The organism is Xanthomonas sp. (assembly GCF_017163755.1).
Lineage (GTDB): Bacteria > Pseudomonadota > Gammaproteobacteria > Xanthomonadales > Xanthomonadaceae > Xanthomonas_A.
In genome coordinates this window covers 56,405-139,000 of the sequence record NZ_JAFIWC010000013.1, presented here as the reverse complement: position 1 = coordinate 139,000, position 82,596 = coordinate 56,405, and the positions used below count along the sequence as shown (strand labels likewise).

The following is an 82,596-nucleotide window of genomic DNA, read 5'->3' as shown; positions in this document are numbered from 1 at the left end:
TCGTGCGGCCTAACGCTGCAAGGGCTTCGCCCCGACCCTCACCCCAACCCCTCTCCCGGGGGGAGAGGGGCTTGTTGCTTCGTCCTTTTGGGCAGATCGTGGCCCTGCGCACGCGGGGCCTCTACCGGCCGGAGCCCGCCTTTCCCATCGGAGCCGCCTCTCCTTCTCCCGCCGGGAGAAGGTGCCCCGCAGGGGCGGATGAGGGTGCGGGCGAAGCCTCGTGCAGCCGAACATCGCGTGAGCGGAAGAGGATTCGGACAAAGCGTCGTGCGGCCTAACGCTGCAAGGGCTTCGCCCCGACCCTCACCCCAACCCCTCTCCCGGGGGGAGAGGGGCTTGTTGCTTCGTCCGTTTGGGCAGATCGTGGCCCTGCGCACGCGGGGCCTCTACCGGCCGGAGCCCGCCTTTCCCATCGGAGCCGCCTCTCCTTCTCCCACCGGGAGAAGGTGCCCCGCAGGGGCGGATGAGGGTGCGGGCGAAGCCTCGTGCAGCCGAACATCGCGCCTGCGTGGTGCGCCGGGCCCGGCTTCGCGAGCAGGACGGGCTTCGCGCGGCGTGACTGCGCCACCGCGAAGATTTCAGCTGCCTGTTTCGGGTACCGCCGCCGCGCTGCGCAAAACAGAGACGTATGGCGGCACATGAGCACTGCCGCAGCGCCGCTTCGGAAGATCGCCCTACGGCAGCCGCGCCCAGCGCTGCACCTCGCCCGGCACGAACGGGCCCAGCTTCTGTCTGACGATGCGGCCGTCGGCGTCGATCAGCACGCTGTAGGGCAGCAGGCCCTGGGTGTCGCCCAGGCGCACGCTGGCGTCGGCGGGGCCGGGGGTGTCCAGGGCGATCGGATAGCCGATCGGCACGCGCTGCAGGAATGCGCGCACGTCCTCGGCACGGTCCAGGGCGATGCCGAGCACTTGCGTGCCCTGCGCCGGCTGCTGCCGCGCGTAGCGGTCCAGCTCGGGCATCTCGCGCACGCACGGTTCGCACCAGCTGGCCCAGAAGTTGACCAGCAGCGGGCGGCCGCGGAACTGCGCCAGGCTCACGGTGGCGCCGTCCAGCGCGGGCAGGCGCAGCGCCGGCGCGATGTCGCCCGGGCGCGCGGCGACTACGCCCGCCCGGGCCGCCGCCGCCACGTTCGCCGCCTCGCGCGCCGGCGCCGCGGCGTCCGGCGCTGGCCACCACAGCCGTGCGGCGACCACGCCCAGCAGCGCGGCCACCGCCGCCACCGCGACCATCCGCGGCGTCGTCGCCTTCATCGCGCCGCGCGCAGCAGCGCGTCCTCGGCCACCGCCTGGGTCAGCACGGTGGGCAGCACGGTCGGCGGCGAGCCCGGGCCGTACACCACGTACAGCGGCACGCCCACCGCCTTGTGCTGCTCGAGGAACTCGCTGATGCGCGGGTCCACGTTGGTCCAGTCGCCCTTCATGTAGACCGCGTCGACGCGCTTGAGCGTGTCGCGGAACGCGTCGCTGCCCAGCACGTTGCGTTCGTTGGCCTTGCAGGTGACGCACCAGTCGGCGGTGATGTTGACGAACACCACGCGGTTGTCGGTGCGCAGGCGGTCGAGCATCTCCGGCGAATAGGCCACGCTGTTGCGTTCGGTCGCCACGCCCGGCACCGGCAGCCGGGTCACGCCCCACGCCGGCAGCAGCGCCAGCGCCAGCAGCACCGCCGCCAGCGCCATGCCCGGGCGGTGGCTGCGCCAGCGCGCGCGTTCGAACCACCACAGCCCCAGCGCCAGCAAGGTGGCGCCGATCAGCAGCAGCGCCAGCGCGTCGACGCCGCGCTGCTTGCCGAGCACCCACAGCAGCCAGATCGCGGTCAGGTACATCGGGAACGCCAGCACCTGCTTGAGCGTCTCCATCCACGCGCCGGGCCGCGGCAGGCGCCGCGCCAGCGACGGCACGAAGCCGACCAGCAGGAACGGCAGCGCCAGGCCCAGCCCCAGGAACAGGAACACCAGCAGCGCCAGCAGCGTCGGCGCGGTGAACGCGTAGGCCAGCGCGGTGCCCATGAACGGCGCGATGCACGGGCTGGCGACCACGCAGGCGAGCACGCCGGTGGCGAAGTCGCCGAGCGGGCCGTGCCGCGACGCCAGCGCCTGGCCGATGCCGCCGACGCTGCCGCCCAGGGTGAACACCCCCGACAGGCTCAGCCCGACCGCGAACATCAGGTACACCAGCGCGGCGACGAAGCCCGGCTGCTGCAGCTGGAAGCCCCAGCCGGCGGCCTGTCCGGCCGCGCGCAGGGCGATCACCAGCCCGCCGATGCCGGCGAAGGCGACCAGCACGCCCAGCGTGTACCACAGCGCATGGCTGCGCGCGCGCTGGTGGCTCTCGCCGCTCTGCGCCAGGCCGAGCACCTTCAGCGACAGGATCGGCAGCACGCACGGCATCAGGTTCAGCACCAGCCCGCCGGCCAGCGCCGCCAGCAGCACCCACAGCAGGTTGTCGCGCGCCGGCGGCGGCGTGCTGCGCTGGGCGTTGTGCGCCGACGCGTCGGGCGCGCCGGCGGTGGCCGGCGGCGCGGCACGGTCGTCCGCCGCGGCGCTGGCCGCGGCCTGGCGGCTGTCCAGCGCGGTCACCATCAGCGGCGTCACCACCGCCTGGTCGTCCGGGCCGACCTTGCCCGGCGGCAGCGACAGCTTCACCCGCCGGGTCATCGGCGGATAGCAGATGCCGTCGGTCTGGCAGCCCTGGAACGTGGCCACCAGGGTGGCGTCGGCCGCGTCGGCGCGCTGGCGCTGCAGTGGCACGGTGACCTCGGCCTGGTCGAAGTACACCACCACGTCGCCGAAGTGCTCGTCGCGGTGCGAGCGGCCCTGCGGCCACTGCGGCAGCCCGGTGCGGATGCCGGCGGCGCCTTCCAGCGCCAGCGCGGTGCGGTCGCGATACAGGTAGTAGCCCGGCGCCGGGGTGAAGCGCAGCAGCAGCGTATTGCCGTCGCCGACGATGGCCTCGAAGCCGAAGGCCTGCTCCGACGGCAGCGGCAGTGCCTGCATCGCGCCGGCGCCGGCGCCCAGCAGCGGCTTGCCGGCGGACGTGGCGCCGCCCAGCGCCGCCAGGCCACCGGGCGCCGGCGCGGGCGGCAGGCCGGTGCCGGAGGCGGCGCGGTCGGGCGGCAGCGCCACCGTCAGCCGCCGCTTCTGCGGCGGATAGCACACGCCGGCATCGGCGCAGCCCTGGTAGCGAACCTCCACCTGCAGCGTGTCCACGCCGTCGGCGGCCGCGCCGGTCTGCACCGCGCTCAGCTGTCCGCGGTAGGTTTCCACTGCGCCGAAGAAGGGGTCGGTCTTCTTGTGCCCGGCGGGCAGTTGCAAGGTCGGATTGGCCTTGAAGCCGCTCTCGATCCGCACCGCGATCCGGTGCCGGTACAGGTAGTAGCCGTCGGCGATCTTCCAGCGCAGCTCGATGCGGCCGCGTTCGGGCGCCTGCGCGGTCAGCGCGAACGCCTGGTCGACCGGCAGCAGGTCCTTTTCGCTGATCGCCAGCGCAGGAAAGGCGGCGCAGGCCAGCAGGCACAGCGCGGCGATACGGTGCAGCGACATCATCGGCTCAGGATTCCTCGCGGGTTTCGGCGTATACCCAGTGCAGGTAGGCGGGCAGGCCGGCGGCGACGTCGACCGCGACCAGTTCCGGCACCGCGTAGGGATGCAGTTCGCACAGCCGCCGGGTCAGCGCCGGCAGGCGGTCGGCGGCGGTCTTGATCAGCAGCAGCACTTCCTCGGCCTGCTCCACCGCACCGCTCCAGCGGTAGGTGGAATGCATGCCGGGCAGCCGGCTCACGCACGCGGCCAGCCGTTCCTCGACCAGCGCGCGCGCGATCCGCTCGGCGCTGGCCGCATCGGGACAGGTGCTGAACAGCAGGCGGATGGCGGCGTCGGACATCGCGGCAGTGTAATGCCCCACCTGCGCAGCGGCGACCCGGCCGGCGCGGAACGAAGCGTTGGCCCGGCCGCGATCGGCGCTCTGCCGCAAGGAGGGGCGGCGCGCCGCTGGATTGCCGGACAAGCGGCACGACCGCCGATGCCGTCGCGGCGATCGTGCCCGGTGGCCGCCGTCGCACGCGGCGGGGCGGGGGCATAGCGATGCATGCGCCGGCAGTTGCTCTCCGCCCCGCGCGCTTGCCGGCCGTTCGCGCAGCGGCCGCATGCGGCGATGGCGCGGTCGCGCAAACCGGGTGCATGCGAGCGGATGCGACCGCGCGACCGCGCGCCTGCCGTCGCCGGCAGGCGCGGTCGTGGGGTCAGTTCAGCAGCTGGCAGCTCGCCGGCTTGGCCGAGGTGAACAGCGAGGACGTCGCCCACTCCGGATGGTCGATGAACGGGTTGCGGTTGCCCTGGAAGCTGTAGATCACTTCGTTGCGCGCGCGCTCGGCATCGTCCGGCGGATCCAACTGGCTCCACGCGACCAGCGTCGACAGCAGGCCCATGTACGCCGGCGAGGCCGAGGTCTGCACGATCTTGCTGCGGTCGTCGGTCAGCTCCAGGTCCGGCTCGGACTGCCCGGTGGCGGCGTCGCTGCCGCCTTCGTAGCGGATCGCCATGTACATCACCGCGCGCGCCATGTCGCCCTTGCGGTGGTTCCACACCTCGAAGCTGCCGCCGTTGCCGTCCGGGGTGCGCACCCAGTTGGAATTGCCCGGGTAGCTGCCGCTGCCGCCGCCGAAGCCGGCATTGGCCTCGGTGATGCGCTCGCCGCAGTTGCTGTCGCAGTTCGCGTAGGGCTTGTTGCCGCGGTCGGCGTTCCAGGTCGCGTCGGTGAGGTACAGCATGTGGGTGTCGGTGTACGGCGCGTAGGGCAGGCCCTTGTCGCCGCTGGCCGAACCGAAGCCCAGCGAGTTCGGCCAGCTGTGCTCGCGGTTGTAGCGCAGGCCGCTGCCGCTGCCGGCGCGATCGGTGACCTTGGCGTAGCTGCGGTTGCGGTAGGCGTCGAGGACGCGGCCGCTGTTGTTCGGGTCCTCGTCGGCGATCTCCAGGATGGTCCAGGTGCTGGTGCCGGCGCTGCTGCTGTACGGGTAGACGGTATGGCCCTTGATCGTCTCGTGCAGCGAGCAGCGCAGCTGGCTGGCGCTGGCGGCGTTGACCCGCGAGTAGTAGCCGGCGCTGCCGCCGCCGCCGCTGGCCACGCTGAAGGCGATCGTGCGGTCCTGTGCCGGATGCGCGCCGCCGGCGTCGCTGACCCGCGCGGCGAGGATGCTCAGGCTGCAGCTCTCGCCGGCGGCCAGGGCGGTGTTGGTGGAGATCGCGAAGCTGGTGCCGCTGGCCGGGTAGCTCAGCGCCACCGTGCCGGACTGGCTGCAGCTCAGCGCGAACGCGCCGCTGGTCAGGCTCACCGCCTCGCTGAAGCTCACCGCCAGGTCGCCGGCGGCGGGGAAGTCGCTGGCGCCCTGCGCCGGCGTGGTCGAGGTCACCGTCGGCGCGGTGTTGCTGCTGCCGCCGCTGAAGCTCTGGCCGCTGTTGCACGCGCCGAAGCTCTGCGCCGAGCTGCCGGCCCAGGCGAAGTCGGCATAGGCGCTGCCGCTGCCGCGCAGCTGCAGCGAGGTGCCCGCCGCGGTGCTGTTGCTTTCGCTCACCGGCAGGTTCTGGCTGGTCATGCCGGCGGCGGGGCCGCCGCTGGCGGTGATGGCGCCTTCGTAGCTGAGGAACTGCACCACCTGGCCGTTGCCGTCGACCAGCGCCAGGCCGTCGTTGGCGCCGTTCTGCACGCCGTTGCTGGGGTAGCCGACGCTGGCGATGCGCACCTGCCCGCCGCAGCCGACCAGGCTGCCGGCCGGCACCGCGCTGTTGGCGTAGCTGGTGGCCGCGCCCGGGCTGCTGCCGTTGTACAGGTAGATGCGGTAGCCGCTGAGGCTCTCGCCGGCGGTGGCGACCACTTCCACGGCCTCGCCGGTGTCGCCGGCGGCGGTGGCGTCGTCGTAGTGCAGCTCGTTGATGAATACGGCGGCCCGGGCGGGACCGGCGAGGGCCAGCAGGCAGGCCAGGGGCAGCGCGACCGCGACGGCGGGTGACTTCATCGACAACTCCTTTTGCATGGCTCCCCTGGTCCGCGCAGACTAGCCGGGGTGTGTGACAGCGGTGCGGAACCCGGTACCAGTTCCGCCGCCGCGCACCGGCCTCGTGCAAAAAATTTTCGGCCGCGGCCTTGAAAGCGTCCCAGCCAGCACCACATCAAGCGCATCCCGGACGCCGGGTTTTTTCGCGAGCGTTGCTGGCACTCGTCATGTGCGAGTGCTAACATCGCCAGCCTTTTCCAGACCAATCAATAACTTAAGAGGGTCTCTCTCAATGAGCATCAAGCCGCTTCACGACCGCGTCGTAGTCAAGCCGATCGAAGCCGACGAAATCTCCGCCGGCGGCATCGTGATCCCGGACTCGGCCAAGGAAAAGTCGACCAAGGGCGAGATCGTCGCCATCGGTGCCGGCAAGCCGCTGGACAACGGCAGCGTGCGCGCCCCGGCGGTCAAGGTGGGCGACAAGGTCATCTACGGCCAGTACGCCGGCAGCAGCTACAAGGCCGACGGCATCGAGTACAAGGTGCTGCGCGAAGACGACATCCTGGCGATCGTCGGCTAAACGCCTCCGATCGCGGGATTCGGGAGCGGGGATTCGGGATTCGCGCGGCGCTTTGCCGCCGCGGTCCCGGATCTCCCCCGAACCTCGCTCTCAGCCAATCCCTAATCCCCAATCACGAATCCCGGAGTTACACACATGGCTGCCAAAGATATCCGTTTCGGTGAAGACGCTCGTTCGCGCATGGTGCGCGGCGTCAACATTCTCGCCAATGCCGTCAAGGCCACCCTGGGCCCGAAGGGCCGCAACGTCGTGCTCGAGAAGAGCTTCGGCGCCCCGACCATCACCAAGGACGGCGTCTCCGTCGCCAAGGAAATCGAGCTTGCCGACAAGTTCGAGAACATGGGCGCGCAGATGGTGAAGGAAGTCGCGTCCAAGACCTCCGACAACGCCGGCGACGGCACCACCACCGCCACCGTGCTGGCGCAGGCGCTGATCCGCGAAGGTTCCAAGGCGGTCGCCGCCGGCATGAACCCGATGGACCTCAAGCGCGGCATCGACCAGGCCGTCAAGGCCGCCGTGGCCGAGCTGAAGAAGATCAGCAAGCCCACCGCCGACGACAAGGCGATCGCCCAGGTCGGCACCATCTCGGCCAACTCCGACGAGTCGATCGGCAACATCATCGCCGACGCGATGAAGAAGGTCGGCAAGGAAGGCGTCATCACCGTTGAAGAAGGCTCGGGCCTGGACAACGAGCTGGACGTGGTCGAGGGCATGCAGTTCGACCGCGGCTACCTGTCGCCGTACTTCATCAACAACCAGCAGAGCCAGTCGGCCGACCTGGACGACCCGTACATCCTGCTGCACGACAAGAAGATCTCCAACGTCCGTGACCTGCTGCCGGTGCTGGAAGGCGTGGCCAAGTCGGGCAAGCCGCTGCTGATCGTCGCCGAAGAAGTCGAAGGCGAAGCGCTGGCGACCCTGGTGGTCAACACCATCCGCGGCATCGTCAAGGTCGTGGCGGTCAAGGCGCCGGGCTTCGGCGATCGTCGCAAGGCGATGCTGGAAGACATGGCCACCCTGACCGGCGGCACCGTGATCTCCGAGGAAGTGGGCCTGGCGCTGGAGAAGGCGACCATCAAGGACCTGGGCCGCGCCAAGAAGGTGCAGGTCTCCAAGGAGAACACCACCATCATCGACGGCGCCGGCGACAGCTCGGCGATCGAGTCGCGCATCAAGCAGATCAAGGCGCAGATCGAAGAGACCTCTTCGGACTACGACCGCGAGAAGCTGCAGGAGCGCGTGGCCAAGCTGGCCGGCGGCGTGGCGGTGATCAAGGTCGGCGCTTCGACCGAGATCGAGATGAAGGAAAAGAAGGCGCGCGTCGAAGACGCCCTGCACGCGACCCGCGCGGCGGTGGAAGAAGGCGTGGTCCCGGGCGGCGGCGTGGCCCTGGTGCGCGCGCTGACCGCGATCGGCGATCTGAAGGGCGCCAACGAAGATCAGACCCACGGCATCCAGATCGCGCTGCGCGCGATGGAAGCGCCGCTGCGCGAGATCGTCACCAACGCCGGCGAAGAGCCGTCGGTGATCCTGAACCGCGTCAAGGAAGGCACCGGCAACTTCGGTTACAACGCCGCCAACGGCGAGTTCGGCGACATGGTCGAGTTCGGCATCCTGGATCCGACCAAGGTGACCCGTTCGGCGCTGCAGAACGCCGCGTCGATCGCCGGCCTGATGATCACCACCGAAGCGATGGTGGCCGATGCGCCGAAGAAGGAAGAGCCGGCCGCCGGTGGCGGCATGGGCGGCGGCATGGGCGGCATGGGCGGCATGGATTTCTGATCCACGCCGGCGCAAGCCGGCCTGCAGCACGCAGTCCAAAGGAGCCCCGCAGCGATGCGGGGCTCTTTTTTTGTGCACGGTGGTATGTGTTCGACGTTTGAGCCGGGACTCGGGACAGGGGACTCGGGACTCGGAAGAGCCGAGAACCGGCCTGCACGCGAGAACCTGCTTTGCGAGTCCCGAGTCCCGCTGCCACAGTTGCATCAGCAACTGTGGCACCCGCAAAAATCCTGTGCTATCAATGCATCCCATGAACGCCAACCGCAGCTTTTATTTTTGGTACTACGGTTTTCCGATGCCGCTGGCGGAGGAAGGAATGCGTTCACCCTGAAGGAAACTTCAGCCGCATCCCCGAAAGCCGCCAGCGAACCTGGCGGCTTTTTTCATGCCGCCGGACCTGGCTCCCCACCCAGACCCCCCGACGAGAGATTCCCATGGCTCCCCACACCGACGATCTGCGCATCCGCAAGATCGAGCCGCTGACCCCGCCCGCCCACCTGTTGTCGCTGCTGCCCTGCGACGAGGAGGCCTCGCAGACGGTGGCCGCCTCGCGCGCGGCGCTGCACGAGATCCTGCACGGCCACGACGACCGCCTGGCGGTGGTGATCGGCCCGTGCTCGATCCACGATCCGGTGGCGGCGATGGAGTACGCGCAGCGGCTGCGCCCGCTGCGCGAGACCTACGGCGATGCGCTGGAGATCGTGATGCGGGTGTACTTCGAGAAGCCGCGCACCACGGTCGGCTGGAAGGGACTGATCAACGATCCGGACCTGGACGGCAGCTTCCAGATCAACAAGGGCCTGCGCGTGGCGCGCGGCCTGCTGCGCGACATCAATCGCCTCGGCCTGCCGGCCGGCGTGGAGTTCCTGGACATCATCTCGCCGCAGTACATCGCCGACCTGGTGGCCTGGGGCGCGATCGGCGCGCGCACCACCGAGAGCCAGGTGCACCGGGAAATGGCGTCCGGGCTGTCGTGCCCGGTCGGGTTCAAGAACGGCACCGGCGGCGACGTCAAGATCGCCGTCGACGCGGTCGGCGCGGCGTCGCATCCGCACCATTTCCTGGCCGTGACCAAGGACGGGCAGACCGCGGTCGCCGCGACCACCGGCAACCCGGATTGCCATGTGATCCTGCGTGGCGGCAAGCAGCCCAACTACGACGCGGCCAGCGTCGAGGCGGCCGGCCTGGCGCTGGAGAAGGCCGGGCTGCCGGCGCGGCTGATGGTCGACGCCAGCCACGCCAACAGCGGCAAGAACCCGGACAACCAGCCGAAGGTGATCGAGGACATCGCCGCGCAGCTGGAAGCCGGGCAGAACCGCATCGTCGGGGTGATGGTGGAAAGCCACCTGCGCGGCGGCCGGCAGGAACTGGTCGACGGCCAGCCGCTGGTCTACGGGCAGAGCATCACCGACGGCTGCCTCGATTGGGACAGCTCGGTGCAGGTGCTGGAGCGGCTGGCGCAGGCGGTGCGCGCGCGGCGCCAGGCGCGGTTGTCGCAGGCGGCCTGAGGGCGCGCGCGCCAGCCGCCTGCGGTGGCGGGGGGCGAAAGACGGCGCAACGTCGATTCGGCGACGCGGTCTCCGCCAGCGAGAGCGGGTGCGGCAGGGGCGGTTTTCCGTCCTGCAATCGCGCATCGCCGGCGCGAAACCCGGTTATGCCCTTGGGGCATCGCGAAGTGCTGGCGGGCAACAGGTGTAGCCACGAGAATCCGCGGCGCAAAAAAACCGGGCCTTGCGGCCCGGTCGGGTGTTGCGATGCTGCATTGGGAAACCCGCCGCGCCATCAAGTCGAAGGGAGAGAGCTTCTTCATCGACGGCAGCCGGCGGGCGATGACGTTATGCGCCTGCGCGATTACCCGCGTATGCCGCCGTGTGGCAGCGCGCGACAAGGTGTTTGGGTTGCGTTAAAGCCGGTTTCGCGGCGATTCAGCCCCGCGGCGCGATTGGAACGACCGGAGCATCTGAACTAGGCAGCCGCCCGCCATCGGCACTTGCCGATCACGGCGCATGCGGCCGAGAGCATGGTCGCCCCTGGCGCAAGCCGCGCGCTCGCCGATAATGCGCCAATGCCCGCCCCCACACCCTGGTTCCTGTATCTGCTCGAATGCCGCAACGGCAGCTACTACGCGGGCATCACCGTCGACCTCGAGGCGCGCTACCAGGCGCATCTGCGCGGTACCGGCGCCAAGTACACCCGCGCCAACCCGCCGCTGCGGCTGCTGGCCAGCCGCGCCTACCCCGACCGCGCCGCCGCCTCGCGCGCCGAATACGCGCTCAAGCAACTGCCGCGCGCGCGCAAGCTGGCGTTTCTGAGCGACCCTACGCTGGCTCCCACGTCGATTGATGCATAGCGGGGCAGTGCAGGCCGGGCTCCGGCTGCATCCGTAGTCGGTCTGCCTCCCTGCTCCGTTCGTCGCGACTGAAGTCGCTCCCACAGGGGCGCTTGCGGCCAGCTGGCTGGGTGCACTGTGGGAGGGGCTTCAGCCCCGACTGTATCCGGAGCAGGCAGGCCCCACCGCTTCGCTCGTCGCGGCTGAAGCCGCTCCTACAAAAAGCGGGGACGCCGCAATTGCGAGAGTGCACAGCATCCGATCAACCCGCCGCGCGCATCGTGCCGGTATCCAGCCAACGCTGGTGCCAGGACAGCGCCTCGGGCAGCAGGTGCGGGGTGTGCTTGCCGTAGCTGTCGTGCAGCGCGCGGTCGAAGTAGTCCTCCAGTTGCGCGCGGTAGCCGGGGTCCACGCAATGGTCGATCAGCTGCCGCGCGCGGTGCCGCGGCGGCAGGCCGCGCAGGTCGGCCAGGCCGTGCTCAGTGACGACGATGGAGACGTCGTGTTCGGTGTGGTCGACGTGGCTGACCATCGGCACGATCGCCGAGATGCTGCCGTGCTTGGCGGTGCTGGGGCTGAGGAAGATGGACAGGAAGCTGTTGCGGGCGAAGTCGCCCGAACCGCCGATGCCGTTCATGATGCGGCTGCCCATCACGTGGGTGGAGTTGACGTTGCCGTACAGGTCGGCCTCGATCATGCCGTTCATCGCGATGCAGCCCAGGCGCCGCACCAGCTCCGGGTGGTTGGAGATCTCCTGCGTGCGCAGGACGATGCGCTCGCGGTAGAAATCGATGTTGCGCTTGAACTCCTCGTTGGCCTCCGGGCTCAGCGCGAAGCCGGTGCACGAGGCGACCTTGAGCACGCCGCTGCGCAGCAGGTCGAGCATGCCGTCCTGGATCACCTCGGTGAAGGCGCTCAGGTCGCGGAAGCCGCTGCTGGCCAGCCCGGCGAGCACCGCGTTGGGGATGTTGCCCACGCCCGACTGCAGCGGCAGCAGGTTGGCCGGCAGCCGGCCCTTGCCCACCTCGTGCTTGAGGAAGTCGATCAGGTGCGCGGCGATGCGCTCGCTGGTGGCATCGGCTGGAGTGAACGGGCTGTTGCGGTCCGGGCCGTGGGTGCGCACCACCGCCACGATCTTGTCCGGGTCGCAGCGCAGCGACGGCTCACCAATGCGGTCGTCGGCGTGCAGCAGCGGGATCGGCTTGCGCTGCGGCGGCAGCGCGGTGCCGTAGTACACGTCGTGCATGCCGTCGATGCCGGCCGGCTGCCAGTCGTTGACCTCGACGATCACCTTCTTGGCCAGGTCCAGCCAGGTCTTGTTGTTGCCGATCGAGGTGGAGGGGACCAGGCTGCCGTCCTCGCGGATGCCGGCCACTTCCACCACCGCGGTGTCGATCTCGCCGTAGAAGCCGAACCACACGTGCTGGGCGACGTGGCTGAGGTGGATGTCGATGTAGTCCAGGGTGCCGGCGTTGATGCGCTGGCGCGCGTCCGGATCGGTCTGGAACGGCATGCGCAGGGCGATGCCGTCGGCCTTGGCCAGCGCGCCGTCCAGTTCCGGCGCGGTGGAGGCGCCGGTCATCAGCTGGATCTTGAACGCCTGGCCCTGCAGGTGCGCCGCCTCGATCCGCTGCGCCAGCGCCATCGGCACCGCCTTCGGGTAGCCGGAGCCGGTGAAGCCGCTCATGGCCACGGTCTCGCCGGGCTGGATCAGCGCGGCGGCGGCTTCGGCGGTGACGATGCGCTCGCGCAGGCGCGGGTGGAGGATCCGTTCGGCGGGCATGGCGGCAATCGGGCAAGAGGGGAGGCGCATTATCGCCGAGCGCGCGCATGCGGCGCGTGCGCAGCGGCGGCGATCACGCCGCGCGCTGGCCGCTTTCACGCGCCTCACGCCGCGCCGCGGCGATAGTGCCGCGGTGCCGCCTTTCGCCCGCTCCCGCCTCGATGCCGTCCGCGACCGTTACCGGCGCTGGCCGCGACGTCGGCGGCGCGCGCTGCTCGGCGTGCTGCTGGCCTACGCCGCCTACCTGCTGCTGGGCAACCTGTACCTCAACACGCCGCTGTTCGAGCTGACCACCAACCGCAAGCCGGAGAAGTTCCGGATGCAGACCGGTCCGGCGGTGACCGTGTTGCCGGGCTTCATCACCGCCTGGGACGTGCGCATGCGCGGCCACGTGCAGCACACGGTATGGACGCTGCGCGCCGACCGCGCCAGCGGCCGCATCGCGTTGTGGCCACTGCTGCATCGCCAGGTGCGCATGCCGTGGCTGGAAGCGGTGAACGTGGTCGGCGAGATCGACCGGGTGGCCGGCGCCATCCCGCCGCCGCCGCAGAGCGACCAGGGCTGGACGCTGCGCTTCGACGCCATCCACAGCGGCACCATCCGCCGCGCGCGCTTCGGCGAGCTGGCGATCGAAGGCAAGGGCAGCGGCACGGTCGGATTCCTCAAACAGCTGCGCGGCGGGCCGTCGGAGCTGTTCCCCTCGCAGATCGCCTTCGACCAGGCCAGCGTGCGTTACGGCAAGCGGCAGGTCTTCGACCAGGCGCATATCGCCACGGCATTCTCGTTCCCGCGCCACTACCGCGCGCAGGCGCCGGGCATCCGCAAGCTCGGCATCGTCGACGCCACGCTGCAGATGAAGGGCCGCAGCGTGGCGCTGCGCATCGATACCGCCGGCGACAACACCCACCTGAGCACCGAGCCCGGCCTGGGCCATGTGCAGGCGGACCTGCGCCTGGCGCGCGGCGAGCTGCAGCCGGGCAGCCGGATCAACTGGCGGGTGCCGCTGCATGCCGGCGTCGGCGCCACCGACCGCGGCGTGCTGACCCTGTTGCTGGATGCCGACCGCGACATCCGCGTGCGCGCGCGCCTGCCCGGCCAGGTGGACCCGCGCAGCATGATCGATGCCGACCTGCGCATCGAAGGGCGCGCGATCCCGTTCGCCGCGCCGCAACAGCTGCTGCCGCGGCTGTCCGGCACGCTGCAGGCGCGCTGGCACTTCGAGTCGCTGAACTGGATCACCGACCTGTTCGTGCGCAAGCCGTGGCTGCGGCTGGAAGGCGGCGGCGATGCCAGCGTGGACCTGCGGCTGGCGCGCGGCGCGCTGCTGCCCGGCAGCCGCCTGGACGTGCCGCAGGTGCGCGCGGTGGCCGAGGTCATGCGCCTGCGCATCGCCGGCCAGGCGCAGGCGGTCGGGCGCATCGTCGGCAGCCGCGAACGGCCGCGCGCGCAGTTGAACGTGCGCATGAGCCAGTTCGCGCTGGCGCCGCTCGCCGAGCCCAAGGCGATCTTCGTGCAGGGCCGCGACCTGCGCCTGGACCTGGACGGCGATGCCGCGTTGTCCAGGCTGCGCGAGTCGCTGGCGGTGCGGCTGCGTTTCGAGCAGGCGCGGGTGCCGGACCTGCGCGCCTACCAGCGCTACCTGCCGCGCTCGCAGGTGCGCATCCTCGGCGGCAGCGGCTGGCTCGGCGGCGACCTGAGCCTGGATGCGGCCGGCGAGATCGGCCACGGCAACCTGCGCCTGCGCGGACAGCAGGCGCGCCTGCAGGCCGTCGGCCTGGACCTGCTCGGCGATCTGGACGTGGATGCGCGGCTCAAGCGCGGCGACCTGCAGGGCAAGCGTTTCGATCTGGGCGGCACCACGCTGGATCTGCGCGGCGTGCGCTACGGCGAGGCGGCCGCGCAGCGCGGCTGGTGGGCCACGCTGCGCGTGCCGCAGGGGCGCATCGCCGCCGCCTCGCCGGCGCAGACGCAGGCCGATGCCAACGCCAGCATCCGCATGCGCGATGCCGGTCCGCTGCTGGCGCTGTTCGCGCAGCGCAGCGACGCGCCGGCCTGGCTGCTGAAGCTGGCCGACGCCGGCCAGCTCGACGCCAGCGGCCAGCTGCGCTGGCGCAAGGACGGACTGTGGCTGGACCGCCTGCACGCGCGCAACGAGCGCGTGTCGCTGCAGGCGCGGCTGCACGTCGCCGACGCAGGCGCGCAGGGCAGCCTGTACGCGCGCTGGGGCGTGCTGGGCGCGGCAGTAGAGCTGAAGGGCGAACAGCGCCAGTGGCATCTGCTCGGCGCGCAGCAGTGGTATGCGCAGCAACCGGACCTGCTGTCGCCGTCGCGCTGAGCCATCGCCGGTGGCCTTTGTGGCAGGCTTTCTGCCGATACCCTCCAACCTGGCACGCCCGCCGCTTCGCTCGTCGCGATAGCCGCAGGCCAGCCCAGGCTCGATCTACGGAGATCGGGCCGCAGCTTCCGCGGAACATGCCGCTTGCGACGTCGGCCCCGCCCGCCATTGCGTTGCAGGAGAGGCTTCAGCCCCGACGCGATCCGCCGTCAAACTCCAGTGGGCTGTCGCGGCTGGAATCGGATGCAGTTGCACCGCGGGTGCGTGAGCGCGCGCGCGGCAGGGCGAGGGCGGGCGAACCACGCGTTGGCGAGTGCTGGCCGGGACGGCGATCGAATTCGGCAGCGCGTTCGGCAACCGTTGCCGACCGGCGTTTCGCCGCGAGATATTTCTCGGGGCCGCGCGCGTCTCGCGTGGCACCGTTTCATGGCGCTACTGAACCGTTGAGTACTATTTTGCAGTGCAGCGTGCAAGTTGCCGCAAGAGTCCGCACGATGGACCTGCATCCCGACGTGGGGGAGGGAGCAGGGCCCGCTGGCAGTTCGCTGCAAGCGGGCTTTTTTTTGCCCGCCGTTTTGAACGCGCAGCGTAACCGTTGAGCGGGGACGCTGCGCCGCGTATCCGCACATGCCGCCGTTGTTCGCCGGAACGCGCCTGTAGGCAGACGAGGGCGGGCGCGGGTACGGCTGCCGCCATCGACGCGTGCCCGCCGAACGGGCCGGTCGAGCCGACGAGCCGCGGCAGGTCATCCGGCGCGCCCGTCTTCTGCCTCCATGCGCCAGGGCCACGGACATGGGACGCCTGGAGCGCGCACTCCGCACGGAACCGCGATGTCGCGACCCGACGCGCGCGGCGCAGCCTGCGCCATGCGCGGCGAAAGCGCATCGCACGCTGCGCGCAGGCGGGGGGGGCGCAAGCGGCCGCGCAGATGCCAGAATCCGCGCATGCCCGATATCTCCGATGCTTCCCTTCCGGCGCCGCTGCAGGCGACGCTCGACCGCGCCCTGGCGCGCATCCGCCAGGCGCTGCCGGCCGCGCAGCGCCTGAGCCCGGCGTTCGAACGGCGCCTGCGCCAGGCGGCGCTGGCCAGCGATTTCTTCGTCGATACGGTGTGCCGGCAGCCCGCGCTGCTGGCGCGGTTCGACGACGAGGATCCGGCGCCGTTGCCGCCGCCGCAACTGGATCCGGCGCAGCCGGCGCAATGGCCGGTGCAGCTGCGCCGCTACCGCGCCGCCGAGTCGGCGCGGCTGGTGTGGCGCGACGTGCTCGGCCTGGACGACGTGGACGCCACGCTGCGCGGCAGCACCCAGCTGGCCGAGCGCTGCCTGCAGCTGGCGCTGGACGCGGTGGAGGCCGAGTTCGCCGTGCGCCATGGCGTGGTCCGCGGCGCCGACGGCAGCGCGCAGCGGCTGGTGGTGTTCGGCCTGGGCAAGCTCGGCGGCGGCGAACTGAATTTCTCCTCCGACATCGACCTGGTCTACGCCTATCCGCAAGGCGGCGAGTCCGATGGCGCGCGCGTACTGGCGGCGGAAGACTATTTCGCCCGGCTCGGCCAACGCCTGGCGCGGCTGCTCGACGACACCACCGCCGACGGCTTCTGCCACCGCGTCGACTTGCGCCTGCGCCCGTTCGGCACTGCCGGCCGGGTGGCGCTGTCGTTCGCGGCGATGGACCAGTACTTCCAGCGCGAGGGCCGCGACTGGGAACGCTACGCCTGGCTCAAGGCGCGCGCGGTGGCCGGCGACATCGAGGCCGGCGAGGCCTGGCTGCAGACGCTGCGCCCGTTCGTCTACCGGCGCTACCTGGACTACACCGCGCTGGACGGCCTGCGCGACATGAAGGCCGCGATCGCCGCCGAGGTGGCGCGCCGCGACATGGTCGACGACATCAAGCGCGGGCCGGGCGGCATCCGCGAGATCGAGTTCCTGGTGCAGTCGCTGCAGCTGATCCGCGGCGGCCGCGAAGCGACGTTGCGCGAGCGGCGCCTGCTGCCGGCGCTGCAGGCGCTGGTCCAGGCGCAGCAGGTGGCGCCGGCCGACGGCGCCGCGCTGGCGCAGGCGTACCGCTTCCTGCGCCGGGTGGAGAACCGGCTGCAGATGCTGGGCGACGCGCAGACCCACGTGTTGCCCGCTGGCGAGGAGGCGCGCGCGCGCATCGCGCTCGGCCTCGGTTATGAGGATTGGGAAGCGTTGCGCGTGGCGCTGGCGGCGCAGCGCGCGCGCGTGGCCGACGAGTTCGCCGCGCTGCTGGCGCCGCGCGTGCCCAGCGCCACGCCCGACGCGCTGTCGGCGTACTGGCGCGCGCTGCCGGACGGCGACGACGCACAGACGCTGGCCGCGGCCGGCTTCGCCGATGCCGATGGCGCGCATCGTTCGCTGCACGACTTCGCCCAGTCGCTGGGGGTCCGGTCGCTGTCGGACAACGCGCGCACGCGCCTGGACCGGGTGCTGCCGGCGCTGCTGCAGGCGGCCGCGCGCTCGCCGCAGCCGGATGCGGCGTTGAAGCGGCTGCTCGGCCTGCTGCAGGCGATCCTGCGCCGCACCAGCTACCTGGCGCTGCTCGACGAACAGCCCAGCGCGCTGGCGCGGCTGGTGGACGTGCTGGCGCGCAGCGCGCTGCTGGCCGAGCGGCTGGTGGCGTTTCCGCTGCTGCTGGACGAACTGCTCGACACCCGCGTCTCCGGGCCGATGCCCGACGCCGCGGCGATGCGCGCGGCCTGCGACGCGGCGATGGCAACGGCGCCGGACGATGCCGAAGCCGCCTTGCGCGCGCTCAACGAGACCCGGCTGGCGCTGAGCTTCCGCATCGCGCTGGCGACGCTGGACCGCCGCCAGCGCGCGGTCGACGGCACCCGCCAGCTGGCCTGGCTGGCCGAGGCGGTGGTGGTGGCGGTGCTGCGCCTGGCGCGCGCCGAGCTGGCCGCGGCGCACGGCGAGGTGCCCGGCGGCGCTTTCGCGATCGTCGGCTACGGCAGTCTCGGCGGGGTCGAGCTCGGGTTCGGTTCCGACCTGGACCTGGTGTTCCTGTACGACCACGCCGCCGGCGTGGAGGCCTCGACCGGACCGCGCCCGCTGGAGGTCACGCGCTGGTTCGCGCGGCTGGCGCAGAAGGTGATCGCGCTGCTCGGCGCGGTCACCGGCGGCGGCCGCCTGTACGACATCGACGTGCGCCTGCGCCCGGACGGCGGCAAGGGCGCGCTGGTGTCCTCGCTGGCCAGCTACACCGACTACCAGCGCGAGCGCGCCTGGACCTGGGAGCACCAGGCGCTGGTGCGCGCGCGCGGCGTGGCCGGCGACGCCGGGCTGCGCGCCGCGTTCGACGCAGTGCGCGACGGCACGCTGGCGCGGGTGCGCGATGCGGCCGCGCTGCGCGAGGACGTGCTGAAGATGCGCGCACGGATGCGCGCCGAACTGGACCGCAGCGATGCGGCGCGCTTCGATCTCAAGCAGGGTGCCGGCGGCCTGGTCGACCTGGAATTCCTGCTGCAGACCGGCGTGCTCGGCGGCGCGGCGCAGACGCCGGCCCTGCTGCTGCCGCGCGACACCCCGGGACTGATCGACGCGCTGGCGGCGGCCGCGTGGTTCGATGCGCCCACCGCCGCGGCGTTGCACCAGGCCCATGCGACGCTGGTCGATGCCGGCCTGGCGTGCATGCTGGACCGGCGCCCGCGCCTGACCGCCAGCACCGACGCGATCGAGCGCGCGCGCGCGGCGATCACCGCCGCGGCGCAGGCCAAGGGGCTGGCGTTCGAGCCGGGGCGCGGCGGACCGTAGCCAGGGCGCACGGCGGGCCGGGTGGGCGGCGATCGCGCACGCGCGCCGGAACGCTCAGGCCGGGTTCCTGTACGGAACGCGTCGTACGAGCCGAGTGGGCGTTCGCTATGGTGGAGGGGGCTTTCCAGCTCAAGATCATGCGATTCCATGCTTCCATGGACGCCGCCGCATCGCTCGCCCTAGCGCTGTCGCCGCGTGGCCGGCGCATCGGCCGCGACGGGCGGCGCCGAGCGCCACAGCAGCGCGCGGAACGGCGCCAGCAGGAACAGTCCCATGCCCAGCTTGACCGCCAGGTCGCCGATGGCCCAGCTGATCCACGGCAGCGCCGCGCCGGCGAAGGCCACGCTCCAGAAGATCGCCGTGTCCAGCGTGGCGCTGCACAGCGTCGCCAGCAGCGGCGCGCGCCACCAGGTGCCGCTGCGCAGCCGGTCGAACACGGTGATGTCCAGCAGTTGCGCGGCGATGAACGCGCTGCACGAGGCCGCGGCGATGCGCGGGGTGGCCAGCCACAGCGACAGCAGCACCGCCAGCGCGAAGCCGCACCACGCCACGCGCCGCGCCGCGCGCGGGCCGAAGCGGCGATTGATCAGGTTGCTGACCAGGAACGCCAGCGGATAGCTGAAGGCGCCCCAGGTCAGCCAGTCGTTGATCGGGAACTGCACCAGCACGTTGGACAGCAGCACCACCGCGCCCATCGCCAGCACCGCCAGCAGCAGGGCGCGCGCAGTCGGCGCGGCGAACACGGGCGGTGGCGGGGACGATGGAGGCACGGGCGGCTACGGCGAGGCGAAGCGGCGCATTATCGCGAAGCGGCCGCGCCGCGGCCAGCACCGATGCCCGCGGATTTCCGCGTCCTTGTAGGAGCGGCTTCAGCCGCGACAAGCGGAGCGGCGGACTCGACGGCTCGGACAGTATCTGGGCGGAAGCCTCCTGCAGCGCACCCAGCCAGCTCACCGCAAATCCCCCTGTGGGAGCGACTTCAGTCGCGACGAGCGAAGCGGTGGGCCGGACATCTTCGGACGATGGCGGCACTGAAGCTCCTCCCACAATGCAGCCGGCATCTCGCCGCAAGCGCCTGTAGGAGCGGCTTCAGCCGCGACAGGTAGCATCCGTAGTGCCTGTCGCGGCTGAAGCCGCTCCTACACGAAACAGTGTCTTCGCGCGGAGCGCCAACCCATCAGCGCGCGCGCGACACCGCCGCCCCGTCCACCGCGGCGCGTCCCACGGCCGGGTCGTCGGTGAAGAAGCCATCGATGCCCGCGGCCAGGTAGGCGCGGATCTCGGCGATGCTGCCGTCGCGGTTGGCCGCGCCCGCGCCGCGCCCGTCCTGCAGCGCCTCGGGCAGGAAGTGGTTCTCCGGGCGGAACGTGTACGGCATCACCTGCAGGCCGGCGGCATGCGCCTCGGCGACCAGCGCGGTCGGCGCGCCCAGCGCGCCGTCGGCGCCCAGCGGGATCACGCTGCGCAGGCTGGGACCGACCAGCTGCGCGTAGCCGGCGATCGCGCGCAGGCCCTGCCTGCCCGCCATCGCCGCGTAGGTCGGTGCGTCCGCCGGCTGGTCGGCCGGGCGCTGGTCGGGGTCGCCGAGCAGTTGCACCAGGCGGATGTTCGGATGCGCATCGCCGAGCTTGCCGTGCAGGTAGCGCAGGTTGCCCACCTCGAACGACTGGATCACCACCGGCGCCTGCCGCGTATAGGCGTGCGCGGCCAGCGTCGCCAGCAGCGTGTCCTCCATCGCCAGGTCCAGCGAGCGGAAGTAGCTGCCGTGCTTGATCTCCGGAATCAGCCCGATCGTGCGCCCGCGCGTGGCCGCCTCGGCGGCAACGAAGTCGATGATCTCCTCCAGCGTCAGCAGCTGGAACTGCCCGTCCAGCGCGGTGCTGCGCAGCTGCGGCAGGCGTTCGCGCGCGCGCAGCGTCTTCAGTTCGGCCAGGGTGAAGTCCTCGGTGAACCAGCCTTCCACGCGCTCGCCGTCGATGGTCTTGACCGTCTTGCGCGCAGCGAACCGCGGATGCGCGGCCACGTCGGTGGTGCCGCCGATCTCGTTCTCGTGGCGCGCCACCAGCGCGCCGTCGCGGGTGGCCACCAGGTCCGGCTCGATGTAGTCGGCGCCGTCGGCGATCGCCTGGGCGTAGGCCGCCAGCGTGTGCTCCGGGCGCAGCGCGCTGGCGCCGCGGTGCGCGATCACCAGCGGCTTGTCCGCATCCGGGGCAGCGGCCGGCGCCGCGGTAACCGACAACGCCATCGAACATCCCAGCAACCAGGTCATCGGCTTCATCATCGCATGCGGTTCCCAGCGGAGTGTGCGCAGGATGCGCAGGTTCAAAAGCGCGCGTCCAGGGTCAGGAACAGCTGCCGCGGCGCGCTGGCGTGGAACGCCAGCTGGCGCCCGTTCGGGTCGCTGTTGGCGAACGCGGTGAGGTTGGAGGCGTGGCGCTTGTCGGTAAGGTTGGTCGCGTTCACCGACAGCTTCAGCCCCTGCAGGAACGACACCGCGCCGAAATCGTAGCCGGCGCCGGCATCGAACGACGTGTAGCCGCCGAAGCCCTGGTCGTTGGTGTAGGTGTAGTAGCGCTGGCCGGTGTACTTGCCGCGCAGGTTCACGTTCCAGCCGGCGTAGTTCCAGCTGATCTCGCTGGCGAACATGCGCTTGGGCGTGTCCACCGTGTACTTGCCTTCGGTGGGGATGGTCACGCCGTTCTGCACGTAGTCGTCGTCGTAGGTGGAGCGGTTGAACGAGGCCGAGTTGTACCACTGCAAGTGCGCGTTGGGTTTCCAGATCAAGGTCAGCTCGCCGCCGCGGCTGCTCACCGAGCCGACGTTGAAGAAGCGCGTGGTGCAGGCCGGCGAGGTGCCCTGCTGGATGCTCGGGCACGGGTTGAGCGAGAGCAGGCGGTTGTCGAAGGTGACGTCGTAGCCGACCAGCGAGGCTTCGAAGCGGTCGCGCACCAGCCGGTAGCCGGCCTCGAAGGTGCGCGACTTCTCCGGCTCCAGCTGGCCGCGGCTGGCGTCGAAGGACGCCTGCGTCACCAGCAGCGGGCCGCCGGCGCCGCCGCCCTGGAACGCGGCGATGTTCTCGGCATAGGAAGCGAACAGCTCCTGCCCTTCGGCCAGGCGGTAGCCCACGCCGATCTGCGGCAGCGCCGATTCGCTGGCCTTGAGCGTGCCGGTGGCCACCGGCGCTTCCACCGCCACGCCCGGCGTCTCGCGCGCGGTCATCTCGGTGTGCGGGCTCTTGACCCCCAGGTCCAGGCTCAGGCGCCCGTCGAGGAACCGGAAGTTGCCCTGCAGGTACACCTGCCGCGTGGTGATGAGGTAGTTCTGCGAGAACAGGCGCCGGTCCGGTCCGCCGAGGAAGGTGTCGTCGTCGATCGGCCCGTCGATCCAGTAGAAGTTGCGCTCCACGTCGTGGTGGTTGCGCTCGTACCACAGCCCGGCCTCCAGGTGGTGCGGGCCCAGCTCCCAGCCCAGCGAGGCGATGCCGCCGGTGCGGTTGATCCAGTAGTTGGTGCTGCGGATGGAGATCGGCAGCGCCTGCGGCGTGCCCGGGTTGGACGCCTGGCCCGGCGACCACCAGTGGCCCTGGCCCTGGTTCTCGTGGTGGTACAGCTGCGTGTGCAGGGAGATCGCGTCGTTGGGCTGGATGTCCGCGGCCACGTAGTACAGGTCGTCGTCGCGCAGCGCGCGGCTCTGGTAGTACGCATCGTCGATGTTGTCCACGCCGCCGCTGAAGGCGCAGCGGCCGGGGTCGCGCGTGGCCGGCGCGCAGTAGGCCGCGGCCAGCGCGCGGTTCCAGTCCGGCGCGTACAGGTTCCAGTCCCAGCCCAGGCCGCGCGCCATGCCGCTCTTGGACAGGTAGGCGTAGTCGGCCTGCGAGGTGCGCGAGGTGTCGACGAACGCGGTCAGCTTGCCGCCGTCGAACTGGTACACGCCCTTGGCGTTGAACTGGCGCGTGGTGGTCGGCGACTCCGGGCGCGCCCACATGTCGGCCTCGGCGCTGATGCCGGACAGGTAGGCGGAAAAGCCGTTGTGCTCGCCGGTGTCCACGCGCAGGTAGGTGCGGCGGTTGGCGTCCGAACCTACGGTCTGCGCCACGCGCCCGCCGAACACCGCGGACGGGTCGTCGGTGTAGTACTGCAGCGTGCCGCCGAGGTTGCTGGTGGACGCGGTGCCCAGGCTGCCGATGCCCGAGGCCAGCTCCACGCCGCCGAAGTTCTCGGCGATCAGCGCGCGGCTGATGTTCAGGCCGTTGTAGTTGCCGTAGGCGTTGTCGCCCAGCGGCAGCCCGTCGAGGGTGTAGCCCAGGCGGGTGCCGTTGAAGCCGCGCAGGCTGATGGTCTGCGCCTCCTCGTTGGCGCCGAACGCGTCGTTGGACTGCACGTTGACCCCCGGAATACGGTTGAGCAGCTTCTGGATGCTGGTGCCCGGCGGCAGCACCGGCACGTCCTGCCGCGCGATGCGCTGCACCTGGCGGGTCTCGCCCTGGCCGATCACCGACACCGCATCGAGCTGGCGCACGTCGCGGTCGGCACTGGAACCGGCATCGGTGGCGTCGGCCGGCGCGGTGGCGGCGGAAGGATCGGCGGCCTGCGCGGCGGCGGGCAGCAGGGCGAGCGCCAGCGCGGCGGCGAGCGGATAGGGACGGAGCATCGGCGGTTCCATGGCAGCGGGGAGGTGGAACCGGCCGGCGCACGTGGTGCGGGGGCACGCGCATGGCCGTATGGAGCGATGCCGGTTTCCTGCGCCAGGGTGTTGCAGGACTGTTAACGGCACATGCAACGCCGCTGACGTCCGGATGACAGCGGCCGCCATTGCGACCGTGTTCCGTCGTCGCAGTGACCTGCGTAGGCGCGCGTTTGCGAGAGCGGCTCAGGTGTCACGCCAGGCGACGCGCATCGTTCGCGACGGAGGCAGCGAGCCCATCAGGCCGGGGAAGTCGCGGAAGGACTGGATCGACGCGTCCGGCGAGAGGTCGCGGAAATGGTCGATCGGCTGCCCTTCGTGCAGCGACCCCTCCGTGTGCTGGGCGAAGCAGCCGATACGCAGGTCCGGGTGCGCGCTGCGCTCGCCGCTTGGAGCCGCGCCCGATCGGCGGACCCGGCAGGGCTCGCTATGCGCCGTCCAGACCCAGCCGCGCACGCACCTGCGCGGCGATGCGCGCGGTTTCGCGCAGCGGCTCGATGGTGGCGGCGTCGAGGTGCGCATCGTCCAGCGCCGCGTCATGTACCCGGCCGCGCGCGCGCAAGGCGTCGTGGAAGGCGCGTATCCGGCCGCGCGCGGTGGCGGCCAGCGCGATGTGCACCGGCGCGCGCGTGGCACAGGCCTCGGACAGCAGGTTCACCGAATCGGGCGTGCAGACGATGCGTTCGGCCCAGCCGAGCAGGCCCGCGTAGGGATTGGGGCCATCGGCATCGCCGCACCACACCACGCCCGGCACCGATGCCAGCGCCGCGCGCAGCGCCGCGGCCACCGCGGGCGGGGTGCGCCGCGAGGTGGTGGCCAGCACGCTGCCGCCGCGGGCCGCGGCCTGCGCGGCCAGTTGCCGGAACAGCGCCGCGGCCGCATCGTCGGTCCACGGCGCCAGCGGCGCGGGGCCGCCGAGCAGCAGCGCGGTGCGCGGCGACGGCAGCGCGGCCAGCGCCGGATGCGCGATGCGCGCGGCGTCCAGCCAGGCGTCGTCCACTGGATGCAGGCTGCCGAGCAGGCGCAGCACGTTGTCGCCACGCAGCCGGTCGTGCTCGGGCACCACCAGCAGGTCCCAGTGGCGCGGCGACAGGCGCGGGTCGAGGATCTGCACCACGCGGCTGCCGCGCGCGCGCAGCAGCCGCGTGGCCAGCGCCGCCTGGCGGCCGCAGCCCACCGCCAGCGGCGGCGGCTGCCGCAGCAGCGCGGCGAACGCCTCGCCCAATCCGTGCCCGGCGCCCGGCAGCCGGCGCGGCGCCAGCCAGCGCCAGGGCATGTGCGGTTGCAGCACCAGCGACGCGGCGGACTCGCCGGCAGCCGCATCGGCGAGCGCCGCGGCCAGCGCCTCGGCCTGGCGGACATTGCCCGCGCGGCCGTCGGTAATCGCCCAGGGCGCGCTCGATCGTTTCACGTTTGGCATTAATCCGTTGCAGCGAGGCTGGGTGTTGCGGCTATCGCACCACTCTACACTGGCCGCCCAGCCGTCGAGACGGGCCGCCTCCTGCGGCCGACCCCTCCGCGGCCTCCTCCCTCTTCGACAGGAAACCTTATGTCCGACGCCTTGAACGACGCCGCCCTGGACCAGCTGTTCCGCACCGCGCGCACCCAGAACGCCTTCCTCGACAAGCCCGTAGACGAGGCCAGCCTGCGCGCGCTGTACGACCTGGCGAAGTGGGGCCCGACCGCGGCCAACGGCTCGCCGGCGCGCCTGGTCTTCGTGACCTCCGCCGCGGCCAAGGAAAAGCTCCGTCCGGCGCTGTCCGAAGGCAACCTGGCCAAGACCCTGGCCGCGCCGGTCACGGTGATCGTCGGCTACGACGAGGATTTCCATGAGAAGCTGCCGTACCTGTTCCCGCACGCCGACGCCAAGAGCTGGTTCGACGGTCCGCGCGAAGGCCGGCGCGAGTCGGCGTTCCGCAACAGCTCGCTGCAGGGCGCCTACCTGATGCTGGCGGCGCGCGCGCTGGGGCTGGACGTGGGACCGATGTCCGGTTTCGACAACGCCAAGGTCGACGAGGCCTTCTTCCCCGGCACCGCGATCAAGTCCAACTTCCTGTTCAACCTGGGCTATGGCGATCCCAAGGGCCTGTTCCCGCGCTCGCCGCGCCTGAGCTTCGACGAAGCGGCGCGTATCGACTAAGCGCGGTCGTATCGACTACAACTGCTTCACCGCCGTGCCTGCGCCTGGCGCCGTTCCATCCCTCGTTGATCCCTTTTGGAGAGTTGCCGATGAACCGTACCCGCAAACTGCTGCTTCCGCTCGCCCTGGCCCTGGCCGTCGTCGTCGCCCAGCCGGCCACCACCGCCTTCGCCGCCCCGGCCGCCGCCGCGGTCAAGGGCACCACCGGCACCTACAAGCTCGACCCGACCCACACCGATGTGCTGGTGCAGTGGAACCACCTGGGCTTCTCCAACCCCAGCGCGCATTTCGGCAACGTCGACGGCACCCTGGTGTACAACGCCGAGGACGTGAGCAAGTCCAGCGTGCAGGTGACCCTGCCGCTGTCGGGCCTCAACAGCTTCACCGCCAAGTTCGACGAGCACCTGATGAGCGGCGATTTCTTCGACGCGGCCAAGTTCCCGTCGGCCAGCTTCAAGAGCACCAAGGTGAGCGCGGCCGGCAGCAACAAGCTCACCGTGGTCGGCGACCTGACCGTCAAGGGCGTGACCAAGCCGGTGACGCTGGCGGTGACCATCAACGGCGCCGGCCAGCACCCGATGAAGAAGGTGCCGGCGATCGGCTTCGACGCCAGCACCACGATCAAGCGCAGCGACTTCGGCCTGGGCGCCTACGTGCCGAACGTCAGCGACGAAGTGAAGATCCACATCACCACCGAGGCGCTGCAGGCGGCGAAGTAAGCCCTACGCCAGGCGGGCGGCGGCCCAGTGCCGTCGTCCGCCGCGCAACGCAAAAGCCCGCCATTCGGCGGGCTTTTTTTATCGGTCGGGCAAGGCCTGGCCGGCACCGTGTTGTCCGCGCGCCTGGCGCCACTGCATGAGCTGCTTCAGCTGCGACCCGCCGATGACGCATCGCGGCCAACGACTCGATGCCGCCGCCCGGGTCGCTCGCGTGCCGCCCGAGCAGAGCAAGGCGCGCGGACTCGAAGACATCGCAGGCGAGTGGCAGACCCTCGCATCGCCGCCTGCTGCGCCCGGCCCCACGCGGCAGCGGATCAGTCGTGTTCGTGCGCTTCCTGGTGCGCGGACTTCCAGTACCCCGTCGCGCGGATCCAGTCCTTGGGCACGTTGAGCCGGCCCTCGACGAACTTGCGCATCATCCGCGCGCGGCCCGATTCGCAGGCGATCCAGTAGAACGCATCGCCTGGCGGCGCCTCGAAATCGCGCAGCGCATCCTCCAGCAGGTGGCTGCTGTGCACGTCCACGCCGTTGCGTTCCAGCCAGCGCACGCGCACCTGCGCCGGCGACGGCAGCGCCTGGCGGTCGGCCTGCCCGGATACCTCGATCAGCGCCTGCACCTGCGCGCGCGCCGGCATCTGCGCCAGCCAGCGGCCGATCGCCGGCAGCGCGGTCTCGTCGCCGATCAGCACGTAGTGGTCGAAATCGTCGGCGGCCACGAACGAGCCACGCGGGCCGCCCACCGCCAGCGGATCGCCCGGGTTGGCACGCGCCGCCCAGTGGCAGGCCGGGCCGTCGCCGTGCAGCACGAAATCCAGGGTCAGCTCCTGCGCCTGCGCGTCGTAGTGGCGCGGCGTGTAGTCGCGCGCCGGCGACGGCAGCGCGCCGGGCGGGTACACCGGGCCGTCGGCGGTCAGCGTCGGCACCACGATCGCGCCATCGGCGTTGGGGAAGAACAGCTTGACGTGATCGTCCGGGCTGGCGCTGACGAAGCCTTCCAGCTCCGGGCCGCCGACCACGATGCGGCGCATGTGCGGGGTCAGCGGCTGGGTGCGCAGCACCTTCAACTGCCGCAGCTTCAGTGGATGGCGCAGCATCCGGTGTTCGTGCGCGGTCATGCGGAATCCTCCAGGGAAAAGGGCGCGGCGTGCGACGCCGGCGAAAGCGGGACCAGGCCGTAGCCGTGGCGCGCGGCAAGCCGCGCCAGGCGCGCGAGCGCCGGATCGGGGCACGGCGGCGGCACGGCGACGGTTTCGCGCCAGCGCCACTGCATGCGCCCGTGCGGGGCGACCGACACGCCCAGCAACGCCTGCCGTTCCAGCTCGCGCAACACGCGGTAAACGGTGGCCAGGCTCAGCCGCGGATGCGTGCGCAGCAGCGCGCCGTGCAGGCGGATCGCATCGATCGGCGCGCGCTGCGCGCGCAAGGCCGCGATCACCGCGCAGCGCGGGGCGGTGACGCGCAGCCCTGCGCGGCGCAGCAGCGGCGCGACTGCCGTGGCGCGGGCCTCACGCATCCTCGTCGTGCTCCATGCGGTCGGCGGCGTGGTCCAGCAGCGCGGCCACGCGCGCGATCTCGGCCTCGGTCCAGCGCCCGTGGCGAGCCAGCAGCGCGTGCTTGATCCGGCGGATCGCCTCGCGCACCGGCGCCGGCACGTTGGCCCGGGCGATGGCGCGCGCGCTGTGGTGGGTGCGTTCGACCGCCGCGTCGAGCTCCTCGCGGTGCGCCTGCACGAAGGCCAGGCCGTCGGCGGTGATTGCGTAGCGCTTGCGCCCGGCGTCGGCGTCGGCCTGCACCAGCCCCTGCGCCTCCAGCTGCGCCAGGGTGGGGTAGATGGCGCCGGCGCTGGGCGTGTACAGGCCGTGGAACAGCTCGGCGATCGCGCGGATCAGCTCGTAGCCGTGGCGCGGCTGCGCCTGGATCATCGCCAGCAGCAGCAGGCGCAGGTCGCCATGGCCGAGCGGGCGCCCGCCGCGCCCGCCACGGCGCTCGCGTCCGCCGCGGATCTCGTCGAACAGGCGATGGTGGGGGCGGGGCGGGGAGTCGGGCGGACGGCGCATGGTTTCGATATGTCTAATTTGTGGAAAAGATATATCTAAGTCGGGGTGTGGGGCAAGCGCTGATCGGGCGCGGGACAGTGTCGGGAAGGGAATGCGTTCAGGTAGCGGGCGCCGCCTGGTCTGCGACCGCAAGCGGCTACCCGTGCGCTCCCGCACAGGAAGCCGCTGGAGCGAAGCGGCGCACTGGCTGCGCCGACGATGCCCTGTAGGAGGGGCTTCAGCCCCGACCGTTTCCGGAGCAGACGATTCGCCGGCTTCGGTTGTCGCGGCTGAAGCCGCTCCTACAAAAAGCAGCAGACAGGCGGCTGGTGCGCTATGGGATGCACTGTAGGAGGGGCTTCAGCCCCGACTGTTTCCGGAGGCAGAAGATTCGCCGGCCTCGGTTGTCGCGGCCGAAGCCGCTCCTACAGACGAGCGGGCAGGCGGCTGGTCCAGAGCCCGGATCAACCGCCAGCGCGGCTACGCGTTGCCGCCTTCCTCGATCACCCGCCGCTGCATCTCGTCCAGGTAGTCGTCCAGTTCCTGCAGCGAGGTGAATATCTCGTTCAACGGCACCGCCTTGACCAGGTCGAATACCTTGCGGATCTGCGGTTGCGGGTTCACCACCAGCACCCGGCCCTCGCGCGTGGCCAGCACCTTGCGCGCCTTGAAGATCGAGCGGATCCCGGCGCTGCTGATGTAGTCCAGCCCCGACAGGTCCAGCACCAGCGTGTCGATGGTGGTCGCCAGCAGCGGCGCCAGCGCCTCGTCCAGCGACGGGTAGGTATGCGTGTCCAGGCGTCCGCTCAGGGTCAGGCGTTGGCGCGTGCCTTGCGCCGGGTCGATCTGCAGGCTCAGCGTGGTCATGGGGAAGACTCCTGGGGGGCGAGGTCGAAGGGCTGCAGCAAGGTGATGCGCACGACATTGCGGCCGGCGTCGTGACGGTAGTCGATCTGGTCGGCCAGCTGCTGCACCAGGTGCAGGCCCAGCCCGCCGATCGGGCGGTCGCAGATGTCCGCGTCCAGGTCCGGCGGCGGCGCGCAGCGCGGGTCGAACGCCGGGCCGCTGTCGAAGAACTCCAGCACCAGCGCGCCGGTGTCCACCTGCAGCGTCACCTCCACCGGCGCCTGCTCGGCCGCCGCCAGGTGGCCGTGCTCGAGCGTGTTGCAGGCCAGCTCCTCCACGATCAGCCGCGCGCGGCCCACCCGCTCGCGCGCCACGCCGTGGCGCAGCAGCGCGTCCTCCAGCGCGTCGGTCATCTGCGCCAGCGTCGCCAGGGCGGGCGCCATCTGCAGCCGCAGCCTCATGCCGTGTCCTCCTCGGTCGCATCCTGGCGCATACGGATCGCCAGCAGCGTAATGTCGTCCGAACGCGGTGCCTCGCCGGTGAAGGCGTGCACGTCGTCCAGCACCCGCGCGCACTGCGCCTGCGCGTCCACGCCGCCGCGCACCGCGGCCAGCAGCCGCGCGCTGCCGTAGGGCCGGTTGTCCGCGTCCATCGCCTCGGTGATGCCGTCGGTGTAGCTGAGCAGGGTGGCGCCGGCGGCCAGGCGCCCGCGCACCACCGGGTAGCGGTCCTGCGGCTCGATGCCCAGCGGTGGGCCCGACTCCAGCCGCAGCAGCGCCGCGCGGCCGTCGGCGCCGAGCAGCAGCGGCGGCTCGTGGCCGGCGCTGGCCAGCCAGTAGTCGCCGCTGTGCACGTCGATCAGCCCGCACAGCACGGTGGCGAACATGCAGGTGTCGTTACCTTGCGCCATGCGGTGCGAGGCGGCGATCAGGATCGCATCGGGGCGCGTGTGCCGGCGCGCGGCCACTTCCAGCACGGTCATCGCCCGCGCCATGAACAGCGCCGCCGGCACGCCCTTGTCCGACACGTCGCCGACCACGAACCACAGCAGCCCCGGCTCGGTCTCGAAGAACTGGTAGAAGTCCCCGCCCACCATCGTCGCCGGCTCCAGCAGCGCGTAGGTTTCCAGGTGCTTGTGCGCGCTGTCGAAGGTGCGCCCGCTGGGCAGCATCGCCTGCTGGATGTCGCGCGCGATCGACAGTTCGCTCTGCATGCGCTGCCGCGCCTGCGCCAGCGTGGCGATCTCGTCCAGCTGCAGCTTGATCGAACCGCGCGCCGCGTCGAACGCGCGCGCCATCACCCCCACCTCGTCCTCGCGCTCCACGTGCCGCAGCGGGTAGTCGAACTCGCCGCGGCTGAAGTGCTCGGCCGAATTGGTCAGGTCCTCGATCGGCGCGGCCAGCCGCGCGGCGTAGCGGCGCAGCAGCCACAACCACAGCAGCAGCCCGGTGCCGCCGCCCAGCGCCACCCACAGCGCGATGCGGTTGAGCCCGGCCACGATGTAGCTCTCCGACACCGACAGCGCGAAGGTCCAGCCGGTGTCGCCCACCGCCGCGCTCTGGGTCAGGTAGCGCTCCCCGTCCGGCGCGGTGTGGTCGAAGCGTAGCGGCGTGTGCCTGCCCACCGCGGCGGCCAGCGGCGCCAGGTCCGGCCGCGAGCGCGCCACGTGCGCGTCCAGCGTGCGGCGGAAGCGCAGCGCCGGGTCAGGGTGCAGCACGAACAGCCCGTCCGGCGACAGCAGCATCGGCTGCAGCCCGGCGCTGGCCGGCAGCTCGCCGACGATGTCGCGCAGCCGCCGCACCGGCACGTCCACGCTGACCATGCCGATCGCGCGCATGCCGGGGCCGTCGCCGGGCAGGCGCAGCGGCAGGTTGTAGGTGGTCAGGAACTCGCCGTCGGTGGAGGCGTCGCTGTACGGCTCGGACCACCACGGCGCCGGCGCGTCCAATGTGCGGCGGTACCACGGCATGGTGCGGTAGTCGAAACCCAGCTCCTCGGGCGCCTGCTCCACGATGCCGCGGCGCGCGCGGCGCAGGTGCCAGGCGAAGCCGCGGTCGTCGCCCTTCAGCGCGCCCGGCTCGATCACCAGCAGCGCCCCGGCGATGTCCGGGTCCCCGTCCAGGGTGGCGTGCAGCAGGGTGCGCAGGTTGAACGGCTGCCGGCCCACGCCGGCGGCGCTGGCGGCCAGCGTGCGCCCGCTGACCTGCACCGAACCCAGCGTGGCGGCCAGGCTGCGCGCGGTCTGCTGCGCCAGGCCGGCGGCTTCCTCGCGCGCGTTGTCGATCACCACCTGGCGCGCGCCCAGGTAGAACAGCACCGCCAGCGTGGCCAGCAGCGCGGCCTGCAGCAGGCTGCCCGACAGCACCAACCGCGTGCGCAGGCTGCGCCGCCAGGGCACTGCGGGCACGTCGGACGGTGACGGCAATGCGGCGATGGCGGCGGCTCCGGGGGTCGGTTGCGATCATAAGCGCAGCCGGGCGCCGCCGCGCAAGGCGCGCGGCGGCCTGTCCCGCGGACAACGGCACGCTGCGTTCCATACGCCGCCGTACGAGGTCCGGCGGGGGTGTTGCGCTACACTTGGAGGCTTCAAAAAACAAATGCCAATCGCGCGCGTGCGTGCGATCTACGGGAGCGCTATGAACTGGTTGAACGAGGTGCTGCAGAACGATCCGAACCCCACTGAGACCCAGGAGTGGATCGAATCGCTCAAGGCCGTCATCGATGTCGCGGGCCCCGAGCGCGCGCATCAGCTGCTGGAGGACATGGTCGAGCTGACCCGCCGCTCCGGCGCCTACCTGCCGTTCTCGCCGACCACCGAGTACGTCAATACCATCGCGCCCGCCCACGAGGCCAAGAGCCCGGGCGATGCGGCCATCGAGTGGAAGATCCGCTCGATCATCCGCTGGAACGCCATGGCCACGGTGGTCCGCGCCAACCGCAAGCCGGGCGACCTGGGCGGCCACATCGCCTCCTTCGCCTCCAGCGCCACCCTGTACGACGTGGGCTTCAACCACTTCTGGCGCGCCCCGTCGGACAACCACCCCGGCGACCTGCTCTACGTCCAGGGCCACAGCTCCCCGGGCATCTACGCCCGCGCCTTCCTCGAAGGCCGCATCAGCGAAGACCAGCTCAACAACTTCCGCATGGAAGTGGGCGGGCAGGGCATCTCCTCCTACCCGCACCCGTGGCTGATGCCGGACTTCTGGCAGACCCCCACCGTGTCGATGGGCCTGGGCCCGCTCAGCGCCATCTACCAGGCGCAGTTCATGAAGTACCTGGAGCACCGCGGCCTGATCGAGAAGTCCGACCGCAAGGTGTGGTGCTTCATCGGCGACGGCGAGAGCGACGAGCCCGAGACCCTGGGCGCCATCGCCCTGGCCGGCCGCGAAGGCCTGGACAACCTCATCTTCGTGGTCAACTGCAACCTGCAGCGCCTGGACGGCCCGGTGCGCGGCAACGGCAAGATCATCCAGGAGCTGGAAGGCGTGTTCCGCGGCGGCGGCTGGAACGTCATCAAGCTGCTGTGGGGCGGCTACTGGGACGCCCTGCTGGCCAAGGACACCGACGGCATCCTCAAGAAGCTGATGATGGAAACCGTCGACGGCGAATACCAGAACTGCAAGGCCTTCGGCGGCGCCTACACCCGCGCCAACTTCTTCGGCAAGTACCCGGAGACCGCGGCCATGGTCGCCGGCCTGTCCGACGACGACATCTGGCGCCTGAACCGCGGCGGCCACGACCCGCACAAGGTCTACGCCGCCTACCACCAGGCCGTGAACACCAAGGGCATGCCCACCGTGATCCTGGCCAAGACGGTCAAGGGCTACGGCATGGGCTCGGCGGGCGAGGCGCTCAACCCCACCCACCAGACCAAGAAGCTGGACGACGACGCCGTGCGCGCGTTCCGCGACCGCTTCAACATCCCGATCAGCGACAAGCAGCTGGCCGACGCCGAGCAGGTGCCGTTCTTCCACCCCGGCCCGGACTCGCCGGAAGTGCAGTACCTGCAGGAACGCCGCGCCGCGCTGGGCGGCTACCTGCCGCAGCGCCGCCGCAAGTCCGACCAGTCGTTCGAGGTGCCCGGCCTGGACAAGTACGAGCGCCTGCTCAAGTCCAGCGGCGAGCGCAGCTACTCCACCACCATGGCCTTCGTGCAGAGCCTGAACATCGCCCTGCGCGACAAGGAACTGGGCCCGCGCATCGTGCCCATCGTGGCCGATGAGGCGCGCACCTTCGGCATGGAGGGCATGTTCCGCCAGATCGGCATCTACGCCCCGTTCGGCCAGAAGTACAAGCCGGTGGACGCCGACCAGCTGATGTTCTACCGCGAGGACCAGTCCGGCCAGGTGCTGCAGCAGGGCATCAGCGAGCCGGGCGCCATCTCCTCGTGGATGGCCGCCGGCACCAGCTACTCGGTCAGCAACGTGCCGATGCTGCCGTTCTACATCTATTACTCCATGTTCGGCTTCCAGCGCGTGGGCGACATCGCCTGGCAGGCGGCGGACATGCGCACCCGCGGCTTCCTGCTCGGCGGCACCGCCGGCCGCACCACGCTCAACGGCGAAGGCCTGCAGCACGAAGACGGCTTCAGCCAGGTCATCGCCGGGTCGATCCCCAACGTGCGCAGCTACGACCCCACCTTCGGCTACGAAGTCACCGTGGTCATGCAGTACGGCATGAAGCGGATGATGCAGGAGCAGGTGGACGAGTATTACTACATCACCCTGATGAACGAAAACTACACCCACCCGGAAATGCCGGCCGGTGCAGAGGAAGGCATCATCAAGGGCATGTACCTGCTGACCGACGCTGGCAAGCCCAAGAAGGGCGAACTGCGCGTGCAGCTGCTGGGCTCGGGCACCATCCTGCGCGAAGCCATCGCCGCCGCCGAACTGCTGGACAAGGACTTCGGCGTCACCGCCGACATCTGGTCCTGCCCCAGCTTCAACGAGCTGCGCCGCGACGGCTTCGACGCCGAGCGCTGGAACCGCCTGAACCCGGAAGCCAAGGCTCCGCGCAAGGCCTACGTGACCGAGCTGCTGGAAACCCGCCAGGGCCCGGTGATCGCGGCCACCGACTACGTGCGCGCCTTTGCCGACCAGATCCGTGCTTTCGTGCCGACGCACTACACGGTGCTGGGCACGGATGGGTTCGGTCGTTCGGACACGCGCGCGAACCTGCGTAGGTTCTTCGAGGTGGACCGGTACTACATCGCGCATGCGGCGATCGCGGCGCTGGCGAAGGAAGGCAAGATGACCGGGAAGGATGTGGCCAGGGCGATCAAGCAGTACAAGATCGATCCGGAGAAGTTGAATCCGGTTGGGGTTTGATAATTACCAAAGATCGGAAGGAAGAAGCGGCCTTATGGTCGCTTTTTTCTTGATGTGAATCGCAATGTCAGTGCTTCAGACGTCATTCGTCCGGCTGTCGTACAACGTGTGAAAGCGTATCTAGGAGATGAGATATGAGAAGTGTTGGCTTCTTCAATAACAAGGGGGGAGTTGGTAAAACGACTCTGATTTGCAATTTGGCAGCCTCGCTCGCGCGAACTAAGGGATCCAAGGTTCTCATCATTGATGCGGATCCTCAGTGCAACGCATCCGCGTATCTCCTTCCAGAGGATGCTCTTGAGCAGATCTTGCTGGATGAGTCGAACTTTAGCCTAGATAGTTTTTATGAGCCTGTTCGTAGAGGGCAGGGATACCCGACGCAGATCCCGACCATCCAACGAAGCTCACGCTTTGGCGTCGATTTGATCGTAGGTGATCCCAAACTATCTATTCGTGAAGATTTGCTTTCTACCGACTGGTCCGCCACGCGAAACGGTGAGCCTAGAGGATTTCAAACCACCTATGCAATTAGGGAGTTAATTGGTCGACTCGACGTCTATGATTATGTATTGGTGGATATGGGACCATCTCTCGGGGCACTCAATAGATCGGTTCTCTTGGCCGTGGATTTTTTTGTTATGCCCCTTTCTGTGGATATTTTTAGCTTAATGGCTGTCCAGAATATCATTAACTCGTTGCAGAACTGGAAGCAGTCTCTCGCTGATGCAAATGACAGGCATACACGAAATGAAGGTACGTCCTTCCAAATTCAAGGGGAACCGGTAGAGTGGAGTTTGCAATTCGCTGGGTACGTCATGCAGCAGTATCGTGCCAAAAGCGTTTCTGGCGTTAGGCAAGCAGTTGACGCTTTCGAAAGAATTATTACTAAGCAAAAGGAGGAAATGAACAAGCTTTGTGCTTTCTTTGCAGTGGAGCCTGAGGACGTCAACCTTGGGGAGATCCCTACTTTGAGTAGTGTCGTCCCTTTGTCTCAGCAGGCTCATGCCCCCATCTTTGAGCTCAACTCCAAAGATGGGATCGTAGGATCACAATACACCAGGGTGAGCGAGGCGGGAGAATTCTTTCACAAGATCGCCGAACGTTTCTTGGAGCAAGTCCAGTGATCGAGTGGCCGGCTCATCTAATTAACGCTATCGCAAGAAGAAGATCCGTAATAATGATCGGATCTGGAGTGTCTAGAAATTCAACCAATGATCGCGGAGATCGCCCCCCGACTTGGGAGGGATTTTTGAGGATGTGCGCAGGGCAGCTTCATGATCCCCCAGATCTGGTTAAATTGATAGATGAGAGAGACTATCCGACTGCATGTGAGCTCATTAAGCGCCGGCTCGGGTCCGGTAGCTTTGTTCAGAAAGTGCAGCGGGAGTTTCAGCAGGCAGCCTTTCGCGCTGCAGATATTCATCGGCATATCTATGATCTAGATTCATCGATTGTGGCAAGTCCCAACTTCGACAACATATATGAAACTCATGCGTCCTCCGTCTCGGCAGGCTCTGTTATAGTAAAGGATCATACAAGCAGCGACATCGCGAGCTATCTCCACGGCGGAGATGTACGGTTAATTCTTAAGACTCATGGTTCCGCGAATAATCCCGACGAAGTGATATTTACTCGATTCGATTATGCTGAAGCCAGAACAAAATACACACTATTTTACGCGATTTTAAAGGCATTGGCGCTCACGCATACGTTCCTTTTTATTGGATGTGGGATTGACGATCCGGATATACGCATGCTATTCGAGGACATTCGTTTCGCTCATGGGAGACTTCCTGACCACTATATGACGGTGGCGGAAGGGTCCGTGGCGGATGAGATACTAACTGTCACGTCAGAGATGATGCATGTGTCTTTCTTGAAATACAGTCAAGATAACAATCATGCTGCTTTGACATCGGGCCTTGCTGCCTTAGTAAAAAATGTCGAAGACGTTCGGGCGCAATTGCGGACAACAGAAAAATGGTAATCTGATAAATCATTAAGCCGTGTTAAAGAAATTCTAGACGGGTGTGGATATGCCTGCAGTTCTGCTCAGTTCATGGGTTGCTACTTAGGGTAGAACTATCAGCTGTGCTTCTGGACGAAGAATTTGTTAGGGCCGCCATTCCGTGTCCTCTGATTAGGACTGCATCAAGCCTATCAATCTGCACTCTTATTTCTTTAGTTGAAATATAACCTCTCTCCAAAAGAGAAAGCATGGTTAAAATCAACCACGCACACCACTCACTAAGATCGCTGACATCTTTCCAGCTTACGTGATCATGATGCCCCTGGTGGACTGCCTTACACCTCGCGATATATAGCTTCGAAATTCTTTTCTTTAAATTGAAATATGCATCGGGGGGATATATCTCGTAGCCGCCGGCAACCAGAGTTGTAGCGAGACCGCTGGACACTGAACGAACGACCTTGTCTGGACTCGTAAAGAAGGTTTCTACGCAACTCCAGTACTTCACGAACTGCATCACCACGCTTGGATCACGCTGAGCATCTGAAAACCAATGGATTGCCCTTATAACAGCCTTTTCGAGTTGACTGCTACCAGTACTTGCAGCCAAAGCAAATCCTCGGTCAAATAACTTCTCGGCGTAAATTCTATCTGCACTCTCCTTGTTGATCCGAAGCGTCTGGTGTTTTAGCAGCTGATAGTTGACGGTCACGTTGGGTTGATCTAACTGCCAATGCAAATAAGTCCCGCGGGCGCTGGTGGTCTCTGCACTCATTTGTGTGCAAAGCCTGAAATTTGTCGCTCCGTTTTCATATGAAACGGCGCCATATACAGCCAGTAAACCTAGTGAGAGATTAGCCAGCGACGAAAATCGGTCCGTCGCCACGTCCACCGTTCCCTCGATGTCTCCGACTAGCCAAGTCGCAGATCCCACTGCCCCTAACGCGCCACCGACGTACCTACGAACAGGAGACTCTCCTGCTTCGGCTAAAGTTGAGCGCAGGTCATTGACGAGCCAAACGGGACCAAGATCGAGTTTAGAGATATCCTCGAGGCGAACGCCAGAAAGTGGAACTGCAAATCTGCGCTTTCCGATTTTATTTTTGAGGTCTTGGCAAATAGACTCAATTAGATCAACTGAGGTAAAGGCTGGCCCGGTCTCCACCAACAGCCTTCCGTAGATGGACCGTAGAGAGGAGGCGACGTCACCGTACCCAACAAGACTGCCAAACAGGTGTGCGTCAAATAGCATTTGCGTGAGCTCTCTCAGCTCCGCCAAGCCCGTCCGGGTAAGAAGCGCCACACGACCATCTGGTGTGCGGATCTCTCGGGAGAGATAGTCTATTAAGCCGCCATCGCCAAATGGTGGTTTATGCACCTCTAGTCGTGACGGATTGCGTAGACAGTTTAGCAGATACGAAATCTTTCGAAGCTTCTTAGGATCCATCTCTCTCTTCCTATGTACCGTATGTGTGCTGCCTAACGGGAAAAAGAGGAGCGCTGCAACTTCCTCCAGCTGATTTTGACGTTCGGCTGCCACTGACCGAGCAGAACCATAAAATGTGACACAGAAGCGGCCATTGCCAAGCGCATGTTGGTGTTTCAGGCTAATGAGGATAGCGGTCGTCTTCTCCACGGATGGGTGGCATCCACGATGCCGACGAATGCCGATGAATGCCCGCGTGTCCTGCTGATTCCATTCTTAGGCTTGTGAACCCGCAACCGGCCAATCACCAAGCTATCAGGAGGGCAAGACCTGCGCCTAGCACACTAAATGTCAGCAGCAGCCGGTCTCGCTGGCGTCGTAGTTCTGACACTTGCTGCCGAAGGTCTTCCAGTTCCCGGCGCCCTTGTTTCAGGTCAGACAGATGCCGCTCCACAGCTTGCTGGCTCTCCTGCAGTTGGGAAGACAAGTGTGCAGCCTTTTCGGTTGATGCGAGTAACTGCTCTTGGGATGCCGCAAGCGAGTCGAGAAGCGTAGTGCTTTCCGCCTCCAGAGATTTGATCTTACTGAGATATTTGCTCGCCAGGCGTCGAAGGTATGTTTTGGAGCTCGGATCACTGAGAATGACGCACTTCAGGAAGCCGTTTTTACTCTCGAGGATCGCCTTGATCCGCTGCCGATGTGCTTCTTCCTGGTCGTCGCTGGTTTCGTCATCCGCGACCGCGTAGGTGAACAGATCGGGAATTTCCACCTCAACGACCGGTCGTTCCAGGTCCCGCAACTCCATCTGCTTCTCGGCCTGAACGGCGTGGGTGTGTCGAATCTCTAAATATAACTGGTTCTCCCACTTCAGTGCGAGGCCCATATCGTCCTCAAATTCAATGTAGAGGTCCGCACGGAATGGGGATCCATTCGTGCGTTCGATCGCCTTCTCTGGCTCCGCCTTTTTAATGCGAACGGGAACATTGCGCCAATGCGTCGGCTTTCCGGTGGTCAGCGTGTACAAGGAAAGAGTGGTGTGTTCTATCGACGCCAGTGCCTCCTTGAAAAGAAGGTGGTTCAGTGTCTCGCCGTCGGAAGCCGAGGTGTTTCCTCCGCCCTCGACGTAGGCGAAGAAGCATTTTTCCTTCATGACATGTTTGACGGCGCGACGCTGACCAACCGAATGCGTACTGAAGTATCGTTGGCCGGTAGGCCGCCCGTTGTAGTGGAGGTTCCGGATCTTGCCGATGGCCTCCGCAGTCACGGTCTCGCTGCCGAGCTCCGACGTGTAGGCGCGTGTCTTAGCCATTGGTGTCCTTGTCAAGCGAGATTCGTAGGAATATGCAGGCTAATAGTCTCAAGCAATGCGACGATCGGCAGCTCCGAGTAAAGTGCCAGGTTAAGGTAAATGCGAACAAAGAGGGTAGAGACAATTAAGTCGCCGATTCTTATGGTGTGCTGAGGCAGTGACTAACGTCTGGATCTTTGATGGGCGCAATCGAGCGAGATGCTGCATCGGCGCAGGGTACTAGGACTGGCTGATCCTCTGGCAGGAATCGAATCTGACCTTAGCTAGTGCTTGCTCGACCTGTGATGGCGACAATTGAGTGCTAAAGGCGCTATCCTGCCGATTCGCCTCCGCAAGCAACTGCTCATACGACTGCACGCGAATACGCAGCCGGATGAGATGCCAGGATAGCGAGTACGCAAACAGCAGTAGGAAAGCGAGGGCGCCTTGCATCATGGTGATCTTGCTCAGCACGGCCCAGTCGCCCCAGCGCCAGTCCTTGAGCTGGAGATAAAGCGCAAGTAGGACAGGCATGATGCCGAGCCTCTCCATGCCGCCAGTAAATAGGCCCAGCCGGTCATGCATGTTCGTGCGGCGGTCGCGCATGAAGGCTTCGCGGCGGCGCCGATCTTCCAGCGGGAATGTCCGCAGCGCCGCGACGATGGTGTGGTAGTAGTGGAATTCCTTTTCCATCTCGTCCGCGTGGCTGGCATAGGGTCGGCGAAAACTCGGCAGCTCACGCTTGATGCCTAGCGTGACAGAGATTAGGACACCTGCTAGCTCCACCGTAAGACCGCCCATCGCCCAGTAGAGCCCCGCCTTGCCATCCAGTAGGGTGCCCAACAGCATTCCTGCGCTCGCACCCAGCAGAGCGATCGCGAAACTCCAGCGCTCTACAGGACCGGCGCGGCTGTGGTCGGTCGCGTGCACATAGCGCTCCATCGCCGCAGCGAGCGAAGGAAAGCGCAAGTCCGCGAGTGTGGTGCCGGTTCGCTGCGCGTCGTCATCGTGTACCGCAACCGCCTCGTCCGGTGACGTCATGTCGCTTCCTTCTGCTGTCGAGCGTTCCCCGCCCCCCAAGAGGCTCAGTATTCCGTAGCCGCGCTGCGTGCGCCAGCAGCGCATTCAAGTGCAAAAAATCTCCACAACGCACTATTGACACGCCCACCCGGTAGTCGCACTCTAGCTACAAGGAGCGTCGAAACTCCTCTAAGAGCGGTACCCACCTCCGACAAACCGGTGGGTTTTTTGTGCCCGCTGCTCGGGCGCAAGCCGATGCGATGCCTGCGTCGGGAGGGCGGCTAATACAACACCCTTCGGGGAAATACGCCCGCCGGCTCTTAGCGGTTTCGAACCTCCCGACATCCCGTCGCCCTGGGCGACGGTTCTTTGCTTGTCCAAGGAGGGCGTTGCCATGCAAACCGCATCATCCCCATCGGCCCGCGAAGTGGGTTACCTGTTGCCGGCCGCCGCGCATGGCCTGTTGTGCGAGGTCAGCGTGGTGCTGCACCGGATGGCCGCATTGGCGGCCACCGAGCAGGCCAGCGACGATCACGCGCAGCACCTGCTGTGCCAGCGCGGCGTGCTGCCGCACAGCCTGCGCAGCCTGTCCGCCCGCATCGAGCTGGCGCTGAGCCAGTGCGTGCACCCGGCCTGGCCCGCCGCCGACCCGCAGGAGGCGCCATGAGCCGCCGCCGCGCCGTGGCCGACAAGTCCGCCGCCGCCGCGCCGGCCCGCCCCTCGCGCCGGCGTGCACCACGGGTGCAATGGGTCTACGTGGACCCTCCGCTCACGCCGCTGCCCACCCACGAGGAATTGCGCGCCGGGCTGATCGAGGACGCCAACGAGGCCACGCTGCGCCGATGCCGCCCGCGCGCGCCGCGCCAGCCCACCCACTGCACCGTCGGCTACGACGCCTATCCCGGCAAGCACGACCACACCGGCGACCGGTTCGTCCCCGTGCTGCGCCTGAGCGGCCTGTGGCTGGAGCAACTGGGCTTCGCCATCGGCAGCAAGCTGCAGATCACTGCGCGCGATGGGGAGCTGGTGCTGTCGATGATGCCGGCCGATGCCGCGCCGCCGGCAAGGCGGCGTGCGGCGAATGCTCAGCCGGCTTCCTGCGCGCGCAGGTGACTGGCCAGCAGCGCATGCAGCACCGGCGGCATCGGCATGTCGCGCCGGCCGGCGTCCCACTGCCGCAGGAACGGCACCAGATGGTCGCGGTGCCAGGGGCTCAGGCGCGTGCGCGCGGCCTGGCGTGCGTGCAGGCGTTCGACGATGGCCGCGGCGCCGGCCGCGTCGCCACGGTCCAGGTGGTGGAAGACGAAGGCCAGCAGCAGGCTGTCGGGGCTGTCGAACAGCACGTAGGGCGGTACCACGCCGTCGTCGTCGCCTTCTTCCAGCAGGTGCAGCAGGGTGTCGAGGTCGCGGGCGAACAGCGATTGCGGGAACTGCTGGGCGATGAAGCCGAAGTAGTTCGCATCCAGCGCGGGGAGGGCGGCGATCAAGCGGTCGATGGAGGTGCGCAGTTGCGTATCGCTCTTGGCCGGGTCCAGCACCCAGCCGCCGAACGCGCCGATGTCCTTGCCGTGCAGCACCTCCGGGGCAAGGAACCCGGCGGCGACACCCTCGAAATGCAGGTCGTGCAGCGCGGTGGAGGCGGCGCGCTGCTGCCAGGCCAGCAGCCGCGCATGCTGCAGGCCCACTTGGACCATCAGCACGCCCAGCGCGGGGTCGTGGGTGGCCCAGAGGAACTGGCGGCCGCCGTCGTGCTCGCGGGTCCAGCACCATTGGCGGTCCGTGTCGGCGGGCACCGGCGACCATCCGCTGGCCTGCAACGCGGCGCCCAGCTGCTGCTCGACCAGTGCGGACATCAGTTCGCGCAGTCGGGTCTGCCGCGCCAGCGCCTTGTCGCGCGCGGCGAGCAGGGCGGCCGGCGTGCGCTTGGGTTCCAGGAAGAAGCGCAGGCCGAAGTTGCGTTCCACCTCGCCGCTCTCGCTGCTGTCGGCCAGCCGCGGCAGCGCGAAGTCCTCCGGCACGCCGCGCCGGCGCTTGACCCCACGGCGCGCGGCCAGCGCGCGGATGGCCTGCAACTCGTCCGACGCAACCAGGCCGTCGAGCGTGGGCGCCATGCCGTCCTCGGCGGCGAAGGCCTCGTCCCACCAGCCGTTCACCAGCAGCCCGTACCAGTCGGAGAACAGCTCGGCGTCGTCGGCCTGGTCGGCGAGCGCGAGCACGCTGTGGAACAGCGTGGGCAGCGGCAGTGCGGGGCCGGCATCGGCCTGCCGGTAGAGCACGCGCGCCTGGCCCTCCCATTCCAGGTAGCCCGCATCGCCGTCCTCCCCGAGCCAGCACGGCCCATCGGCCGCCAACGCCTGCGCACGCAGCCCGGCATCGGCCAGCGCCTCCACCGGCGTACGTTCCAGCACGCCGTGGCGCAGCAGCACCGCGGGCAGCCGGAACCAGGTCAGGCTGGTGTCGTAGCGCGCCTGCAGCTGCAGCAGGCCGTGGATCAGCGCCGTCTGGCGCGCGCCATCCAATGCGCTGCGATCCACCAGATGGATCGTGTTCTCGACCAGGTCCTCGATGGCGTGCTGTGACATCGTGTGCGTCCTTTATGCGGTCCGGGCATCGGCCGAAGCTTAGCGGCTTAGTCAGTGCAGGGGCATGACTGCCGATATCATGGCTATCGTGCGAAGGAGGGGCTAAATGGACGCAGTCATCCAGAACTTGCTGGCCATGTTCAATGGGACTGATGTATGAGTGGATACTTCGGCGATCTCTTCGATGGCTTGTCTCAGGGCACGCAACGATGGCTGGTAGGTTTGCGCCATACCACGTTGGTGTGGCTGGACTGCGTTGATGAAGGGCCCGAGGGTGGCAATGTACGCAAGGCTGTGGAACTTGCACTCGATCACCTTTGTGCACAGGTAGCCGCAAACGAGCCGCAGCACTTTGTTTACTTCCTCGCATCACGGCCGCGTGTGCGTATATCTTCACGACGACCGCCGCGCTACAGCTTTTGGCGGAAGTGTTTGATCGTATGGGTCGAGCTCGGACCGCAGCGGCATCTGAAAAAAATCGTATTGCCGCTGCCCTTGCTTGGCCTGTTGCCGCCCAGTGCGCCGTTACGCTGCAAGTTCCGCTGGACGGACAAGTTCCTCACGTTTGAGTTGCCGTCTAACGCAGATGGGTCGGCAACCAAGATTTCGGTGTCAATTCACAACTTGCTGGAGAAATATTCGTGGAATTTGGGCCAACAATCGCAAGTGCACTATGTGGGGATGACGAAGAACCCCAAAACTCGTGTATTCAATAACACACGGAAGGGAGTCAAGGGTGGGCACGATGGCTATAGGCGCGTCCGTGACAGGGCTCGTGCAGAAGGTCGTGACTTATTCGCTTTTTTCCTAGTGATGGACGCGCATGTGGTTACGCATCTGCGCCCGTTCGGCATCATCATGGTCGGTGGAGGGGCGACATCGCGTAAGGTTGACTGCCGCGATGAGGCATACATATTGGAAAGGGCCTTGATTGCCTACTTCGAGCCGACAGACGCAGGATCGCTGGCAGCTGAGAAAGGCGCGCTACTCGGTTTGTGCCGGCGTCACAGCGTCGAAGGCATTACCTTGTCGCTGGAGATGGATAGTGGCAGCGATTACTTTCATTACCACAGCGAGGCTGTGCCGCCGCATGCGCGCATTGGTGGGCATGTACGGATCACTGATGGCAAGGTCAAGGTCGAATGGTGCCCCGACGTGTCAGAGGCAGAGTTGCGGGCGCAACTTCTAGCAGAATGATACTGCAACTGCGAGCCGGTTTGCTTCCGGCTACAGTCCGAGTTCGTCATCAACTTACCGTTTGCTACGTCATTTCTGCCTGCGCGTACAGCTCGCTGGCTATGGCTCCAAAAGCTGATGCAACAGCTTGCGATGCGCCTCCTTCATCCGCTCCAGCTCTTCGGTGGCGGCGTCGCCAAATACCAGTTTGGCCACGCCCGCGTACACGAACGGGGTCATGGCGAAATGGAAGTATTCGCTGAGCACGCTGCGCTTCATGCGGCCCGCCGCCACCTGTTCGTCGATGATGGCCTGGCGTTCCGCGCGGGCACTGACGTTGGCTTCGTTCCACTTGGTCAGGACGTCGGGGATGCGGTGCCCTTCGGCGATCATCAGCCGCAGGATGGCCAGGGCTTCGGGGGTTAGGGCGGCGTAGGTGGCGTCGATCAGGTTGTCGATGAAGCCGGGGACGTCGTGGGTGTCCTCGATCTGGCGCCAGTTGCCTTGCGTCCTTCCCAGCGCGGACAGCGACCTGAGCAAGGTCTCGAAGATCTCGTCCTTGCTGGAGAAGTGCACGTAGACGTTGGCCTTGGAGATGCCGACGCGCCGCGCGATCATGGCGATGCTGGTGGCGGCGAACCCCTGCGCGCTGAATTCCACGAGCGCGGCCTCCAGGATCTGCTTGCGGCGGACCTCCGGGGACAGCCGCGTTCGTTTCTTCGCACCCTCGGCCGTTCCGGGCGTCTTCTTCGCTTGCTTCGTGGTCATGACGTCGCCTCTGTCGTTCGGGCCGTTCCGGTCCCGCCCGGCCCAGGCCGGCGAGTCTGCAACGCGGCAAGCGACCCCCGTCGGCCAGTGTAGCCGGTGCCGCCCAGGCGGCGGCCGCGGCCGTCCGCTGGGCGGCCGTCGTGTCTGCGCATTGGACATCTGGTGCGCTGCAGGGCGCGGGCGCGAAAGCCTGAACGCCCAATTACCGTTTCCGATTTTTTAATGACCATTCGGTCAGTATAGCGCTAGGATCGCTACCGTCCGATCGGTCAGTAAGGCTGCGCTCCCTCGCGCGTTGCGATGGGCGCAGCGTTCGCCTTGCCGACCGGACAACCCATATCAGCCCGCTGGCCCGTCCGTGGCCGGCCCTACCGAGGATTCAAAGATGCGTCATGAGGGATCACGCCGTTCGTCGCCAGGCACATCGTCGCCGGGCACAGGTTTTGGGTGGGCCGGTGTCCTTTCCCTTGGGCTGGCCGCCGCGTTGCCGGCCGGGGCCCAGGAGGCCGAGGCGCCGGAGGCGAAGACGTCGCGCTGGGGCATCGGCCTGGGCGCGGCGGTGATCGACCGACCCTACCGCGACTACGACCAGGAAACGAAGGGGCTGCCGATCGTGTACTTCGAGAACCGCTGGGCGGAGATCAACGCCGGACGGTTCGACTTCAAGATCAACGGCAGCGAGGACCTGAGCTTCCGCGTGCGGGCGCGCTACACCATGGACGGCTACGACCCCGAGGATTCGGACTACCTGCAGGGCATGGAGGAACGCGACGACAGCGTGTGGGCCGGCGGCGCCGTGGTGTGGAACAGCCCGTTCGCCGAGGTGTCCGCCGAGTACCTGGTGGACGCGATGGACAAGAGTGGCGGCGCGCGCGGGCGCGTGCAGGCCGAGCACCGCTTCGGCATGGGCCGCTTCGGCCTGACGCCGCGCGTGGCGGCCGAGTGGGTGGACGAGAAGTACGTGGCCTACTACTACGGGGTGCGCCCGGAGGAAGCCACGCTGGCGCGCCCGGCCTACGACGGCAAGGCCACGGTGAATGCCGAGGTGGGCCTGCGGCTGGACTACAGCCCCGCCGAGCGGCACACGTTCTTCGTGGACGTCGCCGGCACCGGGTTCGGCGACGGGATCAAGGAGAGCCCGTTGGTCGAGAAGTCGCGGCAGACCCGCATCTCGGCCGGCTATCTGTTCCGCTTCTGACCCGCCGCGGTGACGCGCGTGCGGCCGCCGCACCAACGGGCGGCCCGCGCGCGATCGCCTTCGCCCTTCCAGATGGAGTTGCCCATGTCTCCCGGATCCTCGAAGCGAACCCAATCCTCCCCCTCGCATCGCGACAGCGGCTACTGGTTCGACCTGCCGGACCTCACGCGGCGCCGCACCGTTCGCCGCAGGTGGCTTCGCCTGTTCGCGGTGGGCGTGTCCGCGGCCGCGGCGCTGCTGATGTTCGTCCTGTTCGATGGGCCTGCCTAATTCCAGCGAGGTGGCACTTTCGATTCTCGCGGCGAAGCAGTGCCCGGAGTCTGGCCGGTGCGTGCGAAGAAATGCGCCGCGTGTCAGTAGGGGCCATTGCCGCGTCGTCTGCCTTTCTTGGCTTCTAGCGGCAGTGACCGTGGATTGACCGCGGTGGCAGCATCCATGGCCGCCTTGCCGTTGGATGCGAAGTCGGTTCGACCGTCCATGGAACATTGGCCCGGTTTGCCGGATGGCAACGGCGTGCCATAACAACGCGGCGAAAGGGAAACGTTGCACCAGGAAGAACCGCCTGAGCCAGAAACCGACCGCGTCTTGAATTGCTACGGAGCGTGGGTGCGAGACTGCATTGGCCAGGTCAATGCAATCCTTGGCCGAGCTTCGCCATACCGGCATTGACTGCCATTCGACCGATCCAGAGCGCGCGGCGACCGCTGCGGCTCGTACGTCCATCCTGCGCTGCGCTCGAAACATGCCGACACGCTTGGCCTTCTTCAGTGCCAGACGAGCAGTGCGAGGCACCGCGCGGACTGCTCGCAGACCTGCGGCTGCGTCGTGGCGTGCAAGCGGTATCGCCAAAGCGTGGACCACGCCGTCGAGAAGTTGGCGACGATCGCCAGTGACGGGAGCCCGCCACAAGCGCCTGATCGTGGTGGCGAATAGCGCGATGCCGAGCGTGCCGACAGATGATGTTCTCCGTTGGAACGGCCCGAACGGCCACCGCATCGCATGGGTTGACATTCGGCCTTTGTTGGAAGAAGCTCGGACCAAGCGAAGGAATGGAGTCCGTGAGCGATGGCGCAAAGCCTGTTTCGCAAGGAAGCTGTCGAGGCAAAACACAATCGCTGGTTAGGCCGCATCTGCCTCGCACAACCCGTTAGCCTATGGGTACTGTCGATATTCTCGCTGTGCGCGGCGGCCCTGGTGGTGCTGTTTCTCGTGTTCGGTCACTACACCAAGCGCTCCCGCGTGGTCGGGCAACTGATGCCGATGCGCGGCATGGCGACCGTGTTGGCGCCCGCAACGGGCGTGATTGCGCGCATCGATGTGACAGAAGGCGGCCGTGTCGAGGCGGGGCAGACCGTTGCGGTCCTGACAGTGCCACGGGCGACGCTCAGCGACGGGGACGCACTGGCCGCAGTCGAGGCGCGCCTGCGCCGGCGTGCCCAAGGCCTCAAGGATACGCGTCTCGCAGATCAGGACTTGCTGGACGCGCAACGCAACGGCCTGGTGGAGCAACTCACCAACGCTCGTCGCGAACTTGAAAAGATCCGCGAAGAAATCACCACTCGCAACCAGCAGGTAACGCTGGACGAGGAGGTGTTGGAACGCCTGCAGCGGCTACGCAGCGGCAACTACGTCAGTGAGTTGCAGATCAAGCAGCAACGGACCCAGGTGCTGGAACAGGTCAGCAATAGGCAGGCGCTGCAGCGCCAGGCCATCGGCGCCGAGCGCTCGATCGCGCAGCTTGAGCAATCCCTGCGCGCACTGCCGGTACAACGCCAAGTCGGCGAAGCCGGCTTGCGTACCGCCCTGGCGCAATTGGAACAGGAACAAGTTGAGACTCTCGCACGTGGCGAATTGGCGCTGACGGCGCAGGTCAGCGGCGTGGTCGCTACTCAGCTATTCAAGCCAGGCCAAGCGGTGGAAGCCGGGCAGCCGCTGATGAGCGTATTGCCACAGGACGGGCGTTTGGAAGCAGGGCTGCTGGTGCCCAGTCGGGCGATCGGCTTTATCGATCCGGGCGACAAGGTGCTGCTGCGCTACCAGGCGTATCCGTACCAGAAGTTCGGCCATCAGGAAGGCCGGGTGAAGCAGATTAGCCGCAGCGCGCTCAGTCCCGTGGAAGTCGCAGCACTGATGGATGGACTGGGCGCCGTGAGCGAACCCATGTATCGGGTCACCGTTTCTCTGTCGCGCCAGGACATCCTGGCTTACGGCAAGCCCGAGCAACTCAAGCCTGGAATGGCGCTGGAGGCTGACATCCTCGGTGAGCGAAGTCGGCTCATCGAGTGGATCTTTGAGCCTCTGTACTCCCATGGCGGCTTGTCCCTGTGACGCGTTGAACGTTACGTCAGCGTAAGTAGCGCCAACGTAGCTCCTTTCTGTCAAGAGGAGGTAATTCCGTGGCTACCAAGAAGCGATCGAAAGTGCCAGGTATTCCCGCACTAGGCGGGGTAAACGTGGTTGATGATCTTGTTCCCGACGCCCTGCAGACTGAGGTGTTGCGACTGGTGCGCCGACCGATCTGGGCGTATGGCTGGAAGTCGGTGAAGGAACATGACCGCTTTGGATTCTGGCACGCGCATTTCGCGGGCGGAGACAAGAGCAGCCGCGCCGGCTGCCTCGACGAACTTGCCAGCAATGCCCAGGCCCAGCCCATCTACGAACTGTGGAAATGCCTGGCGGACACGGTGCTGGCCGGGCAAGAGCCCATTCGGGTCTATGCCAACGCTCACACCTATGGGGTGGAGGGCTATGTGCACACCGACAGCTCAGACAAGGACGACTATCTCACGGTGGTCTACTACGCCCATGGCGTATGGCATCCGAATTGGTCCGGCGAGACCGTATTTGTGGTGCCTGAAACCGGCGACATTACCCACGCGGTATATCCCAGGCCCGGCCGTGTGGCCGTCTTCCGCGGAGCGACCCCGCACGTTGCGCGCTCGCCCAGTCGCGAATGTCCAGAGCTGAGAATCACCGTGGTGTTCAAGACCCAGGTGGCGCATTAGCAATGTCCAGGGCCGCCCCACATTCCATGGCCTCTGCCGTAGCCGAGCTTCCGCCGGAGTTGCTGGAGTACCTGCAGATACTGCGTTCGGACCAGGTGCCGCATTCCGGCCGGACGTTGCTGGAGCATCTCGCAGGAACATACAGCATCCTGCAGTCCTGGTCCTGCCCGCCCGCGGTCGGCGCCGCAGGGCTGTTCCACAGCGTCTACGGCACCAATGTGTTCGCATTGCGCCGGCTCGACGTGGCCGATCGCTCGTTGGTCGTGCGAATGATAGGTGCGCAGGCCGAGCGCCTCGTTTACCTCTTCTGCGTCAGCAACCGCCCCGATGCCTTCCTCGAAGCCTTCGACACCGGAGTGCTGAGGCATCGAGACACCGGTGAGCTCATTTCCGTAGAAGCCGAGGCGCTAGGCGGCCTCATCGAGATCGAGTGCGCCAACCTGATCGAACAAGGCAGTGGACAACGCTTCTTGCGCGATCTCTTCCACTGGGCGCAGGTGAGAGCAGGTGCGGGGCTGCGTCCGCAGATGCTCGCTGCGCTGGCAGCCGCCCATGAGAGCGCCGCTCCGGCCGCTCTCACTACTCATCCATAGATCAAGTGGGAGAACGCCTGATGAACGAAGACCGCAAGCACAGCTTCATGCAGCGTCGCTTCGTGCAGTTGGAGGGACTCGTCTTGCCAGAGATCATGTGGCTCTACTTCGAATACGCAAAGAGCTATGTGATGGCGGGGAACTACTTCAAGCTCGAGCAAAGCACCTGCTCCTTGGGTAGGTATTCCGACGCCTTTGGGGAAGCGTTGCTGGTGCGCCTGTTGCCGGAGGTGGAAAAACTGGTCGGAAAGCGGCTTTTCCCTACCTACTCGTTCCTGCGCTTCTACACGCCGGAATCGCGACTGGACAAGCATACGGATCGTGCTTCCTGCGAATACAGCCTCACCCTGACTGTCGGCCATGAAGGAGCACCTCCGGCGTGGCCCATCCTGCTGGAGAGCAAGGGACAGGTGGAACGGATCGAGCTTGCAGTGGGCGATGCCTTGCTGTTCCAGGGAGCCGATCTTCCGCATTGGCGCGAGCCCCTGGCTGAAGGCAACTGGCTGCAGCTGTTCCTGCACTACGTCGATGTCGACGGTCCGCAGGCCGGGCATCGCTTTGATGGCCGTCGCCATACCGGCCCCCGCACGGGGATTGCGCCGTGAAACTGCTGATCGTGGCCGGGAGCGAGGATTTTCATGCGCTGGCGGTGGAATATGCCATGCGTGTAAAGGGTCGCACGGTGCATCGCCTGAGCAGCGACAACCTGACACGCGCAGATACATTGAGCCTGCGCTTCGACGCACAGGGATCGCAGACGCGCCTGGATCTGGGCGGACGGCCCATATCGCTGGAGTCCATCGGCGTGGTCTGGAACCGCCGCCCATACGAGTCGATCCAGACCAGCCCGGTAGCCGATGAGGACGCGCCGTTCATGCGTCGCGAAGTCTCGGCCGCACGCGACGGACTGTATCAGCTGCTGGCGCGCGCTCAATGGGTGAACCCCGTCGAGTCGGTGGCCAGGGCGGAAAACAAGATCCACCAACTCACCTGCGCGGTCGAGATTGGCTTGCGCATCCCTGAGACCCTGATCGGAAACGATCCCGCTGAGATTCGCGCATTCCTCGGCCAGCACGCCGACTGCATCTACAAGCCGCTGCAAGGCTACGTCTGGTTGCAGGAGGGGCGCCGTAGGGCAACCTACACGGCTCGGGTAAGGGAGGCCGATCTGCCGAACGATCCAGTGCTGCGTGCCGTTCCCGGCATATACCAGCGTCGTGTCGAGCACGCATATGAGGTACGCGCGCAGTTCTTCGGACGCCAGTGCGCGGCCATCAAGATCGACGTGTCCTCGCATGATTGCTTGGATTGGCGCTTGGTACAAGGAGCGATCGAGTGCTGTGAGCGGGCGAACGTTCCCGAGGACGTGCAAATCCGCTGCCTCGCGCTGATGGAGCGTCTTGGGCTAGTCTCGGCGGGCTTCGACTTCCTGGTCGGAAGCGACGGCGAATGGACATTCCTCGAAGCCAACCAGGCCGGACAGTTTCTGTTCCTGGAAGACTGGTGTCCTGAATTGCCGGTACTGGACATGTTCTGCGAGTTTCTCGCTGATCCATCGCCGCAGTGGCGCTATCGACCCCATGCAGCGCCCATTCGATTTGCAGAGTTCATCAAGGACTATCGAAAAACGGACGCCGAGCTGGCCTGAGCCAGGCGCGCGTTTCATAGATTTGCGCCAGGTGCTGGCGCAGATATGTGGCGTCAATTCCGGCGCCATGAAACTAAGGAAGCAACGACATGAAGAATGACGATCTGAAGAAGGACCTGGAATCGCGCGTGCTCGGTCACATCCTGTCGAAGGAGGAGATGGAACTGGTCGCCGGCGGCGACGGTGACGGGATTCCGACTCTGCCCCCGGTATCCACCACCCCGAAGACCGATGGCGTAGGCCCCCAGCCGGGACCCGTCTAACCGGTCTCGCTACATTGCGATGCGAGCCCGCGAGGGCTCGCATCGCTTGATGCGCCAATGCAGGGAGCGGCGATCCATGCAACTCGAACACTCCATACTCAAGAAGCATTGCCCCCATCTGGCGGTGATCGATGTTGCCGCGCGGATGGCGGGTCAGCCCGTGTCGTCGGCCGAGGTCGCGCTGAAGGGAGCACCGCGCTGGTACCGGGACAAATTTACACTGCAGCATGCCGCCGATGCGTTGGCCGAACTGGGCGTGCAAACCTTGGGGTTCCGCGCCGATGCGACGCAGTTGCGGCTGGGACGCCTGCCCGTGCTGGCGCAGATACGGCTGAACGGAGCGCATGAGTTTGTTGTCGTGGCCCGGATCGACGGGCAATCGGTGCTTAGCTACAACGGCAGCGACGGCTGGTGGCTGGAAGCATGGAGCGATTTCGTGGCGCGTTGGACGGGGGTATGTCTCGCCCTTGGCGACGACCGGTCGAGCGGGACAGGTGCCACCTTGGATAGGGGTGCGTCGCATGACCTGGCACTGCGACTGGTCGAGGAATTCATATCGGAGCAAGAGTGTCGACAGCTCGTGGGTGAGGCCGATCCCTTGTTCCGTCGGAGTATGGTCAGTGCCGATGGCAGCCTGCACAGCGAAGTGCGTTCCAGCGGCCGCACTAGCCAGTCGGCTTCCTGTTCTGGGCCGCTGTGCGACAGCATCGTACGCCGCGCAGCGGCGCTGATAGGCGTGGAGGCTGAGCGTTTCGAACCGCTTCAATGTGTACGGTACGAGGCGGGCGAGAAGTTCTCGCCACACTACGACGTGCCCGTGGCCCGGGGTGATCGCGCTTCGCGCGGCTGGACGATGCTGGCCTATCTCAACGATGGATTCGAGGGCGGGGAAACCTTGTTCCCGCTGCTGGATCTGAGGGTAAGACCAAAACGGGGCGGCCTGCTGATGTTCCGCAACCGCCGATCGGCCGGGGGCGATGTCGAGGGGAGTGCGTTGCATGCCGGCATGGCGGTCGCCGGTGGCGTGAAGTATGCATGCAACATCTGGTGCGCGGACCCTGCATGAGCCGAGGTTGACTGAAATGAAACGTCGTATTTCGTGTGCCTTTCTTGTCCTCGCGGCGCTGTGCTCGGTCCTTGGCGCCACGCAGGCCCGGCAACCTGCGCAGAAGCAGGAGGAAGCCAGGCCGCTGCCGCAAGCGGTGAAACTGCCTGTAGGCGAGCAGGACGTCTGGGTTAGTCACCAGAGCGGCGGCGTCGACCGTCAGGCGACGGTGACACCGATGGCTGACGGTGGCTTCCTGCTGGTGTACGCCCAGTATCAACACGGCGACATCGATTCGTCGCGGCTGTGGCAGATATCGTCCCTCGACGGACGCAGCGTATCCTCGCCAGCGCGTCTATCGTTTGGTGGCGAGGTCGAGGATGGCCCGGTGTACATCAGGAGCAACGGCGGAACCTGGCTCTATTTCGCCAGCAGCGACGCCGGGCTGGGCACAGTGCGTCTGTGGCGCGCGCGCGCGGACGGTGCCCGCTTCGCCGCGCCACAGCGCTTGAGCGATGCGCAGGGGCTCAACCGGCTCAGCCAGCTTCCAAGATGGGTTGGTTCGGGAAAGGACGTGATGCTGACCTTCCGCGGTGACGAAGCTGGCCCGCAATGGCAACGCTGGCATGGTGGCGATAGGCCGGGCGAGTCGATCAAGCTGGTTTCGTCCCGGGTGGCCTATCCGCGCGTGGTGCCCATGGGGAAGGATGGATGCTTCTTCAGCTTTCAGCGGCCCCCCAGTGGGGGCTATATGGCGACGTATTACAGCGTCAGTCGCGATTGCGCAGTGTGGTCCGAGCCGGTGGAGTTGTCGCCACCAAAGGCGCCGAACAAGGCCGATGTGCATGATGCCTTTGCATTGCCGCGTCAGGATGGCGGAACGGACGTGTACTACGTGTATCCGTCATTCAAGGGCAAGGCGGCGCGCTTTCCGGTTGGCTTCGATCTGTACCGGCGGTCCGTGGGTATCGACGGCTCGCTCGGTCCTGAACAGCTTTTGACTGACCGGCTTCACTTCAATCCTTTTGCGCCCTCCGCGCACAGGCTGGCCGACGGCTCGGTGCTGGTGTCCTTTTCCGACATCCAGGAGAACGGTGCACAGGGCGTGGCGTGGGCGCGCCTGACCTTGTTCCGGATCCAGCGTGACGCGCCAACGCCCGTGCCTGATTGAGGGCAGCAGGGCATGGCCGACACGGCAGTGAGCAGCAGCGCAAGGTGCGAAGTGACGATGATGGATCGGAAGGCCCAACGATGAGAGTCATCCTTCAATCAGAGGCTGCCGAATGCGGTCTGGCCTCGCTTGCCATGGTGGCCGACCATCACGGCTTGCGCCTGGGATTGGCCGAGCTGCGCAGGCGCTTTGCGCTATCGCTGAAGGGCATCCGGTTGGATCGCCTTGTGCAGATAGCACAGCAGGTCGGCTTTTCCGCCCGTGCGCTGCGGGTTCAGTTGGAGGATCTTCCGCGCCTGGCCATGCCTTGCATCCTGCATTGGGACCTCAACCATTTCGTGGTGCTGGTGCGGGCAGGGCGCTCCAAGGTCGTGGTTTATGATCCGGCGCTCGGAGAGCGGCACCTGGGCTACCCGGAGGTTTCCGAACGCTTCACCGGGGTAGCGTTGGAGTTGACCCCCGCTGCTGAATTCAGGTCGCGCAACGTGGAGCCGTCGATCAGCCTGGCCAGGCTGACGGGATCGGTGCGGGGGTTGTGGCGGTCGTCTGCGCAGGTGCTGGCACTGTCGGTGGCGCTGCAGGTCTTTGTAGTGCTCGCCCCGTTCTTCATGCAATGGGTGGTCGACCAGGTGCTCGTGTCGGCGGATCGCGACATGCTGGCGGTGCTTGGAATTGGCTTCGGGTTGGCGCTGTTGCTACAGGTGGCTATCAACCTGCTGCGCGGTTGGTCCGTGGTATTCCTGTCTTCGCACTTCGGCCTGCAGTGGATGGGGAACATATTTGGACACTTGTTGTGTTTGCCCCTTGAGTTCTTCGAGAAACGCAACCTGGGAGACATCGTCTCACGCCTGAATTCGGTGCGGGAAATCAAGACCGTGCTGACCACCAGCTTCTTGGAGGCCATCATTGACGGGCTAATGGCCGTGATTACGTTGACGTTGATGCTGATGTATTCGTGGAAGCTCGCGCTCGTGACCCTTGCCGCAGTCGGATTGTATGCCGCCATCCGTGCTATTTCGTACAAGACGCTACGCGATAGAACCGAACAGCAGTTGACTGCAGGCGCACGCCAGCAGACTTATTTGCTGGAATCCCTGCGCGGAATCCAGAGCTTGAAGGTCGCAGGCCAGGAGTCTTCGCGGCGCGCAACCAACGACAACTTGATGGTCGATACGGTGAATGAGGAATTGCGCCTCGCCAAGATGGGGCTCGGATATGCCAGCGCGAGCCAATTGGTATTCGGGGCGGAGCGGATTGCAGTGATCTGGATTGGCGCCATGCTCGCCATGTCCAATGTGTTTTCAGTGGGCATGCTGGTAGCCTACCTGGCCTACAAGGATCTGTTCGCGCAGCGCGTGGGTGGTTTAGTCGACGCATGGATAGAGTTCCGGATGTTGCGACTGCACGCAGAGCGTCTCTCCGACATCGCGCTGGCGGAGCCGGAAGAAATGGATGATGAGGTCGAGCTTCCGCCACCCGTGGACACTCGGATCGAAGTCGAGAATCTCTCCTTTCGCTATGGAGATGGCGAGCCTTGGGTGCTGCGGGAGTGCAGCTTCGTCGTCGAAGCCGGCGAGTCCGTGGCTATCACTGGCGAATCGGGTTGCGGCAAGACCACCTTGGTCAAGTTGATGCTTGGCTTGCTCAAGCCAACCGAGGGACGGATTCTCATCGGTGGGCGTGACCTGCATGGCCCGGGCATGCGCAGTCTGCGGAACGTGGTTGGTGCAGTGATGCAAGACGATCAGCTGTTTGCCGGTAGCATCGCCGATAACATCGGGTTCTTCGGCCTGGGCCTGGATCAGGAGCGGATTGAGCGGGCAGCGCGACTTGCATCGATTCACGAGGAGGTGGTGGCGATGCCCATGGGCTATCACAGCCTGATAGGCGATATGGGGAGCTCGCTATCGGGCGGGCAAAAGCAGAGGATCATTCTTGCTCGCGCCCTGTACCGGGACCCGCGGCTGTTGTTCTTGGACGAGGCCACCAGCCACTTGGATGTCGGCAAAGAGCGCCGGGTCAACGAGGCGGTGAAGCAGATGCAGCTGACCAAGGTCATCGTAGCCCACCGCCCTGAGACAATCGATAGCGCGGACCGGGTACTGGTGGTGGAAAAAGGCCGCGTGGTAACCCGTGGCGTGGCGCCGGGCGGGGCGCACATCGCTGTGGTCGAGCTAGAACCTGCCGGGGTGGGAGCAAGTTAGACAGTATTGGGTGTCGGAGTGTAGCGGTTGAAGATTCGGCCGATGCGCGGAGGGCATTGCCCTGGCAGGCCGGAATTCCTGGCGTCTTCGGAAGCCAAGCTCCTTCAAGCCAGCACCGAACGGACAGGCATGCGATTGATTCCGCACTGCACATTGTCGGCGGCCTATAGCTACACAAGCAGGCAGTGGCTGCCGGGCTCACCTCCGCTCAATTGCGCTCCCTTTCTGCGCCGTGCACTGGTCTGGAGACGGCGGAGCGATATAGCGTTGCTCGACCATGCTCGACCATGCTCGACCATGCTCGAAGGCTCGGTGGCCGATGCGTTCTGTGGCCGCAGGTGGGCCAGCGGCACAGTGCGGCGGCTATGCGCCTCTTTACATCGCTATGGCGTCTCACGCCGCTCCTGCAGCACCGCAGGCGGCTCGACCTCTATCCGTACCGGCACCCCGAGCGCTTGCGTAAGCTCGGTCTCCTTCGCCTTGCCGCCTACGCTGCCGCGTGCGATCGCCACGACGATCGCGCCGGTGCGCTCGTCCACGTAGCGGCCGTGCGCCGTCGGCAATGCCGCATCGATCCTGGTGGCGCTGTCGGACATGATGCGGTTCAACTCGGCGAACGAATGCGCTGCGCCAGGCTCGAATACCACCTGCAGGTGGCCGCCGGCGACGGCGTGCGTCTGCGGCGCGACGGGCTTGGCGCCGGTGAGCCGGACCACGATCCGGCGCTGCTCGCGCTCGTAGTAGAGCCCGGCCAGCCGGTCCGCATACTGCTCGCGCAACCGCTGCACGATCGGGCCGGTGTCCGGCTCGGCCTCATCGGGCGGCGCCGTCGGCGGCGTTGCGGCCGGTGAAGCAGAAGCCGGAGCAGGGGGCGGAGTAGAAGCCGGAACCGGAGTTGAAGCAGAAGCCGGAGCGGAAGCCGAAGCCGCAGCCGCAGCCCCCGCGTTATCCGGCTTCGGCGCCGTGTCGTCCGTCCTGCTGCATCCCGTGGCGCCCAGGCACATCATCAGTGCAATTCCCGGTACTCGCATCGTGCTTTCCATGATCGAAGGGAGATCGGCCGTTTATACCGGCCGACCATGAACCCTGCCTGGGCGGCCACGGGGGTGCCAGGCGCTACGGATAGAGCAGGTTGAGCCCCAGGCTGTCGTAGGCCCAATCGGTGCTCGTGTAGTGGCACGGACTGCCGCCCGCCAACGGCCCGGAGAAGTGGATGCCCGCGGCGAGGGTCGATGCCGTGAACCACGGTCCGCCGCTGTCGCCGCCAGCGCAAAACAGCGACGCGCCGGCCACGCGCACGTACACCGCGTTGCAGGCGAGGTTGTTGTTGGGACCGCAGATGCTGCCGGGGCTGGATACCGTGGACTGGACGCTGCCGCAGTTGTAGCCGCCGCTCTGTCCATAGTGGCAGTGCACGGCACCGGTCGTCGTCGCGCCGCGTGTGCGCCGTCCCGTCGCTGCGCGCCAGGCGTCGGCATAGAAATAGCCGCCGAAGGCGACGGCGGTATTGCCGAGCCGGAGCAGGTCCGCATTCGCGTTGGCCAGCAGCGCCACCTCGTTCAGCGTGTGCACGGCGCCATCCAGGCCGGTGTAGGTCTGCGCCGCGCCGGTGTCGCAATGCCCGGCGGTGAGCACGCCATGCTGGTTGCTGGCCGCATGGTTGACCGCGAACCCGGTGGTGCACTGCGAGGACAGTACGCCGCTGCCATACACCGCCTGCGGCACCGAGCGCGGCGCCGCGTCGACGCGCACCGGCACCCCGGCGAGCCGTTCGAGCCGCGTGGTCAGCTGCGCCGGACTGCGGGTGTCGGGATCCACTTCGATGACGACGGCGCCGGCGCGTTCGTCCACGTAGCCGGCGTGGATCCCCGAGGCCTTGTCGCGCAGTCCGGACGACAGTACCCGCTCCAGGCCGGCGGCCAGTTGCGCCACGGTGTGCGCCGCGCCGGTCTCGAAGGCGACCTCGAGCGTGTCGGTGCCGAAGGTGTGGAACTGCGGACGCACCGCCTGCGCGCCGGTCAGGCGCACCACCAGCCGGTCCACCGGGGCGTGCTCGATGTACACGCCCGCGAGCCGGCCGGCATGGCGCGTGCGCAGTTGCTCGGCCAGCTCGGCGGCGTGCTCCTGCACGTTCATGATGCTGCGCGCACGCGCCGGGTCCACGTCCAGCGCCGCGGCGATGGCGGGCAGGTCGTGGTCCAGCGCCTGCGCCCGCGTCAGCGCATCGCCCGGCACCGCCGCCGGCGGCGCCGCCGCCTCGGCCGGGCCTGCGGACAGTCCTGCCAGCGCCGCCGCCAGGGCCAGGCCCAATCCCTGGGACTTGATCGTGTTCGTTCCTGCAGTCGCCAGTCGCGCGCACACCCGTTCGAGGTTCATCGTCGCTCTCCTGTGGATGGAAGGTCGTGGCGAAGCCGCGACCGGGCGGACTGTAGGAAGCGCGAAGCCGGTTTTTCTGTGATGGACAGGTGGGTCCGGCGCGGGCGCCGGGACTTGTCTACCCCAGGTGCCACGCCGCGGAATGCGCTTCACGGCGATGGCGATGGCGCGCGGAAAAAAAGCGCAGGTAATCGCCGCTCCGGTCCGCGTTGCTCGCCGTTTTGTGCGCCGCCGAAGAAATCGGACCGGTTGTCGATGCTGCTTGCACAGGCCTGTGGGCCGGTTCGGCTGCAAGCGGCGGCGGCCGCCAGGCGCCGCCGGCATGGTCGCGACGGCACGCAGCGCGGCCGTACTGCGCGCGATGCCGCCGGCGTTACAGACCCGGAGACATGCCGCCATCCACTCGCAGGTTGATGCCGGTGATGTAGCCGGCGACGGCGCTGGCCAGGAACGCGACCGCAGCCGAGACCTCATCCAGTCGACCAACCCGGCCGAGGGGCACCTGCGCGAACAGCGGGAGCATGGCCTGCTCGATCTGCGCCCACGGCGCATCCTCGTCGGCTACGCCACGTTCGGCAGCGGCTTGGCGGAAGCGCGCATCGAGCGTGGCGCTGTGGATGGTCCCGGGAGACACGGCGTTGACCGTGATCCCGTCGCCGGCCACCGCCTTCGCCATCGACGCGGTCATGGCGTTCATGGCCGCCTTGCATGCCGAATAGTCCGGTGCGAAGGCCGGAGGCATCGTGGCGGCGAGGCTGGATATGTTGATCACCCGGCCCCACCGCGCTCGCTGCATGCCGGGCAGCAGCCACGTGGTGATGCGAAGCGCGGCCAGTACGTTGCGGTCGTACGCGCCGGCCCACGCGTCCGCTCGCGTCGTGGCCCAGCTGTCCCTGGCGCCGCCCGAGCCCCCGGCGTTGTTGACCAGGATGTCGATCGGGCCGACCAGGCGCTGCGCGTCCGCGGCCAGGCGTTGCGCCTGGTCGGCATCGGTCAGGTCGCCGGACACGGCATGGGCGCGGCCGCCCTGCACGACGATATCGTTGGCGACCCGCTCGGCAAGCGCCTGGTCGCGGCCGTGCACGACGACCACGGCGTTCTCGGCGGCGAGCTTCCGGGCGATGGCTTCGCCGATGCCTTTGCTGCTGCCGGTGACGAGCGCGGTCTTGCCGTCGAGGTCCAGGTCCATGGCGGGGCCTTGTGCTGCGGGTGCCTTCGCAACGTAAGATCGGCCGATGGACGACACAAGTACGCACCTTTTGGTGCCCGACCGCGGGCAGCGCGAGGCCTGTCTTGGCCCCGACGGTTCGGTCGCGCACGTGACCGGGTTGATGAAGGCGATCCAGGGACGCTGGAAGCTGCCCATCCTGTTTCGGCTGTATGCGGATCCTTCGCTGCGGACCGCGCAGCTGCGGCGGTCCCTGGCGGGCATCTCGCAGAAGATGTTGACGCAGCACCTGCGCGAACTGGCGGCGGACGGCCTGGTCGAACGCGTCGATTTCGGCGAGAAACCCCTGCGGGTCGAATATCGCCTGTCCGAGCGGGGCCGGCGGCTGCGGCCGGTGCTCAAGGCGATGCGCGATTTTTCGGCGAACCGGTCGGCCTAGGGTTGCCGTGCCCGCAGCGGTGCGGTCCGCAACGCGGGTCTGCACGAGTTCATGCGATCGCGCGTGCCCGATAGCACAATGCGCCTGGCACGGCCGGCGCGCGTTCGGTGCACGCCGATGCACCCGGAGGGCAGGACTTGGAAACGATACGGCACGAAGGACAACGCGGCGTCGCGGCCACCCGGCTCTACGCGCTGCTCGCGCGCGAGGGCCGCACGGGCGTGGTCTTCCGCCGCGGGCCGAGCAGGCAGGTGCAGCTGATCCGCTGGGACCTGCGCACGGATACCTTCGAGCACGGGCAATGGTTCAAGGGCCGCATCTACGAACGGCGCTGCGATCTCTCGCCGTCGGGCCGGTTGCTGGTCTATTTCGCGTCCACGCAGCGCGGCGACTTCGGCACCTGGACCGCGGTCTCGCGCCCGCCGTTCTTCACCGCGCTGGCGCTGTGGCCGAAGGGAGACAGCTGGGGCGGCGGCGGCATGTTCGACGACGAGCACACGCTGCTGTTGAACCATCGGCCGCTGGAGGGCCGCGAGCCGTTCCCGATGCCCGCCGGCTTCCGGCTGAAGCCGGGCATGCGGGTGTTGCCATTCGGGCAAGGGTCCGGTGGCGGCGAAGACGATCCGATCGACAGCGTGCTGCGGCAGCGCGACGGCTGGCAGGTGATCGACGGCGGCGAGGGCGAAACCGGCCGGCTCAAGGACGATGTGCTGTATCGCTTCAGCCGGCCGCGGATCGCGCAGAAGGCGGGAGTCGGCGGCCGGCGATTGGAGGCGCGGCTGCATGCCGTCGGCCGCCGGAACCAGGCGTGGTACGACCTGGAGCATTGCGTGCTGGACCGCGATGGAAATACGCTGCTGCGTCTGCCGGGCAGCGATTGGGCGGACTGGGACGGCGGCGACCTGGTGTTCGCGCGGAACGGCTGCCTCCATCGCCTCGCCAAGAGCGACTTCAAGCGCTACGAGCACGAAGGCGAACAGGCCTTCCGCCTGCTGCACGATTTCAGCAACGCGCGGTTCACGCCGCTGGCGCCTACCGAGGATGCGCTCAAGTATTGAGGGCAGCCTGGCGGGCAAAGCGGGTACAACGTGCGATGGCTGCGTCGCGCTAGCCTTCGATCGCCGTGCCGAAGGCCAGCGCCTGCGCCTTGCGATCGCCGGTCAGCGCGCCACGCATGGCCTGTTCGCTCAGCGGGCGCACGATCCACTCGGCCGAGACCTTGCCATTGCCCGCCTGCACGATCGCGATCGCCAGGAAGTAGGTGCGGCCCGGGCCCACGCAATACCAGAAGGCGTCGTTGGGCACCGGATCGCGGACGAGGCGATAGACATCGTCCCCCGCGTAGCGCGAGGTCTGGCGGCTGATCTTGACCACCTGCAGCGCCGCGCCACTCACCTGGCCTTCGGCTGTCTGGAAGGTGCGGCGCGCGAAGCTCTCCCGCAGCGTCCGCTCGACCTTCTGCCGCCCGCGCCATGAGAGATAGACGCCGCACGCGGCGAACAGCACGATTGCTGGGATGGCTAGGACCGCGCCCATATCCGCCGCGTGGAGTGTGTGATGCGCCGATGATAGCCGGGCAGGGAGCGTTGGGCGCAGCGTCTGCCGCGCTGCTTGCGGAGCGCCGCTGCGGAGATGCCAGGCGCGGTGAGCGGGCCAGCAGAAGCGGGTGCGCCGGGCGCGCAGGCAAATGCGCGCTGCCGGCGCAGGTGTTCGATCCGACGGGATGCGCCGACGGAATCGGGATCTCTCCCTCTCCCGTCTTCGCATCGGCCTGCTTCGTCAGTCCTGACTCTTGCCTTTGCCCTTGCGCTTGAACTCCATGATCAGCCGCGCCAGTTCGTCTTCCTCGGCATAGAAGAAGGCCAGCGGCATCTCGAGCGCCGCCGCGAGGCGTTGCAGGGTCTGCAGGTCGGGCTGGTGGACGCCGGTCTCGTAGCGGTTGACGCGGGTGCTGGCGACGAAATCGTCCAGGCCGGCCTTGATGCCCAGGCTGCGCTGCGAAATGCCGTAGACCTCCCGCGCCTCGCGTAGCCGGCGGCTGTAGACGGGGAGCGGTTTTTTCTCAGCCACCTGCGTACGTGTCCCGGACTTCGATACGCGGAAGCTTCCGGAACGGGGCTTGACTTCGATACTACGCTAAACGTAGTCTCGCCATGTCAGCTACGTTAAACGTAGTCATGCGACGTCTTTCGCGCGAACCGGCAGCAGGTGCGATGCGGTGCGGAGGCGGCAGGGGGAAGGGAAAAGCGGGAGCAGACAACGCGGCGACGACGAATCGGCATTCCGGATGGAACGCCGGCACGCCTCACGCGGGCGACGGTTGTTCGTATCGCTAACGCCGTGCAGCGTGGCGATGTTCGCGGTCGGTGGGATGGGTCGCCGCTGCCGGCGCGGCCCGTGCGGACCGTCGCTGCTCGATCCAGCGCCGACATGGAGGCATGGCGGCAGGGCCAACCAGGGGAAAACCAAAGGACGCAGCATGAAGAACAGCACGTTACGCAACGCCATCTCCATCGCCCTGCTCGCCGCCGCCAGCGGGGCGGCGGGCGTGGCCGCAGCCCAGGAGGCGACACCGCATGCGGATGCGGCCGCCACCCAGCTCGAGGCGATCGAAGTCACCGGCACGCGCATCAAGGACGGCGCGGTGCCGTCGCCGGTGATCTCGGTCGATGCGGCGCGGATCCAGGAGGAGGATTTCAGCGACCTCGGCGAGGTGATCCGCAGCATTCCGCAGAACTTCTCCGGAGGCCAGAACCCGGGCGTGCTCAGCGGGAATCTGGCCGGCGCCGGCAACGCCAACCAGAACATGACCGGCGGGTCGAGCCTGAACCTGCGTGGGCTGGGGGCCGACGCCACCTTGACCCTGCTCAACGGGCGCCGCATGGCTTATGGCGGCTTCACCCAGTCGGTGGACATCAGCGCGATCCCGGTGGAGGCGGTGGAACGGGTGGAGATCGTCGCCGACGGCGCGTCGGCGATCTACGGCTCCGATGCGGTGGGCGGCGTCGGCAATGTGATCCTCAAGCGCGAGTACGAAGGCGTGACCGTCGGCACGCGCTACGGACGCGCGACGCAAGGCGGGATGACCAGCCGCGAGTACGACCTCACCGCCGGCGCCACCTGGCGCAGCGGCGGGATCATCGCGACCTACAAGGACGCTTCGGTCGATCCCATCCATAGCCAGCAGCGCCGCTACAGCGCGCAACTGCTCGATCCTTCGACCCTGTATCCCGGCAGCGACCTGCGCAGCGGCCTGCTCAGCGCGCACCAGTCCCTGGGCGACGTCGCCGAGCTGCGCCTGGATGCGCTGCGGTCCGAGCGCGACCAGCTGCACCTGTACAACGCCAGCGGCAGGAACAGCCGGGTCACGCCGGAAACCACCACGACGTTGCTCTCCCCCAGCCTGGATGTGTGGCTGCCGAACGACTGGAAGCTTTCGCTCGGCGCCACCTCCGGCCGCAGCGAACACGCGCAGTACCGGCGCGAGACCGTGCTCGCCACCGGCGCGGCGACCGTCACCGATGTGTGCTACTGCAACGACAGCCGCAGCTACGAGCTCGGCGCCGAGGGGCCCCTGTTCGCCGTGCCTGCCGGCGATGCGCGCCTGGCGCTCGGCATCGGCTATCGCAGGAACGAGTTCCGCAACGTCGACCACGTCGCGGGAGCCGACACGATCCGCGGACGCGAAAGCGCCAGGTTCGCGTACGCGGAAGCCAACCTGCCGCTGATCGGGCCGGGCCAGGACATCGCCGGCGTACAGCGCCTGACCTTGACCGCTGCGGTGCGAGGCGAGGACTACAGCACGTTCGGCGGGGTGACCACACCGAAGCTCGGCGTGGTCTACGGCCCCAACGCCGACTTCACGCTGAAGGCGTCCTGGGGCAAGTCGTTCAAGGCGCCGACGCTGTTCGAGCGCAACTATGCGCGCAATGCCTGGCTGTTCTTCCCGAGCAGCTTCGGCGGCACCGGGTATCCGGCCGATGCGACGGTGCTGGTGCTCGATGGCGGCAACCGTGATCTCGAACCGGAGCGTGCCATCACCCGCTCGCTGTCGCTGGCGTACCATCCTGCCGGACTGCGCGGCCTGGAGGCGGAGCTGAGCTGGTTCAGCGTGGACTACAGCAACCGGGTGATCCAGCCGATCGCCAATTCCAGCCAGGCGTTGAACAATGCGATCTATGCGCCTTTCGTCGACCGCACGCCGACGGCGCAGGAGCAGGCGGATGTCATCGCACGTGCCGGCACGTTCTACAACTTCGTCGGGGCGCCGTACGCGGCCGACAAGGTGGCCGCGATCATCTACACGCAGTACGCCAACGTGGCCCGGCAGGACATCCAGGGCGTCGACCTGTCGGGGTCGTATCGGCTGGAACTGGAGCCGGGGACATTGACGCTGCGCGGTTCGGCGAACTGGCTGGACAGCACGCAGCAGACCGTCCCGACCCAGGGCGCGCACGCGCTGGCGGGCACGCTGTTCAACCCGCCGAAGGTCAGCAGCCGCGCGGGCGCGGTCTGGAAGCAGGGCGGGTTCACGGCGTCGCTGTTCGCCAACTATCGCGGGGGGGTGAGCAATCGGATCGACGGGGTGAAGTCGGCCTCGTTCACCACCGTCGATGCGGCGCTTCGCTACGCCACCGGTCCGCGCGGCGATGCCTGGTCCGGGCTGGAGTTCGGCTTGTCCGTCGACAACGTATTCGATCGCGATCCGCCTCTGTACCGGGTCACCTCGCCGCTGTACGTGGCGCCGTACGACTCGACCAACTACTCGGCGATCGGGCGCTTCCTGAGCCTGTCCGTGTCCAAGCACTGGTGATGCCGCGGCGGTTGCGCGGCGCAAGCGCCGCTTGCCGACGGTTTGAGAGAAGGGACTGCATCCATGTCGAAATGCATCGTGTGGCGCCTGCTGCTGGCGGCCACCCTGTGGATGGGTATTGCGTACCTGTGCCACGCCGAAGCCGTGCCGCCGCGCCGGCTGCTGGAAGTGGCCGACATCGGCGGCCCGACGCTGTCGCCGGAGGGGCGCCGCGTGGCGTTCCGGGTGGAGCAGGCGGCGCTGGAACGCAACACCTACGACAGCGCGTGGTACGTGCAGGGCCTAGGCGATGCATCGCCCAGGCGGGTCGCGGAGGGCGGCGTGCCGTTGCGCGACTCGGCCGGAGGCGCGTTGCCGGCGCGCGCGGTGTGGTCGCCGGACGGCCGCTGGATCTACTACCGCGCGCGGGTCGACGGCAGGATCGACGTCTGGCGCGCGGCCGCGGACGGGACGGGGGCCGCGCCCGTGACGCGCGACGCTGCGGACGTGCGCGAGTTCGTGTTGGACCCGGACGGGCGCGTGCTCCGGTACAGCGTCGGCGCGACGCGCGAGGAGGTCCTGTCGGCCGAACAGGCCGAGTACGACCGGGGCATCCACATCGACGAAACCGTGCCGATTGGCCAGGGCCTGTTCCGGTCCGGCAACGTCGAGGGACGCCTGGCCACGCAGCGCTTCGGCAAGGTGTGGTTCGATCGCGCCTCGCTGCTGGCCGAGGTGCCGGACCGATGGATGGCGCTGGACCTGCAGACCGGGGCAACCCGCGCGCTGGCCGCCGCTCCGGAGGCAGCGGCCGAACCGGCGCCGGCCGCAGGCATGGCGGGCGTCGATGGCGATCCGTGGAAGTCCGTGCGCGATCCGCGTGGCGGCAGCATCGCCCTGCTGGCGCGCGTGGGCGACGGCCGCGGGCAGTTGCACCGGCCCGATGTGCTGCTGTCGGTGCTCCGCGGCGGGCATGCGCGGCGCGCGGTGCACTGTACGTCGGCGGCGTGCACGGGCAAGGCCATCACCGGCATCCAGTGGCGTCCGGGCCATGACGAAGTGCTGTTCACCATCACCGATCCCGGCCTGGGCCTGGCGCAGTCGATCCTCCGCTGGAACGTCGAGTCCGGCGCGGTGCGCCAGGTCGTACGCACGCGGGGACTGGTCAACGGCGGGCGCGATCCCGCGTCGAACTGCGGCCTATCGGCCGAGGCCTTGGTGTGCGTGACCGCGGAAGCCGACCGTCCGCCACGGCTCGAACGGATCGATCTGGAAAGCGGCGAGCGCCATGTGCTGTTCGATCCCAACGTGGCGCTCGCGCTGGACATGGCCCGCGTTGCGCCGGCGCGCCTGCTGCGTTGGGCGGATGCGCAGGGGCGATGGTTCAGCGGCCAGTACTATCCGGCACGACGACGCGGTATTGCGCCGGCGCCGTTGTTCGTCACCTACTACAGCTGCCCGGGTTTCGTGCGCGGCGGGGCAGGCGACGAATGGCCGCTGGCCTCGCTGGCGCAGGCCGGCATATCGGCACTGTGCATCAACCAGTTGCCCGGCTACACCCTGGACGCGGTCGAGCGGCATGGGCAGGGGCTGGCCGCGGTCGAGAGCGCGATCGATCTGCTGTCCTCGGCAGGGGAGGTCGACCGGACGCGCGTGGGGATGGGGGGATTGAGCTTCGGTGGAGCGGTGACGTTGTGGACCGCGACCGAATCGGACCTGCTCGCCGCCGCATCGGTCGCCAACCCGGTCGTCTCGCCCACCTACTACCTGTTCGGCAGCATGAAGGGCGAGGGCTTCCTCAAGGGCCTGCGCGACATGTGGGGCCTGGGCGCGCCCGGCGAAACGCCGGAACGCTGGAAGGCGCTCTCCCCGGCCTTCAAGCTCGACAGGATCCGGGCACCGATCCTGTTCCAGCACTCCGAGCAGGAGTACTTGTACGCGCTGGACTACGAGATTCCGCTGATCCGCGCGCAGCGTGCGGACCTGTACGTGTTCCCCAACGAGCCGCACCAGAAGTTCCAGCCCAGGCACAAGCTCGCGGCGTACGAACGGAACCTCGACTGGTTCCGGTTCTGGCTGCAGGGCTACGAGGACCCTTCGCCCGCGAAGGCGGCGCAGTATTCGCGCTGGCGGCTGATGCAGCGAACGGTGACGCGCGCTCGATGACGACGTGGACATCAACCCTGGTGACGGACCCAGTTCTCGACCGCGCAGAGGTCGAAGATGCGCATGAACGCGTCGTCCCGGGGCGCCAGCTCGCGGTCGAAGCACCGCTGCAGGGCACCGGTGTCGAGCAACCCCTGCGCCTGGAGCCGGCCGGTCAGCAGATACTCGCGGATACGGCGTTTGCTCTTGCGATAGAACGCGCCGGAGTAGTTCATGAAGGTGCCCTTGCTGCGGCGGTGCAGGATCTCGGCGGGCAAGCTGTCGGCGAACGCGTCGCGGGCGATCGCGCGGTTGCGGCCCTCGGCTATCCACATCCAGCTCGGGACCTTCAGGCAGGCTTCCACCACCGGCTGCGACAGCAACGGCATCCGCAACCGCCATTTCGCGCCACGGGCCAGCCCGTCCCTGAAGACCTGGGTGCCGGCGAGATCGAAGATGCGCTCCCTGTCTCCGGGCAGGGCGTCGTCGGGCGCCACGAACCAGGGATGGGGTTCCAGCAGATCGGGCGCCGGCGTCGCGGCGAGGAAGGATCCGTCGGCCCTGCGTGGCGGCCGCGGCGCCGAGAACAGCTTCCTGAGCGTCAACCTGCCGGCCTTCCAGACCGTGCACTGGTGGAGCTCGGCGAGGTCATGGATCGCCTTGATCGCGGCGGCCATTCCGCGTTCGCGAAACGCATCCGCTGCCGGCGCCGCGGTCCGGGTGTAGCAGAAGACCGTGTCTCCGCCGCCGCCGGAGAAGAAGCTGTTGACGCCGAGCTGCGCGCCGACTGCCTCCTTCAGCGCATTGGACGCATGCTGGAGGAACCACGTGCTCGGAGCGACCGCGTGCGGCGGCGGCGGGGAATCCAGGTGCGCGTCGTCGAATCCCAGCGTTCGCACATGCAGCTCGCTGTGCAGCAGAGCGGCCATCTGCAGCGCATACCGTCGCTCGTCGGCCCCCGGTACTGGCGTGACCAGGTTGCAGCACGCCACGCGGGCGTGCGCGTTCTGCAGGCACGCCGCCACGATCGACGAGTCCAGCCCGCCGGACAGCTCCAACAGGACGGACGCATCCGTGTCGGCCCATTGGCGCACCGTGGACGTCACCGCGGTTCTGACCTCGGCCTCTGCCTGGCGCCGATCGCGATGCCGGCAGTGCGGTGCGACGAAATCCCAGGGGGACCAGGCCTGCTCGATGGTGCTCTGCTCGCCACGCATGTTGAGTCGACAGCCAGGCAGCAGCTCGCGCAGCCCGCAAAGCCCGGTGCGGCCGGTCTTGAGGTGCGGATAGGCGAGGTTGCCGCGGATGAAGTCCCAATCGATCTGCCTGGCGTACAGGCCGATGCGCGTTGCGATCGAGATGTCGGAGGTGATGAAGCCGCCGCCTTGCGAATAGACGCAACCGACGCCGCCGGATGGATCGCGCAGGACGGTCGTGGCGTGGGTATCGCCCGGCGCATGAAGAAGCAGGTACTCGCCCCAGTACCTGTCGATGAGGTGTTCGGCCAGAGTGTGTGCCGAGAGGGGGCCGGATAGGTACGAACCATCCACCGGCACGCCGTTGCGCGAGAAGACGTGGCCGATGAGCGCGCCGCCGCATGCCAAGCGGAGGACGGGCGTGTCCGCCGAGGCATACAGGGCCATATCATCCAGCGCCAGCTTTGCATGGAGCCCAAGGCGATGAAGCGCTTCATCGATATCGCCGTCCGCGGCCCTGCTGCGATGCGCACCCAGCAAAGCGATGTAGCGGTACATCACACCACCCGTAGGGGCGTATGGGAACTGACATTGCCGACCGTGTCGTTCAGGACGAGATCGCCCGCCTGTACCCAGCAATGTGCAGAGAACGGATCGAGCGCGACGCCGAACACGACGTGCGCATCGAGCCGCCGCCTGCGCAGGAATTTCGCCATCGCGACGGAATCCAGCAGGCAACGCATCTGCAGCGGCACATAGGGACGCGCCCGCCGGAATGCGGCAGCGACCTCAGAGAGCCGGGGCTCGACCGATTCGGAAGGCAGCATGACCCGCGACGCGGAGCTGCGCCTGTCGGGCGCGAGGCCAGCAAGGACGGTCCTGAGCGTCGACGACTTCAGCTGAAACCGCGTGTACAGCACGATCGCGAAGACCTCGAGAAGCTCCGAAGGCCGAAGCCGCCGGGATGGAGTGGGGGCCTCCATGGCGCTGCGTGCGGCAGGCTCGATGCTTGGCCGCTCTTCGATTCCTGGGGTGTCATCGACGAGGACGTTGCTTGCGATCAATCCGCTTATGTCCAGGTCGGCAGGCCCATCCCCGTCCAGGTGAGCGAGCAGCGCCCGCTCCATCGCCTGCGGCAGGCGAAAGTAGCGGTCGTTGTCGATGTCGAGGAAGACCAGGTGCTCGCCTACCCGGCAGAACGACAGGCCGTTGCGCATTGCGTAGTGGGTCATGCTCATGCCCCCGTGAGAGAGAGGGCGCACCGGTCGGGTGCGCCCCCCGGTGGCTTCAGTCCTGGGCGATGCCCAGGGCAGTGAAGCCTCCCATTTCCTCGCCTGCCAGCGGACCGCCTTGGGTGTCGGTGCTGGCGACACCGAGCATGATGATCGCCCGGTCCGGTGCATCGAGGTGCAGCGCGTCTTCCTTCATGTCGTTCATGGTTGATCTCCCGGCGAAAGGGCGCGCCGTGGGCGCGCCCTGCCTTCACTCTTCGGAAATGCCCAGGACGTTGGGGCCGCCGATCTCCTCGCCCGCGAGCGGTCCACCCTTGGTTTCCACGCTGGCGACGCCGAGTACGACCACATCATCCGGCAGGTTGGCACGGGCGTTGTCGTTGGTGTCCATCTCTGTCTCCTTCGGTTGCGTCATGGACGTCCCATGACGAGCGCAGCGTAGGAGGCCGGAATTCGTATATTCAAATTATTATTTGCTTGTAGCGAGTAGATTATTCCGTTACGTGATAGCCATCTTGAGATGCCGCGTTCAAGGGCCGTGTTCCTCCCGCGCCGTTCGATACAGGCGCATTCGGCCGGCCTCACCCGGGCGTGGCCGTGCTGATCGCTTAGGCATGAGGGGTGCACGCCGCTTTCCACGGGCGCCAGCCGAGGTGGCAGGCGCGCGAGCCTCAGTGGTGGGGGTCGCTGCGGTCGCTCAGCAAGGCCACGATGCACGGGACGAGCTGCTTGCGGCGTTCGTGATATTCGAGCAGACCGGATCGCAGCGCCGGGATATCGCGTTTCTGCCAGTGCCGGTTGAGCTCGGCTAGCTCTTCGGCCGGCTGTTCGAGCAGGCCGTGCTTGGCGCGCCGTATCGGCGCCAACCGGTCGTTGGCCTGCGTTATGGCGTGGTGCAGGGACCGGTGGCCCGTGGCAGCGGCGATCGCGTCGAACAGCTGCCATGTCCGCTTCACCACGTCGTCGTCGGCGGAGATCTCGAGTTTTCCGACCTTCCGCACCAGCGGCGCGGCGCCGATGTCGCATGCCATCAGCAGCAGGCGCTGCATCCAGTCGTAGAGGTCGCGCAGTGCGACTTCGTTGGGCAAGGGCACCTGCAGCCCGCCGCGCGCATGATCGGCGATCAGGCCCTCGCCGACCAGCCGGTACAGGGCGAATCGAACGGGCGTGGGGCTGGTGTCGAATTGCGCGGCGAGCGTGGCCGGATCGATCCGCTGCCCTGGTAGGTAACGTCCCGATTGCAGGGCGCGCCTGACCTGTCCGTACAGGAACGCACTCTTGGAATGGATCGAACTCATAGCGGAACTCCATGTCTGCGTATGGCTGCCTCCCTGCGCTGGATAATACAAAAGCCTGGAGAGAACGCGATCCGGACATCGCGAAGAAACCATGCGGTGTCTACAGCGCGCGCGCGATGTGGCCGCCGCGCCCTGCGTCTATGGGGGCACGCGTGGGTCGCGTCTGCAGTCCAGGCATGCCTCCAGGCAGCGCCCGACTGCGTCCTTCTCCGAAGGGTTGCGTCCGGTTTATCCGCCTTCCCATCCCATGCATGCTGGACAGTCCGCGATGAAGGCGGACTGGCGCACTCGGATACGACCCGCCCGCTAGCCTGCGCCCTGCAGCTCGGCCAGGAGCGCACGCGGCGTGGCGCCGGCGATGGCGCGGAATTCGGCGATCAGGTGCGCCTGGTCGTAATAGCCCGATGCGACCGCGATGCCTGCCCAATCGGTGCCGCCTTCCTCGCGTGCGGCGCTCAGGGCGCGGCGGAAGCGCGTGAGCTTGGCGAATGCCTTCGGGCTGACGCCCACGGCTTGGCGAAACATGCGGCGCAGGTGTCGCTCGCTCATGCCCAGGTCGCGGGCGACGGCCGCCACGCTGGCGTTCGCCAGCCGTGTGGCGGCATCGAAGGCGAGCAGCGCGTGGGCGCCGGGCGCCTCCGCCATGGCGATGCGTTCGGCGAGCGCATGTTCCAGCACCGCAGCCGCGGTGGCGGTGTCGTGCGCGCCGGCGAGCCGATCGAGCAACCGCTGGGCGGCGGGCCTGCCCCACAGGTCCTCGAGCGCGACGATGCGTCCGGCGATGTCCGCGGCAGGGACGCCGAGCACCGCTGCGTAGGTGTGCAAGTGCAGGCGCGCGAACAGCGTACGTTGCCCGGCGGGAACGATCTTGCGATGCGCCTCCTGCCGCATGCCCAGCGCATGGACATCGAGGCCATTGCGAACCGAAGCGCCGATGCGGACGACGAGATGGATTTCGGGGCCGGGAATGGCGACGCGCGGCAGGTCGCGCTCGCATTCGTGTACGAACAGTTCCGCCACGCCGGCCGGTGCGGCGATGGCTGGCCCGACGCGATGGCGTTCAAAGCGCATATGCATGCGCCCGATTCTGATGACGGCCTGGCGGCCGCGCAAGCCTTGGCCGATTTTTCCAATGCGCACCCGATACCCGAGGCTACGCTGGTTCCATGAAGACAATCCTTGTGACCGGTGCCACCGGAAAAGTTGGAAGCCGCCTCGTCGAGCGCCTCGCCCGGCGTGGCCATCCCCTGCGTGCGCTCGTGCGCGATGCGGCGCGTGCCGCCCATCTGCTGGGCGACCAGGTGGAGCTGGTCGAAGGCGACCTGCTCGATGCCGCCTCGCTCGACGCCGCGGTGCGTGGCATCGATGCCATCGTCCATTGCGCCGCGTTCTTTCGCGGCGCCACGCCCGAACAGGCGCATGCCGTGAACGAGTTGGGCACGCGGCAGCTTGCCGATGCCGCCCGCGCCGCATCCGTCGGACGCTTCGTATTCGCCAGCACCGGCCTGGTCTACGGGCCCAAGGGCGGCGGCCAGGCCCGCGAGGACGACGCGTGCGCGCCGGTGGACGCCTATCCCCTGAGCAAGCTCGCCGCCGAGCGCATGCTGCTCGCGCTGGAGGATCTGGACGTGCGCGTGCTCCGCCTGCCGTTCGTCTATGGCGACGGCGATGCGCACATCGCCGAGGCGGTGCCGTTGATGCGCGGCTTCCCGCCGGGCCAGCGCATGTCGATCGCGCACCATGTGGATGTCGCGCAGGCCTTTGCCTGCGTGCTCGATGCGCCCGCGTTGGCGCATCGCATCTACAACGTCGCCGCCGACGAGGCGCCCGACCTGGCCACGTTGTTCGCAGCGGTAGGCCAGCCCCCGCCCGACGGCTCGCAGGCCGAGCGCGCGCGCGTCTTCGATGCGCTGCTGGACAGCCGCCGCATCCGCGACGAGCTTGGTTTCAAGCCAGTGTTCCCGCGCCTTGCGGATGCGGTCCAGGCCGAAGCGCGGGATGCGGATGCCGTGCCCGATCGGGACGATCGACAGGGCTGACGGGAACAATGGGTACGCGGGGGGCTTGGCGGGCATCTCCAGCGTCGTCCTGCGGTGCCGCTCCTTGCGCCGCCGCGCCGCTACGCGTTCGACCATGACGGCTCCCGCACCGCCCTGGCGTGGCTCTCGACGGCCCTGGTCGGCCTGCGGGCCATCCGCCGCGGCCGGGTGCCGTCGCACTGGCGATGGATGATCCGCAGCTACCTGGTCACGCTCGCCCTGATCACGTTCCGGCTGATGATGCGGATCCCGGGCGTGATGGAACTGGCGTCGCCCACGGAAGTCATCGCGATCCTGCTGTGGCTGCGCTGGACGTTGCCGCTGCTGGTCTGCGAGATGGGGTATCGCATCGCTGCGGGGCTTCGGCGGTCGCGCACCGGCTCCCGCTACCGTCCCTGCGGCTCGGCCGGGCCGGCGGACGCCGTTGCAGGTACCAGCACTTCGCCGCTCTCCTTGCCGTCGCGGGTGAGTGTCAGCGACCCGGCGCCGCCCAGCTCCGGCGGCATGATGGACGGCAATGCGCGCAGCCCAGCGAGATAGCCGGGAATGTTCGCTTCCTCCCCGGCGATGTACGCGTCCACGGCGACACCCTCGCTTCGGTAGGTGCGGCTGAAGTGGACGGTCGCCAGCAGGCCGCCGGGTACCGTACGCCACCGCGGTACCTGGTATTCCACCGCATCGTCGCGAAGCATGGGGAATGCGGCGACCGCTTCGTCGCCGGTGGGCGATACGTGGACCTGCTTGAAATGCGGGTTGCGGGTCTGCACCGCCACCTGGCGCGCCTGTTCGAGCTTCGACCCGGGGGTGCCGCCATCGGTGTGGAGGAACACCGCGATCATGCGGTGCCACGTGGCCAGGCTCTGGCCTTGCGGGACGTATTCGACATAGCGCATGGCGCGGTCGGCCGATTCGGCGACGTAGCCCAGATAGAACGCGGTCCCGCCGAACTCGATACGCCGCGGAACCCCGGGGACTTCGATATCGGCGGCCGCCGGTGCCGGCGCCGACGCAGGCGTCGATGCGATCGGCCTGCCGCCGCAACTGCCGGCGACCGCCGTCGCGGTGCGCGCGTCGAGTTTGCGGGTGGCGACCTCGAACGTCACGTCGAGCGTGTCCTTGCCGTCCTCGGTGGCCCAGCCATACGCCATTTCCCCGCGCGAGAACCGGATGATGTAGGGCTTGCCCATCGCCCGGGTGACCTGCTTGGCCGTCCAGCCGGGGCGGATGGCCTGGGCCTTGTCGCAATCGATCGGCCTCGGCTGGGAGGCGGATACGTTGGTCGCGCACAGGAGGAGCGCGGCGAGCGCCGCAACGCGTGGCGCGATGTACGAAGAGGGCATGGACGTTCCTTGTCGGTGCGTTGGGTGCGGCGGATCATACATTTGAAATCGAGGGTGGGTCATGGGAGGCGTGGATGGATCGGCTGGCTGAGGCGAGCCACCGGTTGTCGATATGTCCTTTGGCACGTCCCCAACGTCACAGGCACGGTTGCGGACATCTGGCGACAATGCCCGCGGCACCTGCTTGAGTAGCGCATGAACCGGCGATCGATGGCATCGGGACGGTGGTTGTCGCTGGGGGAGTTCCCGCTGCCACGTGTGGGGGAGCGACGCGCGGGGAGGACGGAGACGATTTACGCGGCCATCTTCTGCGCTGCTTGGCCTATCGCAATCAAGAGCGCCGCACGTCCGGCGGCCTGGACGGCTTGGGATCCCGCTTCAATAACTTCCGTCCCACTGTGCCGCCTCCCGCTGTGCCGGTCCTCACGGCGCCTCGGGATTTGCGTGCGGCCGCTGCGCGGTGCCGTAGACCCATTCGTCGAAGACGTCCGACAGGTCTTGTCCGCTCGCGCGCTCCATCGCAGCCTGAAAATCGCGGCTGCCGACCGACGTTCCGGCATGGCCGCGGGTAAATCGGCGGATGCCGCTCCAGAAGGCCTGCTCGCCCAGGGTCTGGCGCAGATGCGCCAGGAACAGCGCGCCTTTGCTGTACTGGACCGCGCGGCGCATGCCGAGGGAGGGATAGGCGCCGGGCCATGCGAGCGGCTTGTCGAATCCCGCCGCGCGGGCGCGCTCCAGCCGACGTTGCGCCAACGCCAGTTCCTGCTGGTAGGCGGCTGCCCCGAACGCGTGTTCCTTCCACGCTGCGGTCATGAACGTGGTGATGCCCTCGTTCAACCAGAAGTCCTGCCACGACGCGCAGGTCACCAGGTTTCCCCACCACTGGTGGGCCATCTCGTGGGCAACGATCCATGCCGCGGTCGGCGCCTGGGCATCCTCTTCCAGTGGCTCCTGGCCGACAAGAGAGAAGGTGGCGGCCTCCTGCGCTTCCTGCCCCGGTACCCGCAGCTGGGTATAGCGGCGGCCGGGCAGCGCGATGCCGGCCTTGTCGGCCAGGAAGCGGGCGATGCCTGGCGCCTGCGCGAACGCCTCCGCCAGGTCGTCGCCTCGCCCGGTGGCATCCAGGTAGACCAGTTCGCCCACGTCGGTTTTGACCGTTGCCTTTGCGAACGTTCCCGCGGCGAAACCGAACAGATAGGCCGAGTAGGGTTGGGTGGAGCGCCAGCGATGCAGGACCAGGCCGTCGCCGCGCGGACGCAGCGGCAACATCTTGCCCACGCCCAACGAGGCCGTGCCGGCCGGCAGCAGCAGGTCGAGCGCGAACTGCGCCTTGTCGCCTGGCGCGTCCTGCAGGCAAACCATCCAGTCGCAGGAAAAATAGCTGCTGTAGACGCCATCGCCGGCGCGCACCAGGCCGCGGGCGGGTACCCCTTCCAGCGTGAAGCGGAGCGTGGCGATCGCACCCTTCTCGAGCGGGGCAGGCAATTCGAAGACGATGCCGTCGGCGTGTTTGACCACTGCCACGGCGCGGCCGTCCAGGGACGCCGCGCGCAGCCGCAAGGCGTTGGGCGAGAACACCAGTTGCGACACCCGTTGCGTGCCGCGCAAGGTGATGGTCTGCGTGCCGGCCACGGCGGTGGTCGCCAGGTCGGGGCGCAGGGTCACCGCGTAGCGTTCGACCTCGAAGCCCGCACCGGGCGCCGGCGCCACCGTCTGCGCCGCCGCGCCCGTCGCCGCCGATGCGGCGACCAGGGCGGCCAATGCCGCGCGCGCGTGCCGGCTCGCTGGCCGCCGTGTCGGGCGTGTCATCGGGGTTCCCTGGTGCCCAGCAGATACTTCAGCCCGTGGGTGAGCCCGCGCGGTGCCACGCTCAGGTGGTCTTCGTCGTTGAGCACCTCCAGTTGCACCTGCAGCCCGGGATAGCGCCTGGCGCGCAGGCTGCGCACCATCGCCTGCGCATCGTCCACCATGTCGTAGTTCTGCCCGTAGCGGGTCTGCTCGTACTCGCCGACGTACAGATAGACCTGCGCCGGCAAATCCTTGTGGGTGGCGGCGAACGCCTTCTCCTGGTCGCGCATGGCGTGCTCGCCGTACCAGTAGGACGGACTGCCCAGGATGTATCCGGCGAACATCTCCGGCGCGCTCAGCAGGATCTGCGTGCCGAGCAGGCCGCCGTAGGAATGGCCGAGGTACAGGCGCCTGCGCTCGTCGGTGCGGTAGCGCTGCGCCACGAACGGCAGCACCCGATCGCGCAGGTAGCCGATGTAGTCGCTCGCCTTGCCATGGGTCGGCGTCGGTGGCGAGTTCGCCCCGTCCTCCGGCGTCGGCGTGTAGTCGCGGCGCCGGCTTGGCATGGCGTCGTCGCCGATGGCGTACGACAGGCCCACCAGGATGAAGTCGTCGATCTTCGGCCCTTCGCCATTCAAGCGCCGCGCGATCTGCCGCACCAGCGGGAAGGCGTAGTCGGCATCGGTGACATACAGGACGGGATAGCGGCGGGCGGGGTCGTCGGCATAGCCCCGTGGCATGGCGACGAACACCTGGTAATCGCGGCCGGTAGCCGGATCGGGCACCGTCCAGACCTGGCTATCGACGATTTCGTAGGGCTTGCCTTCGCCGCGTTGCCCGCCCGGTACAGACGCCGTGGCGGGTGCGGCTGCCACCTGCGCCGGCGGCGTGGACGCGGGGCTCTTCGGTGCCTCGACGCAGCCTGCCAACAGCAACGCCCCCCATCCCAGCGACAACCACTTGCTCAATCTCGGTCCCTTGCCCATTCGGGCGTCATGGATCCGAAGTATTGCATGGTGTCCGTTCCACAGGAGAAGGGAGGGGACGGAGACCATTGGCCGGTGCCCGCGTGCCCACCGGCTCACCATCCAAAGGCACAGGCGCGAGCGTGTACGTCCGGCGACACTGCTGGCCACATGAGCCTTCGGAGTAGCGCATGAATCGGCGATGCACGGCGTTGGGATGGTGGTTGGCACTGGCGGTTCCCGCTGCCGCGCAAGCGCAGGTGGACCTGACCGCGTTCGACAAGGACATGGCCGGGCCGCGCACCCAGGTGCTGGTGCTCGGCTCGGTCCACCTGAGCGAGATCTCCGGTGGTGTCCCGCCGCAGTCGCTTGATCCCCTGCTCGATCGGCTGGCCGCGTACAAGCCCCAGATCATCACCATCGAGGCGATCAGCGGCGAGCAGTGCGATCTCGCCGCGCGCCATCCGACGGTGTACGGGCCGGACTACTGCCCGGATACGGACAAGGCGAAAGCGGCGACGGGACTGGACGTGCCCGCCGCCATCGCCGAAGTGAACAGGACGCTCGCCGCGTGGCCGGCGCAGCCCTCGCCTGCACAGCGGCGGCGGCTGGCCGCGCTGTTCCTGGCCGCCAACGAGCGCGCATCGGCCTACGTGCAATGGCTGCAGCTGGCCCAGGCCGAACGGCATGCCGGCGATGGCCTGGACGATGCGCTGGTGGCGCTGCTCGGGCAGATCGCGACGCGCAACAACGAGGACTACCTGATAGCGGCGCGCCTGGCCGCACGGCTGGGCCTGCAACGGGTCTATCCGGTCGACGACCATACCGGCGACAACATGCAGGTCGCCGACATCAAGGCCTTCGGCCAATCCATCGAGCAGGCATGGAAGGCGGGCAGGGGCGAACTCGGCCAGATCGAGCTGCAGGAGAACGAACTGGCCAAGGGCCGCGACCTGCTGCCGCTGTATCGCTTCATCAACCGGCCGCATCATCTGTGGGTGCTTGCCGACGTCAACGCCGGCGCGGCCATGCGCGCGCAGTCGCCGCAGCACTATCCGCAGATGTGGGTCAGCGGATGGGAAATCCGCAACCTGCGCATGGTCGCCAACATCCAGCAGACCTTCCGCGAACGCCCCGGTGCGCGCGTGCTCTCCGTCGTCGGCGCATCGCACAAGCCCTGGTTCGACAGCTGGCTGGGGCAAATGCAGGGCGTGGAGATCGTCGACGTGGAGCGGGTATTGCAATGAGCCGGCGGCGTGCGGGAGATCGCCGATACGCGGACAGGCCGCATGGGCCGGCCTGGCATCGCTGCGCCGGCCCGGGCATCGCGTCATTGCAACGCCATTGCGCAGTGGCGCCGGTTGGTCGTTCGAAGCGCGGCCGTCGGCAAGACGGTGATGGCGCCGCCTCGGACGGCGCTGGCCGTTTGGCGCTGCCGTTGAGCTCGAAGCAGGCGCGGCGCCATCGCCGTTGTGCCGATTTGCGCATGTAAATCCGGCAACGGCTACAAGGTCTCGGCGCCGCGGTCGCGCACAATGCATTGGCGACGCCTTTGCTTGGCGCGCCATCCATTCCCCCTGCCGACGAGCCCGCCGATGCCGATACCTTCCTCGATCCCGCAACGCCTGGCCGCGCTGCTGTCGGGCGCGATGCTCGCGCTGGCGGCCGCCGTCGCGGTGCCGCAGGCGCAGGCGCAGGCGACGCGCTATGCCGATGCCGCACCGTTGCTGCTGGGCGTGGCCTGGTATCCGGAGCAGTGGCCGGAGGCGCAGTGGGAGCGCGACCTGGCGTTGATGGAGGCCGCGCACGTGCGGGTGGTGCGGATCGGCGAGTTCGCGTGGAGCCGCATGGAGCCGCGCGAAGGCGAATACGATTTCGGCTGGATGGACCGCGCCATCGCCGCCGCGGCGCGGCACCGCATGGTGGTGGTGCTGGGCACGCCGACCGCCGCGCCGCCGGCGTGGCTGACGCAGAAGTATCCGGATACCTTGCGCGTCGGCCCGGACGGGGTGCGCGACGAACACGGCAACCGGCAGCAGTTCTCCTTCGCCAGTGCGCGCTACCGCCAGCTGGCGCGCGCGATCGCCGAACAGATGGCGCGGCGCTACGGGCACCACCCGGACGTGGTCGGCTGGCAGCTGGACAACGAGTACGCGCAGGCCTCGTTCGACCCGGAAGCCAAGGCGCAGTTCCATGCCTGGCTGCAGCGCAAGTACGGCAGCATCGCGGCGCTGAACCGGCGCTGGGCGACCGCGTACTGGAGCCAGACCTACGACGACTTCGCGCAGATCCCGGTGCGCGACCAGGACCAGAACCCGGCCTTGCTGCTGGAATGGAAGCGTTTCGTCAGCGACACCTGGACCGACTACTCGCGCAACCAGATCGACGCCATCCGCCCGCATGCCGACGCGCGCCAGTTCATCACCACCAACACGATGGGCTGGTTCGCCGGCTTCGATGCCTACCAGCTGCACGAGGTGCTCGACATCGCCGCGTGGGACGACTACGTCGCCGGCGAGCGCTACGACTGGGTGGACAACGCGGCGCGCCACGACCTCACCCGCGGCTACAAGCGGCGCAACTACTGGGTGATGGAGACCCAGCCGGGCTTCGTCAACTGGCGCGCGAACAACGTGGCGCTGCGCAAGGGCCTGGTGCGGGCGATGGCCTGGCAGGCGGTGGCGCACGGTGCCGACGCGGTGGCGTATTGGCAGTGGCGCGCGGCGCCGAACGGGCAGGAGGAATACCACGGCACTCTGGTCGGTGCCGACGGCGAGCCGGTGCCGGTGTATGCGGAGATCCAGCGGGTCGGCGCGGAGTTCGCCAAGGCCGGCGCGGCGCTGGCCGGGACCACGCCGCGCGCGGAGGTGGCGATGATCAACGACTTCGACAGCCGCTGGGCGCTGGGCTTCCAGAAGCACGCCGCCGACTTCGACCCGGTGGTGCAGATGAAGTCGTTCTACCGGCCGCTGCGCCGGCAGGCGCAGGTGGTCGACGTGGTCTCGGCGATGGCGCCGCTGCAGGGCTACAAGCTGGTGGTCGCGCCGTCGCTCAACGTGCTGAGCGAGGCGCAGGCGCAGCGGCTGAAGGCCTATGTCGAACGCGGCGGGCACCTGGTGCTGGGCCCGCGCAGCGGCATGAAGAACGCCGACAACGGCCTGCATCCGCAGCGCCAGCCCGGGCCGTTGGCCGAGCTGCTGGGCGGCCGCGTGCAGCAGTTCTACGCGCTGGACGCGCCGATCCCGGTGGCCGGCGCGTCCGCGACCGGCACCGCGAAGATCTGGGCCGAACAGTTGCAGCCGCGCTCGCCGCAGACCGAAGTCGCGCTGCGCTACGGCCAGGCCAACGGCTGGCTGGACGGCGAGCCGGCGTTGCTGACCCGCCGCGTCGGCAAGGGCAGCATCAGCTATGTCGGCGCCTGGCTCGACGATGCGAGCCTGGATCGGCTCACCGGCGAATGGCTGCGCCGCGCCGACGTGCGCGCGCCGCTGGCCGACGTGCCCGAGGACGTGGAAGTCGGCGTGCGCAGCGACGGCCGCCGCCGCGTCGTGGTGCTGATCAACCACGGCCCGCGACCGCAACAGCTGCGCCTGCCCGCACCGATGCGCTCGCTGCTCGGCGCGGGCGAGCCCAGCGACGTGGTCCGGCTCGAACCCGACGGCGTCGAGGTGCTGGACGATCGTCCATAGCGCGGGTTTCCAGCGCACCGGTTCGATGAACGGCGGTGGCCGGTGCCAAGGCGCCGGGGGCACGGGATGCGCCGTACGGGGGCGAAAACCTACCGGCCAGTGAGCAGGCGGTGGCGGCACGGATCTAATTCAACCAGATGGTTGACTTTCGGGGTCGCCGGGTATTAAATTCAACCATATGGTTGAACATGTCATGCACCCGCACCCGTTGGATACCGTCTTCCACGCGCTGGGCGATGCCACGCGCCGGCAGATGCTGCGCGAACTGGCGGCGGGCGAGCGGACCGTGGGCCAGCTGGCCGAGCCGTTCGCGATTTCGCTGGCGGCCGCGTCCAAGCACATCAAGGCGCTGGAGAAGGCGGGATTGATCCGCCGCGAGGTGCGCGGGCGCACCCACCTGTGCCGGCTCGAGCCGGGGCCGCTCGCCAGCGCCCAGCAGTGGCTTCGCTTCTACGAGCGATTCTGGACCGGGCGTCTGGATGTGCTCGAACAGCTCCTCCGCCAGGAGGACGCCGCCGCAAGTCCCGACTCCCGAGGAGAAGACCCATGAACGAAGCTGTCGCAGTGGATGCCTATGGCGTGCTGGCCGAACCGGCCACGGTGAAGATCCAGCGCCTGTTGCCCGGCCCCATCGAACGGGTGTGGGCGTACCTCACCGAAAGCGAGCTGCGCCGCCGCTGGCTGGCGGCGGGGCAGATGGAGATGAAGGTCGGCGCGCCGGCCGAGCTCGTATGGCGCAACGACGAGCTGTCCGATCCGCCCGGCCGGCGGCCGGACGGTTTCGCCGAGGAACAGCGGATGCAGGTGCGGGTACTGGAACTCGATCCGCCGCGCAGACTGGCCATCAGCTGGGGCGCCAGCGACGGCGAGGTGAGCTTCGAACTGGAACCGCAGGGGGCCGACGTACTGCTGACCGTGGTGCACCGTCGCCTGCCGGATCGCAGCACGCTGCTCGGCGTGTCCGCCGGCTGGCATGTGCACCTGGACGTGCTGGCTGCCGTCCTGCGCGGCGACACGCCGGAGCCGTTCTGGGACGGCTGGACCCGCCTGCGCGCGGAATACGAGCGGCGCATGCCGGCCTGACGCACGGCGAGCCCGCGGCGCCGTCGTCGCCGATGCTCGTCTCGAGGCGCCGGGGCGCGGTGATCGACGCGGCGGCTGCGATGGGCCGCGGGGCGTGCCTGCCGGCAAGCGGCAACGTCGCGCTGCGTGCGTGCGGTGCGGGAATCCGCACGCGCGAAGCGGGTTCTGCGCGACGGGCCCGGCACCGTGGGTTCGCCTGCCGATGCGGCATGGAGGCATGAGTGCGACGCCGGATGCCTGCGTGACCGGCAGCCGCGCGCCGGCGTGCCGGCCCTGTCGGCAGGCAGCCGGACCGACGTCGCGCCACGGATCGAACCACTGCCGAAGACGCGACCGGCTACCGGCCGGCAGCGACCCAAGGCCGTGCGCGGTGCCGGCGAAGGTGCGCGCGAAGACGCCTGCCGCGCGGCGGCTGATCCCGATCCCGTAGAATGGCGCTGCCAGCGGGCGTCGCCATCGCCATCGCGTCGCGGCCTCTTCCCGTCCCGTCTGGAGTCTGCGCGTGCGTTCCCATCCCCTCTCGCCTGTCGGCCGCCTGTTCGCCGCCGCCGCCTTCTTCGAAGGCCTCACCTGGGCCGGCCTGCTGATCGGCATGCTGCTGAAGTACGGCACCCAGACCACCGAACTGGGCGTATGGCTGTTCGGCCGGCTGCACGGGGTGGCGTTCCTGGTCTACGTGGTCGCCAGCGTGATGGCCGCCGTGCGCCTGCGCTGGCCGTGGTGGGCGTGGCTGCTGAGCCTGCTGGCGGCGTTGCCGCCGCTGGTCACGGTGCCGCTGGAAATGTGGTTCCGCCGCATCGGGCTGCTCGGCTCGCCGCCGCAGAGCGCGGCCCGCTAGGCGAAGCGGCCGGCGCGGCGAACGGCCGTTCGGCTCGCCGCGGCCGATTCGCGCCCCTGGGCACGGCAAAAAAAAGCGGCCCTGGGGCCGCTTTTTTCGCTGTCGGTGCCGGCGGCGCTCAGCCCTGGGGCACCAGGGTGATGCGGTGCTTCTTGGCGTAGGCGTTCTGCGCCGTGTCCAGCGCCGAGGCGTCCTTGTCCAGGGCGTCGGTTTCGCTGTTCAGCCGCTCCAGCAGCGGCGCCACCTGGGTTTCGGTGTAGCCGTCGGGCAGCGCGGTGATTTCCTGCATCGTCGCCAGCACCGTGTCGGCGCTCTTCAGGTAGGCCTTCAGCTTGGCGTCCATGTCCTGCGCGTCTTCGGGAATGCCGAAGCCTTCGAAGCCCACGCCGGAGCTGGCGATCTGCTTGCGCGGATTGTTCAGCGCGTTGCGGTGCGCCGTCATCGGCTTCAGTTCGCTCGCATCGTCCAGCAGTTGTTCGCCGCGCGGGCCGCCGATCCACGGTTCGGTCACCGAGGTGACGCTGT

Annotated in this window: 70 protein-coding genes and 1 pseudogene (1 of these 71 running past the window's edge); 36 read left to right on the top strand and 35 right to left on the bottom strand. The window is 67.8% G+C overall.

Annotation, left to right across the window (positions count from 1 at the left end; all coding sequences use genetic code 11):
• Positions 1–674: 674 nt before the first annotated feature.
• The 4 genes from JR065_RS10770 to JR065_RS10755 all read right to left on the bottom strand — a co-directional run bounded on the left by JR065_RS10770 (position 675) and on the right by JR065_RS10755 (position 6,012).
• Entirely contained in the window at positions 675–1,253 is a 579-nt protein-coding gene (locus JR065_RS10770; protein WP_206234137.1) for a TlpA disulfide reductase family protein, read from the bottom strand.
• Positions 1,250–3,547: a protein-disulfide reductase DsbD family protein gene (locus JR065_RS10765; RefSeq protein ID WP_206234136.1), complete on the bottom strand. Its 2,298-nt coding sequence runs from the start codon at positions 3,545–3,547 to the stop codon at positions 1,250–1,252. The genes JR065_RS10770 and JR065_RS10765 overlap by 4 nt, the downstream gene beginning before the upstream one ends.
• A gap of 4 nt (positions 3,548–3,551) precedes the next feature.
• A complete protein-coding gene (cutA, locus tag JR065_RS10760; protein WP_206234134.1) occupies positions 3,552–3,884 on the bottom strand; it encodes a divalent-cation tolerance protein CutA in 333 nt (110 codons plus the stop codon).
• Between the two features lie 358 nt (positions 3,885–4,242).
• On the bottom strand, positions 4,243–6,012 hold the full coding sequence (locus JR065_RS10755; protein ID WP_206234133.1) for an endonuclease: 1,770 nt from the start codon (positions 6,010–6,012) through the stop codon (positions 4,243–4,245).
• A 271-nt stretch (positions 6,013–6,283) separates the two neighbouring features.
• Here JR065_RS10755 and JR065_RS10750 point away from each other — a divergent pair, with 271 nt between their 5' ends.
• The 4 genes from JR065_RS10750 (at position 6,284) to JR065_RS10735 (ending at position 10,703) form a co-directional block, all read left to right on the top strand.
• Entirely contained in the window at positions 6,284–6,571 is a 288-nt protein-coding gene (locus JR065_RS10750; RefSeq protein ID WP_206234132.1) for a co-chaperone GroES, read from the top strand.
• A gap of 135 nt (positions 6,572–6,706) precedes the next feature.
• The gene (groL, locus tag JR065_RS10745; protein WP_206234131.1) at positions 6,707–8,353 is read left to right on the top strand and encodes a chaperonin GroEL; all 1,647 of its coding nucleotides are present in this window, start codon (positions 6,707–6,709) and stop codon (positions 8,351–8,353) included.
• A 434-nt stretch (positions 8,354–8,787) separates the two neighbouring features.
• The gene (locus JR065_RS10740) at positions 8,788–9,861 is read left to right on the top strand and encodes a 3-deoxy-7-phosphoheptulonate synthase (RefSeq protein ID WP_206234129.1); all 1,074 of its coding nucleotides are present in this window, start codon (positions 8,788–8,790) and stop codon (positions 9,859–9,861) included.
• Positions 9,862–10,418: 557 nt separating this feature from the next.
• Positions 10,419–10,703 carry a GIY-YIG nuclease family protein gene (locus tag JR065_RS10735; RefSeq protein WP_206234128.1) on the top strand — a complete coding sequence of 95 codons (285 nt, stop codon included), beginning with the start codon at positions 10,419–10,421 and terminating at the stop codon, positions 10,701–10,703.
• A 241-nt stretch (positions 10,704–10,944) separates the two neighbouring features.
• Here the strand turns inward: JR065_RS10735 and JR065_RS10730 are convergent, their stop codons facing one another.
• Positions 10,945–12,465, bottom strand: coding sequence for an acetyl-CoA hydrolase/transferase family protein (locus tag JR065_RS10730; RefSeq protein WP_206234127.1), 1,521 nt, complete (start codon positions 12,463–12,465; stop codon positions 10,945–10,947).
• On the opposite strand from JR065_RS10730, the gene JR065_RS10725 reads away from it, so the two are divergent.
• Entirely contained in the window at positions 12,464–14,800 is a 2,337-nt protein-coding gene (locus tag JR065_RS10725) for a hypothetical protein (protein ID WP_429001858.1), read from the top strand. The two genes, JR065_RS10730 and JR065_RS10725, sit on opposite strands and share 2 nt — an antisense overlap.
• 944 nt (positions 14,801–15,744) lie before the next feature.
• Positions 15,745–18,573 (top strand): bifunctional [glutamate--ammonia ligase]-adenylyl-L-tyrosine phosphorylase/[glutamate--ammonia-ligase] adenylyltransferase, encoded by a 2,829-nt coding sequence (gene glnE, locus JR065_RS10720; protein WP_206234125.1) that lies wholly within the window; start codon positions 15,745–15,747, stop codon positions 18,571–18,573.
• A gap of 179 nt (positions 18,574–18,752) precedes the next feature.
• Here glnE and JR065_RS10715 read toward each other — a convergent pair whose 3' ends face one another.
• The 4 genes from JR065_RS10715 to JR065_RS10700 all read right to left on the bottom strand — a co-directional run bounded on the left by JR065_RS10715 (position 18,753) and on the right by JR065_RS10700 (position 24,676).
• Entirely contained in the window at positions 18,753–19,268 is a 516-nt protein-coding gene (locus JR065_RS10715; protein ID WP_206234149.1) for a VUT family protein, read from the bottom strand.
• Positions 19,269–19,750: 482 nt separating this feature from the next.
• Positions 19,751–20,854, bottom strand: coding sequence for a glycerophosphodiester phosphodiesterase (locus tag JR065_RS10710; protein WP_206234148.1), 1,104 nt, complete (start codon positions 20,852–20,854; stop codon positions 19,751–19,753).
• A 41-nt stretch (positions 20,855–20,895) separates the two neighbouring features.
• Positions 20,896–23,223, bottom strand: coding sequence for a TonB-dependent receptor (locus JR065_RS10705; protein WP_206234124.1), 2,328 nt, complete (start codon positions 23,221–23,223; stop codon positions 20,896–20,898).
• A gap of 460 nt (positions 23,224–23,683) precedes the next feature.
• The gene (locus JR065_RS10700) at positions 23,684–24,676 is read right to left on the bottom strand and encodes a mitochondrial fission ELM1 family protein (RefSeq protein WP_206234123.1); all 993 of its coding nucleotides are present in this window, start codon (positions 24,674–24,676) and stop codon (positions 23,684–23,686) included.
• A gap of 129 nt (positions 24,677–24,805) precedes the next feature.
• On the opposite strand from JR065_RS10700, the gene JR065_RS10695 reads away from it, so the two are divergent.
• Positions 24,806–25,396 (top strand): malonic semialdehyde reductase, encoded by a 591-nt coding sequence (locus JR065_RS10695; protein ID WP_206234121.1) that lies wholly within the window; start codon positions 24,806–24,808, stop codon positions 25,394–25,396.
• Positions 25,397–25,485: 89 nt separating this feature from the next.
• Positions 25,486–26,115 (top strand): YceI family protein, encoded by a 630-nt coding sequence (locus tag JR065_RS10690; RefSeq protein ID WP_206234120.1) that lies wholly within the window; start codon positions 25,486–25,488, stop codon positions 26,113–26,115.
• 314 nt (positions 26,116–26,429) lie between these two features.
• Here the strand turns inward: JR065_RS10690 and JR065_RS10685 are convergent, their stop codons facing one another.
• From JR065_RS10685 to JR065_RS10660, 6 genes are all read right to left on the bottom strand, one after another.
• A complete protein-coding gene (locus JR065_RS10685; protein ID WP_206234119.1) occupies positions 26,430–27,230 on the bottom strand; it encodes a siderophore-interacting protein in 801 nt (266 codons plus the stop codon).
• A complete protein-coding gene (locus tag JR065_RS10680) occupies positions 27,227–27,628 on the bottom strand; it encodes a transcriptional repressor (protein ID WP_206234118.1) in 402 nt (133 codons plus the stop codon). The genes JR065_RS10685 and JR065_RS10680 overlap by 4 nt, the downstream gene beginning before the upstream one ends.
• Complete coding sequence (locus JR065_RS10675) at positions 27,621–28,172, bottom strand: PadR family transcriptional regulator (protein WP_206234117.1); 552 nt, start codon at positions 28,170–28,172, stop codon at positions 27,621–27,623. The genes JR065_RS10680 and JR065_RS10675 overlap by 8 nt, the downstream gene beginning before the upstream one ends.
• A gap of 459 nt (positions 28,173–28,631) precedes the next feature.
• Complete coding sequence (locus JR065_RS10670; protein WP_206234115.1) at positions 28,632–29,018, bottom strand: STAS domain-containing protein; 387 nt, start codon at positions 29,016–29,018, stop codon at positions 28,632–28,634.
• Positions 29,015–29,458 carry an ATP-binding protein gene (locus JR065_RS10665; protein WP_206234114.1) on the bottom strand — a complete coding sequence of 148 codons (444 nt, stop codon included), beginning with the start codon at positions 29,456–29,458 and terminating at the stop codon, positions 29,015–29,017. Before JR065_RS10665 ends, JR065_RS10670 begins: the two co-directional genes overlap by 4 nt.
• Positions 29,455–31,431 (bottom strand): SpoIIE family protein phosphatase, encoded by a 1,977-nt coding sequence (locus JR065_RS10660; protein WP_343237263.1) that lies wholly within the window; start codon positions 31,429–31,431, stop codon positions 29,455–29,457. The genes JR065_RS10665 and JR065_RS10660 overlap by 4 nt, the downstream gene beginning before the upstream one ends.
• A 202-nt stretch (positions 31,432–31,633) precedes the next feature.
• Between JR065_RS10660 and aceE the strand changes: the two genes are divergently transcribed.
• From aceE to JR065_RS10645, 3 genes are all read left to right on the top strand, one after another.
• A complete protein-coding gene (gene aceE / locus JR065_RS10655) occupies positions 31,634–34,327 on the top strand; it encodes a pyruvate dehydrogenase (acetyl-transferring), homodimeric type (protein WP_206234113.1) in 2,694 nt (897 codons plus the stop codon).
• A 134-nt stretch (positions 34,328–34,461) separates the two neighbouring features.
• Positions 34,462–35,451, top strand: coding sequence for a ParA family protein (locus JR065_RS10650; RefSeq protein WP_206234112.1), 990 nt, complete (start codon positions 34,462–34,464; stop codon positions 35,449–35,451).
• A 131-nt stretch (positions 35,452–35,582) separates the two neighbouring features.
• Complete coding sequence (locus JR065_RS10645; protein ID WP_206234111.1) at positions 35,583–36,314, top strand: SIR2 family protein; 732 nt, start codon at positions 35,583–35,585, stop codon at positions 36,312–36,314.
• Positions 36,315–36,384: 70 nt separating this feature from the next.
• Here the strand turns inward: JR065_RS10645 and JR065_RS10640 are convergent, their stop codons facing one another.
• The 3 genes from JR065_RS10640 to JR065_RS10630 all read right to left on the bottom strand — a co-directional run bounded on the left by JR065_RS10640 (position 36,385) and on the right by JR065_RS10630 (position 40,051).
• Entirely contained in the window at positions 36,385–37,743 is a 1,359-nt protein-coding gene (locus tag JR065_RS10640; protein ID WP_206234109.1) for a HEPN domain-containing protein, read from the bottom strand.
• 283 nt (positions 37,744–38,026) lie between these two features.
• Entirely contained in the window at positions 38,027–39,031 is a 1,005-nt protein-coding gene (locus JR065_RS10635) for a hypothetical protein (RefSeq protein ID WP_206234108.1), read from the bottom strand.
• Between the two features lie 219 nt (positions 39,032–39,250).
• Complete coding sequence (locus JR065_RS10630; RefSeq protein WP_241093534.1) at positions 39,251–40,051, bottom strand: hypothetical protein; 801 nt, start codon at positions 40,049–40,051, stop codon at positions 39,251–39,253.
• Between the two features lie 373 nt (positions 40,052–40,424).
• On the opposite strand from JR065_RS10630, the gene JR065_RS10625 reads away from it, so the two are divergent.
• Both JR065_RS10625 and JR065_RS10620 read left to right on the top strand, forming a co-directional pair.
• Entirely contained in the window at positions 40,425–40,697 is a 273-nt protein-coding gene (locus JR065_RS10625) for an XAC0095 family protein (RefSeq protein WP_206234107.1), read from the top strand.
• Entirely contained in the window at positions 40,694–41,143 is a 450-nt protein-coding gene (locus JR065_RS10620; protein WP_206234106.1) for a SymE family type I addiction module toxin, read from the top strand. The genes JR065_RS10625 and JR065_RS10620 overlap by 4 nt, the downstream gene beginning before the upstream one ends.
• Here JR065_RS10620 and JR065_RS21510 read toward each other — a convergent pair.
• Positions 41,116–41,448: a hypothetical protein gene (locus tag JR065_RS21510; protein ID WP_241093541.1), complete on the bottom strand. Its 333-nt coding sequence runs from the start codon at positions 41,446–41,448 to the stop codon at positions 41,116–41,118. The two genes, JR065_RS10620 and JR065_RS21510, sit on opposite strands and share 28 nt — an antisense overlap.
• Before the next feature lie 1,320 nt (positions 41,449–42,768).
• Here JR065_RS21510 and JR065_RS10610 point away from each other — a divergent pair.
• Positions 42,769–43,809, top strand: a complete 1,041-nt coding sequence (locus tag JR065_RS10610; RefSeq protein ID WP_206234103.1) for a hypothetical protein — start codon at positions 42,769–42,771, stop codon at positions 43,807–43,809.
• A 99-nt stretch (positions 43,810–43,908) separates the two neighbouring features.
• Here JR065_RS10610 and JR065_RS10605 read toward each other — a convergent pair whose 3' ends face one another.
• Positions 43,909–44,556 carry a TetR/AcrR family transcriptional regulator gene (locus tag JR065_RS10605; RefSeq protein ID WP_206234102.1) on the bottom strand — a complete coding sequence of 216 codons (648 nt, stop codon included), beginning with the start codon at positions 44,554–44,556 and terminating at the stop codon, positions 43,909–43,911.
• Between the two features lie 484 nt (positions 44,557–45,040).
• Between JR065_RS10605 and JR065_RS10600 the strand changes: the two genes are divergently transcribed.
• The 11 genes from JR065_RS10600 to JR065_RS10550 all read left to right on the top strand — a co-directional run bounded on the left by JR065_RS10600 (position 45,041) and on the right by JR065_RS10550 (position 55,683).
• The gene (locus tag JR065_RS10600; protein WP_206234101.1) at positions 45,041–45,754 is read left to right on the top strand and encodes a MipA/OmpV family protein; all 714 of its coding nucleotides are present in this window, start codon (positions 45,041–45,043) and stop codon (positions 45,752–45,754) included.
• An 84-nt stretch (positions 45,755–45,838) separates the two neighbouring features.
• Positions 45,839–46,024: a hypothetical protein gene (locus tag JR065_RS10595; RefSeq protein WP_206234100.1), complete on the top strand. Its 186-nt coding sequence runs from the start codon at positions 45,839–45,841 to the stop codon at positions 46,022–46,024.
• A 795-nt stretch (positions 46,025–46,819) separates the two neighbouring features.
• A complete protein-coding gene (locus tag JR065_RS10590; RefSeq protein WP_206234099.1) occupies positions 46,820–48,082 on the top strand; it encodes an HlyD family secretion protein in 1,263 nt (420 codons plus the stop codon).
• A gap of 68 nt (positions 48,083–48,150) precedes the next feature.
• Complete coding sequence (locus JR065_RS10585; protein WP_206234098.1) at positions 48,151–48,759, top strand: 2OG-Fe(II) oxygenase; 609 nt, start codon at positions 48,151–48,153, stop codon at positions 48,757–48,759.
• Positions 48,760–48,785: 26 nt separating this feature from the next.
• Positions 48,786–49,352, top strand: a complete 567-nt coding sequence (locus JR065_RS10580; RefSeq protein WP_206234097.1) for a DUF6817 domain-containing protein — start codon at positions 48,786–48,788, stop codon at positions 49,350–49,352.
• Between the two features lie 20 nt (positions 49,353–49,372).
• A complete protein-coding gene (locus tag JR065_RS10575) occupies positions 49,373–49,957 on the top strand; it encodes a hypothetical protein (RefSeq protein WP_206234095.1) in 585 nt (194 codons plus the stop codon).
• A complete protein-coding gene (locus JR065_RS10570; RefSeq protein WP_206234094.1) occupies positions 49,954–51,000 on the top strand; it encodes an MvdC/MvdD family ATP grasp protein in 1,047 nt (348 codons plus the stop codon). Before JR065_RS10575 ends, JR065_RS10570 begins: the two co-directional genes overlap by 4 nt.
• 89 nt (positions 51,001–51,089) lie before the next feature.
• On the top strand, positions 51,090–51,263 hold the full coding sequence (locus JR065_RS10565; RefSeq protein WP_206234093.1) for a hypothetical protein: 174 nt from the start codon (positions 51,090–51,092) through the stop codon (positions 51,261–51,263).
• Positions 51,264–51,339: 76 nt separating this feature from the next.
• Positions 51,340–52,329, top strand: coding sequence for a 2OG-Fe(II) oxygenase (locus tag JR065_RS10560; protein ID WP_206234092.1), 990 nt, complete (start codon positions 51,340–51,342; stop codon positions 52,327–52,329).
• A 16-nt stretch (positions 52,330–52,345) separates the two neighbouring features.
• Entirely contained in the window at positions 52,346–53,479 is a 1,134-nt protein-coding gene (locus JR065_RS10555) for a hypothetical protein (RefSeq protein WP_206234091.1), read from the top strand.
• An 80-nt stretch (positions 53,480–53,559) separates the two neighbouring features.
• Complete coding sequence (locus JR065_RS10550) at positions 53,560–55,683, top strand: peptidase domain-containing ABC transporter (protein WP_206234089.1); 2,124 nt, start codon at positions 53,560–53,562, stop codon at positions 55,681–55,683.
• A gap of 383 nt (positions 55,684–56,066) precedes the next feature.
• Here the strand turns inward: JR065_RS10550 and JR065_RS10545 are convergent, their stop codons facing one another.
• The 3 genes from JR065_RS10545 to JR065_RS10535 all read right to left on the bottom strand — a co-directional run bounded on the left by JR065_RS10545 (position 56,067) and on the right by JR065_RS10535 (position 59,248).
• The gene (locus tag JR065_RS10545) at positions 56,067–56,462 is read right to left on the bottom strand and encodes a hypothetical protein (protein WP_206234088.1); all 396 of its coding nucleotides are present in this window, start codon (positions 56,460–56,462) and stop codon (positions 56,067–56,069) included.
• 337 nt (positions 56,463–56,799) lie between these two features.
• Positions 56,800–58,059: a hypothetical protein gene (locus JR065_RS10540; RefSeq protein ID WP_206234087.1), complete on the bottom strand. Its 1,260-nt coding sequence runs from the start codon at positions 58,057–58,059 to the stop codon at positions 56,800–56,802.
• A 373-nt stretch (positions 58,060–58,432) separates the two neighbouring features.
• Positions 58,433–59,248 carry an SDR family NAD(P)-dependent oxidoreductase gene (locus JR065_RS10535; RefSeq protein ID WP_206234085.1) on the bottom strand — a complete coding sequence of 272 codons (816 nt, stop codon included), beginning with the start codon at positions 59,246–59,248 and terminating at the stop codon, positions 58,433–58,435.
• A 46-nt stretch (positions 59,249–59,294) separates the two neighbouring features.
• Between JR065_RS10535 and JR065_RS10530 the strand changes: the two genes are divergently transcribed.
• Positions 59,295–59,666 carry a winged helix-turn-helix transcriptional regulator gene (locus tag JR065_RS10530; protein ID WP_241093533.1) on the top strand — a complete coding sequence of 124 codons (372 nt, stop codon included), beginning with the start codon at positions 59,295–59,297 and terminating at the stop codon, positions 59,664–59,666.
• A 137-nt stretch (positions 59,667–59,803) separates the two neighbouring features.
• Positions 59,804–60,724, top strand: a complete 921-nt coding sequence (locus JR065_RS10525) for a hypothetical protein (RefSeq protein WP_241093532.1) — start codon at positions 59,804–59,806, stop codon at positions 60,722–60,724.
• A gap of 49 nt (positions 60,725–60,773) precedes the next feature.
• On the opposite strand, the gene JR065_RS10520 is transcribed toward JR065_RS10525, so the two are convergent.
• Together JR065_RS10520 and JR065_RS10515 are read right to left on the bottom strand one after the other, a co-directional pair.
• Positions 60,774–61,202 carry a hypothetical protein gene (locus JR065_RS10520; protein WP_206234084.1) on the bottom strand — a complete coding sequence of 143 codons (429 nt, stop codon included), beginning with the start codon at positions 61,200–61,202 and terminating at the stop codon, positions 60,774–60,776.
• Between the two features lie 243 nt (positions 61,203–61,445).
• Entirely contained in the window at positions 61,446–61,736 is a 291-nt protein-coding gene (locus JR065_RS10515; protein WP_206234083.1) for a helix-turn-helix domain-containing protein, read from the bottom strand.
• A gap of 409 nt (positions 61,737–62,145) precedes the next feature.
• Between JR065_RS10515 and JR065_RS10510 the strand changes: the two genes are divergently transcribed.
• Together JR065_RS10510 and JR065_RS10505 are read left to right on the top strand one after the other, a co-directional pair.
• On the top strand, positions 62,146–64,479 hold the full coding sequence (locus JR065_RS10510) for a TonB-dependent receptor plug domain-containing protein (RefSeq protein ID WP_206234082.1): 2,334 nt from the start codon (positions 62,146–62,148) through the stop codon (positions 64,477–64,479).
• Positions 64,480–64,557: 78 nt separating this feature from the next.
• Complete coding sequence (locus JR065_RS10505) at positions 64,558–66,624, top strand: Atxe2 family lasso peptide isopeptidase (protein ID WP_343237262.1); 2,067 nt, start codon at positions 64,558–64,560, stop codon at positions 66,622–66,624.
• An 11-nt stretch (positions 66,625–66,635) separates the two neighbouring features.
• Here JR065_RS10505 and JR065_RS10500 read toward each other — a convergent pair whose 3' ends face one another.
• The 6 genes from JR065_RS10500 to JR065_RS10475 all read right to left on the bottom strand — a co-directional run bounded on the left by JR065_RS10500 (position 66,636) and on the right by JR065_RS10475 (position 71,406).
• Positions 66,636–68,357 (bottom strand): lasso peptide isopeptide bond-forming cyclase, encoded by a 1,722-nt coding sequence (locus JR065_RS10500; RefSeq protein ID WP_206234079.1) that lies wholly within the window; start codon positions 68,355–68,357, stop codon positions 66,636–66,638.
• Entirely contained in the window at positions 68,357–69,031 is a 675-nt protein-coding gene (locus JR065_RS10495) for a lasso peptide biosynthesis B2 protein (RefSeq protein ID WP_206234078.1), read from the bottom strand. The genes JR065_RS10500 and JR065_RS10495 overlap by 1 nt, the downstream gene beginning before the upstream one ends.
• A 55-nt stretch (positions 69,032–69,086) precedes the next feature.
• Positions 69,087–69,236: a benenodin family lasso peptide gene (locus JR065_RS10490; RefSeq protein WP_277420139.1), complete on the bottom strand. Its 150-nt coding sequence runs from the start codon at positions 69,234–69,236 to the stop codon at positions 69,087–69,089.
• Between the two features lie 45 nt (positions 69,237–69,281).
• Positions 69,282–69,422, bottom strand: a complete 141-nt coding sequence (locus tag JR065_RS10485) for a benenodin family lasso peptide (protein WP_206234077.1) — start codon at positions 69,420–69,422, stop codon at positions 69,282–69,284.
• A gap of 280 nt (positions 69,423–69,702) precedes the next feature.
• The gene (locus tag JR065_RS10480) at positions 69,703–70,329 is read right to left on the bottom strand and encodes a GntR family transcriptional regulator (RefSeq protein ID WP_206234076.1); all 627 of its coding nucleotides are present in this window, start codon (positions 70,327–70,329) and stop codon (positions 69,703–69,705) included.
• A 306-nt stretch (positions 70,330–70,635) separates the two neighbouring features.
• The gene (locus tag JR065_RS10475) at positions 70,636–71,406 is read right to left on the bottom strand and encodes a helix-turn-helix domain-containing protein (protein WP_206234075.1); all 771 of its coding nucleotides are present in this window, start codon (positions 71,404–71,406) and stop codon (positions 70,636–70,638) included.
• Between the two features lie 89 nt (positions 71,407–71,495).
• On the opposite strand from JR065_RS10475, the gene JR065_RS10470 reads away from it, so the two are divergent.
• Complete coding sequence (locus tag JR065_RS10470; RefSeq protein WP_206234073.1) at positions 71,496–72,368, top strand: NAD-dependent epimerase/dehydratase family protein; 873 nt, start codon at positions 71,496–71,498, stop codon at positions 72,366–72,368.
• A gap of 54 nt (positions 72,369–72,422) precedes the next feature.
• Positions 72,423–72,692 (top strand): annotated as a pseudogene (locus tag JR065_RS21875) (DUF2306 domain-containing protein); the annotation flags it as partial.
• 62 nt (positions 72,693–72,754) lie between these two features.
• Here the strand turns inward: JR065_RS21875 and JR065_RS21505 are convergent.
• The 3 genes from JR065_RS21505 to JR065_RS10455 all read right to left on the bottom strand — a co-directional run bounded on the left by JR065_RS21505 (position 72,755) and on the right by JR065_RS10455 (position 76,464).
• On the bottom strand, positions 72,755–73,708 hold the full coding sequence (locus tag JR065_RS21505; protein WP_241093531.1) for a hypothetical protein: 954 nt from the start codon (positions 73,706–73,708) through the stop codon (positions 72,755–72,757).
• Positions 73,709–74,131: 423 nt separating this feature from the next.
• A complete protein-coding gene (locus tag JR065_RS10460; RefSeq protein ID WP_241093530.1) occupies positions 74,132–75,469 on the bottom strand; it encodes a M1 family aminopeptidase in 1,338 nt (445 codons plus the stop codon).
• Positions 75,470–75,513: 44 nt separating this feature from the next.
• Entirely contained in the window at positions 75,514–76,464 is a 951-nt protein-coding gene (locus JR065_RS10455) for an alpha/beta hydrolase (RefSeq protein WP_241093529.1), read from the bottom strand.
• A 188-nt stretch (positions 76,465–76,652) separates the two neighbouring features.
• Between JR065_RS10455 and JR065_RS10450 the strand changes: the two genes are divergently transcribed.
• The 5 genes from JR065_RS10450 (at position 76,653) to JR065_RS10430 (ending at position 82,071) form a co-directional block, all read left to right on the top strand.
• Positions 76,653–77,708: a DUF5694 domain-containing protein gene (locus JR065_RS10450; protein ID WP_206234068.1), complete on the top strand. Its 1,056-nt coding sequence runs from the start codon at positions 76,653–76,655 to the stop codon at positions 77,706–77,708.
• A 348-nt stretch (positions 77,709–78,056) separates the two neighbouring features.
• On the top strand, positions 78,057–80,150 hold the full coding sequence (locus JR065_RS10445) for a beta-galactosidase (RefSeq protein ID WP_206234067.1): 2,094 nt from the start codon (positions 78,057–78,059) through the stop codon (positions 80,148–80,150).
• A gap of 193 nt (positions 80,151–80,343) precedes the next feature.
• A complete protein-coding gene (locus JR065_RS10440) occupies positions 80,344–80,700 on the top strand; it encodes an ArsR/SmtB family transcription factor (protein ID WP_241093528.1) in 357 nt (118 codons plus the stop codon).
• Complete coding sequence (locus JR065_RS10435; protein ID WP_206234065.1) at positions 80,697–81,233, top strand: SRPBCC family protein; 537 nt, start codon at positions 80,697–80,699, stop codon at positions 81,231–81,233. The genes JR065_RS10440 and JR065_RS10435 overlap by 4 nt, the downstream gene beginning before the upstream one ends.
• A 496-nt stretch (positions 81,234–81,729) precedes the next feature.
• Positions 81,730–82,071, top strand: coding sequence for a DUF3817 domain-containing protein (locus JR065_RS10430; RefSeq protein ID WP_206234142.1), 342 nt, complete (start codon positions 81,730–81,732; stop codon positions 82,069–82,071).
• Between the two features lie 118 nt (positions 82,072–82,189).
• On the opposite strand, the gene JR065_RS10425 is transcribed toward JR065_RS10430, so the two are convergent.
• A protein-coding gene (locus JR065_RS10425) for a hypothetical protein (RefSeq protein ID WP_206234064.1) crosses the window boundary here: on the bottom strand, positions 82,190–82,596 show its 3' portion. 127 nt of this gene lie beyond the right edge of the window; the window shows 407 of its 534 coding nt (coding positions 128–534); the start codon falls outside the window, past its right edge; the stop codon is at positions 82,190–82,192.

Excerpts from the sequence above, each read along its gene's own strand:
- JR065_RS10770 (WP_206234137.1), bottom strand. The coding sequence starts at position 1,253 with ATGAAGGCGACGACGCCGCGGATGGTCGCGGTGGCGGCGGTGGCCGCG.
- JR065_RS10765 (WP_206234136.1), bottom strand. The coding sequence starts at position 3,547 with ATGATGTCGCTGCACCGTATCGCCGCGCTGTGCCTGCTGGCCTGCGCC.
- cutA (WP_206234134.1), bottom strand. The coding sequence starts at position 3,884 with ATGTCCGACGCCGCCATCCGCCTGCTGTTCAGCACCTGTCCCGATGCG.
- JR065_RS10755 (WP_206234133.1), bottom strand. The coding sequence starts at position 6,012 with ATGAAGTCACCCGCCGTCGCGGTCGCGCTGCCCCTGGCCTGCCTGCTG.
- JR065_RS10750 (WP_206234132.1), top strand. The coding sequence starts at position 6,284 with ATGAGCATCAAGCCGCTTCACGACCGCGTCGTAGTCAAGCCGATCGAA.
- groL (WP_206234131.1), top strand. The coding sequence starts at position 6,707 with ATGGCTGCCAAAGATATCCGTTTCGGTGAAGACGCTCGTTCGCGCATG.
- JR065_RS10740 (WP_206234129.1), top strand. The coding sequence starts at position 8,788 with ATGGCTCCCCACACCGACGATCTGCGCATCCGCAAGATCGAGCCGCTG.
- JR065_RS10735 (WP_206234128.1), top strand. The coding sequence starts at position 10,419 with ATGCCCGCCCCCACACCCTGGTTCCTGTATCTGCTCGAATGCCGCAAC.
- JR065_RS10725 (WP_429001858.1), top strand. The coding sequence starts at position 12,464 with ATGGCGGCAATCGGGCAAGAGGGGAGGCGCATTATCGCCGAGCGCGCG.
- JR065_RS10730 (WP_206234127.1), bottom strand. The coding sequence starts at position 12,465 with ATGCCCGCCGAACGGATCCTCCACCCGCGCCTGCGCGAGCGCATCGTC.
- glnE (WP_206234125.1), top strand. The coding sequence starts at position 15,745 with ATGCCCGATATCTCCGATGCTTCCCTTCCGGCGCCGCTGCAGGCGACG.
- JR065_RS10715 (WP_206234149.1), bottom strand. The coding sequence starts at position 19,268 with ATGGGCGCGGTGGTGCTGCTGTCCAACGTGCTGGTGCAGTTCCCGATC.
- JR065_RS10710 (WP_206234148.1), bottom strand. The coding sequence starts at position 20,854 with ATGATGAAGCCGATGACCTGGTTGCTGGGATGTTCGATGGCGTTGTCG.
- JR065_RS10705 (WP_206234124.1), bottom strand. The coding sequence starts at position 23,223 with ATGCTCCGTCCCTATCCGCTCGCCGCCGCGCTGGCGCTCGCCCTGCTG.
- JR065_RS10700 (WP_206234123.1), bottom strand. The coding sequence starts at position 24,676 with ATGCCAAACGTGAAACGATCGAGCGCGCCCTGGGCGATTACCGACGGC.
- JR065_RS10695 (WP_206234121.1), top strand. The coding sequence starts at position 24,806 with ATGTCCGACGCCTTGAACGACGCCGCCCTGGACCAGCTGTTCCGCACC.
- JR065_RS10690 (WP_206234120.1), top strand. The coding sequence starts at position 25,486 with ATGAACCGTACCCGCAAACTGCTGCTTCCGCTCGCCCTGGCCCTGGCC.
- JR065_RS10685 (WP_206234119.1), bottom strand. The coding sequence starts at position 27,230 with ATGACCGCGCACGAACACCGGATGCTGCGCCATCCACTGAAGCTGCGG.
- JR065_RS10680 (WP_206234118.1), bottom strand. The coding sequence starts at position 27,628 with ATGCGTGAGGCCCGCGCCACGGCAGTCGCGCCGCTGCTGCGCCGCGCA.
- JR065_RS10675 (WP_206234117.1), bottom strand. The coding sequence starts at position 28,172 with ATGCGCCGTCCGCCCGACTCCCCGCCCCGCCCCCACCATCGCCTGTTC.
- JR065_RS10670 (WP_206234115.1), bottom strand. The coding sequence starts at position 29,018 with ATGACCACGCTGAGCCTGCAGATCGACCCGGCGCAAGGCACGCGCCAA.
- JR065_RS10665 (WP_206234114.1), bottom strand. The coding sequence starts at position 29,458 with ATGAGGCTGCGGCTGCAGATGGCGCCCGCCCTGGCGACGCTGGCGCAG.
- aceE (WP_206234113.1), top strand. The coding sequence starts at position 31,634 with ATGAACTGGTTGAACGAGGTGCTGCAGAACGATCCGAACCCCACTGAG.
- JR065_RS10650 (WP_206234112.1), top strand. The coding sequence starts at position 34,462 with ATGAGAAGTGTTGGCTTCTTCAATAACAAGGGGGGAGTTGGTAAAACG.
- JR065_RS10645 (WP_206234111.1), top strand. The coding sequence starts at position 35,583 with ATGTGCGCAGGGCAGCTTCATGATCCCCCAGATCTGGTTAAATTGATA.
- JR065_RS10640 (WP_206234109.1), bottom strand. The coding sequence starts at position 37,743 with ATGGATCCTAAGAAGCTTCGAAAGATTTCGTATCTGCTAAACTGTCTA.
- JR065_RS10635 (WP_206234108.1), bottom strand. The coding sequence starts at position 39,031 with ATGGCTAAGACACGCGCCTACACGTCGGAGCTCGGCAGCGAGACCGTG.
- JR065_RS10630 (WP_241093534.1), bottom strand. The coding sequence starts at position 40,051 with ATGACGTCACCGGACGAGGCGGTTGCGGTACACGATGACGACGCGCAG.
- JR065_RS10625 (WP_206234107.1), top strand. The coding sequence starts at position 40,425 with ATGCAAACCGCATCATCCCCATCGGCCCGCGAAGTGGGTTACCTGTTG.
- JR065_RS10620 (WP_206234106.1), top strand. The coding sequence starts at position 40,694 with ATGAGCCGCCGCCGCGCCGTGGCCGACAAGTCCGCCGCCGCCGCGCCG.
- JR065_RS10610 (WP_206234103.1), top strand. The coding sequence starts at position 42,769 with ATGAGTGGATACTTCGGCGATCTCTTCGATGGCTTGTCTCAGGGCACG.
- JR065_RS10605 (WP_206234102.1), bottom strand. The coding sequence starts at position 44,556 with ATGACCACGAAGCAAGCGAAGAAGACGCCCGGAACGGCCGAGGGTGCG.
- JR065_RS10595 (WP_206234100.1), top strand. The coding sequence starts at position 45,839 with ATGTCTCCCGGATCCTCGAAGCGAACCCAATCCTCCCCCTCGCATCGC.
- JR065_RS10590 (WP_206234099.1), top strand. The coding sequence starts at position 46,820 with ATGGCGCAAAGCCTGTTTCGCAAGGAAGCTGTCGAGGCAAAACACAAT.
- JR065_RS10580 (WP_206234097.1), top strand. The coding sequence starts at position 48,786 with ATGGCCTCTGCCGTAGCCGAGCTTCCGCCGGAGTTGCTGGAGTACCTG.
- JR065_RS10575 (WP_206234095.1), top strand. The coding sequence starts at position 49,373 with ATGAACGAAGACCGCAAGCACAGCTTCATGCAGCGTCGCTTCGTGCAG.
- JR065_RS10565 (WP_206234093.1), top strand. The coding sequence starts at position 51,090 with ATGAAGAATGACGATCTGAAGAAGGACCTGGAATCGCGCGTGCTCGGT.
- JR065_RS10560 (WP_206234092.1), top strand. The coding sequence starts at position 51,340 with ATGCAACTCGAACACTCCATACTCAAGAAGCATTGCCCCCATCTGGCG.
- JR065_RS10555 (WP_206234091.1), top strand. The coding sequence starts at position 52,346 with ATGAAACGTCGTATTTCGTGTGCCTTTCTTGTCCTCGCGGCGCTGTGC.
- JR065_RS10550 (WP_206234089.1), top strand. The coding sequence starts at position 53,560 with ATGAGAGTCATCCTTCAATCAGAGGCTGCCGAATGCGGTCTGGCCTCG.
- JR065_RS10540 (WP_206234087.1), bottom strand. The coding sequence starts at position 58,059 with ATGAACCTCGAACGGGTGTGCGCGCGACTGGCGACTGCAGGAACGAAC.
- JR065_RS10535 (WP_206234085.1), bottom strand. The coding sequence starts at position 59,248 with ATGGACCTGGACCTCGACGGCAAGACCGCGCTCGTCACCGGCAGCAGC.
- JR065_RS10530 (WP_241093533.1), top strand. The coding sequence starts at position 59,295 with ATGGACGACACAAGTACGCACCTTTTGGTGCCCGACCGCGGGCAGCGC.
- JR065_RS10520 (WP_206234084.1), bottom strand. The coding sequence starts at position 61,202 with ATGGGCGCGGTCCTAGCCATCCCAGCAATCGTGCTGTTCGCCGCGTGC.
- JR065_RS10510 (WP_206234082.1), top strand. The coding sequence starts at position 62,146 with ATGAAGAACAGCACGTTACGCAACGCCATCTCCATCGCCCTGCTCGCC.
- JR065_RS10500 (WP_206234079.1), bottom strand. The coding sequence starts at position 68,357 with ATGTACCGCTACATCGCTTTGCTGGGTGCGCATCGCAGCAGGGCCGCG.
- JR065_RS10495 (WP_206234078.1), bottom strand. The coding sequence starts at position 69,031 with ATGACCCACTACGCAATGCGCAACGGCCTGTCGTTCTGCCGGGTAGGC.
- JR065_RS10490 (WP_277420139.1), bottom strand. The coding sequence starts at position 69,236 with ATGAACGACATGAAGGAAGACGCGCTGCACCTCGATGCACCGGACCGG.
- JR065_RS10485 (WP_206234077.1), bottom strand. The coding sequence starts at position 69,422 with ATGGACACCAACGACAACGCCCGTGCCAACCTGCCGGATGATGTGGTC.
- JR065_RS10480 (WP_206234076.1), bottom strand. The coding sequence starts at position 70,329 with ATGAGTTCGATCCATTCCAAGAGTGCGTTCCTGTACGGACAGGTCAGG.
- JR065_RS10475 (WP_206234075.1), bottom strand. The coding sequence starts at position 71,406 with ATGCATATGCGCTTTGAACGCCATCGCGTCGGGCCAGCCATCGCCGCA.
- JR065_RS10470 (WP_206234073.1), top strand. The coding sequence starts at position 71,496 with ATGAAGACAATCCTTGTGACCGGTGCCACCGGAAAAGTTGGAAGCCGC.
- JR065_RS21505 (WP_241093531.1), bottom strand. The coding sequence starts at position 73,708 with ATGCCCTCTTCGTACATCGCGCCACGCGTTGCGGCGCTCGCCGCGCTC.
- JR065_RS10450 (WP_206234068.1), top strand. The coding sequence starts at position 76,653 with ATGAATCGGCGATGCACGGCGTTGGGATGGTGGTTGGCACTGGCGGTT.
- JR065_RS10445 (WP_206234067.1), top strand. The coding sequence starts at position 78,057 with ATGCCGATACCTTCCTCGATCCCGCAACGCCTGGCCGCGCTGCTGTCG.
- JR065_RS10440 (WP_241093528.1), top strand. The coding sequence starts at position 80,344 with ATGCACCCGCACCCGTTGGATACCGTCTTCCACGCGCTGGGCGATGCC.
- JR065_RS10435 (WP_206234065.1), top strand. The coding sequence starts at position 80,697 with ATGAACGAAGCTGTCGCAGTGGATGCCTATGGCGTGCTGGCCGAACCG.